Here is a 115343-nt window from a genome sequence, read left to right as displayed (position 1 = left end):
ATTGATATGGATAACGGGCATAAAAACAATTTAGATGCCGCCCTGCTAGACCGTTTAGAATTAACCGATGAGCGTTTTGAGGGTATGTTACAAGGTCTAAAAGATGTGGCTAATTTACCTGACCCAATTGGTGAAGTTACGGACATGACTTTTCGCCCATCTGGTATTCAACTGGGCAAGATGCGTGTGCCATTAGGTGTGGTAGGCATGATTTATGAATCACGTCCTAACGTGACCTTGGAAGCGGCGTCATTGGCCTTAAAATCAGGCAATGCCATTATCTTACGTGGCGGCTCTGAAGCCTTTGAATCAAACCAAGCCATTGCTAAATGCATATTGGAGGGTTTACAAGAAGCCGGCTTGCCTGAGTATGGTGTACAAGTTCTGCAAACCACTGACCGTGCTGCGGTTGGCGAATTAATCACCATGACAGAATATGTCGATGTGATTGTACCTCGCGGCGGTAAGGGTCTGATTGCTCGTATTAGTCAAGATGCGCGTGTACCCGTGATTAAGCATTTAGATGGTAACTGTCATACCTTTATTGATAGCGATGCCGATCCTGAAATTGCGGTTAATGTCAGCGTTAACGCTAAAACTCACCGCTACGGTACCTGTAATACCATGGAAACATTATTAGTCGATAAAGCCATTGCTGATAAATTACTGCCTAAAATCGCAGAAGCCATTATCAAGGCTGATGATGCAATGCAGCTTCGTTTAGATGAATCAGCAAAAGCTATTTTACAAGGCGATAGTAAGCTTGAGGGTCACTTAAGTGATGCCACAGACAGCGACTGGGATACCGAATATCTTGCACCTATCTTAGCGGTTAAAGTCATTGACGGGCTTGACGAAGCGATTGCTCATATTAATACGCATGGTAGCCATCATACCGATGTGATTATTACCAATAATTATGATAAATCACAGCGTTTTATCCGTGAAGTAGATTCGGCAAGTGTGATGATTAATGCCTCTAGCCGCTTTGCTGATGGTTTTGAATATGGTCTTGGTGCAGAAATTGGTATTTCTACTGATAAAATCCATGCACGCGGACCTGTTGGCCTAAATGGTCTGACCTCACAAAAATGGATTGTGTATGGTCATGGTGAGGTCCGTGGTTAAAGCATTCCTAGATTAACGAGGACACTGTTCAAGTTCTAAAGGTTAATTTGAAACGCTTATTAATCTTCGTTTATAACGTCAGCCGTCGCTGGCGTTTTTTTATGTTCTAAAGGATATTGATTTCATTTTCTCGCCTCTTTATATAACCTAAATTTTTAAATCCCCTTACACAATCTAACTTAAAGTAATTCAGTATAAACAGATAAAATACTATCTAATGGAGGAAGGATTAAACCTTTACTTTAACCATAAGGACTTACCCACTAATGATGGTTTTCTTAGTAATATTGGTCGTGTCGGGTGCATTAATCGTCGGGGCACTATGGGGTGCTAAAGGAACATTCCCTGATTGGGTTCAAGGTAATCTATTGGCGTTAGCGGGCGGTGCTTTGATGCTATCAATTGCGTTAGAGATGCTACAGCCTGCCGTTGGAGAGTCAGGACTTTGGCTGGTTGCCGTTTTTACGATGTTTGGGGCTTTAGTGTTTACCAGTGTTGATTACTGGATTGATACCCGATTAAAAGACCAAGGTGGCATGGGATTACTAGCAGCTGTCACCTTGGACGGAGTTCCAGAAAACTTAGCACTTGGGGTGTCTTTAATTTCGGGTAATGTTATGCAAGTTGCAGCGTTAGCAGGTTCTATTTTGCTTTCCAATTTACCAGAGGCAGCTGGCGGCGCTAAACAAATGAAGGATCAAGGCAGTAGTGTTAAAGCTATTATGCTAACTTGGATTGGCGCCGCTGTTTTGTTATCTATAGCCGCCCTAGCAGGTAACTTTCTACTACGCGATGTGCCAAAATCGACATTAAGCTTGATAGACTGTTTTGCTGCAGGTGCCGTGATTGCGTCATTGGCGACAGAGCTATTCCCTGAGGCCTTTAAGAAAAGTAACCACTGGTCAGGTATCAGTGCTGCCATTGGATTAGTTTTAGCGCTTGGATTAAATCAGTTAGGCGGTTAAAAGTATTCAGATATGCTAAGCACCATTCATTTTAAACTTACTACCAAATCTAGAAATTAACTTATCAAGGAAAGTGAGTGCAAACGCTACAAATATTAGCTTCAGTGAGCTTGACGAAGATAGGTTGTTTTATAGAAAAAGGTTAACCATGCAACAAGGAGTGTGTCATGTTATACAGTTTTCCAAATACAGCGGACAGTCCTGTCAAATTTCGGGATAAATACGACAACTTTATCGGGAGTGAATGTACGCCCCCTATTAAGGGTGAGCAATTTGATAACCCTAGCCCAATAGATGGCAAGATTATCAGCAAAGTAGCTCGCTCTACGGCAGACAATATTGAACAGGCACTCGAGGCTGCCCATGCTGCCAAAGACGCTTGGGGTAAAACCAGTGCCGCGGAGCGCGCGCTACTTCTCAATAAAATGGCAGACGCTATTTGCAGCCTTGCTGGCTGTCCATTTTATATTGGTAAAGCTCAGCATTCTCTCTGGCAACACACGGATTTAACTATCGATGTGGTTGACGGACTGGGTTCCAGTTTTTCACTTGAGATACCAGAAGGTAAACACTTTATCGTTCGCTCTGAGCTGCGTCAAACTTAAATAAACGTTATTAACGCCTTCAAATAGAGAGCTTAAACATCTAAACGTCAGCCAATGCTGGCGTTTTTTGTTACTTGGATCTTTGATATTTGGGTTTTTATTGCTGAGGTCTTTAAAACTAGGGCCTTTATTAAAGAGGTCTTTGATAACGATCCCTATTTTCTTTGATAGAAGTGACTGTTTTCATGTAAAATAATACCTGTTAAATCATATAGATAACTAAATACTGAAGTACTTCATCACCCTCTATTAAAAACGTGCTATGAAGGTGAATTTTTAAATGTCTTGTTAAAGCGCTTTATTAAACGGACAGTTTGGCGCTTTTGTTCAGAATTTTTGGGCAATCCCTTTAACGGGATACCTGACTCAACATCTTACCTAAGATCGAAGTAAACGATAAGAAATAAACGATAAAGTGACGCTTTTAACCTTAATTTGGCAGGAGTTAGCCTCCTGTCAAATTAAGGTTATTTATTGTCTAAAAAGCGTCCGTTGTTATCAATGAGTCTTAATGACGCTTAAAATTAAAGGAGCAACTTATGGAAGTGACTTTAAATGGCTACTACACCTTAATCTTAGCCACCTTAGTGTTACTACTAGGCCGAGTGTTAGTAAAAAGGATTAAGTTCTTAGAAGATTTTAATATCCCAGAACCGGTTGCAGGGGGGTTAGTTGCTGCGATTATCGTTTTTCTTTTAAATATGATTTGGGGCTATAGCTTCAACTTTCAGCAAGAGCTTCAAACTGCTTGTATGCTAATGTTTTTTGCCTCGATTGGATTAAGTGCCGACTTTGGGCGCCTAAAAGCCGGAGGGACGCCGTTACTCATATTTACGGGTGTGGTGTCAGGCTTTATCGTCATTCAAGATATCGTCGGAGTATCAATGGCAAGCTTATTGGGACTTGACCCTTTACTGGGACTGGTCACAGGGTCTATCGCCTTGACGGGCGGTCATGGTACTGCTGGTGCTTGGGGAATAACGTTAGAGAAGCAATATGGAGTAGTTGGCGCCACCACATTAGGTATTGCGGTCGCCACCTATGGTCTTGTTGCAGGCGGGGTGATCGGTGGTCCTGTTGCCCGCCGATTAATCAATCGTCTAGGCGTCAAGCCTACGCCTGTCAATCCCAATCCTAGCGAAACTGAAAAACTGGCCGGAAAGCAATCTCTGTATAGTACTAAACACAGTGAAGAAGAGGCTTATAGAAATAAAGAGATTTTTGAGAAGCCGGACAACATACGCCTCATCACGGCATCCTCTACCATCGAATCATTAGCACTGTTTGCAGGCGCTTTGGCTTTTGCTGAGATTATGACTGCTGTCGGAGAAGGCACTTGGTTTGACTTGCCTACCTTTGTTTGGGCGTTGGCAGGGGGCGTTATTATCCGTAATGTACTTACGATCGTATTTGATTTTCATATGTTTGATCGGGCCATCGATGTGATTGGTAACGCATCGTTAAGTTTATTTTTAGCCATGGCTTTATTATCTTTAAAACTATGGCAGCTAACTGATCTTGCTGGCCCCGTATTAATCATACTACTGGTTCAGACGTTAGCGATGATCGCATTTGTGTATTTAATCACCTTTAAAATCATGGGTAAAGACTACGATGCGGCTGTTTTATCAGCGGGTCATTGCGGCTTTGGTATGGGAGCCACGCCAACAGCGATTGCTAATATGCAAGCCGTCACAGATCGCTATTTAGCCTCTCCAAAAGCGTTCTTAATTGTGCCTATGGTTGGTGCGTTCTTTGTCGATATTGTCAACGCCACCGTACTTCAGATATTTGTTAATTTGCCGTTTATGTAGATCAGTTTTAGGCTTAGATAAGCAAAAAAAGGGACGGGATTATCTAGATAATCCCGCCCCTTTTTTTGACATTAAATGAATTTGTTATAGTCGTAGTAAGATATTTGAGATACAAGGCAACCGAGCGCAAGTACTACAAATGTAGGCTTAGCGAGGTTAACACCGTACCTCATTTATATGACTATGACTATATTTTATCTATCTTAGCTGCTCGGTTAACTCAATAGCTTGGTCAATCAGCTCTTCAATAAAGCCAATACTGTCAATTAACGTGGCATTATCTGTGATATCCACCCCTATCATCTGTGCTAGCTCGGCTGGTGTTTTGGTGCCGCCTGCACGCAATACTGCTAACCAGTCCTCGATGACATCTTCACCTTTGCGTAGTTTTTTAAACAGCTGAGTAGCGATACTTAGGCCTGCGCTATAAGTGTAAGAATATAGACCGAAATAATAATGTGGCTGACGCATCCAAGTTAATGCCGCATCCTCATCAATCTCTACCGCATCCCCCCAGAACTGCTGCAATGTTGACTGCATCAGCTGATGTAAATCCTCAGTACTCAAGTTCTTACCAGCATCCACCGCACGGTACACTTCACGCTGAAAATGCGCTTCAAGATAATGCGTCACAAAATTATGGTAATAAGTGTTGGACAATAACGATGACACCACATAACGCTGGAATGCTTTGTCGTCAGTATTTTGCTGTAGTAAATGGTGACCTAATAACAGTTCATTACAGGTAGAAGGCGCTTCAATAAAATACAGTGATGGCGAGTAGCTTAGATAGTTTTGATGCTGACCGGCATTATAAAAATGTCCGGCATGGCCTATTTCATGAATCAAGGTAAACACATCGCCTAAGTTTTGTGTCCATGACATCAGTACATACGAGTGCTCGCCATATGGTGAGGCGCAAAATCCGCCAGTACTTTTGCCTTTATTCTGCGCAAAGTCGTACCAGCGCTCATCAAACGAACGCTTCACCATATCGGTGTAATCCGTACCTAATAGAGATAACGCACCCAAACAATATTGCTTGGCCTCTTCAATACTAACTTGAGTCACAAAGTTGGCATCTAGTGGTACTTTTAAATCTGCAAAGGTCATTTTGTCGATACCATTGGCTTGTTGCAACAGCTGTGCATAGCGCCGCATCGGCGGTGCCAGATGCTGCATAATGGTATCGATGTGTTCATCATACATGGCGCGCGATACTTTTTGGTCGTGTAGTAGATAGTCAAATACTGAGTCATAGCCGCGCATATCGGCCATGATTTTCTCTTTTTTAACTTGTGCCAAATAGTTACTAGCAATGGTGTGCTGTGACTCACGTAACCGCTTTGAGAACGCCTTAAATGCATTGCGGCGAAACTCGGTATCGACGGCTGTTTCGTACTCGTTTTCAAACGCTGAAAAACTCAACGGATACGTCTGACCATTGGCCTCAAAGTCTGGGAAGCTCATATCGGCCAATTTACACTGCTCATAGTTTTGGTAAGGCAAGTCTAGCACTGGGGATAATGACATCAGCGCGGTTTCTAACTCTAAGCTTAACGTATACGACTTTTGCGCCAACAAATCGGATAAAAATGCACGATACTTATTATTATCGGCCATCGCTTGCTTAATCAGCGCTTCATCGGCTTGCTTTAGAGTTTGCTCGACAATCGTGGTTTGGCTATTAAATTTTGCCACTCGTGACTCAAAATCTCGAGCTCTGATTTGTAGCTCGCTGTCACTCATATCCACCGCACTTTGTGCGCCAGCATAGGTGCCAGCTTTAGATAAAATAGTCAAATGAGCTTCATAAGTTTGTAGCAGTCTTATAATGCTTGTGCCATCGGTTAGGTTCAGCATCGACTCTGAGGTCAGCTCATCGGCAAGCTTGCCGGCTTTGTCTAAGTCTGCGTAAAAGTCTTCTGGTGTGGCATACAGCGCTGTCATATCCCAAGTCAAATGTACAGGTACGTCTTTGCGATGTGGAAGGGCTTGTGTAGTCATTCGGATGTCCTTTAATGCTTTATGTGTTTGTCTTTTATTATATTGATTTATGTCGAGTTATACATCTGTCATAAAAAAACCGCCTAGCCAAATGGCTAAGCGGTTCTTGATATTACAAATTCAGTAACCTGAAATACACTTACTGATTCTTCTCATATACAGGCAGTTTTTTGCAAACTTCTTCTACTTTTGCGCGCGTGTCAGCGATAACTTGCTCATCACCACGGCTGTCTAATACATCACAGATCCAGCCAGCCAATTCACTTGATTGCGCCTCATCAAAGCCGCGAGTAGTAATAGCAGCAGTACCGATACGAATACCGGAGGTGACAAACGGTGATTTAGGATCATTTGGTACCGCATTTTTATTAACTGTGATATAAGCATCGCCTAACCATTTGTCCGCTTCTTTACCCGTCATTTCTTGTTTTACCAAGCTGATAAGCATTAGATGGTTCTCTGTACCGCCAGAGATAATGTCATAGCCACGCTCTTGAATAACTTTTGCCATTGCTTTGGCATTTTTAACCACTTGCTGTTGGTAAGTTTTAAAGTCGTCTTGCAACGCTTCTTTAAAACAAACCGCTTTAGCGGCAATGGCGTGCATTAACGGGCCACCTTGGTTGCCTGGGAATACCGCAGAGTTTAGCTTTTTAGCCAGCTTATCATCACGCGACAAAATCAGACCTGAACGTGGGCCACGTAGGGTTTTGTGAGTGGTAGTCGTCACAACATCAGCAAAAGGTACTGGGCTTGGATAAACGCCTGCCGCAATTAGACCGGCAACGTGCGCCATATCAACGAATAGGTATGCGCCAACGCTGTCAGCGATATCGCGGAAACGCTGCCAATCAACCACTTGTGAATATGCTGAGAAACCAGCAATGATCATTTTTGGTTTGTGCTCTTTAGCTAAGCGTTCAACTTCGTCATAATCGATTAGGCCAGTTTCTTCTACTAAGCCATATTGTACGGCATTGTAATTAATACCAGAGAAGTTCACGTGAGCGCCATGCGTTAAGTGACCACCAGCGTCAAGGCTCATACCTAATACAGTATCGCCTGCTTCTAATAACGCTAAGAATACCGCTGAGTTCGCTTGGCTACCGGCATGAGGCTGTACATTGGCATATTCAGCACCGAATAGCTCTTTGGCACGATCAATCGCCAATTGCTCAACGATATCAACATATTCACAACCACCGTAGTAGCGTTTGCCAGGATAACCTTCGGCATATTTATTGGTTAAATCAGAACCTTGAGCTTCCATCACTGCTGGTGAGCAGTAGTTTTCTGATGCGATAAGCTCGATGTGGCTTTCTTGACGCTTGGTTTCTGACACCATGGCTTGATATAAGTCTGGGTCATAATCTTTAATGCTAATATTTTTAAACATAGTTTTATCCTACTCACAATTTAGGGTATTAATGAATGAAATAAACAGGCGCTCATTACTGAACTGCTATGACCACTTATATTATAAGAATTACGATAAGAGATAAAATCCATTTTAGTTGAATATACGATTAACCAAAACAAAGCACTCTCACGTAGTTCAGGCTGAGTACCAATGCCGTTACCTAAGCAAGAAGTGTAACATGAAATTTACCCCATTAAAGACAAAAAAACACCATTCGAGATGATGTTTTTTAAAAATTTCTTGGCAGCTTATATTTTGATATTAGGAGAACCTTCAATCAACGTATGTGTATACTTCTAATTACTGCGCTCTAACCAATGGCTTAGCAACCCAGCCTGCACCTTTATCGCTTTGGATTGAGTAGTAACCATTCTTTTCACTGCCCATATAAATCATAATATCACTTGGTCCTGCAGTGAATGCTTTGCTTGAGCTACTATCAGGGCGTGAATATACGTGCGTCTGATTCAGCTTGCCTACCAATACTGAACCCTCTGCAATGGCTGAACCATTGTAGACAACAGTTTCACTATTTGAGCCTTTGAAGCCAACTTCTTCAGTTAAATCGTCTACTTCCTTTTTAGTTAGCTTTAGGTTTCTAGCCGTATCACCAATTGATGAAATGGTATTACTGATGCCAGAGATGTTGTCTAAAAAGCCAGCGTTTGCGCTAAGCGGTGCTATTAATAAAGCGGCCAATATAGAAGAGGTTATTTTGAGCGAGACTTTCTTATTCTTAATAGCCATTTAATTCATTCCAATTGAAGTTACTAGACAATAGAGCAGAACACTCTAAGAAACATATGAAAACACAAAACATACAATTAATTTTCTCACATTATCTTAACGCTAACAAGCCTTGTTAAGATAAATTAAAGGAAAATGCTTCCAAGAATGTCTCGCTAATCAGAGTCGGCCGCCCATACCAATTATAAACCGTACTCCGGCGCCACCCCTGCTCGGTCGATTCAATCGTTCGCCGGCTGGGTAATGTTTTTTGACGCTTGAATAATACGTAGCCGATTGGGGTGCCTCGCAGATGCTGTAATCGCTTGGCTTCGCCCTTTAAGCTTGGCAAAGGAAAGATACTTTGTGCCGCCACCCAAGGTGCCACTTCATTACCGTATAGCAATACCTCACGTACCCACCCCATCATGGGACGATTAAGCTGCACACCGCAGTAACCCAACTGTCTTTTCTGTTCTATGCTTAAAGGTTGATAACCCTCAAAAGTCCGCTCGACTTGCAGCGGCTGACCAGCCTTTTCTTCAAGCAATGCCGTCAGTGAGCCGTTTGACATCAACCATTTGAATATATCCTCAGATGCCGACTCTTTAGTTGAAGCTGTCTGATGTGACGCTATTGCCTGTATAAAAGGAGTTTGCATAATAACCGCGCTTATAAATAAAGAGGGCTGTATTTGTTATAAAGCCATGACCAAACCATAAAATATCTAGAGTATCATTGTCTGTATGCTCTATAAATCGTATTAGCCTTTAAAGTCAGGCATATTATCGATATTAAACGGTAAGGCTTCGTGAGCCTGCTTACGATAATGCTGTATATATTCTCGGTCTTGCTCACAAAATTTGGCAATCGCTGGCTCAAAACGTGCATCATAGATACGGTGCAAAGAGTACGTCTGTTGTGGCACAAACCCTCGAATCAGCTTATGCTCACCTTGGGTGCCGGGGTCAAAGTACGCCAAGCCCTTATCGATAGCAAACTCAATGCCTTGGTAATAACACAGCTCAAAATGCAGGCTATCATAGTTATCTAGTGCACCCCAATAACGCCCATATAAAGTGGCATCCTGTTTGCTCGGGTCATCGAAAAAGAACAAACTACTGGCGACAATCTCCCCTGCCTCATCAAGTGCTTGTGCCAACATTAAATGCTGCGGCATAGTCTTAGCTAACTGAGTAAAGAAGTCAGGCGTAAGATACGGATGGCGTCCACGTATCGCATAAGTCATGGCATAACACTGGTAAAACACCGCCCAATCATCAGCACTGATTTCATCACCAGTTTTTAATCGGCAAGTGAGGTTTTGCTTGGCAATTTTTTTGCGCTCCGCACGAATATTCTTACGCTTTTTGGCGGTTAAGGTATTTAAGAAATCATCGAAGCTATTAAAGGGAGCTGGGTCTCCGGACTCACTTAGCTCAGCCAAGTTTTGATTTTGCCATAAAAACTGGTAGCCCTGACGCTCAAGTAATTGACGAGTACCCGTATCTGCCGAGCATGCCTTCGCTAGCGCTACCTGCTGCTCATTAATAAACAGACCGTGCCACGTCGATGCGCCTGCTTGCGCTGCTACCTCATCGATTGCAGTCAATGCCGTGTGCCAAATATTCGCATCTAAAGTCACACCTTCTGCTAACCAAAACCGCTCTCCCGTCACCGGCGTATAAGGCACACTGGTCACAAGTCTTGGATAATAGTCTGCACCATAACGTGCATAAGCTTCTGCCCATGCATGGTCAAACACGTATTCGCCTTGATGATGAGCTTTAATAAACAGCGGCATAACCGCAAGTAGGCTTGGTGCGTTGCCCTCCTCGGTCTTATAGACAAGGACATATAAAGGCACCCAACCTGAATCATCACCGATAGCGCCAGTATCATCAAGGGCGTGCCAATATTCAAACGACATAAACGGTGTATCTGGCTGCTGCCACTTTGCCTCGTTTTGCCAGTTAAAATCTTGTGTTAACGCGTAGGAGTAGCTCATAAATAGTATCTATTTTAGTGTTGTTATCTGGATGGATGGTATGCAGACCTTGAGGTTGTTTCTGATTGCCATACCTTAAAGTTTTAGAATCAATCACTTTAAATTCAATCGCACTAGATTAGCAAATTCTCAGGGCGATGCTGTCACAATTTGCAAAACAGACTTTCAGATTCTTATCGTCTCATTATCTTAGCTAATAAATCTGCTATTCAAAAGACAGTCTAAAACTCAATATGGCTCTCAAATAACTTGACCACAAAAAAGCCATCTATACTTAGTATAGACGGCTTTTTCTTACTATTTTATTGCTAAAGAACAACATTTGTTCTTAAAAGATGATATCAAGGCAGATGATTGGTAAAATAAGCCCCGACTCGCTAATTATAATTCTTATACATAGCAAAACACGCTAAAATAGTACACTAGTACACTTAATTGATACGACGACATTGACATCATAGCGAGTGTTCAATCATTAATCTAAATAAAGCACCTCTAGCCTCAGTTTTGCTACTGTGCTTTATTAATTTAGGTTAACAAAATTTCAAATCCCAATGTCAACGTAATCAGACCTTTTTGACTTCGCTAACAAAAATAAGATTAAGCACCGTGCCCAAGTGATTTAACCGATTTGTCAGCTTAATGCCTAAAGCGTTTGATTGTAGGTTTAAAATGCTTAAAAAGACTGCATATAGAAGATGGCAAACATTGGTTTTTTATCCAGTCAGATCATCCGTTATCACTTAGTGATGACATTATATTCAAGCCTTATCATTAACGACAGCCTAGAGGAATAAATACTATAATGTCAAAAATTATTTATACAAAAACCGACGAAGCGCCTGCTTTAGCGACCTTATCGTTTCTACCTATTGTTGAGGCGTTTACCAAACCTGCCGGCATTTCTATTGAAACCAGCGACATCTCTGTTGCCGCTCGTGTTTTAGCTGAGTTTCCTGATTATTTGACCGAAGAACAGCGCGTTCCTAACAACTTAGCTGAGCTTGGACGTTTGACGCAAGATCCAGACACCAACATCATCAAACTACCAAACATCAGTGCGTCAGTACAACAGCTAAAAGCAGCCATCAAAGAGCTGCAAAGCAAAGGTTATGCCTTGCCTGATTTCCCAGAAGACCCTCAAACTGAAGAAGAGCATGAGCTTCGTAAGCGCTACGGCAAAGCGCTAGGCAGTGCAGTTAACCCTGTCCTTCGTGAAGGTAACTCAGACCGCCGTGCACCAAAAGCGGTTAAAGCCTACGCTCGCAAACACCCACACTCTATGGGTGAGTGGAAACAGTGGTCAAGCACTCACGTGTCACACATGCACAGCGGCGACTTCTACCACGGCGAGCAGTCTATGACGCTGGACAAAGCGCGTACTGTGCGTATGGAGCTATTGTTAGACAGCGGCAAAACCAAAGTATTAAAGCCGGAACTTGAGCTACAAGATAAAGAAGTTATCGACTTGATGTTCATGAGCAAAAAAGCCTTGCTTGACTTCTATGAAGAACAAATGGAAGACTGCCGTGAAGCAGGTATCTTATTCTCTTTACACGTAAAAGCGACCATGATGAAGGTGTCACACCCTATCGTATTTGGTCACGCGGTCCGTATTTACTACAAAGAGGCGTTTGAAAAGCACGGTGAGCTGTTCGATGAGCTTGGTGTAAACGTCAACAACGGTATGGCTGATTTGTACGAAAAAATCAAAACCTTACCTGAATCAACGCGCGATGAGATCGAGCGCGATTTACATGCATGCCAAGAACACCGTCCACGCTTAGCGATGGTTGATTCTGCTAAAGGTATTACTAACTTCCATTCACCAAGCGATGTGATTGTTGACGCATCCATGCCTGCTATGATTCGTAACGGCGGTAAGATGTGGGGCGCTGACGGCAAACTGTATGATTGTAAAGCCGTTATGCCAGAGTCGACCTTTGCGCGTATTTATCAAGAGATGATCAACTTCTGTAAATGGCATGGCAACTTTGACCCAACCACTATGGGCACCGTGCCAAACGTTGGTCTAATGGCGCAAAAAGCCGAAGAATATGGGTCACACGACAAAACATTTGAGTCAAGCGATGCCGGTATGGCACGTATTGTAGACATCCATACTGGTGAAGTATTGATGGAGCAACGTGTTGAGAAAGGCGATATCTGGCGTATGTGTCAGGTAAAAGATGAGCCTATCCGAGACTGGGTGAAATTAGCGGTTCGCCGTGCTCGTGAATCAGACACCCCTGTTATCTTCTGGTTAGACCCATACCGTCCACACGAAAATGAGCTTATCAAGAAAGTTGAAACTTACTTGAAAGACCATGACACCGAAGGTCTACATATCGAAATTATGTCACAAGTTCGTGCAATGCGTTATACGCTAGAGCGTGTGGCTCGTGGTCTAGATACTATTTCTGCAACCGGTAACATCCTACGTGACTACTTAACTGACTTGTTCCCAATCTTGGAGCTGGGTACCAGTGCGAAGATGCTGTCAGTTGTACCATTAATGAAGGGCGGCGGTTTATTTGAAACTGGCGCCGGCGGTTCTGCACCTAAGCATGTGCAGCAGCTTCTTGAAGAAAACCACTTACGTTGGGACTCTCTAGGTGAGTTCTTAGCATTAACGGTTTCTTTAGAGCACTTAGCGTCTAGCCAAGACAATACTAAAGCCAAAGTATTGGCAGACACGCTAGATAAAGCGACTGAAAAACTGTTATTAAACGACAAGTCGCCATCTCGTAAAACCGGTGAGCTTGATAACCGTGGTAGCCACTTCTATCTCGCCATGTACTGGGCAGAAGAGCTTGCTTCGCAAGAGCAAGATGCTGAGCTTAAAGAGAAATTCGCACCAATCGCAAAGCAACTTGCAAGCGAAGAAGAAACCATCGTCAATGAGCTAAACTCAGTTCAAGGTCAGCCTGTTGATATCAAAGGCTACTACTACGCTGATGAAAGCTTAGCGGAGCAAGTAATGCGCCCAAGTAAAACATTCAATAACACCATCGCGTCTATTTAATAGTAGTGACAGTGTTTAGAATGCAAATGTTTTAAGTGATGACTAATTGCAGCTCACGATTAACTTAGTGAGCTAATTTTAGTCAACCAAACACCTCAAGAGTCTAAGACTCTTGGGGTGTTTTTATTTTTACTACTATTAAAACTCTCTGGCTTAAACAATAAAGTTTCCCAAAATATTAGATACGTTTTGTAAACTGACGTTAAGCCTCATAGTTTAGTACCATTACAAAGTTATCAATCAATACTGGTTAAGGAATAAGTGAATACTCAACAAACCAGTTGTGTGTTTGAAGGAAGATTTGCCAATCGCAGCACTTATTTCTCATATAAAAATAAAAAGGATTAAAATAATGTCAAAGATTATATATACAAAAACAGACGAAGCCCCTGCCCTAGCCACTCAGTCATTTTTACCGATCGTCGAAGCTTTTACCCGAACGGCTGATATTGACGTTGAAGTCAGTGATATCTCGCTAGCCGCACGAATTTTAGCAGTTTTTCCCGATTATTTGAAAGAAGAGCAGCGCGTGCCTAATGCTTTAAAAGAGCTTGGTAAACTGGTATTAAAACCTGAAGCAAACATTATTAAGTTGCCAAATATCAGTGCTTCTATTCATCAGTTGAAAGCAGCCATTAAAGAGCTGCAAGACAAAGGGTATGCCGTACCTGATTTTCCAGACAGCCCACAAACTGATGAAGAAAAAGAAGTTCGTTCCCGTTACGATAAAATCAAAGGCAGCGCAGTAAACCCAGTCCTGCGTGAAGGTAACTCTGATCGCCGTGCGCCAAAAGCGGTGAAAGCTTATGCCCGCGCTCATCCACATGCAATGAAGCCTTGGAATCCTGATTCGAAGACACATGTATCGACGATGGCAAATTGCGACTTTGTGGATGATGAGAAATCAGTCACGGTCGAAAAAGAAACCAAATATCGTGTGGTCTATACCGATGAGTCTGGTAAAGAGACTGAGCTTAAATCTCCTGCTCCGCTCTTAAAAGATGAGCTGATGGATACCTCTATTCTGTGCTTTGATGTGCTAAGCAACTTCTTAGAAGAGCAAGTTCAAGATGCTAAGAGAAATGGCCTTTTATTCTCTATTCATTTAAAAGCGACCATGATGAAGGTATCGGACCCTATTATCTTTGGTGAAGCGGTTCGCGTTTATTTCAAAGACTTGTTCGCTAAATACGGCGATACCTTCGATGAAATCGGTGTTGATGTGAATAATGGCTTTGCACAACTGTTATCTAAAATACAAGAGCTTCCAGAAGACAAACGTGCTGAGATTGAAGCGGACATTCAAAAAATCTACGACAAAAACCCGCCACTGGCAATGGTTAATTCCGACAAAGGCATCACCAACCTACATGTGCCAAGTGACGTGATTGTTGATGCGTCTATGCCAGCCATGATCCGTAATGGCGGTCAAATGTGGGGACCTGATGGTGAATTGCATGATGTGAATGCCGTTATCCCTGACAGTAGTTATGCTGCTCTTTATGATGAAACCATCCGCTTCTGTAAAGAGCATGGTGCTTTTGATCCAACAACGATGGGTACAGTACCCAACGTTGGGCTCATGGCACAAAAAGCCGAAGAATACGGCTCTCACAACACGACTTTTCAAGCCAAAGGCGCAGGCAAGGTTCAGGTTATTGATGCTGACGGCAATGTACTGACTGAACATGCCGTTAAGAAAAATGATATCTGGCGTATGAACCGTGTGAAAGATGCGCCAGTTAAGGACTGGGTAAAACTGGCGGTAACACGTGCCCGCGCTACTGGTATGCCTGCGGTATTTTGGTTAGATAAAAACCGTGCTCACCATGCGGCTCTTATCAAGAAAGTCGAGCATTACTTAAAAGACCATGATACAGACGGTCTAGATATCCGTATTATGTCTATTCGTGAGGCGACGCGCTTTACCCTAGAGCGTCTGATTCAAGGTAAAGACACTCTTTCTGTGACTGGCAACGTATTGCGTGATTACCTAACTGACTTGTTCCCAATTCTTGAGCTCGGTACCAGTGCTAAGATGCTCTCAATTGTACCGCTGATGAATGGCGGTGGTCTGTTTGAAACCGGTGCTGGCGGCTCTGCACCGAAGCATGTTCAGCAAGTATTGGAAGAAAACCATCTACGTTGGGATTCGCTTGGCGAGTTCTTAGCATTGTCTATGTCGCTTGAGCATGAAGCAGAGCACGGCACAGCGCAGAATCCGAAAGCACAAATCCTAGCCGATACGCTAAGCGATGCTACCGAGAAGCTACTATTAAACAATAAGTCACCATCACGTAAAGTCGGTGAGCTCGATAACCGTGGTAGTCACTTCTACTTAGCCATGTACTGGGCTGAAGAACTTGCTAAGCAAGACAAAGACAAAGCACTACAAGAGCGATTTGCTGCCTTTGCCAAAACGCTTGAAGATAACGAAGAGAAAATCTTGAACGAGCTCAATGAGGTGCAAGGAAAACCTGTTGATTTAAAAGGCTACTACCTAGCTGATGATGACGTGGTGAAACAGGTTATGCGTCCAAGCAAGACCTTTAACGAGGCGTTAGACTCACTATAAGCTAATTTCGTTTAGGCAAAGAAGTGTAATGCTTTAATGCTCCAACATCTCCGTAATTTAGCTATTTAATTTTATCTTAGAACCTGTATTCATAAGCTACAGTTAGGTTGTTTTTAGAATAAAATGAGACAATACGAGGCAAAATTGGGTTGAATAGTCATTCTATTCGAGCCGAATTTTAACAAAGTAGTGGCTTGTTTTAGGCAAAAAGAGCCAATTATAGCTTGTGAATACAGGTTCTTAATACCTCAGTAGTTTAGACTATTGAGGTGTTTTTATCTTAGGCGCTTATTATGCTAAATCTGAATACAGGTAGACGTACCCTTATTTTGTTCATTATTGTTGCGGGCCTTTGGTATATTCTGGCTCGTTTTCTGCCGGATAGTCATTGGCGTGACATACTGATTATTGGCTTTGGTTTCGTATTTTGTGGTGTGTTTTTATGGTCGCTATGTAGTACGTTAAAACGCATTTATGGCGACAGTGGTCATTTATGGAAAGAGCTTGGTCTCTCTTTATTTAACGTATTTTTATTTTTATTGACCTTATCAAGTATCTATACTCAAATCGGCATTATTGATACCACACGTGACGGCAGTCCTATTACTTATGACTTTTGGCTGTGCTGCTATTATTCGATTATTACCTTTACGTCAACCGGTTATGGGGATTTTCAGCCCCAAGGTATTGGACGTGTGCTAGCAAGCTTACATGCCCTAGTGGGTTATATAGTACTCGGTCTTATGGCGTCAACCAGTCTGTCGGTTATTCAATGGCGAGCTGAGGGTAGCGGTGTTAACCGAGGCATTGAAGAGGCGTAAGTTAAGCTATTTTCTCTACTTAAGACTTACTATTTATTGATGTATTTGGAACCTCTCGTTTATGGCAACCTCAAGCGTTATCTTATTTAACAAACCCTACGGCGTACAAAGTCAGTTTAGTGACGATGCTAATAATAAATTCGCACCACTTTCGCAATTTTTTACGGATAAATCGCTGCGTGTAGCAGGTCGATTAGACGCCACCAGTGAAGGACTGCTTATCTTGACCGCCGACGGTCAGGTTAATAAAGCCATTACCCATCCACCCAAAGCCAATCAAGGTCGCAAACAGGGCAAAACTTATTTGGTTCAAGTCGAAGGCATCCCGACACCAGAACAATTGATTCAATTACAAGACGGCGTGGTGTTAAAAGATGGCAAGACGCTTCCAGCTGAAGTCAAACACCTAAGCGAAGACGAGCTACCCATGCCATTATGGCAACGTGATCCACCCATACGTGAACGCAAAAGCGTACCCGACTCATGGCTGATGATGACCATTTATGAGGGTAAAAACCGTCAAGTTAGACGGATGACCGCGCATGTGGGACTGCCCTGCTTACGACTTATCCGTTGGTCGGTGGCTGGATTTGAATTGGGTAATCTAGGCGTTGGCGAGTTTGTGCGGGTGCATTTGAATGACAAACGCTTGGAGGAGTTGGGATTGAGATAACGTTTATTAAGGCGTTTATTTAGGCGTATGTGAATTTTAATTAAAAGCGTTATCAGTCAGACGTTCTTACCGGTTTATTTATACCAAGACACTGATTTTAAAAGTCAGTTCATAACTAAGAGGCTTTTTATAGTTGCGTCGAGAGAAATCAGTATATAAAATGTTATGTTATAACATTTTATATACTGGAAAATATTTATGGAAGTACTTGCTGTTAATAGCTCCATAAGTCTATATCACTTATTAATTGACGATATAAAAACGCTAAAACCTATTGCCAAACAAAGCTTAAAACGTTTATACGAGCAGTTCTCGCAAGGGTTATCTCCGATAACACAAGACTATCAACTCTTCATGCAAGATAGCACGCACGCATCATTGTGCATTGAGAGTCATGCTGGCAGGATAACGTCCTGTTTCGGATGCCAAAGTTCTCATTATATAGATGATAAAAAACATAACACCACTGAACACGTTATTAAATGGTCATCATCAAATGTTTTCGCTTGGTGTATTTGGGATGCTTTTTTTATTACCAAGCTCGTAGGAAAATCCGCCATCATTCATACCGTCGACCCCATCAACAACACTAAATTTGAGATTGAATTTGATGGCAGAGCATTTAACTGCAACGACTGTTGGTTTAGTTTTCCGCTGGGCGATACCCAAACAATTGAGTCAGTACGGGCTTGCTTTTGCTGCCGAACAAAAGCATTCACCAACCCTCAAAATGCACAAATATATGCCAGCCAATATAACTGTGAAGTCGTCGATATGACTGAAATGTTAGCTCGTACCCAAAAGATAGTGATGGCATTAGCATAGACGTAACATCCTCTCTACAGTCGCTTGAGTACCCTTTAGGCTTAGTATGTCGTCTATGTCAAAGAATAAGATTTATGGAATTTACTCGTTAGAAGATTACATACCCATACTGGCCGTCTTTATCATGCGTTAAAAATTTTCAGGTACGACGGATAACCTCGCATGTTGGACTGCCCTGCTTGCGATCAATCCGCTGGTCGGAAGCTGGGTTTAAATTGGGTAATTTAGGGGTTGGCGAGTTTGTGCGAGTGCATTTAAATGACAAACGCTTGAAAGATTTAGGGTCAAATAGCTTATTTTATTTGTGCAAACCTCATTAAGCGCTCAAGTCTTGCCTATAGTAATGGAGATATCAGCAGCTTATATATAAGTATTACTATATAATAAAATAAGAATACTTCCGAAAGCTATTCACCCTAATACTTTTCATAATAAGTCTATACCATGTCGAGCACAGAAAAACTCCCACCAGCACCCACTGATTTGAAATTTTACTCCCAACGAGCCATCGCTTTGTCCACATTTATCGGTGGACCTCTTGCGGCTGGTTACCTTATCCGCGCCAATTACCTTAAGCTAAATCAGTCCAAAAAAGGACTAAAGGCATTACTCATTAGCATTGCCATCACGATTGTTTTATTCGCTGGCGTATTTATGGTTCCTGAGTCCATCATAGATAAGTTGCCAAGCATGGTTATTCCTGCTGTCTCTACTGTTATTTCCTATTATCTCGTGGACAATATTCAAGGTGATGTCTTATCTAAATACAAGGACCAGAAAGAAGCTTTTTACTCTAATTGGAAAGCGGCAGGAATTGGGCTTTTAGCCGTACTGATTTTAGCCGTTATTACCTTCGGCTCAATACTTCTCCTATCGGATGATCATAGTTTGGCACAGTATCATAGTGACGTTGCTGTATTTTCAGAAAATGAGCAGCAAACGTTAGCAATCTATGACCGCTTGGCGACAGCAGATCATGATGCCTTAGTCACAGAGTTAGATACCGAGGTAATTCCGACGTGGCAAGAGAATATTGCCCTTATACAAAATGCGAGCACTAACCCAAAGTTACCGCCCGAGCTTGTTTCTAGAAATGAGGCGCTGATAGATTATGCAGAGCTACGACTTCAGTCTTTTCGGATATTAAGACGAATGCTCGCTGAGGAAGAAGTCTCCTATTTATCAGAGTTTCAACAGGTAAACAAGCAGATTGAAGCGAAACTGGCATTGTTAAACTAGGACGCAATTTAGGTAAATGGAATTTTATAGCGGCAAAAAAAGGGAGCATCGAATGTCCCCTTTTTTATTGCTGCTTTCTAAGAATGGTGGTCTATTAAATGCTATTTACTATCAACAAAACTCGGTGACAACCATTGCTCAAATCCTGACTCACCCAAACTTAAGCTGACCTTCTCTAAGCTTGGATTAGCACTTACCCCAGACTGCGTTTGATTGCTCACAGTAAAGGTTAACAACTCATCACGGCGGAACGCATGACAAGTAACTGCCTCAAGATTTGACTCTGCTATACTTTGCAGTTGTTTTTTACTGGCCTTAATGCCATCAATGGCGACAATCACGTCTTTGGCAGAGATACCAGCTTCTGCAGCCACGCTATCACGCAGCACTTTATTAACCTTGAGTCCTTCTGGCGTCTCAGCGGCAGCAATACCCCATGCTAAGCTATTGTCTTTATCATCAACATCAATATTAATCCCTTGCGCTTTTAGCATCTCATGAATCGGTAGCTCTTCTACGCCATCGACATAGCGTGCTTTGAAGTCCTTCCATACCGCTTTGTCCATAAACTGGCTGATAATGGTCTCTAGATTATCGTTATTCATGCCAATACGGATGCGATTACCGGTATTGCCCTGCTCTTTTGCCAATTGATAGAAGGCTTTGACCACATCAAATAACCGATACTTGCCACCGCTTTGCTGCATTAAAGTTAAATCAAGACAGAACGCCACCAATGCCCCTTTGTTGTAGTAACTGATACCAGCGTTACCGGTGTTTTCATCGGCGCGGTACAGCTTAATCCACGCATCAAAGCTCGACTCCGCCACGCTTTGTAAGGCACGTCCGTGGGTTTGGGTGTAGCGATTGATTTGGGCTTGTAGCAATTTTAAATAGCTGTCTTGACTGACCACGCCAGAGGCTTGTAGCATAAAGTCGTCGATATAAGAGGTGAAGCCCTCAAATACCCAAAGCAGCGATGTGTAAGCCTCTTGACGTAAATCAATGTTCATCATCACGTCAGGACGTACGGTTTTAACCCACCAAGAGTGGAAGTACTCATGGCTACACAGTCCTAAGAAGCGCTGATAGCTGTCACTGGGCTCATCCGCCTCTTTATCCGTTGGTAAATCACTACGCGGCGTCACCAAGCTGGTCGAATTAATATGCTCAAGCCCGCCATAATCATTGCCACTAGCATAAGTCATAAAGGTATAGCCATGATAATTATCACTGCCGAATGGCGCATCACCCAGCCAATTGACATAGGCCTGACAGATTTGCTGCACGTCTTGTTGTAGGCGTCCTAAATTAGCCGTGTGTCTACCTGAGAGATAAAAGCGATGGGCGATTGTATTGTGCTGATTGTCATGAACAATAAAATCAAACTCGTCTTGCGGGGCAATCTCAAACGGATAATCAATCAGTTCATGATAGTTGTCAGCTTCCAGATGATAATGATGTGTGCTGTCCGTATGTAAATAAGTATGCGCTAAGCCGCAAGCAATTTTCACAGAAGCTGCCTCTGATGTTTGTGCCTCATAAAAGGCAGCAGGCACACTTAAGGTGACTGCAACTGGCGCTTCCTCTAAGCCCTCAACAGCAAGTGCTAATGAGGTGAAGTTACCGTATAAACGGTTCTGATCGACATAGGCGGTGCGCACCGATAAGTCGTAGCAATAGACCTCATATTCCACTTGGACTTTATCGCCTGCACTCACCTTGGTAAGCTGCCATTCGCTTTTAGTCATCTTTTGCGCACGCATTACCTCTTCGCTCACTGACTTATCGTTATTGCTTAATACTTGATAATGCACCGCAGTAATATTACGTGCAAATTCACGCATCAGATAACTGCCTGGTATCCAAGAGGGCAACCATAACGTTGGCGCATCTTGTACTGCCTTAAAGCTTAGTGTGACATTGACCAAGTGCTGTTTAAATGGTTGAAAATCGAGTCGGTAATCGACTTCATGTGCTAAGTTTGCCGAAGTATTAGACTGCGTGGCTTGCTGTATTGTCATTTTTCATTCATCCGTCATTATTAACTGTTATTATTGGCAGTCAGATATCGTTAAATCAGTTGCTTAACGTCTATCCGCTGCTATTTATAAATTTTCGAAATAGGTAGCGGTATTAATCGTTATGGTGTCTTAGGTTAGCAAACTAAAGGGTGTGATGCTACTGTACAAAGTTTAAGCAAATAAAGCGGCTTTTCTACATAATTTTGAGGATAACTGGTCTGTTACTGCTTTTATCGTCCGAAATATCAAAAAATATCAAAAAAACTTAGCAATTAACGCATTAATTTGAGAATATGACTTGAAACCTTTGCGACTCATCACAATCTATTAGATAAGGCAATGTGCAGAGGTATGGCGCAATAACTTAATGTGCTTAAAAAAACAGCCCTGTCTAATTGTGTTACGTATTTATTTATTGAACCCTTATATATTTTAGGAATTTTTATGACAACGATTACAAAAGATACTGCTGTACGTTTTAACTATGTATTAAAAGACGAAAACGGCACAGTGATTGACCAATCACAAGGCGAGCCTCTCGCTTACCTACATGGTCATAACAACATTATTCCAGGTCTTGAAAAAGAGCTTGAAGGCAAATCTGCTGGCGATTCGTTAACTGCGGTTATCGAACCTGCTGACGCTTATGGCGAATACCAAGAGCAAGCGGTACAACAAGTGCCCCGCTCTAACTTCCAAGGCGTTGAAGACATTCAGCCAGGTATGCAGTTCCAGTCTGAAGCTGAAGGCCAAGTCATGCTAGTCACTGTAACTGATGTTAATGATGACACCGTAACTGTTGATGCAAACCATCCTCTAGCTGGCAAAAAATTAAGCTTTGACGTAGAAATCGTTGAAGTACGCGCAGCGACTGAAGACGAACTAAATCACGGCCATGTACACGGTGCTGGCGGCATTCAGCACTAAGATTTAAATACGTTTAGAAGGCTGGTTTAGCGGCTAAACGTAAAAGAGCCATTCATAATATGAATGGCTCTTTTTTTATGCTAAAAATAAAGAGGTGTAATGGACAAAATTCAGGCTAAAAACGAGCGGTTAGTCTCTAATGGACAAAATTCAGGCTAACCTGCAGAGTATGTCATTAAAAAGTTGTTAATAAACTTAAGCTTACGTTGTTTATTGAGCCCATTATGACTGCTTAATTGGCGTTTTAACTCGCTAAACAAACCTTCTAGAGAATTAGTTGTATTTGGAATGTTTAAGTCATCTAATTCTCTATAAGTGAATAACCAATCACTATTTACTCGCAAGCTTCTATAGGCACTTCTAAGACGCTTATGGGTGTACCAAGTCTTACCAGTATCTATATTGGTACTACGTTCATTTAAGTAGTCCTCATGAGTTAAATACCATCTATCCAAGTCCTGAATGAACGTTGTCTTATCATAATCCTTTATATTTAAAGCTAGCTGTCTAAGTGCAATACTTGCGATATTTTGAGGCCTACGAGTTAAGTATCGAGTGATGATCTGTAGCTGATGAAACTGGCACATTTGTATCGGTATATCTTTAAACAAAGCATTAAGACCTCGTCTTCCATCGCAAGTAATGCTAGTGATATCAATGCCTTGTGATTTTATATGCTCTATTCCCAGTTTATACAGAGCGTTGGTCTCATAGTGAATAATACGGTGGTGTAATACCGCTTTGCTTGTATAGTCGAGAAATACCATTAAGCCAAATGTTCTACCAAAGTAGGTCGTGTCCATCACTATGTTGGCACGAGTAGGTAGCTTATTAAGTGACTTTATCTCAATAGTATCTAGTCGCCTTTGTATGGTCTTTATGCTACAGCCATACTTATGAGCAAGTTGTTTATAAGTCTGTTTACCTTGAGTATATTCTTGCCACAAAGTTGTATTATTGAGCCGCCTGCCACCTAAAAACTGCCGATTACAAACAAGGCATTTGTACTGCTGTTTCCCTGATTTATAACCATTCTTTTTCGTGTGTTTTTCACCACAAAAAGGGCAGTTTTTTGATTCATGGCTTTCAATCCTTGCAAATACTTATAGTATATAGCTTTAAAGGGGGTCTCAGCCTGAATTTTGTCCATTACACCAATAAAGACTAAGCAGTACAAAGATCAGAATATATAAAGATTAAGACTTATTCTCTAATTTAGCATTACTACGATAAATGCGTCGTTTGGGGAAGAAAACATTAAAGGTCGAGCCTTTGCCTTCGGTTGATTCGATGGTCAGCTTCGCCTCATGCTGATACAGTACATGCTTGACGATGGCCAGTCCTAAACCGGTTCCCCCAGTCGCACGAGAGCGCCCACTGTCGACACGGTAGAAGCGTTCGGTTAACCGATCGATGTGCTCCTCAGCTATACCAATACCATTATCATATACTGAGAATAAACAGCCGCCTTTTACATCTTGCCATGAAATACTAACCTCACCACCTTTAGGTGTGTATTTAATAGCATTGGTAACCAGATTTAATAAGGCACTGTTTAGATATATCTCAGAGCCAAAGACATCTCGCTGCGAATCAATATGCAAATCAATAACATGACCATACTCTTTGTTATATGCCTGAGCATCATCAAAAATACTGGTCAATAATCTTGGCATATCAATACGTTCTTCTTTAATACGCTCTTCATTCTCAAGACGAGACAGCAGAAGCAGATCATTAATAATATGATTCATCCGTCCTGTTTGCTGCATCATTAAATTAAAACCACGGCGCCATTTAGGGTCTAAATCGGGCTGATCTGAGAAGGTCTCGATATAACCCATGAGTACTGTCAGAGGTGTGCGCAGCTCATGCGACACATTACCCACGAAGTCTTTGCGCATCTGTTCAAGATGCTGTAGACGGGTGACATCATAAATAATCAGCAGCTTTTCAGTACCAAAGTGAGTTACCTCACATTGCAAAAACCGCTCATAATTACGCCATGAGCGTAGACGCACTCCCTCATTAGGCGAGCTTGCAGTCACGTAATATTCTTGGAATTGCGGCACATCGATTAAATCTAAAATACTACGACCCTGATCTTCTGAGCGCAAATCTAATAAGGTCTCTGCTGCTTGGTTCCACCACTCAAGACCATCATTTTCATCCAGTAAAATAACCGCATCTTGTAGCGCCAATAATGAGCTGCGTATCTTCTTAATCAGCCCCATCATTTTCTGATGCGTCATTTGCTCTTGCTTTTTACTCTCATATAGCTGATTGGCCATAAAGGTCAAGCTACCTGAGAAATCAGGGGGCGGCAAGGTTAACGAGCGACTCATCCAATTATAAAACTGCTGTACCGCATACAGTCGCCAAACGTAATACAGCACTAGCCCGACAACGATACCCCACGGCAGCGAGCCCATATAAACGCCTAATGCTGCACCGCCAACTATTAAAGTAATAAGCCATTTAAAATCTGACCAAAATAAAGTTGTGCCATGTTTGACACTGTCTTCATGTCTTTTTTGGCTGGCTGCCCTATTTTCTTTGGGCATTAAACTGGGCGCGTTCGTAGTGCCCTCCTCAGATGACTGTTCTTCTATCACAGGCGGCTCAGCCAGATTAATACTGCTGTCATTTTCTATATCATTAATCTGCTTTTTGGGGTCTTTCGACGGTGTCATGACACTCTCAAATGTATAGTTTCTAATCAGACACTACTTTAATACGGTCATGATAGGTTATCAACAATTTGGGTAATAAATGATTAGCCATGTATTTGCGTCGAGAAGCGATAGCCGGTGCCGCGTACAGTTTGGATAAAACCTGCATAATTATACGGCTCTAACACTTTACGCAGCCGGCGGATATGCACGTCAATAGTACGGTCTTCCACATACACATTACCGCCCCACACTTGGTCCAATAACTGTGTGCGAGTATAAGCACGTTCTGGGTGACTCATAAAGAAAGCCAACAAACGGTATTCTGTCGGACCAATCTCCACAGGTATACCGTCCGCTGAAAGACGTTGGCTCACTGGATCAAGACTTAGGCCTTCAGCTTCAATCGGCTTCTCTCCTGACAGTGCGCTACTACGGCGTAGAACTGCTTTAATGCGCGAGACCAATTCACGGGTTGAAAACGGCTTAGTGATATAGTCATCTGCACCAGCATCAAGGCCTTGCACCTTATTGTCTTCTTCACCTCTGGCAGTGAGCATAATGATAGGAATTTCAGACAACAACTCATCTTTTTTTAGACGGCGGCATAAGTCGATACCAGACTGATTACCCGGTAACATCCAATCTAACAAAATCATAGCCGGTCTGTGGTCAACCACATGATTGTGCGCCTCGTTGACATCTTCGGCTTGCAAGCATTCATAACCAGCCATCTCAAGCGTGGTCACAATCATCTCGCGTATGGCAGGCTCATCTTCTACAACTAATATGGTTTCCGTATTCATCTGATTACTGTCCTATAATTTCACGTACTGCTTTTCAGCAATAATATATGCGTCATTACCTATAAATATGACCGTTATATTACAACGTACAATTATGACAGCTAGATGACAAATAGTGAATATTATAGTCTAAAGCGTAACCAGTCCCTATTAACAAGCAAGGGCTTGTACTTGTTAGCAGTCTCATAGCTTCATTTCATCTAAGCTACTTAGCCTATTTTGATAATCTAATTAATTTCTAAAATAAAGTTTAATGGCCCATCATTATCGGCTTTGACCAGCATATTGGCACCGAACTCCCCTGAGGCCACGTTATCGTATTGCGCCTTTGCATAGTCGATCAATTGCTCAAACAGCTCATTTGCTTGAGCCGGTGGCATCGCACCGCCAAAGTCTGGACGACGCCCTTTGTCCGTTTTTGCCATTAGTGTAAATTGGGATACCAACAGTAAGCCGCCTTGTACTTGCTGAATATTCTTATCAAGTTTGCCCACCTCATTATCAAAGATACGGTACGTGAGGATCTTATCGATTATTTTTTGCGCACTTTGCAAATTATCCTCAGGACCAATGCCAATATAAGCCAAAATACCGTGCTCAATCTCGCCGACTATCTGGCTGTCTACTGTCACGCTGGCTTGTGTTACTCGTTGAATCAAAGCTTTCATATTTATTTATTCCTAAACCGGCGGTCATTTTTCTAAACTTATGTTCTATCTAAACGTGCTTATTGGCCATTATGATAAACTAGCCTTATCACTAATTTCTTATAACAACTATATCTTACATTTAACGTTTAGCTTACATTTAAAATTAGGTTCGTATTTCGTTAAAGACTACTTTATTATTTAAATCAGTCAATAAAACACACTACTTTCCTCATCATTATCGGTATTTATTATGAAAAACATGATTAAAGATTCCATAAAAAAGCAAACTCAAAAAGTATTAACCCGTGACGGACTGTTTACCACGCTACAACATATCGTACCCCAGCAAAAATTAAGCGAAACAGCAGGTAAATTGGCGTCCAGTAAAAACCCTGTGGTTAAACGAGCCTTTGTGCATGGTTTCGCCAAAGCTTATGGCATTACACTAGATGAATACGCTCGCAAAAACTTAACTGATTTTAGCAGCTTTAATGACTTTTTTACCCGAGAGCTTGATGACAATGCGCGTCCGATTGATGATAGCGCACACGGCATCGTCTCGCCAGCCGACGGTATGATTTCGCAAATTGGTGCTATTGAGCACGGTCAACTACTGCAAGCCAAAGGACGTGATTATTCGGTCAGTCACCTACTTGCTGATACTGAAAATAAAGAAAGCAGCTATTACAATGAGGGCAGCTTTGCTACCGTCTATCTGGCACCAAGCAACTATCATAGAGTACACATGCCCTTTAATGGTACGCTGATTGAAACCCGCTATGTACCAGGTACTTTGTTCTCAGTGAATAATGTTACCGCGGCCAATGTACCTGATTTATTTGCGCGTAATGAGCGTTTGGTGTGTGTTTTTGATACCGAATACGGCAAAGCCTGTGTGGTACTGGTCGGTGCGATGATTGTTGCCGGTATCGAAACCGTCGCCACTGGCAAAATTGAGCGCAGCGATAGCATTCAGACCCAAACCCATAATATCAGCTTGAAAAAAGGTGATGAATTAGGACGCTTCTATCTGGGATCTACCGCCATTGTGGTCCTACCAAAATCTGCTGGTGTTCAGTGGTCACAAGACATGCAGCATGGTTCTGTGGTCAAAATGGGCGAGCTTTTAGGTGTATCAAACCCTTAATAGGATACCCTTCATCCAAAATCTACACTTTCTACGCCAGCCTTACATATCAGAGCGGTATCCTGTTTTATATTTTATAAGACAGGATATCTGATGATGTCGCAAAAAAAGACCAGCTTACTAAAAACCGTATTTTTAATCGTATTTGCGCTTGCTGTGATTGTCATCATAGCTGATCCTCATAATGACTCTGATGAGATGCAAGAGTATTACGACCAACTCTCTCGCCAAAGTGGCTCACACGACACCTACTTCCCGCCCTCTCCATTGACCCTAGAGCAAGCAAATATAGATAGAGTCTATGTCGATAAGTCATCACAAAAACTATATCTGTTGCAAGATAATAAAGCGATTAAAAGCTATCACATTGCGCTCGGTGATGCACCAAAAGGTCATAAGCAGCAAGAAGGCGATGAGCGTACACCAGAGGGTGAGTATATTTTAGATTATAAAAATGAGAACTCGATTGCCTATCGCTCTATCCATGTCAGCTATCCCAATGAAGCAGACATTGCCAGTGCAGAGGCACGTGGCCTCTCACCTGGCGGTGCAATCATGATTCATGGTCAGATGAATGGTTACGGGCACTTAGCTGATGTGGTGCAAAAGCGCAATTGGACAGACGGCTGTATGGCGGTGACCAATGAAGAAATGGACGAAATCATGAGTGCGGTTAAAGTAGGCACACCCATTGAAATTGTTTGGTAAGCTTTCGTTTTGAATAAAAATATGACCGTATTCAATATGACTGTTAATAACGATAGTGGCCTTTGATTGGCATCTCAAATAAGACATTTTGCTCTTGTGTGCCACGCCCAATATTATGAATAATCAAAGGCGTACCGTCCCATGCCTTTTTATCAGATACGATACCGATATGTGGTAAATTATTGCCTTTCAGTCGCCAACTCACAATATCACCGGTTTTAAAACTGGCTTTATCAGTGGTCGAAAGACTCTGACCATGACGCTCAAAAAACACTTCCAAATTAGGCACTCGCCTATGGTCAATATTCTTATCGGTCGACTTTAACCCCCAGATTTTTGGGTAAGCTGACCAATTCTGTTTCATATCATGATTAACCAGCTGCTGTAAGTCTATATTCTGCAGGCGATAGGCGCGTATAACCACATCCGTGCAGACACCCGTTGATTGTGAGATATCACCCCTCGGGAAATCAAGACTGCGATAGGTAGGATCGTAGCCGACGGTAACCCCTATTTGCTTTTTGGCATCTAGCGCCAGTTTTTGACCGTTGCTAACGGGTGCTGCATATACAGACTGGGCAGCTATCAATAACACAGCTACTCCTAAACCCTTTAAACTGAAACTCTTAGCAGAAATATGCGTCACAATGTTGCCCTTATTTAAGTGTTATTGCTGTTGGATGATTAGGGCGTGTGGAACATTCGCAAATTAGCACTGCTGATAGCTAAAATTGTTTCAGACTAGGCGTAAACCGTAGTTAATGTCTAGACCTTGACTAGGTTTGCAACAACGTCTAGGGCGATTTTAGCATCAGCCTCACTCGAGCACAGCTCTCGCCTTGCGAACGGACAAAGCAGTGCTTTGCTTAATCCGTTCTCAGGGGCGGGACTCTTTTTTGCCAATAGTTTGCGAAATTGTCTAACTTAGAATGACTAAGCGTCAAAAATTTCACTGCATATTGACTAAAAAATAGTCGCCGCCAGTGCCATGGTCGAATGTTCCACACGCCCTATGCATCAATTAACCAACCTTGCTTGGTTGCATACTCAATTTGTTTACTGAGCCAATCATGAATAGCAGGGAAACTATCTTCAATAAAGGCATGCGCGCCAGCCACTTGCGAGCGTTTGACCTTCATATCTCGCCACGTTTTACCCTCAGTATTGAGATTTAACAAAAACGGTAATAGCCTATCGACCACTTTAAGTAGCTGCGTCTCACGACTGTTTCCTGTCTCCTGCTCCTCCCAAATCTCGCTTAGATTATAAATACCATTGCCTCGCTCAGCTTGCAATCGTGCAATACCTTCACGCTCCTCAAGATGGGCGTCACTGCGACTATTTGCATACAAAAAGGTGTCACCAGCATCAATCTCACCCAAATCATGGATTAAGGCTAATTTCAAAAGCTTCTCATGATTCACGTTAATCTCAAACAGCTCTGCAATAGACCAACACGCCATTGCTAAATGCCAAGAATGCTCAGCAGAGTTTTCAAGACGTGTGGCTTGGGTCACATAACTGCGTCTGTTGACGCGCTTTAGAGCATCAAGCTCTAATAAAAAATGAGTCACATCCTCAATACTGATATTTTTATTGTTGGTTAATGGCATAAGGCCTTGTTCCTTTTGACTTAATATAATACTAGATTATTTTAATTATCCTAGCTTATTTTTAACAGTTGTTTTAGTGTTTATTGACAGTCATAATAAGGATATGGATATCTATCAGACAAGGAGTCGTCGATGCCACAGAATCACCATGCCGCCCAGAATGTGGGGGAACTCTCTCAAGATGCCCCCCTCTCTCAACTAGAGCCGCTCTTGCTAACTCGTAAACCCCACCATAATCGGTGGGTAATCATCGCTGCATTTGCCTTATTGTTAGGCATCAATCAGTTTTTGTGGCTGAGCTTTGCCACCATCATTATCAGCACTCAGACCCATTTCGGTGTTAGTGAGTTTTTTGCCAATCTATTAACCTTAATGTTCCCTATTGTCTTTGTCCTTCTCGCCATCCATTCTGGTAAGAGGCTGGATAATATGGGATACAAAAAGGTGGTCAGTTACGCTGCCATATTAATGCTGATAGGCTCATTTATACGCTGGCTTGGGGTTGATAACTATTGGGCTGTGTTTGGTGGGCAGCTGCTTATCGCCATCGCCCAACCTTATATTACCAATGCTATTAATCAGGTAACCACAGACTGGTTTGATAAATCACAAATTGCTACCGTGACCGGTGTGATTATGGGGGTAATGTTTTTGGCAACTGCCTTAGGTGCCTTTGCTTCAGCACCGCTAATAGACACTTTTGGTTTTTCTGGTATGTTATTAATCAATATGGCACTGACAGCCATTGTGGTGACTATTTTCTTATTCGTAGTCGCTGAAAAGCCGCAAAAGCACTATGACGCTATCACACTGCGTGAGATGGAGTCTTTGTTAAAGAACAAACGTTTATGGCTCATCTCACTGACTATATTTATCGCCATGGGTTATTTTAATGGGCTAAGCAATTGGATTGCGCCTATTCTTGAGCCGCGTGGCATTGATGAGGCAACTGCAGGTGTTATTACAGCTATGCTTATTATCGGTGGTATTTTGGGTGCGCTCATTATTCCGATATTGTCAGATTATCTGCATAAAAGGCGTATTTTTCTAATCATAGCAACGCTCGTTGGCGCATTTGCAACCTACCCGCTGCTTTATACCAGTTCAGGAAGCATGGCTCTGGTTATCAGCTTTATCCTTGGCTTTTTCTTATTAGCCGGTTATCCACTGCTTATTGCCGCCGCAGAGGACACAGTACATCCCTCACAAGCAGCCAAAGCCGTCGCCATGCTAATGCTAATGGGGAATTTAGGCGGCGTCGTTATGGTGCTATCAATGCAAGGCGTCAAAGTAATGACTAGTAGCTGGTTATTATCAGGCTGGGTTTTGATTATCGCAGTCGCATTCGCCAGTGTCCTGGTTTTAAAAATACGAGATAAACCCACTGCTAACCCTGTTTTATTAGTTGAATAACACTAACTCCATAGACATAAGAAATCCGTGATAAATAACAACGTTTATTCATCATGGATTTTTAATTGGGCTCTATCAAAGTCGTTATTTTTTGCACAATCTCTTCATGACGGTAGATATGCGGGGTTAGCTTTTCTTGCACATCAATAACAATCGCTTGTGCATTGTCGCGCATGATGCGATAGGTTTTATCGGTGATAATGGTCTTAGACATAACACAATCCTTGTGCTGTTAGATAAAAAATACCTGTCCTTATTAAGTCACATTAAGTGGGTGTGGTCAAATATTCTGATCACCTCTTACACTTAGCTATCTAGAACACCGGTTACGGTTAGCTGATGCTGATAGTAACCCATATGTCCATAGTTACCAGTTGGACTTACTCGTCCTTTTATACGCACATCCTTTAACTCATAAAGCGAGTGAGTTCTGCCACTATCTTTGGCCAACTTATCTAACAGGTGATTTGGGTCGGCGACATGATAGACCTCACCATTGTCTGTAGTGAAGCTAAACTCCTCTAACGTCTTATTTACGTTACCGGTTAATACCTGTGGCGGCATAAGCGACGACTTTTCAACGACCTCACTGTTATTATCTTTTGTCTGTGTCGTCGACGTTTTGCTATGTGCAAATAGTGCCACGCTCAGGCTAATAGCAAATATTAGCGCAACTTTTAGGGTGGTTTTATGTTTAGGAATCATAGATATACCTCGGTATTTTCCTAGCACAATATAATGATTAATAATCTAAAGGATTAAAGCTCTGCGCTGTTATGACAACTATACACCTACTTCATTCTAATGAGAAATATCATAATTACTATCAATTTTTGCTGCAAAAATAATTAAAGCAGTCACAGCTAAACCAATAAAATAGAGATAGAAAAAACTGCGCAGCGTCTTAGCCATTAGATCCTGTTGTGAAATATAATATGGCTTCAAGATTATAGGTTTGGTCGTTATTGGCACTGAGCTACTTTTGATTGCTTTTATATAGACAGATTCAGAACTGGTACTGTGGTTCTTCTGCTTAAAAGGTATTGCCAATGTATAATGACAAAAAAACACCTCTAACATGATGTTAGAGGTGCTTTTGGTGCAATAGGCTAGATTTATCCTATTGGTATTTTATTGATCTAATCAGTGATTAAACACGCTCAATCACAGTTGATATACCTTGACCCAGACCGATACACATAGTCGCTAGACCAATTTCAGTATCCATCTGCTCCATCGCGTTCAATAGCGTCACAGTGATACGTGCACCAGAACAACCTAGTGGGTGACCTAGAGCAATGGCACCACCATTAACGTTAATGATGTCACGCTTATCAAGTAGGTTAAGTGCTTTAAGTACAGACAGACCTTGAGCCGCAAACGCTTCGTTTAATTCGATGGTTTGCATGTCATCGATGCTCATGCCAGCGCGTTTTAGTGCTTTTTGAGTCGCTGGTACTGGGCCATAGCCCATGATAGCAGCGTCACAACCGGCTACTGCCATGCTGCGAATACGAGCACGTGGCTTAAGACCTAGGTCTTTCGCTTTTTGTGCGCTCATCACAAGCATTGCAGACGCACCGTCAGATAATGCAGAGGACGTTGCTGCAGTTACCGTACCATTTGCTGGGTCGAATACTGGACGTAACTTAGCTAATGACTCCATTGAAGTATCTGGACGAATCACTTCGTCTACCGTACAAAGCTGTAAGCGACCTTCAGCATCGTGACCTTCGATACCGATGATTTCATTGTCAAAACGACCCTCAGTAGTTGCTTCCCAAGCACGGCGATGTGATTCATAACCGAACTCATCTTGCTGCTCACGAGTGATGCCATTCATACGACCTAGCATTTCAGCCGTTAAGCCCATCATGTTAGACGCTTTCGCATAATGCTTAGACGCTTCTGGGTTGATGTCGATACCATGCATCATGCCCACGTGACCCATGTGCTCAACACCACCGATGATGAATACATCACCTTGGTTGGTCATGATTTGAGCAGCGGCAGTGTGTAGCGCTTGCATTGATGAACCACATAGACGGTTAACCGTTTGGCCGCCAGCTGTTTTTGGAATATCAGCCAATAGACCAATGTTACGGCCGATGTTCATACCCTGTTCTAGAGTCTGGTTTACACAGCCCCAGATGACATCTTCAACTTCATTGGTGTCGAAGTCGTTACGCTTAACTAAAGCACGGACTAGCTCAGCTGACATGCTATCAGCACGAACGTTACGGAACATACCGTTTTTAGATTTACCCATTGCGGTACGCACGCCATCTACGATGACCACGTCTTTTGGACTTAATGTTGTCATGTAATACTCCTTGAATCTTTATTATTGTTAGGACTTACGCAAATAAATTTGTTTAGTAAATAGCGGTTTAATCGCTTCTGGGCAACTGTGTGCTATTTATTAACCTTCTGGCTTTATCTTTCAGATAGTGTAAATAAATGACACTCTGTTGCTAAAGCTATTATTGCGTAAGCCCTAATTAAATTGTTTTAAACGTTTATCGTATTAGGCTTTTGGGTAAAACGTTTCACCAGCCGCTGCCATATCACGGATTTTTTGTGGCGCTTCATACGCTTTGCCTAGGTGAGCATATTTCTCACATAGCGCTAAGTAGTTATCAAGGCCAACTTGGTCGATGTAACGGCATGGACCACCACGGAATGGAGGGAAGCCAACACCCATAATCATCGCCATATCTGCTTCTGCTGGAGTCGCTACGATGTTGTCTTCTAAGCAGCGAACGGTTTCGTTACAGAACGCAAGCATCATACGATCGATAATGGTTTGATCTTCAAACTGTTGAGTATCCGCATCAGTCGTGTCTTTTAGTAGCGCATAAGTTGCGTCGTCTGCTGTTTTCTTAGGCTTGCCGCGCTTGTCTTTTTCGTACTTGTAGAAACCAACGCCGTTTTTCTGACCTAGACGGTTGTTTTCAAACAGATGCTTGATAGCGCCTTTATAATCTGGCTTCATGCGATCTGGGAAGCCTTCCGCCATAACTTCTGCGCCGTGTACGCCGGTGTCTAGACCTACCACGTCGATTAAGTATGCAGGACCCATAGGCCAGCCGAATTTCTCCATTACTTTGTCAACATGAACAAAGTCAGCACCTTCTTTTAATAGAAGGTCAAATGCGCCGAAGTATGGGAACAATACGCGGTTTACTAAGAAACCTGGGCAGTCGTTCACAACAACAGGCACTTTACCCATACGCTGAGCTAGCGCAACAGTAGTTGCAATCGCTTCTTCTGATGATTTCTCACCACGGATAACTTCGACTAATGGCATGCGGTGTACTGGGTTAAAGAAGTGCATACCCACGAAGTTTTCCGGACGCTCAAGCACAGTCGCTAGATGAGTGATAGAGATAGTTGAAGTATTAGACGCTAAGATAGCGTTTTCTTTTACTAGGCCTTCGACTTCTTTTAATACAGCATGTTTTACTTTTGGATTTTCAACAACGGCTTCGATAACGATGTCAGTTTCACCAAAGTCGCCGTAGTTAAGTGTCGGACGGATACGGCTTAGCGTTTCACCCATTTGTGCTGGGGTCATTTTCTTACGCTCAACCTGCTTACCTAGAAGCTTGCTCGCCTCACCCATACCCAAGTCTAATTGCTCAGACTTGATGTCTTTCATGATAATTGGCAGGCCTTTTGAAGCTGCTTGATACGCAATACCACCACCCATGATACCAGCGCCAAGTACTGCTGCTTCATTGATCTCATGTGCTTGCTTGCTGTGTTTTTTGGCTAATTTCTTAACCGCTTGATCATTTAAGAACAGACCAACCAAGCTTTCTGCTTGTGGTGTTTTCGCCGCTTTAGCAAAGTGTGCTGCTTCTACTTTGATCGCATCATCACGGCCTAAGTTCACATGCTTTTCAATCGCATCGATAGCAATCGCAACCGCTGGATACTGCTTAGGATTTGCTTTAGCGAAGATAGCGGCTTTAGCGCTACTAAACGCCATCGTTTGCTCAAGCTGATTTAATTTAACAGGCTGAAGCTTCTCTTCACGCTTTGCTTGCCAATCAAAGTCACCAGCAATCGCTTTTTTCACTAAATCAATAGCGGCTGCTTGTAAGTCGTCTTGTGCAACAACCGCATCAACCAAGCCTAACTTTAGCGCTTCTTGTGGCTTTTTAGGTTTACCTGTTGCGATAAGCTCTAATGCGTTGTCGATACCGATAACACGTGGCGTACGTACGCTACCGCCAAAGCCTGGGAAGATACCTAGCTGGGTTTCTGGAAGACCGATTTGCGCTTTTTCGCCCATAACACGGTATTCACATACCAATGTCATTTCACAACCGCCTCCTAACGCAGCGCCATTGACAGCAGCTACTTTAGGGAATGGCAAGTCTTCAAAACGGTTGAATACGCCATTGATTTCAACAATCCACTTTTCGATTTCAGAAGCTTCTTTATTGAAATGACCAACGAATTCAGTGATATCAGCACCAGCGATGAAAACACCTTTAGTTGAAGTAACAACCAAACCTTTGATGTTATCTGCTTGCTCAAGCGCGGTAACGGCTTCAGCGAATTGCTTATTTGTTTCAGCATCAAATTTGTTAACACTCTCGTCTTGAGCGTCAAACTGCATGTTGGCGATGCCATCATCTAACATCGATACCGTGATGCGGTTACCTTGATATATCATTTAAATCTCCTTGTTATTTTATAATTCTGAATACGGCGAACCTTATCAGAAGCTAAACCACGTTGATCATATTCTAATTGGATTTAGTAAAGCACCCACCCTCAGTCGATGCTACTAGACAGTTGCGACTCACTGTTATCAGATAAAGAGTTAAAATAGCCGTAATCAAGTATCTTGTTAACTGGGTGACTAAGCTGACTCCATCTGATATCTGAATGGACACAAAAGAAGCATGAGCATCATCGTACTATGGCTATATAGCACCTACAGTACAGGTACAGTATTAAATTTATATTATATAATTTGTATAATTTTATCTGTACTCTATGATATCTGCGTTGGCTAGTGTAGGGGATTTAACCCCTTGCTGTCACAGCGCAATGGCTGACTCATAGGTCATATATTTTCTTTATAGTGTCTGTGTGTCTACCGAATGTCAAAACTTATTGCGTGTCTAATTAGTAAAGTTACGAGATAACAAATTGCTGACAGATTAACCGATGAAAGTAGCCATAAGCGGTAAGTACAATAAACCTTGGGTGGTCATGCTAAACTAAACACATTAAGGCCGGTTATTTATTGGCTATGTTATGTATTGTTATAGCGCACCACCCTTGTTACACCTTATTAGACCTTCTATTGATAAAGCCCTTTATAAAGAGGCACGACTGCCTACTTCAATTTTGTATGTGATGTTTATTTTATGATTCAAACTCAATCAAGCTTTGCCGCTATGCCATCTCAATCATTTGATACGTTAAGTAAAGATGTACTGACGCAATTAAGCGCAGATATTCAGACCTTATTAAATCACGCCAAAATGCCAAGCCCATTAAGCGATGCCTGCCACTATGCAATGATGGGTGAAGGCAAGCGTGTGCGTCCATTATTGGTCGCTAGTGCCTATCACACCGTCATTGATAATCAGTCAAATGCTAACCAAGATGCGAATCATGCTGACTATGACGCATGTCGACGCGCCATGCTTGCTGTTGAGTTTTTACATACCTACTCGCTTATCCATGACGATTTGCCTTGCATGGATGATGATGATTTACGCCGTGGTCGTCCTACGTGTCATATCAAATTTGGTGAAGCCACTGCTATGCTTGCCGGTGATGTATTACAAACACTAGCTTTTGAAGCACTTACCGCAGATTTAGAGGGTTTTGCACCGATTACAGATAAGCAGAGTGCGGCACTAAGCGCGGTTTTTAGTCCGCGTGCCCGCCGTATGGTATCCGGACAAATGCTTGATTTAAATGCTGAAAATAAATCAGTGAGTCAAAGTGAGCTTGAAGCCATCCACCGTGACAAAACCGGTGCCTTAATTGAAGCAGCAGTATTAATGGGCGGTATTTGTGCCAAAGCCTCGGACAAAGGGTTAGCAGCTTTGGCGCATTTTGCTAGTAATATTGGTCTTGCGTTTCAAGTGCAAGATGACATTTTGGATGTCACCTCTAATACTGACACTCTAGGCAAACCCACTGGTAGCGACGAAGGGCTTAACAAATCAACTTACGTCAAATTTATGGGGGTTGAGGATGCGACTGCCTATGCTAAGTCATTGTTTGATGACGCTACCACGGCTATCCATGAACAGTTTGCAAAAGATAGCTCACTAAAAGCTCTAGCAAACTGGCTATGGGCGCGCAATAAGTAATTAGGTAATAAGCAGTTCTATAACAGGTTCAGCATCAACGCTATTAACAAGGTTGATACCGTTAATAATGCTGTATTTTACTTATAATAGGCAATTGATACATTAAGTGGTATTAGACTATTGACAGTATGTACTTCATAAAACACACACCTTTAAATAGCCGCTTATAAAATCGCCACTTAATAATAACGATAAACGACAATGGGTGACGCTGACTTCTTTAAGCTAAACGCTTTAAGTGTTACCCTTATCGATTAGTATTAGATTAGATACACCCAATGAAGACAATCCTAATTGCCTTTTACTGTTAATAATTCGCTTTTATTGTGGCGAACTTACCTTAGGCTCTATTGATTACTCTTAACCCTAATTATTGTGATTAGTGGCTAAAACAGGACGTTATGCTTTCTTTGTCTCACTCACACTCGCCTAAAGCATTATTCAAAAGAGTCGAAACTCGCTTTCGTGTAACTCAAGGACACCTATTTGCCCGATTTAAGTCCAAAAAGAACGTAGCGGATACTCCTTTAGCTGAGAAAGCGCTGCTACCTGACCCAGTCATAACTAAGAAAAAGCCAACGTTAAGCCGTGTGCGCCAACGCTTATTGCAGCTGTTTTTTATGTTAAGTCTTGCAGGTATGGCAAGCCAGTCTCTACCTGCTCATGCGAGTGTGTTTGACCCAATTCGCCGCGTATTGACACCGCTATTGGGAAAAATAACCAATTCAGAAGCCGTACCTGACGAAGTCATTACCGAACAAACAGCGCTTGACCCTGATATATCGAGTCATCCTGCTGAAGACAATCATAGCCGTTTAATGCTGACTCAAGATCGTCCTAGCCTATTAAATGTGATGCATGCAGAATTCTTGGTAGACCGCGGCGATATTAATAACGCGTTAGCGCTATACAAGCAAGAGTCATTTAAACAAGATGCTACTAGCGTGTTTGAGCGGGCGTTAGAGCTATCGCTGATGTATGAATCACCTGAAGAGTCCTTAGCATTCGCATTTAAATGGCAGCAGCAGAACCCTGAACATATTCCTGCCCTATTTTATGTGGCTCATTTAGCACTTAAAGCCAATGATTATGACTTAGCTGGCGAAGTACTAAGTCAAATATTAGACTACGATCCACAGGCTGATTTAAGCGAAATCCTAATCGGTATCTATCCTACCACACGTAATGATAAGCGCTTGTTACTTGAAACACTATTAAGACTTCCAAAGCATAACAACCCTTCGATTTTGGTCTTGCAGGCAGGCTTAATGTCCCAACTAGAGCAGCCAGAAATTGCGCTGGTTAGTGTCAATCGCGCCTTAAAAGCCAAACCCGATAATGTGCCTTTTATTATATTAAAAGCAGATATTCTAAAGCAGCTAAAGTCTGATCGTGAAGTGCTCAAATATGTGAGTAAGCAGCGCAAACGCATAAAAGACAGTAAGAATTTATATTTATACGAGATTCGTTATCTCTTAGATTTAGGTCAAACGCAAGAGGCGTGGGAGCTTTTGATTAAAGCCCACGATCTATTCCAAGACGATGAAGTGACCTTATTGGCAGCCTTAGTCAGTATTGATATTCAGGCCTATGATGAGGCCGACGAGCTGCTCTCTAGTCTTGCCTCCTCGCCTTATTATATTGATCAGGCCTATTATTACTTGGGTATTAGTGCCGAGCGACAACATAAGTTTGATCGTGCCGAGCGCTTCTTATCTAAAGTGATGCAAGAGAACCTAGTGTTAAAAGCACGTCAAAAACTGGTGTCTATTCAAATGCTACAAGGTCAACCGGATCGTGCCCTTGAAACATTGAAGCGATTTAGCAGACAGTTTGAAGTATACGCACCTGATAGTGCGATTATGCAAGCGGATATTCTGCGTCAACAAGGTAGAATCAATGAGGCTCAGCAAATATTAGCAGAGACCAATCGCCGCTTCCCAGACGATACCAAATTGCTGTTCGCACGCGCGCAACTGCTTGATAATGAGCGAGACACTGAACTTAAAAATAAGCTGCTTGATCGACTGATTCTGCTTAATCCAGAGAACCCCGATTACAGACTGGCCTTAGCGGTATTGTTGTTTGAAGTTGGTGATGAGTCAGAGGTGCAAGAAGCACTGGGTATTGCGCAGAATATAGTTGATATTCCGTTTGACTCGCCCTTATTTAGCCAAAACAACTATTTGTCAGCGCTCAATATTATCGCAGCAGATGCCTTATCAGAAGAGCGCTATCAAGATGTTGTTGATTATCTTGAGGCGGCATATGAGGTATCGCCGACACTGGATTCAGGGATTATTCTATTGCGTGCTTATCAAGGTTTAGGTCAAGACGACAAGGTTGTGTCGTTGTTTAATGACATTCAAGACCGTTTTGCGCTAGGTCGTCAAGATATCAGCGACCGCCTACAATCTTATTAATACTTATAAAAATAGCCTTAATTAGCCAAATCAGAGACTTAACACCCAATTGAACACTAAATACAGATACTAGAAATAGCCATAAGGATTGCCATGTTACTTACACAATCAGCTCAAGACCTACCAGCTTCGAAGAAAAGCGTTCAAAAAAGCCTGTTATGGGGTACAGCACTAACCGCCTGTGTTATTGGATTGACCGGTTGTCAAACCACACAATCAATGAATCAGTCTGCGAGCAGTCCTGTAGTCTCATCGGGTGAATCGGCTTATCCTGAACTGTTAAAACAGTTTAATATTCGCGGTAAAATTGGTGTCACCACACCGCAAACCGCTACAGTATCTGCCCAGTCTGGCAGTGCGTTTTATGTTTGGGCGCAAGAAGATGAACGTTTTGCTATTGATATTACCGGCGCTTTGGGTATTGGGCATACGGTCATCGAATATAATGGCACCAGTGCCACGCTACAAAGCGAGCGTACAGGGCAAATCACTGCAGACACGCCAGAGGAGCTGCTACAACGTGCAACGGGTTGGCAAGCGCCTATCTCGCAGCTGCGCTACTGGATATCTGGACGTCCTGCACCGTCAGACGTTGATAGTCAAATCGATGCTCAAGGGCGCATTCAGTCAACTATTAATGGCGACTGGAATGCCGACTTCACTTATAAAAATACCAGCAGCCAATTACCGAACAGAATCAAAGTACTGCGCAGTGATGGGCACCGCGTGATTATGACCATTGATCATGCCCAATAAATAGAAATGAAATAAAGATAAGGCATGTCAGCAGCGACTGTGCCTGACATGCCCCTATTATATTAATATCTTACTCTTATAGTAATGACTTCCTCTTTAACTGCTAGGTTCGCCCTATTATGACCGCCAAAAAGCTTCGCCTGTTCTCTCCTGCTAAGATTAATTTGTTTTTGCATATTACTGGCAAACGTGATGACGGCTATCATAATTTACAGACTGTTTTTCGGTTATTAGACTGGGGCGATTATTTAGAGTTTAAGCTCAGTGGGCAGCTATTCAATCCGCATGCGTCTTTTGATCATTCAAACCTACCTATTTCTCTAAATGCAAATATAGCTGTCACTGCTAGTTTAGTAGACAATCTGATTACCAAAGCCGCTATCGCCCTTATCGACGCTATAAAAACGACCTCGGCAACCTCTTTGCCCGATCAATTGCCGGTGATAGACATCACTTTGGATAAAGTACTGCCGACAGGTGCCGGTTTGGGCGGTGGTTCATCCAATGCCGCAACTACTTTACTCGCATTAAATCAGCTTTGGAGATTGTCATTAACCCAAGAGGAATTAATCGCTATCGGTAAACAAGTTGGTGCTGATGTGCCAATTTTTATATTCGGAAAAGACGCGATTGCCGAAGGGATTGGCGAGCAGTTAACGGCAATTGATTTACCGCCACAGAATTATTTACTGCTTAATCCAAATGCACATGCTTCAACCCAAGCCTTATTCGCGCACCCAGATTTGCACCGTGATGCGCAAACTTTGTCTATCTCTCAAATTAACTCAGAACAATCAAACTACTTAGAGCAATTAAAAACACCATATACCAATGTCTTTGAGCCTGTGGTGACTCATATAGTGCCTGAAGTGGCCGAAGCGCTTGATTATCTAAAGCAGTTAGAGGTTCTCACAGCCACTACAGCGCGTATGACAGGCACAGGCAGCAGCGTGTTCCTTCCGGTACCTAAAGAGCTATTTCAGGCGGTTGAGACGTATATAGCGGATAATAAACCAGCTTGCCATGCTCAACTGACTCAATCTTTATCATCCAATCAATTTAACGCTTAAGTAAGTTTGGCACTGAAAAAGCTAAAATAGACCCGTTTGATGAGTCGCTCTACCTAAGTCTGTAATATTTAATGATTAAAGATTAATATAAAAAACGGTTTTTTAAGGCGTATTATGAGCGCTGAAAATGTTTGATTTTAGGGTGCTAGCAATTACTTTTGCAAAAAAAATGAAAAACAGTTGCAATCACTAATTTCTACTGTATAATAAATCGCCCATAAAGGGGTATAGCCAAGTTGGTAAGGCATCAGGTTTTGATCCTGACATCCGTTGGTTCGAGTCCAGCTACCCCTGCCATATTCGTCATAGGCTCAGCTACTAATTAGTTTTAAATTAAACGGCTTTGTTCATTGACATATCTAGTTAATTTTCGGTATAGTTCGCCTCGAATGTTACCGAGAAGACAACAAGCAAGAAACAATATTAAAACCATTTATTTTTAGGTTTTAATAGTAAGTTATCAAGAAGCATGTTAAATTAATCGTGTGAACGTCTTGATAAAGTTTGTCTGTTACAGGGGTATAGCCAAGTTGGTAAGGCATCAGGTTTTGATCCTGACATCCGTTGGTTCGAGTCCAGCTACCCCTGCCATTTTCTTCTAAACGTTCAACTTTCTTCTTTATTTGTGCAGTCTCTACTGCTCCTCTCTTAAGTCAAATAAATAGGACTTGAACCATGCCATATCTGGCGATTTTTACGGGTAATGCCCACCCTGAGCTGGCAAAAACCGTTGCAGATCATTTACATATTCCTTTAGGCCGTGCCGATGTGACACGCTTCTCTGATGGCGAAATTGCTGTAGAGATCAAAGAGCATGTTCGTGGTAAAGACGTCTTCATTCTACAACCTACCTGCGCACCTACCAACGATAACTTGATGGAAATCATGGTTATGGCTGATGCACTTCGTCGTTCAAGTGCTGGCCGTATCACTGCTGTGATGCCATACTTTGGTTATGCCCGTCAGGATCGTCGCCCTCGTTCGGCACGTGTGCCTATCTCGGCGAAGGTTGTAGCAGATATGCTAAATATCGTTAGCATCGACCGCGTTATGACCGTTGATTTGCACTCAGATCAAATTCAAGGTTTCTTTGACATCCCTGTCGACAATATCTACGGTACGCCTGTACTGCTAAAAGACCTACAAAAACAAGGCTATGACAACTTAATGGTTGTGTCACCTGACGTAGGCGGTGTTGTTCGCGCGCGCGCGATGGCTAAAGAGCTTGGAGATACAGAGCTTGCAATTATCGACAAACGCCGTGCCCGTGCCAATGAATCGCAAGTAATGCACATTATCGGTGATGTAAAAGACCGTGATTGTGTCATTGTTGATGACATGGTAGATACTGCTGGTACACTGTGTAAAGCAGCTCAAGCACTGAAGGACAATGGTGCTCGCCGCGTACTTGGCTATATCACTCACCCTGTATTATCAGGTAAAGCCATTCAAAACATCAGCAACTCAGTATTAGATGAATTAGTGGTTACCGATACCATTCCTTTGTCTGCTGAAGCACAAGCTTGTAAAAAGATTCGTCAGGTAACGATTGCTTCATTGTTGGCAGAAAGCTTACGCCGTATCAATAATGAAGAATCTATTAGCGCTATGTTTGACTACATCGCTAATTAAGATTTTTATAGAGTTACTTAGTGTGTTTTATTAGTATTATTTATAGCGTTTAAAATACCTAAGCAATCATAAAAACCGCTGTCTTGATAGGCAGCGGTTTTTTTATACTGGATTTTACGGTCTCATACCCGTATAATACGCCCTCTGTATCTACGCAATGCTGCGACTCAGCAGTTCAGTGTCATATTGACCGTACTTAAGTAGATGCAGATTATAGATGTTTGTCTGGCCACGTTGGTCGCAAACGTAGCTTGAGAACATCACAAACCAAATTATTTAATCAAGGATACTCCTATGAGTAATGTACTATATACGGTAAAAGGCATTGCCCGTACCGAAGATCAGCAGGGCAAAGGTGCGAGCCGCCGCCTGCGTAAGCAAAAACTAGTACCAGCCATTATCTATGGTGGTAACGAAGAGCCTACAGCGATCGCTATTAAAGACAATGAGCTTTGGAAACTTCTAGAAAACGAAGCATTCTTCTCAAACATCTTAACCATCACTCTTGATGGCGAAGAGCACATGGCTGTTATTAAAGATCTTCAGCGTCACCCATCTAAAGGTTTCCCAATGCATGCTGACTTCCAGCGCATTGTGAAAGGTGAGAAGATTCACATGAACATCCCAGTTCACTATGTTGGTCGTGAAGAAGCGCCAGGTACTAAAGCAGGCGGTATCTTATCAACACTAGTAACTGATTTAGAAATCGTATGTCTACCTTCAGTACTTCCAGAGTACTTAGAAGTTGACGTTTCAGGTCTAGAAATCGGTGAGTCACTACACTTAACTGATATCCCACTTCCTGAAGGCGTTATCTTGTTCGAACTTGACGTAGAAGAGCCAGTTAACCGTACTATCGCTAACATGAACGCACCAACTGTTGAAGAAGTTGACGAAGATACTGCAGATGATGTTGATGCTTCAGATGTTCCAGCAACTGAACAAGGTAGCGAGAACGAAAACGAAGGCGGTGACGACGAGTAATCGTCAATCGACCCATTACTCCTGCTGACATCTCTTTTATCTAAAAGACGTGCTCGAATACGCTCAGCAGTGAGTAATTAGAATTAACTTACAGTGAGAACGCTATGTCCCAACTTAAGCTTATTGTTGGGCTTGGCAACCCAGGTCAGCAGTATGTCGAAACAAGACATAATGCTGGCTTTTGGTTTGTGGCCCTGATTGCAGATACATTCAATATTGAACTGAGCGCCGATAAGAAATTCAACGGTCTCACCGGTCGTGGTCGTATTTACGATACCGACGTGCGTCTATTATTGCCTCTGACCTTTATGAATAAATCTGGTCAATCTGTTGTGCCTATGGCAAATTATTATGATATTAAGCCAGAAGAGTTATTGGTTGCTCATGACGAGCTCGATATCCCTGCCGGTAGTATCAAACTAAAGACAGGTGGTGGACACGGTGGTCATAATGGCTTACGTGATATCACACCGCATTTAGGCAATGATTTTCATCGACTGCGTATTGGTATTGGCCATCCTGGTCATAAATCCAAAGTTAGCAGCCATGTCTTATCTAAGCCCTCCCCCAACGACCAAATTGCCATTGAAGCAGCATTAGATGCTGCTATGGATTCACTACAATTAATAGTCAATGGTAATATAGAAAAAGCACGTAGCCAGATTAATGGCTTTAAATTACCTGATGCCTAGTTTTAATAATCAAACATTTAACAACTGCTAAGCTACAAAACTTGCGGCTTTAGCATCATGTTTTAACGTTTTTACATTCAATTACCCTACTCTATATGCTTGTTTTGTCATGCTATTTCTAATAATATCAGACATTTGCTCCTCGGTACTATCCGTATTATCAGCAGTTGCCACTTAGACCTATTAAGCTCTGTTAACGCCGCTGCTGACTATTTAGCACATTATTTAAGGAATCCCTTTATGCTATTAACCTTATTAAAAGGTAAACTACACCGCGCCCGCGTTACTCATGCAGACTTGCACTATGAGGGCTCTTGCGGCATAGATGGCGACTTATTAGACTTATCAGGTATTCGTGAAAACGAATCTATCGATATCTACAATGTCACTAATGGCAAGCGTTTCCGCACCTATGCAATTCGCGCTGAAGCCGGCTCTGGTATCATCTCTTTAAATGGTGCAGCTGCTTATCAAGCTGATTTGGGTGATATCGTGATTATCTGCGCTTATGCTCAGATGGATGAAGCCGAAGCAGATACGCATAAGCCAAAGCTTGTGTACTGTAACGAAGACAACACTGTAAAAGATACCGCAAACATTATTCCTGTTCAGGTATCTTAAGTACTAATGTATTGAGAATGCTAATCCGTACCATGGCGTAGCAAAAATAAAGACGCTAAGCGATATTCATTGCTTAGCGTCTTTTTAATGATTGAATCCTCAATACTGATTGAACTTTATACACGTATTTTATAGTCGGATAAATCAAATTCGGCTATGTCGTTTATTTTTATTGGAGAAAAATTATGGGGCTTGCAATTTTTGCTGTCATTATCGGCCTCGCAATCTTAGTCTGGAGTGCGGACACCTTTATTGACGGTGCAACCGACCTTGCTGTTCGATTTAACATGCCCAGCTTCTTAATTGGGGTAGTGATATTAGGTGTGGGTACCTCAGCACCTGAAATGGTAGTTTCGGCACTGTCTGCGCTAGATGGCAGACCAGGTATTGCTTTGGGCAATGCTTATGGCTCAAACATCATTAATATTACCTTAGTGCTCGGTGCAACGGCACTTATTAGTCCCATTTTGATTCGCGGTGATGTGATTTGTCATGATTTAATGTTACTGATGGCTGTGACCGCATTAGCCGCTTGGCAATTAACCGATGGCACGTTGTCATTTTTTGATGGTGTGGTACTCATTGCGGCATTGGTTGTTGTATTAGCCATACAGATATTTTTAGCGTTACGCAATAATACCGACACTGAGCTTAAGCCGGATCATGAGATTAATACCTTAAAAGCGTTTATTACCTTGGCTATTGGCTTGGTGTTATTGATTGCCAGCTCTCGAGCCATTGTTTGGGGTGCGGTTGAATTAGCAACCCTTTGGGGCATGAGTGAGCTGTTAATTGGTCTGACCATTATTGCTATTGGTACCTCGTTGCCAGAGCTAGTAGCCAGTGTCGCTGCAGCACGCCGAGGTGAGCATGATATGGCGCTAGGCAACGTGATTGGCTCTAACCTTTTTAACACCTTAGGTGTGGTCGGTCTGGCCACTGTTATTCAACCATTGACCGTTGAACCTGATATCTTGGTTCGCGATATGCTAATGGTCGGCATCGTAACCGTATTATTGTTTGTACTCTCTTTTGTGGCTTATAAACGCCAAGGAACACTCAAACGCAGCAGTGGTGTGATATTAATCTTAACCTTCGTGGGTTATTCATTCTGGTTGGCTGCCTCAGCTTTGTAAGCCCAGTAAGTAATTTTGACAATAAAAAGCCCTACTGCTTACAAGTAGGGCTGTTTTTATAGCAATCGCGTTTAATGTTTGGGCTTATTTAGAAGTGATAACCGAGCTTAACACCAACCGCATAGCCATCACCATCATTAAACTTGGCCAGAGTTCGCTCTGTTAGGCTGTTCTCAATAGGTAGTTTTGAATAGGCCGTACCGCCCTCAAACCACATATATTGCGCGCCGGCAGAAATATTCAAGTTATCATTCACATCATAGCTACCACCAAGCGCTACCGTTTTAATAGCGTCATATGGGCCCAATAAGCTTAATGGTTCAGACGTTCCTGAATCATAACCCACACGCACCTCACCAGAGAACTTTGGTGTGAACTGCTTACCTAAGGCAAGCTCCACGCTATAGGCATCTTTATCATACTCAGCCAATGGCTCACCCACAAGGCCGGTAATAGAAGATGGGGCAATCTCAAACGCAGTCCATTCAACCCAGCGTGCATTTAGCATACCCAGTAACTGATACTTTTCACTTAAGCCAGTTTGGAAGTCTAAGTTAAATGACTGCGGCGTATTAAAGACTAAGCTGGTATCACCGAAGTTAACATCCGGCAGGCCCAACGCATTTTTAATTGCACTTGGGATGTCATTATAATTTGTTGGACCCGTTGCATTTAACAGGCTGTTATTAACTAGGAGTGTTTCACGGGCATCAAACTTATGCTCACCTTCACCGCGCCATGTGAGAGAGGCACGTAGCATAATCTCCGGAATCTCATAGGCAACACCTAACACTGGCAATAGGGTATTACTTTTACCATCAACATCTAAGTCATAGTAAATTGGATCACCATCGAAGTCCTGTGCTAATTGTACCGAACCCTTAGCTTCCTGATACTCAACACCGCCGTACATCCAGAAGTTTTTATTGACCTTACCACCGCCCAAAAGTGTTAACCCACGTGTATCAACACGGGCTTCTGTAGTACCCATGCTGTTATTGAACTGGTTTCCAGAAGGGTAGATAGTATCGACACCAAACGGCTCATCATAAATGAGTGCCAGTGCCGTATTTTCACTGGGTTCAATTTTGACAGCGGCTCCGAAGATATCGAAGTCATCCATCATATTATCGATTTTATTATTATTGGCTTCAATATGCTGACCATTGGCATCAATCCCACCAGCCACATCTGTTCCATCGATATCGATGTCGACATAGGCGTAACTTAATTCAGCATAGTTGCCTTCTTCAAAGAAAGGTAAAATGGATTGTTTAGTATATTCTAGGCCTGCCGCATTAGCGACAGAGGTGCTTAGTAAACTCAAGACGATTACGGATTTAACCGCATGATTAAGTGCGTTGTTGTACATGACAATTCCTTTTGTCAGTTTAAGGTGACTACTCTTGGTAGTTTAAATTAAATACCTATCTTGCTGCTTTGTCAATACTATGTAAACTTAGTATTCAAGATATTTATAGAATATAACACGCTAACTTTATCTTGAACAAAAAAAAGGAGCCGGGTAGACCGGCTCCTTTTTTATGATTTTAGGATTTAATCATATAAGCATAGCAATAAATAACTTATAGACGCGCTGCAAGCTCAGCGCCATCACGAATTGCACGTTTGGCATCAAGTTCTGCAGCCAGTTTCGCACCACCAATAATATGATACTGAGTTTTGCCTTTTTTGACGCTTGGACGTTTGCTGTCAATTACTGGCATTAACTCGTTGACCGATTCTTGACCGGCGCATACCACAATATTATCCACACGCAGTAACTGACTGTGACCTTGCGGCGTGGTAATCCATAAGCCTTCATTAGTGACCTTGTCATAAGTCACGCCTGGCATTTGCAGCACGCCGTGTGACTTAATGTGTGCACGGTGTACCCAGCCTGTGGTTTTATTCAAGCCTTTACCTAGACGGCTCTTACTACGCTGCATTAAATACACTTGACGGGTTGGGGTAATACCTTCTGGACGCTCAAGACCACCATCTGTCTGATAGTTTGGATCGTCATTAACGCCCCACTCCCGCTTCCAGTCTTCGACCGATTGCGGCTCGGGACGATAGCTTGGGTCTTTTAATGTTTCTGGACCCAGCTCATGTAGTGGCTGACCATGACGTGCGGTTAGATATTCACTTACATCAAACCCAATACCACCTGCACCAATTACTGCCACCACATCACCGACTGCTTTTTCACCAGAGAGCAGCTCTGCGTAGCTAATGACTTTTGGATTATCAGCACCTTCTAGTTTACCTTCTAGACTGCGAGGTACGACGCCTGTTGCAATGATAACGTGATCAAATTTACCTTTATCTAGCATCTCGCTAGTGACCTTGGTGTTCAGATGAATCTTAACCTTTTGGTTGTTAAGCTCGTTTAGATAATAACGGGTAGTCTCAAAGAACTCTTCTTTACCCGGAATCACTTTGGCATAGTTAAACTGACCACCTAAAATATCACGCGCTTCATACAAAGTCACATCATGACCACGTTTTGCAGCGATGGTCGCAGCAGACATACCGGCCACACCGCCGCCAACCACAGCAATCTTTTTAGGCTTTTTGGTCGGTGTGTAATTAAGCTCTGTCTCATAACAGGCACGGGGATTAACCAAACAGGTTGAGCGTTTATTCTCAAAAGTATGATCTAGGCAGGCTTGGTTACAGGCAATACAAGTATTAATCAAATCACTTTGACCATTGCGCGCTTTATTAACCCAGTCAGGATCTGCCAAGAAAGGACGCGCCATTTGTACCAAATCTGCTTGACCTAATGCCAAAATACTTTCAGCAGTCTCTGGCATATTGATGCGGTTTGCCGCCATAACAGGCACATTGACATGCTTTTTAACTTCGGCAGTATAATCAACGAAAGTAGCTCTTGGCACGCTGGTCACAATCGTCGGAACGCGCGCTTCATGCCAGCCAATACCGGTATTAAAGATGCTCACACCGGCCTCTTCTAACGCCTTTGCCACAGTGATGACCTCATCCATGACGTTGCCATCCTTGACCAAATCAATCATAGATAAGCGGAACAAAATCAAGAAGTCCTCGCCGACAGCTTCACGCACAGAGCGTACGATATCTACCGCGAACTTCATACGGCCAGTGATATCGCCGCCATACTCATCGGTGCGCTGATTGACATGACGCGACATAAACTGGTTAATTAAATAACCCTCAGAGCCCATGATTTCCACACCATCATAGCCGGCTTGCTTGGCTAGCGTGGCTGCACGCGCATAATCCTCTACGGTACGTTTGATATTTTTGATGCTCATCTGACGCGGCTTGAACGGTGAAATCGGCGATTTAACTGGACTGGCTGACACCACAAATGGGTGATAGCCATAACGGCCACTGTGCAGAATTTGCATGATGATTTTACTGTCATGACGGTGTACGGCACGGGTTAAGCGTTGATGATTAATCACATCTGCTTTGTTGTTCATGGTACCGCCAACAGGTAATAACCAGCCCTCACGGTTTGGTGAAATACCACCGGTAATCATCATTGCCACGCCGCCTTTGGCACGCTCTGCAAAGTAGGCAGCCAACTTGCCATAGTTATAAAAACGGTCTTCAAGGCCAGTATGCATTGAGCCCATAACCATACGGTTTTTTAGAGTCGTATGACCGACTTTAAGAGGCTCGAAGATATGAGGGTAAGGTACGTTAGCCGCTGGAATAGTTTGATTATTTGTCTTTTGGGCTTGAGTATCGGTACTTTTGGTAGCGTCAGCTGCCATAGAAAATATCCTTATTTAAAGTATATGAGGGTCACGAAAGGGTGTCAGGTCTTATGATGAATAAGCGTAGGCATCTATAAACAAGGCAAATTCATAAACTTATTGGTAATAAATTCAATCGTATAGTTGACCTATTAATTTGAGTTAACATATACTCACTGAGTACATCATTATGCATGTATCCTATCATAAGCTGATTTACATAAGTCATGCAAAGTTATGCAATGACCGTTTGGACACTTAATATTGATTAACCATAAATTATTACTCCCCCATAGATAAAGGACTATCTGGTATGACTGACTACAGCACCGGTCTGGACAAAAACCCTGCCAACCATCAACCGCTAACTCCCATTCAATTAATTGCCCGTACCGCTCAGGTCTATCCCAATAAAACCTCTATCATCTATGATAATTTAAAAAATGCTCCAATTACCTATACCTGGTCACAGACGTATTTACGTTGCTGTCAGCTTGCCAATGCCCTACGCAAGCTAGGTATTGGTAAAGATGACACGGTAGCGATTATGTCACCCAACACCCCTGCCATGGTCGAAGCAGCCTTTGGTGTGCCGATGTCAAAAGGTGTATTGTGCACCCTAAATACACGCCTAGATATCAACGCGCTAACCTTCTGTTTACAGCATTCAGAAGCCAAAGTGCTTATTTTGGACAGTGAGTTTTCCCATCATGCAGAGCTGATTGAAGAAACTTTTCCGCAGTTGACCATCATTCATTCAACCGATGCAGCTCTACCGGATGTCGCGCCTTTTGGTAGCATGAGTTATGAAGCACTGATTCAGTCGGGTGCCTTCGATGATAACGAGCAGCTAGCTGAGATTAAGCGCACCATGTATCCTGCTGATGAATGGGAAGCAATTGCTCTTAACTATACATCAGGCACAACGGGGACACCAAAAGGTGTGGTCTATCACCACCGCGGTGCCACGCTAAATGCTGTATCTAATATTTTGGACTGGGATATGCCAAAGCATGCTACCTATCTTTGGACTCTCCCTTTATTTCACTGTAATGGCTGGAGCTTCCCATGGACGATTGCAGAACGTGCCGGCGTGAACGTTTGCTTACGTCAAATTGATGCCGACTTGATTTTAAAGCTGATTGCCAAATATAAAATCACTCATTACTGTGCGGCACCGGTGGTACATAACATGATTGCAGCTGGTGATGAATCGCTTAAACAAGCCATTGAGCATAGCGTTAAAGGGTTTGTGGCCGGTGCGCCCCCTTCTGAGACCATGCTTGAGAAAATGGAAGCAATGAGATTTAATATCACTCACGTCTACGGCTTAACCGAGGTTTATGGCCCGGTGACATTATGTGCTGAGCAAGAAGATTGGGCACAAATGTCCGTCTCTGAACGTGCCAGCAAAAAATCACGTCAAGGCGTTGCGTCTCATTTAATGACCGGCTTTGAAGTATTTAAACAAGGCACTACCGAGCCTGTCGCAGCAGACGGTAGTGAGATGGGCGAGCTGGCCCTCAAAGGCAATATGGTGATGAAAGGTTATTTAAAGAGTCCAAAAGCGACCGAAGAGGCGTTTATGGGCGGATGGTTCCGTACTGGTGATTTAGGAGTGAAATATCCCGACGGCTACATCAAAATTATGGATCGACTCAAAGACATTATTATCTCAGGCGGCGAGAACATTTCTAGTATCGAGATTGAAAACGTCTTATACCGGATGCCAGAGATTACCAGCTGCGGTGTGGTGGCAGCTTCTAACGAGAAATGGGGCGAGGTTCCGGTTGCCTTTATCGAAATTAGCGACAATGCAACATTGACCCGTGAGCGTGTGATTGAGCATTGCCGTCAGCATTTGGCCGGCTTTAAAGTACCCAAGCATATTATCTTTACTGAAATACCAAAGACCAGTACCGGTAAGGTGCAAAAGTTTGAGCTGCGCCATGCTGCTCAGTCTATGGCACATGAAGAACCAAAAGTTCGCACATAATTTACCCTATAGACAAAGACTCATTCTTATTAAACAAAAAAAAGGAGCGCTACAGTTGTAGCGCTCCTTTTTATCAAGCTCAATTCCAATCTTTGACGCTTAAGAATTTAAGATTTGTTTTACGCCAATTATTTAGGCTGTATTTTATCTAGCGTATCGCTAAAGCGCTGTACCGCACCATCAACATCAATAAGCTTGTCTAGACCAAACAGACCTAGGCGGAATGTTTGAAAATCTTTTGGCTCGTCCACTTGTAGTGGAACACCAGCAGCAATCTGCATACCTTGAGCAGCAAACGCGCGGCCCTTGTGCATCTCTTCATCTTTGGTATAGCAAACCACAACGCCTGGGGCTTGGAAACCCTCAGCAGCCACACTTTGGATACCGCGGTCTTCTAGCAGGTCGCGGATACGATTACCCAGCTCCCACTGTGCATCTCTTAGCTTCTCAAAGCCAATTTCTTTGGCTTCTAACATTACATCGCGGAAGATACGTAAGCCATCGGTTGGCATGGTCGCATGATATGCGTGACCGCCATTTTCAAAGGCACGCATAATGGTTAGCCACTGTTTTAGATCAAGGCTAAAGCTGTCTGACTCAGTCTCTTCAACACGTTTTACTGCATTTTCACTTAGCATAACCAAACCGGCACAAGGCGTACTACTCCAACCTTTTTGCGGAGCAGAGACTAGCACATCAATGCCAAGCTCTTTCATATCAAGCCAGATACAGCCAGATGCGATACAGTCGATAACCAATAGACCGCCAACGCTATGCACCGCCTCGCTCAATGCTTTAATATAGTCATCAGATAAAATCATACCTGACGCTGTCTCAACGTGCGGCGCAAATACTAAGGCAGGCTTTTGCTCTTTAATAGCGGCTACAGCATCTTCGATGGCCACAGGCGCAAATGGTTTTGGTTCGCCTTCTTCGGCTTCACCATCTACTTGTTTTGCTTTAAGCGCTGTCACAGACTTGGCAATTTTGCCTTTTTCTAAAATCTGCGTCCAGCGATAGCTAAACCAGCCATTCCGGATAACTAAGCAGTCTTCATTCGTGGCCAATTGACGTGAAATCGCTTCCATCGCAAAGGTACCAGAACCAGGTACAATCGCCACGCTATCAGCACCATAAACCTGCTTTAGGTTGGCTGATAAATCATTCATTACTTGCTGGAACGCTTTTGACATATGGTTTAACGCACGGTCTGTGTAAACAACGGAATACTCTAACAAACCTTCTGGATCGACATCTGAACGTAATGCTGGCATACCTACTCCTTTATAAATAAAAAACGCTGACAGTCTCATTTGTCATACGCTAATGACTAAGCTTCCTTTTAAGTATATCGTTAACTTCGCTCAGAGTACAATTTACAGCTGTATGATTTTGTTTTAACAAAAAAAGCCAACTTACGCATAAGTTGGCTTTTTATAACACTAGAATGATAAGTATCTAAATATTAGTCATCTATTTTTTCTTGAATATAATTTTCGATACCAATATCACGAATTAAATCTTGTTGTGTATCTAACCAATCAAGATACTCTTCATTGCCATCCTTAAGACCTGTTAAAATCTCACGTGAAACATAATCTCGTTTTTGCTCGCACAAAGTAATTGCATCTTGAATTATCTTAAACTTCTGATCTTCAAGACGCAAATCACACTCAATCATTTCAGCAACATCTTCACCAATAAGCAACTTGCCATAATCTTGTAAGTTTGGCAGTCCCTCTAATAGCAAAATACGCTCAATCAACTGATCTGCCCACTTCATCTCTTTGATAGACTGCTTATAAAAGACTTCATTCAATTCTTGAATATCCCAGTTTTTAGCAATACGTGCATGCAAAAAATACTGGTTAATAGCAACTAATGTCTGCCCTAATACCTTATTTAACGACAGAATAACTTCTTTATCGCCTTGCATAACCTTCTCCTACATTATTATTTTATTTGACGATGTCAATTCACTAGACTCACACTGCACTATTGATAATAGCGCACTGCGTTATTGCCCTGGAATGTCACCAATTTGACTTTGTAGGTAGTTTTGCAGACCGACCATATCTATCAAACGCAACTGTTTTTCTAACCAATGCGCATGATCTTCTTCAGTATCTTTTAACTGTTCGACAAGCATATCACGAGTCACATAGTCGTGCTCTTGTTCACAAAGGGCAATACCATCTTTTAGGTGTCGCTGAACTTTATACTCAAGTTCCAAATCAAGCTGTAGCATTTCAGGAACAGTGCTGCCTACTTTGATAGGATCAACCGTCATATCTGGTTTACCGCCAATCATTAGCAAGCGGCGAATAATAGCCTGCGCATGCAATGTCTCATCTTCCATTTCATGATGAATACGCTCATACAGTTTGCCGTAGTTCCACTCGCCATACATCTCTGAATGAATAAAATATTGGTCACGAGCGCCTAGCTCGCCACCCAATAAAAAATTCAAATAATCGATAACTTTTTGGCTGCCTTGCATAGTCTTCCCCTGATGTTTCATAACACTTTTAATTTATCTCAACACCACAAAATACCTTTAAGTAAATATTTCACACTGCCATTGAGATTGAACCTGTCAAAAGTGACAGAATAAATAATATCTTGTCGTCAACACGCGATAAATAGAAACCAAAAAACACCCAATACTGGCGCATTTTAAAATAACTGCCATTGAGTTAAATTTTTATTTCTCTCTGATTATTCGCTAAATGATTATAAATAATTAGTGCGGCTGACTTTGTTAGCAATATAATAGCAAACTAAGCACACTTAAAAGTATTTATTTAGAACTGGGAATGGAAGGACAATAACGAATAAGAAACACTTACATCTGCAGGGATATAAATAAATATAAGCAATAAATCAGGCGTTAAGTAATGAAAGGAGCAAACGCCAAATTACGTATGGCCAGATTGGCAACAACTGAGCCGTTCATAAAATACATAACATTTATGATAGTAGCAGTGTATAAAGAATGGGTCTTTTTAGGAATCTTTAGGAAACAATCATCTAATAAGTAGAATAAAACACCTACTCTTATACAGCATAAGCCAACTGGCTGACCAGATCACTGCCTACAGCCGTGGCATGATATTCTTCGATATAATCATTAACCATTGGCTCACAGCAACCACAGCAAGTCGCTACATCAAGTGTGTCTTTAAGGGCGTCCATAGTGTCAACTCCTGACGCTAAGGCTGCTTTGATTTGACGGTCTTTCACATTATTACAGATGCAGACTATCATTAGGGTATCCTTATGTTAGAAGTGCATAACTCGCCACTTAATGATTTAAATAAATAACAAGGGTTAAAAGAACTTAATAAACATGATAACGATAACGGTTATTATTTACAATAGGTTTTATTATCTAACTTACAAAATAATAATGTTAGGACACATGAGATACGAATAATGCGCTACAGTCTAAATAATAGGCAAAAAAAGGACCAAGCCATAAGACTCAGTCCTCATCAGTAAAACCACCTAGTCAATCATTCCAATATTAGGACAATTTATTCAACTTGTTTTAACTGATCTTTCTACTATTTACCTGCTTTTAAATCAGCCCGTACTTTCTTCACTAGGTAATCGACCACTTGTGGCACTTTGGCATCTTCACCTTGAACCACATATTTACCATGAACCACAACCGCTGGTACACCCGTCAATTGATAGCGTTTTGCACCTGCTTTAGAGCGTGCAACTTTGGTGCTGACCGCAAATGAATTGTATAGGTTGTTAAACTCTTTTTGATCTAGGCCTTGGCTTGCGTACCATTTAGATAGAGAATTCTGATCAAATAAACGCTTGTTGTCTTTGTGAATCGCATCAAACAGCTTAGTATGCGTCTGATCTTCATAACCCATTAATTGAGCGGCATAGAAACCACGAGCGTTCACTTCCCACATTGGGTTTAGCGCAGCAGGTGATTGTAAGAAAATCACATCGCTTGCTTTGGTTTTTGCCCATTTATGCATGTGTGGATCTAAGTTGTAGCAATGTGGGCAACCATACCAAAAGAATTCACGAACGATAATATTGTCGCCGCTGATTTTTTCAGGATTATCTAATACCTTATAGTCTTTACCAGCAACATAATTCGCTGCTGATGCAGGAAAAGAGGCTAAGCCGATGGCGGCTACTAGTGAGGCTAATGCAAAGCCCCGTTGAGAATTAAACTTCATCGCAATTCCTTAAGAATATTTACAGTATAAGTAGGGTCTTTTTCTGATATTAATCTAGCCAAACCTAAATTAAGCTTAACCAAGCATCCAAGGATGAGGAAAATACAGCTAAGCAGAACCGGTCACAAAATGCGTATACAATAAACACATCAAATGACTTCCTGCTGTGCCTATTTGTTTGCTAGGCGTATAGAGGAAACCACTGGGACTTATTACAGACTACCGTATGATAGCGCATTTTATGCTGTCATGTGAACCGCCAGCCCCTATCAAACCTTAACAAAAGGTTAAATAACGGTTGTAACATTGTCAGTACGTTTAAACAGAGCTTTGGTTGTCATTAGTATTTCGATTTCCATAGGGTTTGCACCGCTTAAGCCTCATATATTTAATATTACCGTGTAAACCGGTCATTCTCAAATACTAAGCGTCTATCTATATTGCAATGACATAACTAATTGACTCATTAAAAAGGTAAAACGTACTAGATTAAAGCGATTTGGAAGATTTTAAGAGCCTTTATGGAGAGTGTCATTGTTGCATAAGTACTAACTATCAAAGATGCCCTATTTTATGAAGCGTGGTAATATAAGGTATCAAACAACACCTCTAATAACGACAATACATTAAGATTTAGGATAACTCATGACTCAGACTACCTCAGAAGTCGATACCACTATATCTGCATCAAATGACACAGCTACTCAAGCCAATACCAATACTTTAAATCAAAACAATGAGTCATCATTTAATAGTGAGGGCGACTTAGGCAATAATGTCGATATGAGTGAAGTAGGTAAGTTCACTCAGCTTGCCAGCCAGTGGTGGGACAAACAAGGTCCTTTTGCGACATTGCATGAGATTAATCCGCTACGCCTAAACTGGATCGAGGAAAACGTTGTTCGCTATACCGGAAGCGGCCTGACGGGCAAAACTGTATTGGATGTCGGATGTGGCGGCGGTATCTTAACTGAATCTATGGCACGCCGCGGCGCAGATGCCACTGGCGTTGACTTAGGTATTGAGAACCTAAAAGCAGCCAGTGTTCATGCCCAGCAAAGCGGCCTAACGGATACTTTAAGATATAAGCACATTGCCATTGAGGCGCTTGCTGCCGAGCAGCCAGAAAGCTTCGATGTCGTGACTTGTATGGAAATGCTAGAGCACGTTCCTGACCCCAGTCAGATTGTTCAAGCCTGTTATGATCTGTTAAAACCAGGCGGCGTTTGCGTACTATCGACTATTAACCGCAACCCGAAGTCTTATTTATTTGCCATTATCGGTGCAGAATACGTATTACGACTGCTAGACCGTGGCACACATGATTACGCTAAATTTATTACCCCAGCAGAACTCGATAAGATGGCCATTAATTCAGGCTTTAACCGCCAAGACTTGATTGGCCTACATTACAACCCAATAACCAAACGTTATTGGTTGGCTCAAAACGTCGATGTGAACTATATGATGGCAGTGGTTAAACCTGCCTAATGCAGCCTTTATTATTATCAGCTGTTATTAAGTTAGCTAATCAAAACACAATTAATCGTCACCTTTATTCAAGCTTATGAAATTCAAGCTTATAAACTAATTTTTGCTCTATAACAAACTCGACTCGATAGCCTGCCTTGTATTTGGCGATAAGCCGAACGCTTATTATCAATACAGTGCCGCTATCGTTATTAACCATTTAAATTAATCATTTATAAAGTATAAAACTATGTCAAAAAATTATGTCAAAGCCGTACTGTTCGATTTGGACGGTACCTTAATCGATACTGCCACAGATTTTATTCGTATTATTCAGCGTATGTCAGAGCAAAATGGTTGGCAAGTACCGCCAAGCGATGCCATTCGTGAACAAGTCTCTGCCGGCGCTGCAGCTATGGTAAAGCTGATGCTGACGTATAACGACCAGCCTATTACTGAAGAGCAGGTTCAGCAGTACCGTCAGCAGTTTTTAGACGAATATGAATCAGATATCTGTGTCGACAGTCGTGTCTTTCCAGAGCTAGATGCGCTGCTTGATTTTTATGATAAAAACGGTACCCCATGGGGCATCGTTACCAACAAGCCACGCTATTTATCGACGAAGCTTTTAGACTGCTTAAATCTGACCGATCGCTGTGCGGTTTTAGTCTGCCCAGATGATGTGTGTAATACAAAGCCAGATCCTGAGCCAATGAATCTTGCTTTAGAGAGATTGGAGCTGCCTCGTGGTGTTGCCAACAGTGTTATCTATATCGGTGATCATATCCGTGATATTCAAGCCGGTAATGCAGCAGGCATGACCACAGTATTGGCAGGTTATGGTTACATTCCACCAGAAGATAAAGACAGCATGAATACTTGGGGCGCAGATTACACTGCTGATACACCCAAAGCTTTGGTTAAATTGATGCGCTCTAAGTCTTTTGACTATTTATAAAAGCCATTTATAACATTTTATCCTAATATCCTATTTAATAACTTAGACATAGTGACCTTATGACTCAAACTCCGTTAACTCATGAACAGATTCGCAGCTTCACCCCCACCCCAAACTGCTTAGAGGGTAAAACTATTTTAGTCACTGGCGCAGGTGCTGGTATCGGCCGTGTTGCTGCCCTGACCTATGCGAAATATGGCGCAACGGTTTTACTATTGGGCAGAACCTTAAGTAAGTTAGAAGCGGTTTATGATGAGATCGAGGCGGCAGGTGGCAAACAGCCTGCCATTATGCCGATGAATCTTGAGACAGCCAGTTACAGCGATATGCAGCAATTTGCCAATTTGATACAAACGGAGATTGGTGAGCTACACGGCGTACTACACAATGCTAGCTTATTAGGCGCGTTAACACCACTTGAGATGTATGACATCGTGACTTTCGAACAAGTCATGCGTGTCAATACTACCGCTACCTTTATGTTGACTCAAGTGCTAATGCCACTGGTGAAAGATGTCGATAATGGCTCTTTTGTGTTCACTAGCAGCACTGTGGGCACCCACCCAAGAGCATTCTGGGGTGCTTATGCATTATCGAAGCAAGCCGTTGAAGGTATGAGCGATATCTTTACTCAAGAGACTCAGAATACAACGACGCTGCGCTTTAACTGTATCAACCCTGGTGCGACTCGTACTAATATGCGCGCCCACGCCTATCCTGGTGAAGATCCCAATACCCTTAAAACACCAGAAGATTTGATGCCTGCTTATGTCTGCTTAATGAGTGATGCCAGTATCGGAGTTCGTGGTCAGGTTATAGCGCTACAGCCAAAGTAATTGCTATGTTCGGATTAGGGCTAAAGGTTAAATTGACTATTTTACATTCTGATACGGCTTGATACCGCGCCCATACAAGACTGCCCCAAGCCACTCCTTGAGCATTAAAGGGCTAAGCCTCATAATTTATTCCTATCAAACGAAATAACTTAGATTAAACACCTTTTATTAAATGAGAGGTTTAATCAACAATAGGAGTAAATTATGGCCGGAGGATGGGCACGAGACGGTGCAGAACATGAACAGATGGATGCCACTGTTAATGATGCGTTAGAGCGAGCAAGACGATCTCTACCAAGTGGCGAGAGTTTAGCGTTTTGTGATGAATGTGGTAATCCAATTCCAGAAGCACGTAGGCAGGCTCTACCTGGTGTACAGCACTGTGTACACTGTCAAGGCGAATTAGAAGCCGAAGCCAAATCGCAAGAATTATTTAACAGACGTGGTAGTAAAGACAGCCAGCTAAGATAGTGGCTATCTTTTTTATGGAATGAATATTTAGAGAGACAAGTTGCAAAGCGGCTTCTAAAAGCTTTTAGCCACCCATTATTTTCGTAATTAGGAAATATAGTGTCGCAAGATTCAATAGTAATGCAGCGACTGTAAAGTAACCGTCTTTAGTAATCAGTCCAATCGCAAACAAGATAATAGAAGTTGCTGGAATCATTACTGCAAATGGAACTGCTTCTAGCGGTATCATCGATAAAGCGGCTAAAATACACACCCCTGCAATGACCTTTTTAGCACCTTCGGACGACAGCTGCTGCAAACGAGGTTTAGAAATCTTATCGATTTTTGTGGTCACCTTACTTGCGATATTAACGCCTTTCTCAAGCTTCTGCTTATCAAAATCAATCTTATTAATCAAGTTGGGTAGCCAAGGTTGGCTTTTACCCATAATCATTTGCACGCTTAATAAAGCAATCACCACTCCGCAAACAGTAGGTACGCCAGGAATGCCGCCAGTTGGCATCACAGCGATTAACGCAGGGCCAAACAGTAAAGGGCCAAAGCCACGAGATTCAAGCGTTTCCATAATATCGCCGATACTGGCTTTACCCGTCTCTTTATCCGGCTCAATCTGTTCTAAGACATCTGTTAAGCTATCGTCAGAGCCACCTTGTTGTGAACCTTGACCACCCGCCTTTACAGACGAGTGGTCATTATGAGTACTACCTTTACTGTTTCCTATATGCCTCTCTCCTTGAGAATCATCTTTCATCGTCCACTCCGTTTCTTATTTTTATTGATTATTTACCGTCTTCTTCATCAGGTACGAATACATAGCCCACACCCCATACGGTCTGGATATAGCGTGCCTGTGATGGGTTATCTTCAATCAAACGGCGTAAACGAGATACTTGAACGTCAATCGAGCGCTCCATGGCACCCCACTCTCGGCCACGTGCTAAGTTCATCAACTTATCACGCGTCAATGGCTCACGTGGATGCTGAACCAAGGCTTTGAGCACTGAAAATTCACCTGTGGTTAAGGTTACTAGGTTGCCATCACGTTTGAGCGTACGGGTCGATAGATCAAGAGTCCAAGGACCGAATTCCACGACTTCTACTTGTTGAGAAGGCGCACCAGGTAACTCGCGGCTATGACGACGCAAGACGGCTTTAATACGAGCAAGCAGCTCTTTTGGGTTAAAAGGTTTTGGCAAATAGTCATCTGCTCCAGCCTCTAGTCCCGCAATTCTATCGCTGTCAGAGCCTTTTGCCGTCAACATGATGATTGGGATATCACTGTTATCTTCTCTTAAGCGCTTACAAATACTGATACCGTCTTCACCAGGCAGCATTAAATCAAGCACCACAAGCGAAAACAGCTCTCGCTGCATCAGCTTATCCATTTGGCTACCATCATGCGCGGTACGCACCACAAAACCATCATCTTCTAAAAAGCGCTGCAATAACGAGCGAAGCCGTGCATCATCATCAACGACCAAAATACGATGAGTTAGGGTGTCAGTATTATTGATTTTATTGTCTAGCATAATATTTTCCTATTGTTCTACATATCTTTATTATTTAATAAATTCAGTTATGATTTAGTGTATAAGATTACAGTTGAAATTACACCCACATTACAGTGTAATGCTGTATGTGTTTGTTAACTTAAGCAGCTCATATGGCACTAACACAGACGCTTGAGCTTACCAAATAGATATTCTTGCAATTTCAGTTATAAAGTCACATAGTTTATAAAGGTTAGCTTACATTAGCCAATTTAGTTTCTCTATCAATCACCAGACTCTTTAATGCGTTTTTTAGTGAATAAGTATTGAGTCTTGATAAGTAATAACGGTAATATTTAAGCGTATCAACGCATTATAGAGACAATATTAGGCCAAAAATCTAACCACACTGTAAAACATATCAACATAAATCGGCAAAAGCGTTTTTATTGGGCTAGCTTTTGCTATAATGCCTGCCACATTTATAAACTTCGATACGGATATGAACCAAACCGATATTAACACTCAAAACACCACTTCCAGCCAAAACACCTCTGTTTTGTCCGCTGATGTCATTGCTAACATTCATAACAAGCTTGCAAAAGAGTTGGGTATTAAGCCTGCGCAGGTCAATGCGTTTGTGAAGCTTTACGACGATGGTGCGACTGTGCCGTTCATCGCCCGCTATCGTAAAGAAAAAACACAAGGCTTGGATGACAGCCAATTACGTGCGCTTGAAAAGGGTCTAAATTACGAACGTGACATGGCCACACGTCGCGCGAAGATTTTAGAGCTGCTGCAAAGCCAAGGGAATCTAACTGAAGCACTGCAAGCGCGTATCGAAAAAGCCACTTCAAAGCTTGAGCTTGAAGACATCTATCTGCCTTATCGCCCTCGCCGCCGTTCACTAGCTGCCAAAGCACGTGCTGCAGGCCTAGACGTTGTTGCTGATAACCTCTTAAACAATGAAGTAACGCCGCTTGATGCATTAAGCAGCTATACCCTGCCAGAAACCATTACTGATGATACGGGTAATGAGATTGATGTTGATTTCTCAGATACTGAGAAGCAATTGGCCGGTGTTGAAGCCATTATCATTGATAACTGGACTCAAGAGCTTGAACTACTTGATAACTTGCGTAGTGGCTTTGTTAAAACTGCAACCATTAACTCAAGCCTTGCCAATGAAGAGAAGCGTGAAGTTGGCGAAAAATTCTCTGATTACTTTGAGCACAGTGAAAGCTTGGCTCGTCTGCCAAATCATCGCCTACTTGCCATGTTACGTGGCCGCCAAGAAAATGTCTTGGTATTAAAAGTAGAGGGTGAAGATGCTCCGTTTATCGAAAAAATCATTAATAAATTTGAGATTGATGCCAAGCAGCCTACAGAACGTCGTGAATTTTTACTAGAAGCAGCCAACAGCTTGTGGAAAGATAAATGGCGCCCTCATATCGAGCACCGTTTATTAACTGAAAAGCGTCTAGCCGCAGAAGCTGATGCGATTGATGTATTTGCCAATAATTTACAACACTTATTGATGGCAGCCCCTGCCGGTCGTAAAGTTATCTTAGGTGTTGATCCAGGCATTCGTCATGGCGTTAAAATGGCCGTTATCGATGCTCAAGGTAATGTGATTCGTGATGACTCAGATAAACCTGCCATAGCTACCGTTTATCCTTTTGCACCAGATAACAAAATGGATGAAGCAAAAGATACTATCTCTGCGTTATTAAAAGCACATAATGTTGAGCTTGTGGCCATAGGCAATGGTACCGCAAGCCGTGAAACTGACGCGATGATTAAAGCGGTTATTGATGCTGATGCTGCTATCAAAGCAACAGCTGTTGTGGTTAATGAATCAGGTGCTTCTGTTTATTCAGCCAGTGAGCTTGCCAGTGATGAGCTTGCTGATTTAGATGTGTCTATTCGCGGTGCCGTCTCTATCGCACGCCGTCTACAAGACCCATTATCTGAGCTTGTGAAAGTTGAGCCTAAAGCCATTGGCGTTGGTCAATATCAGCATGATGTTAACCAAGCCCAGCTATCGGATAGTCTAGATAAAGTTACTCAAGACAGCGTGAATGCGGTTGGTGTTGATGTCAACACAGCAAGTCCTGCTATCCTAGCCCACATTGCGGGCTTAAACCGCAACGTGGCACAGCAAATTGTTAATTACCGCAAAGAGCACGGCGCCTTTACCAATCGTGAACAGCTAAAAGATGTGCCACGTTTGGGCGTTAAAACCTTTGAACAAGCCGCTGGTTTCTTACGTATCCGTGATGGCGAAGAGCCATTAGATGCCACCGGTGTGCATCCAGAGAGCTATGCACTGGTTAAAGAAATACTAGAAAAATCAGGCAAGCAGATTACTGACGTTTTAGGTAACGAGAACGTGATTAATGAGCTTGCTGTGAATGACATAGAAGCGGCAAACGATGACAACATCAGTATCGCTGCTATTAAGCAAGAGCTTGCTAAGCCTGCACATGACCCGCGTCCTGAGTTCAAGACCGCTCAATTTAGAGACGACGTAAATAGTGTGAGCGATTTAGAAGAAGGTATGCAGCTTGAAGGCGTGGTCACTAACGTTACTGGCTTTGGCTGCTTCGTTGATGTCGGTGTTCACCAAGATGGTCTCGTGCATATCTCTGAAATGGCTAATGACTTTGTTGAAGACCCAATAAACTTAGTTAAGCCGGGCGACATCGTTACGGTACGTGTTATCTCTGTTGACGAAAAGCGTGGCCGTATTGGCTTTAGCATGAAATCAGAAGATGCGGCACCTGCCAAACGTCCTGCAGCAGAGAAAGGTAGCGCAGACAGTAAACCTGCCTCAAGCAAGGCTAACAAACCGGCATCGACTCAGCGCCGTAACAGTAGAGCAAAGCCAAGCAGCACTAAGGGCAGTCGTTCTAATGCTGCGGATAAGACCAAGCCAAATAAAGCCAACAAACCAAAAGCGGAAGAAAATAAAATCGGCTCATTGGGTGCGCTGCTTAAAGAAGCCGGCCTTAAAAAGACGCGATAGTCTCGTCTTTTAAACAAGCAACTGGCTTTATAGAGTTAAACATTAGAGTAATAAAAAAGGGGTAACCAATTGGTTGCCCCTTTTTATGCTATTAATTTTTTATACTAACAACTAAGCTCTCTTGTCATTATCGACGTGGTGCAGTAACACGCGGTGTAACGTTACGTGGTGCATCAGCGTCTGGTACAGTATATACCGGTACTTCTTGAGGCTGCTCAACACGATTTAAAATACGTTGGTTGGCTTCTTCGCCAACAACGACAGCATTGTTTCTTCTGTTCTCAATGGCGACTTTAGTACCTGTGTTGGTTTCTATACGTCTTACTTGATCACTTGGCACCATAATTACTTCTTTTACATGATACGTCGTAGGACGGACTGTACGACGTTCAGAGACGGTCACAGCTTCAACGCTACGTTCTTCTGCGATATTAAGCTGTGCTTCTGGCGCTTTCATTTCGCTAACCACAGGTGTTGGGAACTTGCTGCTGAAGTGATTATCACACTGCTGCATGGTAATACGAACAGGATTGCCATTACGGTCACGATAGACGTTCACTGACATATCTGGTGAGATAGGCACATATTTACCTACTAATTCGCCTGATACACCATAACGACCATTTGATTGACCCACACCGCGGTCACAAGCACCAGCACTATATTCTTTGGTTTGAAGTGATGAATTATTGGCAAAGCTATCCGGAATGGTCACTTCTGATAATTTCATTGTTTTAACTGAGACTTCACCTTTTAAACGCTTAGGCTGCTGATAAGTATAAGGCTTATAGAATTTAGCATCGCCTGCTTTTACGGCAGCAACACATTCATCATAGCTGTCATAGCCTACATTACCATGGCTATCTTTGGTTATAGCTGCATTTGCAGAGGTTGCACATAAGGCAACACCTGAAGCAATCATTGTGGCAGTAAGCATATTAAGTTTCATAAAGTATTCTCCAAAATATAGTGATAAAAATAATAAGAGGATAAAATGTATTTATTTTTTATTGTCGCTATTTTTACTTAATTAAAATGAGCGCTGAGCCATACCACTCCTTAATAAAAGCGCATTAGATAAATAAATAATTCGACTTATCTGACTGTAGATTTTTGGTGGTGGCAAAGTCGTCGTACAGCAAATATCAGTTTCTCATTTAAGAATAAACAATTCAGAATATTTAAGACGTTTAAGTACACTAACAAAATGTATCTCTATGTATCCTCGTAACACTATGAAACCTTACTTAAACACTCTTATCTAGTATATTGCTAGTATTCTCTGCTAAATACATAGTTAAATTTATTTAATAGTTTAGGGCTAAGCGCCCTCTGCCTAAATCAGTATCAAAAACAAAAAGCCTCGCTATATTAATAGAGAGGCTTTTGCCTAGTAGGAATAGTAGTGTGTCATTCAATCAAAAAAGAAATAAATCTTAGCGAGCGATTCTGTCAAACTTAATACCAGCATGTTTTTCTAATCGCTCAATCAGCGGCTCACCCATTGCAGAAGCGGCTGTCCAGAATCCACCTTCTACCTCATCTTTACTGATATCTTGCAGCAAGCACAGCGCACTTTGCGATAGCATCTGACAAGTACTATCATAGCCTGGGTCTTTATCGCCAGTGACTTTAGTACGTATCTGATGCGACTTATTGGTATAGCCAAAGAAGCGAATATCAAAATAACCATTGTCACGCTCAGACTTAGAAGGACCCTCACCAGATTTCGGTAGAATACGCTCATTAACCAAATCACGACTTGGCTTGAATATCATGCTGGTAGCAAATCCTGCTAGACCTGCGGTCATCGCATAGCTAAATACGCGACCTTTCATACCTGCCGGCATCCAGATTGCTTCATCATATTTGAATAAGCGGCCATACTCATAATCACGTAACTGGTTGCTGCGGTGCACGATACGAGTATTAATCGAGGCCATGATAAATGGCGCTAGCCAGCGTTCATTCTCTGCGTCCCACTTAGGTGTGTTGACATTTTGCTGACGGATGCTTGGGGCGTCATCATCGTCATTTAAAATATAAGGATTGGCCAACTGCTTACGGCGAGATTTATTTTTACCAACCTCTTCAAAGATTGTCGCCATTGACGCAAAGGTACCGCCAGACAGACCGCCCTTCGCCGCTTTTACGCGCATATTAATAGTATCGCAGTATTCGCCAAATTCTTTTTGAGCACATTTTTGAGTAAATAATACGCCCAAATCAGAAGGGATTGAATCAAAGCCGCAAGAGTTGACGATACGTGCGCCTGACTCTTTGGCTGCCTTCTGGTATTTATCCATCATATCTTTGATAAAGATAACCTCACCGGTTAAGTCCACATAATCGGTGCCATTATCAGTACAAGCCTTAATTAACGGCTCGCCATATTTTAAATAAGGACCAACGGTTGAGATAATAACCTTAGTTTGCGCTGTCATTTTATCTAAGCTGTCTGCATCTTCACTATCAGCGATAATGGTTGGTAGATTTTGATTACCAATATCTTTTTTGACTTGATTGAGCTTCTCCTGATTCCGTCCAGCAATTGCCCAGCTAACGCTCTCTTTGCTGTCATTATCTTCACTGGACAAAAAGCGCTGCAAATAATCGGCGACCAATTGCCCTACAAAGCTGGTTGCCCCATATAACACAATATCAAATTTACGATTGTCAGTATCCATCATTATTAATCCTTTAAATTTTGGTTTTACTTACTGGTTTTATTTATATAATCTAGTGACTTATTATTTTGTTAAATAAAAAATCTGTTTACTGCGATAGAGTCTCTTAATTTCTATCTTGGTTTCTTAGTTAATTAAACCATAGCACTGCCCTACACTAAATTGTATTTTGTAATATAGGACTAAGCGCCTCTGTATCGTGCTTCATTTAAGGCTAATCATTGGCATTATCGCTTAATCTGTTATTAAACAGCAAAACTAAGTATCGCTATGCTACATTTAAACGTAAAATAGCTTGGTGATTGCGTCAGGGTGAATGTGCTACACTAATTGCAATTTTTATGAAGGGAATGGGTCAGAAATCTTTGGTCAAGCAATAAGATGACTCACTTAGCTTTTCATTCGTTTATAGGCACAATGCGCTTATATACGGCTTTTCATTCCTTTAAATCATTGATTGTTTAGCAAAACGCCTTCAAATACTCTCTCATAGATGGAGAGTCTTCTTTTATAGACCAATAAATACGCTAATTAGTTAAGATAATAAGGCAATATTATGAGTAACCTCTATTCTGATTTTCAAACCCAATTGCAAGGCTCGATGGTTGCCTTAGTTACACCGATGCATCCAGATGGCGAGATTGATTATGATCGTCTTGCTCAGCTGATTGATTGGCATATCGAGCAAGGTACGCATTGTTTGGTTGCTGTTGGCACCACAGGCGAGTCAGCTACTTTGTCTATGCAAGAGCACAGCGATGTGATTCGCTACTTTGTCAAACATGTTAATGGCCGTGTTCCTGTTATTGCAGGTACCGGTGCTAACAATACCAAAGAGGCGATTCACTTAACCTCTGAAGCCAAAGATGCCGGTGCTGACTGCGCATTGCTAGTTGCGCCCTACTACAACAAGCCGACTCAAGAAGGGTTATATCAGCACTATAAAGCCATTGCCGAGGCTGTAGATATGCCGCAAATGCTTTATAATGTGCCTGGTCGTACGGTTGTAGATATCGCTCAAGAAACGGTTGAACGCTTAGCGGACTTCGATAACATCGTTGCTATCAAAGATGCTACCGGTTCAGTAGAACGTGGTAAGCAGCTTATCGAAGCGGTTGGCGAGCGTATGGTGGTACTCTCTGGCGATGATGGTACTTCACTTGAGCTAATGCAGCACGGCGCTAAAGGTAATATCTCGGTGACCGCCAATATTATTCCTAAAGCTATGAGCACTATCTTTGAGGCCGCATTAAAAGGCGACTTCGACGCAGCCAAACAAGCGCACGACGCAATTGAGCCATTACACAAATTGATGTTTGTTGAATCAAGCCCAATTCCCGTAAAATATGCGCTAAATAAAATGGGCAAAATCGAAAAAGGCATCCGTTTGCCAATGGTATGGCTCAATGAGCAATACCATGCTGAGGTAGATGCCGGCTTACGTGCTGCAGGATTAATTGATTAACCTAACAACTCTGTAGTATTGACTAATATTATACTATCGATTGAATAATTGTACTTTTGAATAAGGTTGTTGAATCTAGACGCTAAAACATATAGATATCAACAACTGACATAGGAAAACCCATGCGCCAATTACTATCATCTAGAAAATCACCGCGACTCATGCCAGATACATTACGTACCGCTTTTCAGGTCGCTATTATCGGTATTAGTAGCGTTGCTGTATTATCAGGGTGCCAAGCCACTAGAGATCTATTTGGTCGAGTCGATGATGGCACCCTCGATTACCAAAAAGCAGAAAAGCTTGAGCCCTTACAGCTGCCTGCTGATAAAGAAACTGCTCCTTTCGTGCCGCTCTATCCAACACCGCACGTGGGCGTAAATACGATTGATACGGAAAACAAATCAGGCCAACGCTATGATTTACCGCCGCCTTATCGTCAAGTACCCGTTACTGAGCAGGCTAATTAATCTCGTTTAAATCGATTAACGTTACTTATTATTGTCTCTTATTTCTTTCATAACCCTTTTTAGTTAACTGGGCCATCCCCCTTTTAACTACTTGCATAGGACTGACATCATGCAATTTCAAAAACAAGATTTACTTTACAAAGGCAAGGCTAAGTCTGTCTATGAAACAGATAACGCTGATTATCTGATTCTACATTTCCGTGACGATACCTCTGCCTTTAATGGTGAGCGCGTTGAGCAGCTAGGCCGTAAGGGACAAGTAAATAACCGTTTTAACGCGTTTATCATGCAAAAACTTGATGAAGCGGGTATCGAAACTCATTTTGAAAAACAGCTTTCTGATGACGAAGTGCTGGTTAAGCGTCTAAACATGATTCCTGTAGAGTGTGTAGTTCGTAACTTTGCAGCCGGCAGTTTAGTACGTCGTCTTGGGCTAAAAGAAGGTCAACCATTGACGCCGCCTACTTATGAGTTATTCTTTAAAGATGATGCTCTAGGCGATCCTATGGTTAATGAATCATTGTCTGTATCTCTTGGCTGGGCGACTCAAGAACAGCTTGATAAGATGAAAGAGATTACCTTTAAAGTAAACGATGTGCTGAAAGAGTTATTCGCTGCTGGCGGTTTAATGCTGGTAGACTTTAAACTTGAGTTTGGTGTGTTCCAAGACCGCATCGTGTTAGGTGATGAATTTTCTCCAGATGGCTGCCGTATCTGGGACAAAGAAACTAAGAAAAAGTTAGATAAAGACCGTTTCCGTCAAAGCTTAGGCGACGTGATTGAGTCATATGAAGAAGTCGCTCAACGTATTGGCGTAACATTAAGCTAATCACTGAGTGCTGTTTGCTTAAACCCAAAAAGCTGACTATGATTGATTATAGTCAGCTTTTTTCATTATCTAAACGCTTATTAAATCTTTGCCCATCAGATACATCAAGGATTCATATTTATGTATAAATTGACCGTATTTATCCCAGGTACTGACTTAGAGAAAGTAAAGTCTGCTTTATTTACAGCTGGTGCAGGACAGATTGGTCATTATTCTAATTGCTGTTGGCAAGTCCAAGGAACAGGGCAATTTATGCCGCTAGCAGGCAGCGATCCACATATTGGTGCGCATAATAAGGTTGAACAAGTTACCGAATGGCGAGTGGAAATGGTCGTGGCTCAAGATAAAATAACTGCGGTTATAGAGGCATTAAAGCAGGCGCACCCTTACGAGACGCCTGCTTATGATGTGATTCAAGTTATAGATATTTAGATTGCTAGCTAAAAACATCAAGTCGACCAACAATCTACTTACGCTAACTGAGTTAAAATTGCCACTTCTTTGATATAGCTCACTAGGTCAGCCTCTGATTCAGCAAGAAGCTCTTCATCGTTCATATGCTTTGCATACTCAATCCATAATAACAGCTGATAAACGCTGTTACGCTCTGCCGCTTTAAATTGTTTGCAAAACTGCTTTAGTGTGCCTTCATCGTTTATATTTAAACGGGTATACCAACCTTCAATCTTAGCCGCTTGCTCATTACTAAAACGGGTTTGGAATAAAGCATCCACAAGTGCATGACGGTCTTCTTCACTAATTAGTTTACCCACACGCTTGATTTGACGATTACGGGCATTGGCGCTTGTGATATCAGTTAACGACATCAATTCATCTAAAAAATATTCCGTAGCAGGTAGTTTTTTCATCTGCTTTTTGGACAAGCCAGCCAATGGCTCTGCAAGCTGCTGCAAACGCTCATGTGCTTTTTTTAGTTCAGTGCGAGAAACTCGCATGTCATGTTCGGACCAATCAATCATATAACTCTCAAATTATTAATAAATATAAATGTGTACTGGTATGTCTATCAAAGCAGCATGCTGCTTTTAATTTTTAAATAAAGGGCAATTTACTATGCCTGCCAACGTGATTTCTCTCTGTGCTTAACAATTACTTTAAGCTCTTTTGGCAAGTTTTCACTGAGTGTCTTATTAAGCTGCTCAGTGATATAAACTGAGCGGTGCTTACCGCCAGTACAGCCAATCGCTACCGTCACTGTATGACGATTATTGTGCAAAAACTCAGGCAGCCAACGTTCTAAAAAGCTTTGAATATCACGCTGCATACCATCGACTTCCGGATACTCAGCAAAAAACTGAATCACCTCATCGTCTCTTCCAGTTTTGCTACGTAGTTCAGTATGCCAATGCGGGTTGGGCAGTATACGGACATCAAATACAAAGTCTGAATCAATCGGTAACCCATATTTAAAGCCAAACGATAGCAGGTTAATGGTTATCTCATTGTCTACACCGACATACTCACGTACCCGTTCTTTAAGCTGATGAATATTTAACTGACTGGTATCAATAATGATATCTGCATTACTTGAAATAGGCTGTAATGTGTCCGCTTCTTTCTTAATCGCATTTGGTAGATTACTGGTGATGTTGGTACTGGTTGTCATCAGCGGATGCACACGACGAGTCGCTGCAAATCGAGCCACCAACACCGACTCTTGAGCTGTGACATATAATACTCTTAGACTGCCTGAACCATAAGAGTCAACCAATCTGTCGCGAATATGCGCAAAGTTAGAAGAGTCTGCCTGTAGCGTCCGAATATCCACACCAAGAGCAAGCTTAGTAATACCGCCATCTTGTGTTAGCTTAATCACTGCCTCAGGAACCAAAGACAATGGCATATTATCAATCGCATAATAACCAAGATCTTCTAATATATTGAGTACTGACGTTTTACCAGAGCCAGAGCGTCCTGAAACGATAATAACATCAATACCAGCGCCTGATAATGCACTATAATCGATACTTGTGCCACTTACCTGAGATTCATTTTCCAGCATATACGACGCTCTCCATACCGACAATACGATTTATTATTATTGCTTATAGGTGTAATCTGATTGATATTCGCTGAGACTAAGTATAGGTAATATACCTAGCCTTATATATACTGTGTTACATCTAATATACTTTTTAAGTGACTATTGTTAATATTTGATTATCAAGCAGGCGTGCTTTACCTAACCAAGCTGCAGTGACGATAACCAAGTCTTTATTAGCTACTAAGTCTGTTACTTCTGATAAATCTTGATTTTTAACTTCTAAATAATCAACTTTGAACCCTTGGCTATTGATACGCTTGATGCTGTCATCAATAAGCTCATGGAGCTGTTGTACATTTTGAGCAGCACCCTGTTTTAATTTTTCTGCAAGGCGACTGACCTCTTGATTAAGCGTGGGCGCTATTTGACGTTCAGACTCAGTTAAATACTGATTGCGTGAAGACAATGCCAAACCATCGTCAGCACGCACGATGGCACCAGATAAAATATCAATATCATAGCTTAAGTCACGTACTAGCTGCTTGATAATAGCCAATTGCTGATAATCCTTTTGGCCAAAGACAGCGATGTTTGGCTGTACGATATTAAATAGCTTCGTCACCACAATACCTACGCCATCAAAATGCGTAGGACGTGTCTTGCCGCACAGCTGTTGACTGATACTACCTGCCAGTACTTGCGTCGGTGGCGGCATCACTGGATACATATCCTCTACTATCGGCGCAAAGATATAATCCACCGCCGCCGCAGTTAGCTTCTCGGTATCCGCTTTAAGCGTTCGTGGATAACTGTCTAAATCCTCGCCCACACCAAACTGAGTTGGGTTAACAAATATACTAACCACCACGATATCTGCATGTTGTTGTGCCAATTTTACTAAAGATAGATGTCCTTCATGCAAATTACCCATGGTCGGTACCAGTGCGATGGTCTTATTCGCACGTAATGGGTTTAACGTCTCACGTACGCTACTAATCGAAGTTAATGTTTCAGTCATGCTCGGCATCCAAATTCAAGCCCAATATATTTATTTTGTACGCTGCCATTATTCTATTTCGATTTAACAGAATGATTTAAATCAACAAAGAAGATAAAACTATTTGTGCTTAGCTTAATTAAACTGATGCTCTGGCTGCGGGTAACTGCCTTCAATAACGGACTGGTGGAATAAAGCAAATGCGCCCTCAACACTTCCTGCATATTCGCTATTTTTATTGCGCTCATCGGTCAAAAAGTCATGTACAAAGCGTGCAGTACGTCCATGCGTGACTCCAAGCATGTCATGCATCACCAATACTTGGCCATCCGTTTCAGGACCAGCACCAATACCAATAACAGGAACATCGACAGATTCAGTGACCTGTTTTGCCAGTGAGGCAGGAACACACTCGAGTAAGATAAGCGCTGCACCGGCCGCCACAACAGCCTCTACGTCAGACATAAGCTTAGCCGCGCTGTCCTCTGTTTTACCTTGTACTTTGTAGCCACCAAAGACATTAACTGATTGTGGTGTTAAACCCAAATGCACACAAATTGGAACGCCCGCTGCAGTTAATGCAGCAACTGACTCGCTAAGCTCTGCTCCGCCTTCCAGTTTAATAACATGCGCACCGGCTTGCATTATTTTACGCGTATTGGCGATGGTGTCTTCTAATGTGACATAGCTCATAAATGGCAGGTCTGCCATAATTAGCGCATGTTGGTTGCTACGTGCCACATTTGCTGCGTGATAGGCAATATCGTCGGCCGTTACTGGCAGAGTAGAGTCATGACCTTGCACCACCATGCCCAAGCTGTCCCCAATCAAAATGGTATCTACTTCTGCATTTTGCATCATTTTGGCAAACATCGCATCGTAGCACGTCAGACAACTGAATTTGCGCCCTTCTTTTTTGTACTTCTTTAAAGTAGATAAGGTAATCATAACGGGTCACTCAAGAATCATGTAATATTAAGAGAATAAGGCTGATATACCACACCTGTTGCCTTCAATCTTCAGCGAATACTTATAGCCTAGCACAAAAAGATAAAGTGGCCTTAAACTGAGTCGCAAGGTAACTGGGTTAGCCCTGTCCAATCTTGGCTATAGTCAAAATCAGTAATGACTGTATTACCAATGATTAGATTAGGATTTAACTCTTTTAAAGGGATAAGCACAAAGTTTCGCTGAGTAATACCAGGGTGCGGAACGGTTAATGTAGGAGAGTTAATAGACTGATCGGCATATAGCAACACATCCACATCCAAGCTGCGCTCACCCCAATGACGTAAACGCACTCGCTGCGCTTCTTGCTCAAGCTGTTGGCACAAAGCCAATAGCTCGTACGGGCCTAAGGTCGTATCAATCTCAGTAACCGCATTAATGAAATCCGGCTGATCTTGTGGACCCATCGGTTTCGAGGCATATAAAGATGAGGCGCGCATTTGAGTAATGGCCGGATGAGACTTTAGCCGAGCAAACGCACGGTAAATATGCTCACTGGGCGTGCCAAGCTCATTGGTCAGGTTACCACCCAGCCCTAAATAACAACGATGTGATTTATCTGGTTGTGACGCTTGCGCCATCTTGCTATCCGCCTGTACTTATCTATTAACTTTCAAACCAAGCTATTACTGTCAACCAACTTAAAACTGCTACTGGCTAACCTAACGCAAATACCTAAAATTAAGCCTTAGCGAGGTTAACTCTGTAGCAGTTTTAAAGAAGCCATAACGACAAGCTATGCCCTTTCACTCACACTCAAGGTTGAGCTTGGCTCACGGCGACGACGGGTGGCGGGCACACGATCGCTTTTCGGTATGACTTTGTCAACAATCTCACTGATCGCTTTAGCATTTTTCTGGCTAACGCTTTGAGCAGTTGCCTTTTGAGGCTGCTCATTTGAGACTTGCGCCTTCGATTTGGCTTTAGATTGTGCGGTGCGCTTCGGTTTGGATTGCGTTTGAATTGCAGTCGTATCAGCATCAACTGGTGCCTCCGCAACTAACTTCTTACGCTCCTCTTGAGCCTTATCTTTCTGGGCTTTACCTGCTTGAGCCAATTCAGATTGAGAAAGCTCCTGAGTTGGCTGACGGCGACGACGTTTACTTGGTACAGGCTCTGCTTTTGGCAATAAGACTGCCTCTACTGTAGGCGCGGCCGATTTATGAGTGTCTTTAGGCTGAGCGCTGCTTTGCTCCGATTTAGTCATCACATCGCGCTGCTCAGCTGCTTGCTTAGACTTATGGCTATCATTTCGAGCTGACTTATCAGCCTGAGCCTGTTTCTCCGCATTTTTAACGCGAGATTCAATGTCAGACTGGCTTGGCACTTGTTTAGCCATCTTATCAGCATTAATGGTAAACAATGGACTTGGCTGATTGTCCTTCGGTGCCTGCTCTCCTGCTAATTTACCAAGAGATAGCTTTTTGAGCTGCGCGCGCTCTTCGGCATAATGCGGCTGTTTGTTGTTGGCTGCCGTATTTTGTGCTTGAGTATCTACCTTTTGCTTTGGCGGCTTGGCCTCATAATGATTATTTGGCTTCGCCGTATTGCGATTATCAGGCGTATTAATAACAGGCTCTTTCTGAAGATTGCGATTACGCGTGCGATTACGACTTGATTTACTGCTGCCACGGCGGCTATCACCGGCAAAGTCATCAATGGCTTGCTGTTTTTGTTTTTCAGACAGTGTCTGATAGGTCTGCCACCACTCACCCATACCATTGGTAGATTCTGACAATGGGTTTGATGCATCATCACACTGTTCACGCAGCAACAAGAAATCAAAAGCTGCTCGGAAACGCGCATGCTCTGCTAATTGCGGAATCTGCTTCACACGAGGATTGGCCAGTTTTGGCTGCATCATCCAAATATCTCGGATAAACTGCTCAGCAAACCGTGGAATCGCTGTTTTAATGCGTTGACGATCAATAACCTTGCTTGCCGCTTGTAACTGCGCATCATGAAATGGCATGTTCTTTTTCTTGAACTTCGCCAACTGATGTAAATAGTTATCCCATAACAAAGCCGCATAGAAGAAAGCTGGGTTAATACTCTTACCTTGTGCAATGCGCTTGTCAGTATTAATAGCAACTTGAGAGACCAAAGCGGTTGGCTTTTCAGGCGGATAAATAATCAGATGCTTAATAGCACCGTATTCAAATAATAGCGGTAACAGCGGTACTAGGTAGCCACCGGTGAACATCTTTTGTGATTCATCATACAAACGATGCGGAGAGACTTGTTCTAACAGCGCCCAATTATCATCATGGAACTGTTCTGCTAGCGCCTCATCAAAATTAAAGCCTAACTTAGCTTTGAAACGCAGAGCACGCAGCAAACGTACAGGATCTTCTTCAATACGCACTGGCGCATCGCCTAATAAGCGTAAGGTTTTGTTCTTAATATCATCTAAGGCGTTGCAGAAGTCATGTACTATACCTTTGATAGGCTGATAATACATCGCATTAATGGAGAAGTCTCGACGAGCAAAATCCTGCTCAATATCACCCCAAACATTATCACGAACGATCATACCATCGCTGGTCGTATGAGCATCACCACTTGGCGGCGCACGGAACGTTGCCACCTCAATCATGTCTCGACCAGAATACACATGTGCTAATTGGAAACGGCGACCAATAATACGGCAGCGCTTACCAAAGATATCTTTTACCTCATGTGGTCTCGCATCAGTTACAGCATCAAAATCCTTTGGATTTAAGCCCAAAAGCGTATCACGAACCCCGCCCCCGACGATATAAGCATCGAAGCCACCTTTATTTAAGGTCGCAATCACTTCAATAATTGAATTGGGTAAATCCGCCTTACTTAACCCTAACTGCTTGGCTGAACGTTCTGCCATGCATCTACTCCCTACAAACCAACAAAAGCCTATATTTACTAGGACAATTTATCCATAATAACCTAAGGCATATATGAGCGTTAGTGTAACAAATTTTCAAGGCTGTTGCCTGACATACTCACGCTTAGCTACATTATTTAAAAGTACTATTAACTGGCCGGATAATAATGCTTAGAATTAGCCCCAATCAATAAACCAATACACAGTCCACCAAAATGTGCTGCAAATGAAATCCCCGTTTGTGGCATCAGACCTTCTTTCAGAATTAGCCAATACGTGGTGCCCATCACAATACAGGCAATCAGATAGCCCCAACGTTTAGCAAACACAGCACCGCCAATCATATAACCCAGCATAGAGAATATAAGACCTGATGCCCCTATATGAATAGAGAATGGAGATCCTAGTCCCCAAGTCATCAACCCCGAACCAATAATTAGCTTAACCACAGTACGGTAAGCATTGCGTTCAAACAATCCAAATAAGAACAATATCTGCGCTAAAACAATCGTATTACCCGTTAAATGAGCAAAGTTACCATGCATAGTCCATGAAGAAGTAATACCTATCATGCTGCCTAAACTTAGCGAGCGCGGAACAATTCCAAATGAATTCCAAAGATTAAATAGTATCGTACTATTCAAAAAATACATTACCCAGATAGGAATAAATACAAAGCCATATAAGCCAAACACTTGGCCAATACGGTGTCTGATAATACTAAATAATCTTCGCCAATTCATAATTTTTGCCACATAATAAGCATAGAATAGTTCACCTTTTTAAAAATAAGAAGTATAAAAACAGAATATTATTCTAGTAATGAACTAATCAGAATTCGTCAAATGCCACGTATGCGAATTAAGTTCTGAAGTCGAATGATAAGGCACCAATGCGGTAGGCACAAAATCACGAGCCGCTTCAATATGCTTAATTGAATCATCAAAAAAGATATGCGGTGCAAACGTTTTTAATACGGCTGTTTTTTCAAGTCCTCCTAAGAAAAAGGCCATATCAACGCTGACGCCCCACTCACGTAATGTTTTAATAGCACGTAAATCAGCTGGTGCATTTCGAGCAGTCACTAGCGCAATTTGAATTGGCTGTCGATCCTCCAAGGTTACTAGACGTTTTTGCAACAAAGACAGCTTAATGAGCAAATCGGCATACGGTCCTTTCTCGATAGGCAAATCTGTCATTTCAGCTTCTCTGTCATGAAAGGCCTTTAGACCCTTCTGTTTGTAAAGCAGCTCACCGGAATCATCAAATAATACAGCATCCCCATCAAAAGCAATACGTAATTGATTAGTATCTAAGGTCAAAGTATTTACCGGAGTGGCATCCAAAATGGCACAAGCACAGACTCTAGCATCGGTAACGCTTTGAGCATCCTCACGATTGGTCGTCAAAAACAAATCAACATTAAAATCAGCAATATAATCAGCAACATTACCACCAGAGATGAAGGCAGAGCGTGTAATACTTAAACCTCGCTTGCGTATCTCATTTAATACTTGTATCCCTGTTTCAGGAGAGCTCTTAGAAACGATAACCACTTCTACTAGTGGTGAATCATTACCGTATTCAACTGAGGTATTCGGTGGGTTCTGAGCGCACTGATTTAAGTTTAATATTGCTTGTATTAGAGGGAAGCCAGTGCCTATTGATAAAGGCTCATTTTCACGCTGCTGCATAAAGTCACGAAAAATTCGCGCAGCTATCGCTGGATCCTGATTGATAAGTTTTTCGCGATAGGTTTCTGATTCAGTCAAATCAAAAAGCGCAGTTGCAGAGATTGCAACGATGAGGGTATTGGATAAATCAACAGCCATAATGCTACTCATTATAATTTAACATTATTCTAACATTAATTTTAAAACAGGCTATAGGCTGCTCTGTTACGCAGTGATTAAATAGCGTTATTTAGCTTAAAGTAAGACTTATAATAGCTAAAAATCCCTCATAAAGGAAAAAGCCCCCATTCAAATTAATGAATAGGGGCTTTTAGGGTATAGGGAGCTGACGATGACCTACTCTCACATGGGCGAACCACACTACCATTGGCGCTACGATGTTTCACTTCTGAGTTCGAGAAGGGATCAGGTGGTTCCATCGTGCTATTGTCGTCAGCAAAGGGGGTATAGATATGAGTTGGTTAAGTGTTAGCTTAACTTTGTGTTGACTAGTATATCAAGAACCTGAATCAATGTATTATCAGGATGATATCGAAATAATTGGCTGTCTCTGTTTTATCAGAGCTACAAAACCACTTGGGTGTTGTATGGTCAAGCCAAACGAGCAATTAGTACAGGTTAGCTACACGCATCACTGCGCTTCCACACCCTGCCTATCAACGTTGTAGTCTTCAACGGCTCTTAAGGGAAATCTAATCTTGAGGTTGGCTTCCCGCTTAGATGCTTTCAGCGGTTATCCAATCCGAACGTAGCTACCGGGCAATGCCATTGGCATGACAACCCGAACACCAGCGGTTCGTCCACTCTGGTCCTCTCGTACTAGGAGCAGATCCTCTCAAATTTCCAACGCCCACGGTAGATAGGGACCGAACTGTCTCACGACGTTCTAAACCCAGCTCGCGTACCTCTTTAAATGGCGAACAGCCATACCCTTAGGACCTGCTTCAGCCCTAGGATGAGATGAGCCGACATCGAGGTGCCAAACACCGCCGTCGATATGAACTCTTGGGCGGTATCAGCCTGTTATCCCCAGAGTACCTTTTATCCGTTGAGCGATGGCCCTTCCATACAGAACCACCGGATCACTAAGACCTACTTTCGTACCTGCTCGACTTGTGGGTCTCGCAGTTAAGCGCGCTTTTGCCTTTATACTCTATGAACGATTTCCGACCGTTCTGAGCGCACCTTCGTACTCCTCCGTTACTCTTTAGGAGGAGACCGCCCCAGTCAAACTACCCACCATACATTGTCCTCGGTATTGTTATACCTGAGTTAGAACCCCAACATGACCAGGGTGGTATTTCAAGGTTGGCTCCACAAATACTGGCGTATCTGCTTCAAAGCCTCCCACCTATCCTGCACAAGTCAGGTCAAAGTTCAATGTAAAGCTGTAGTAAAGGTTCACGGGGTCTTTCCGTCTAGCCGCGGGTACACAGCATCTTCACTGCGATTTCGATTTCACTGAGTCTCTGCTGGAGACAGCGCTGCCATCATTATGCCATTCGTGCAGGTCGGAACTTACCCGACAAGGAATTTCGCTACCTTAGGACCGTTATAGTTACGGCCGCCGTTTACTGGGGCTTCGATCAAGACCTTCGCATACGCTAAGCCCATCAATTAACCTTCCAGCACCGGGCAGGCATCACACCCTATACGTCCACTTTCGTGTTTGCAGAGTGCTGTGTTTTTAATAAACAGTTGCAGCAGCCTGGTATCTGCGACTGTCAATAGCTTACGGAGCAAGTCCTTCACCATCGACAGCGTACCTTCTCCCGAAGTTACGGTACCATTTTGCCTAGTTCCTTCAGCAGAGTTCTCTCAAGCGCCTTGGTATTCTCTACCTGATCACCTGTGTCGGTTTAGGGTACGATTCGTTTATGACTATCGTTTAGAAGCTTTTCCTGGAAGCATGGTATTTGCCACTTCGCTGTACAAGTACAGCTTGCTATCAGATCTCAGTATTAACAGCCCGGATTTACCTAAGCCGTCTACCTACATCCTTTCACTCAGACAACCATCGCTGAGCTGGCATAACCTTCTCCGTCCCTCCATCACATCATAAACAAGTATCAGAATATTAACTGATTTCCCATCGACTACGCCTTTCGGCCTCGCCTTAGGGGTCGACTCACCCAGCCCCGATTAACGTTGGACTGGAACCCTTGATCTTCCGGCGTGGATGCTTTTCACACCCATTATCGTTACTCACGTCAGCATTCGCTCTTGTGATACCTCCAGCATGCCTTACGACACACCTTCACAGGCTTACACAACGCTCCCCTACCACTTGAAACATGTTCAAATCCGCAGCTTCGGCTCCTAGTTTGAGCCCCGTTACATCTTCCGCGCGGGCCGACTCGACTAGTGAGCTATTACGCTTTCTTTAAAGGATGGCTGCTTCTAAGCCAACCTCCTAGCTGTCTATGCCTTCCCACTTCGTTTCCCACTTAACTAGGAATTTGGGGCCTTAGCTGGCGGTCTGGGTTGTTTCCCTCTCCACGATGGACGTTAGCACCCACCGTGTGTCTCCCGGATATCACTCATCGGTATTCGGAGTTTGCATCGGTTTGGTAAGTCGGTATGACCCCCTAGCCGAAACAGTGCTCTACCCCCAATGGTGTTCGTCCGAGGCGCTACCTAAATAGCTTTCGGGGAGAACCAGCTATCACCGAGTTTGATTAGCCTTTCACCCCTATCCACAAGTCATCCCCTAGCTTTTCAACGATAGTGGGTTCGGTCCTCCGGTGCCTGTTACGGCACTTTCAACCTGCTCATGGATAGATCACTCGGTTTCGGGTCTATACCCTGCAACTAATTCGCCCTATTAAGACTCGGTTTCCCTACGGCTCCCCTAATGGTTAACCTTGCTACAGAATATAAGTCGCTGACCCATTATACAAAAGGTACGCGGTCACGGATCAAGTCCGCTCCCACTGCTTGTACGCACACGGTTTCAGGTTCTATTTCACTCCCCTCACAGGGGTTCTTTTCGCCTTTCCCTCACGGTACTGGTTCACTATCGGTCAGTCAGGAGTATTTAGCCTTGGAGGATGGTCCCCCCATCTTCATACAGGATTTCTCGTGTCCCGCACTACTTAATATGCTTGCATTTATGTTTCGAATACGGGGCTATCACCCACTATGGCCAGTTTTCCCACACTGTTCTTCTACATAAAATTAAGTCGGCTCCTCCCCGTTCGCTCGCCGCTACTAGGGGAATCTCTATTGATGTCTTTTCCTAAGGGTACTGAGATGTTTCACTTCCCCTCGTTCGCTTCCTAATAAATTAGGATACCTAACTTACGTTAGGTGGGTTTCCCCATTCAGAAATCTCCGGATCGCAGGTTATTGCCACCTCCCCGAAGCTTATCGCAGGCTGTCACGTCTTTCATCGCCTCTGACTGCCAAGGCATCCACCATGTGCGCTTAATTACTTGACCATACAACCCCAAGTAGTCTTGGTTAGCTAAGCTTTTATTTACTATCGGTTAAAGACAACCTCGAAGTAATCCGAGGTGTTTTAACCAATGCATAAATCTAGTTCTTAACCGGTTGTTTGCCGTAATTATAACGATATCACCTTGATAATTTACGCTTGATTCAGTTCTCTTTACTTTGTAACCAACCTCTTGGGATAACAACTGGTGTCGTTAAAGAGGTTGGTTACTGGTTGATACCTAAACGTGAAAGATTAGGTATCAACCGTATTACAACTCATATCTATGTTTTTAAATAATAATAACGCTGTCATCCAGTCGTCATATGCTTTCTGTATAAAACAGAAGTAAGTAATCAGTAATCACTTAATTCTGGTTTATCTATTACTCTTAATCTGTATCACTAAATGGTGGAGCCAAGGAGAGTCGAACTCCTGACCTCCTGCGTGCAAGGCAGGCGCTCTACCAGCTGAGCTATGGCCCCTGAGCGAGGATACAAGCGAAGCACTGCTTCGCTCCGAGCGCAAGAGAAATTTCCTTAAAGGGAAATTTCTAAAAGCGCGAATTCCTAGTAGAGCTTCTAACAATCATTAGGTCTGTTTTAACTCAGTTGTATGGTGGGTCTGATAAGACTTGAACTTATGACCCCCGCGTTATCAACACGGTGCTCTAACCAGCTGAGCTACAGACCCTGAGCTTAAAGCTTACTAAAACCAAAGAACAACTTGTTGTGAATTCTTGCTGACCGGATGCGTCAATAAGGAGGTGATCCAGCCGCAGGTTCCCCTACGGCTACCTTGTTACGACTTCACCCCAGTCATCAACCACACCGTGGTGAGCGCCATCCTAAAAGGTTAGGCTACCCACTTCTGGTGCAATCAACTCCCATGGTGTGACGGGCGGTGTGTACAAGGCCCGGGAACGTATTCACCGCGGCATTCTGATCCGCGATTACTAGCGATTCCGACTTCATGGAGTCGAGTTGCAGACTCCAATCTGGACTACGATAGGCTTTTTGAGATTCGCATCACATCGCTGTGTAGCAGCCCTCTGTACCTACCATTGTAGCACGTGTGTAGCCCTGGTCGTAAGGGCCATGATGACTTGACGTCGTCCCCGCCTTCCTCCAGTTTGTCACTGGCAGTATCCTTAGAGTCCCCGGCCGAACCGCTGGTAACTAAGGAAAAGGGTTGCGCTCGTTGCGGGACTTAACCCAACATCTCACGACACGAGCTGACGACAGCCATGCAGCACCTGTATTCTAATTCCCGAAGGCACTCCCGCATCTCTGCAGGATTCTAGATATGTCAAGACCAGGTAAGGTTCTTCGCGTTGCATCGAATTAAACCACATGCTCCACCGCTTGTGCGGGCCCCCGTCAATTCATTTGAGTTTTAACCTTGCGGCCGTACTCCCCAGGCGGTCTACTTATTGCGTTAGCTGCGTCACTAAGGGATCAAGTCCCCCAACGACTAGTAGACATCGTTTACGGCGTGGACTACCAGGGTATCTAATCCTGTTTGCTACCCACGCTTTCGAACCTCAGTGTCAGTATGATGCCAGGAGGCTGCCTTCGCCATCGGTATTCCTTCAGATCTCTACGCATTTCACCGCTACACCTGAAATTCTACCTCCCTCTCACCTACTCTAGCTCACCAGTATCAGATGCAGTTCCCAGGTTAAGCCCGGGGATTTCACATCTGACTTAATAAGCCACCTACGCTCGCTTTACGCCCAGTAATTCCGATTAACGCTTGCACCCTCTGTATTACCGCGGCTGCTGGCACAGAGTTAGCCGGTGCTTATTCTGCAGCTAATGTCATCGCTTATGGGTATTAACCATAAGGTCTTCTTCACTGCTTAAAGTGCTTTACAACCAAAAGGCCTTCTTCACACACGCGGCATGGCTGGATCAGGGTTGCCCCCATTGTCCAATATTCCCCACTGCTGCCTCCCGTAGGAGTCCGGACCGTGTCTCAGTTCCGGTGTGGCTGATCATCCTCTCAGACCAGCTACAGATCGTCGCCTTGGTAGGCCTTTACCCCACCAACTAGCTAATCCGACTTAGGCTCATCCAATAGCGAGAGCGCAAGCGCCCCCTTTTCCCCGTAGGGTGTATGCGGTATTAATACGAGTTTCCCCGTGCTATCCCCCACTACTGGGCAGATTCCTAAGTATTACTCACCCGTCCGCCGCTCGACGCCTGATAGCAAGCTACCATCGTTTCCGCTCGACTTGCATGTGTTAAGCCTGCCGCCAGCGTTCAATCTGAGCCATGATCAAACTCTTCAGTTTAATCTTGCTATGAAGTCCTTTAAAGAGACTTCTAAACTTGGCTCATCCTATTACTAGCAAATTTGCTTTCCGTATGTTTCATATAATGAATTAACTTCGAGTTTCTTTACTAATTAAAGAATGATAATTTTTATAGTTAGTCACTACCCCGATAAGAGATAGCCCCAACTTTAATTTTTAGCATCCTAAATCAGCAAAAATCCACACAAGTTGTTCTTTGATTTTAGCTTTTAAATAGTTGACTTATCGCGTCATCCGCGGTAAGTTTAACACTAAGATAAGTTTAAGCAATTTACGTTCTTACTTAGCGAGCCATTCAGTATATCACTTTTTCGATTCCTGTCAAGCTTTTGTTCTAATTCGTTTCATTCAGGTAACTTGAATCCAACCTTTCAATTGGCAATCTCGTTGTCCCGATGAGGTGCGTATTATAGACGCTTTAATTATTTAGTCAAGAGCTTTTTTAAAGTTTTTAATTTTTTATCCGCTTCGCTTACGCTAGGCTTTCTCTTGAACAGGTAGCGTATTATATAGACTATTAGACCAAGGTCAATCGGGTGGGAGAATTATTTAAACAACAATAGAGTATTGTTTTGATTTGAGATATTCAAAAGGTACAAATCTTATTAACTACCCGCTCAGCTAATTCTAGTTCACCTATTGTAGGTCATAGTTATCGTCAACGTTTCATTAAGATATACGCTTTAATTTGAAATCTAAACCGTGGGTTTCGTTGCTACAGCACACGCTTCGTATTTAGAGACTAATGTTAAAAACTATTAATAACCCCGTTCTCAACTCATCATAATTCAATGTACGCCGGTGCTATTAAACTATCAAATCAAGACCTTTAACCAAAAATGCTGGGCCAAAGCCACAGCCTACATCAAGAGTTGAGAGAATAAGGTATTAATAAGTATTTGACGCTAAGTACTATGCAACCTAGCTAATGGCTATTTTTTATTGCTCTTCTCGTTACGGCTTTTCTTGTTCGACTTCATTTCTTATTCGCTATCATTATTTTGCCAAGTACTAGCCTTTCAATAACCAGTACATGTATTAATGTATAGATGACAAAGAGCGCTAACGCTTCGTATCTTGAAAGGTAATCATATATTCTGCAATACATGACGCCTGCCATCACTAAAAACCATACCACCTTTAACAAAAGCTCTTTTCTTTGAGTACTTAACAAAACATGCCACCCCCTTCTAAACAACTAAAACATTGGTTTTAGTTGTAATGTGCTATTTAAATTGCTAATTATTCTAAATGAGCTCTTAACTCTAATAAGTCTTTTTCAATAAGATAACCTTCCTAGCACAGACGATAGTAGCAAGAACACGATGTTGCCGCTAGCCCTGATTGCAGCGGATATACTGCATGAGCGAATGAGGTACGATGGCTTAGTTTGGCTAGGCTCGCGAAGCAAGAGACTTGCCAAACGTTAGCCACCGTGTCATTCGCTCATGTAGATAGTAGCGAAAAGCAGGAATAGCTATAAAAACGAATAAAAAATCCTTTATAATAGGATGAATGACGACTTATAAACTGGCTTTGAGGTCGGTTTTTCTGTTTTAATGGTTGTGTTTGTTATTTTTGTCACAATTATAATAGTGATGAATTTTTAATTTGTATTATAAATTATTTGGATTTGAAATATGGTTGCAATTACTTTGCCTGATGGCAGTGTTAAAGAGTTTGAAGGTGAAACTTCAGTCATGCAAGTGGCTGAGAGCATTGGCCCTGGCCTTGCAAAAGCAACGATTGCAGGACGTGTAGACGGCAAACTTGTTGATGCAAGTGATCCCATTACGCATGATGCCAAGGTTGAAATTGTGACCGCAAGAGATAAAGATGGCGTGGATATTATTCGCCATTCTACTGCTCATTTATTAGGGCATGCAGTAAAACAGCTTTATCCTGATGTCAAAATGGTTATTGGTCCTGTCATTGAAGATGGCTTTTATTACGACATCTATAGTGAAAAGCCATTTACACCGGATGACATGGCTGCTATTGAAAAGCGCATGGCAGAGCTGATTAAGCAAAACTATGACGTTATCAAAAAGATGACGCCTCGTGATGAAGCGATTAAAATCTTTGAAGGGCGCGGTGAAGATTATAAGCTCAAACTGATTGAAGAGATGCCAGAAGAAAAAGAGCTCGGCTTATATCATCATCAAGAATACGTCGATATGTGCCGTGGCCCACACGTGCCAAACACGCGTTTCTTAAAAGTATTTAAGCTTATGAAAATGAGCGGTGCTTACTGGCGCGGTGATGCCAAGAACGAACAGCTTCAGCGCATTTATGGTACTGCATGGGCGGATAAAAAAGATCTAAAAGCCTATATTGAACGTATTGAAGAAGCTGAAAAACGGGACCACCGTAAGATTGGTAAGGCACTAGATCTGTTTCATTTGCAAGAGCAAGCGCCGGGTATGGTGTTTTGGCATCCGAATGGTTGGACTATTTATCAAGTGCTTGAGCAGTATATGCGTAAAGTACAGCAAGATAATGGCTATCTTGAGATTAAGACACCACAAATTGTCGATAGAGGTTTGTGGGAAAAGTCGGGTCACTGGGATAACTATGCTGAAAATATGTTTACCACACACAGTGAAAACCGTGACTACGCCATCAAGCCAATGAACTGCCCTTGTCATGTGCAAGTCTTTAACCAAGGCTTAAAATCGTATCGTGACCTACCACTGCGTTTGGCAGAATTTGGTTCGTGCCATCGTAATGAGCCGTCTGGTGCGCTACATGGCATCATGCGTGTACGCGGATTTACGCAAGATGATGCACATATCTTTTGTACCAATGCACAAATTGGTAAAGAAGCGTCTGACTTTATTAAGCTGACCTTAGACGTTTATAAAGACTTTGGTTTCGATAATATTGAAATGAAGCTATCAACTCGCCCTGAAAAGCGTGTGGGTGCCGATGAGCTTTGGGATGCGGCCGAAAAGTCGCTGGCAGAAGCGCTTGATGATGCGGGTCTTGAATGGGAACTACAAGAAGGTGAAGGTGCTTTCTATGGTCCTAAAATTGAGTTTAGCTTACGTGACTCAATTGGCCGTGTATGGCAATGCGGTACATTGCAGTTAGACTTTAATTTGCCAAAACGCTTAGACGCAGAATTTATTAACGAGAATGGCGAACGTGACACACCAGTTATGTTGCACCGCGCTATCTTAGGTTCATTTGAGCGCTTTTTGGGTATGCTAATCGAACATTATGCTGGTTGGATGCCTGTATGGTTATCGCCGCAGCAAGTTGTGGTGATGAATATCACAGACAAACAAGCCCCTGCTTGTGAAAATGTGCTGAGCGAGCTTAAAAATGCAGGTCTGCGTGCTATTAGTGACTTGCGTAATGAAAAGATTGGATTTAAGATACGAGAAAGAACATTAGAACGTATCCCCTATATGCTAGTATTAGGGGATAAAGAAGTTGAGTCAGGACAAGTAAACGTACGCACACGTGAAGGCGAAAACCTTGGCGTGATGGCTGTGGCTGACTTTATTGAATTAGTACAGAAAGCTGTCGCCCAAAAGGGTCGACTAACAACAAAAACTGATGAGGAGTAATACCTATTAAACAGTCAAACCGTTTGAACATCAACGAAGAGATTCAGCAAAAAGAAGTTCGCCTAGTAAAAGAAGACGGCGAACAGATGGGCGTTGTCGACATTGAAACAGCCCGTCAAGCGGCTCGTGATGACAATCTAGATTTGGTTGAATTGGTACCGGATGCTAAACCGCCTGTTTGTAAGATTATGGACTACAAGCGTTACTTGTATGACCAAAAGCAAAAGGCGAAAGAGGCGAAAAAGAACCAAAAGCAAACTCAGCTTAAAGAGATGAAATTGCGCCCAAGTACTGATGAAGCAGATTACCAAGTTAAATTGCGTAAAATCATCAGCTTCTTGGAAGACCAAGACAAAGTGAAGGTAACGATTCGTTTCCGTGGCCGTGAAATGGCTCACCAAGACCTTGGCCGCCAGCAGCTTGAGCGTATCATCGAAGATACCGCTGAACTCTCAAATGTTGAGCAACATCCTAAGATGGAAGGCCGTCAAATGGGTATGTTGCTTGGCCCAACTCGTAAAAAATAATAGTTCAACGCTATTTTTAATGCGTTATAAGTTTGGTTGACCGTCATTGATAGTTGATTAATGACACAATCGAACGCTACCACCAATTTGTCATTGCAAATTGGTGGTTTTTTATGCCTGCGTATTGGTTTGGTTTTATTTACTTTTATCTAATATCATCAAGCCCTGCTTTCTTGTACTATTTAGACAATACAGAGTTATTAGAAACACAGAGTTATTAGAAACTATATAGCTGATTATAAGCGAGTCTATAAAAGCGGTAACGCTAATTACAATAAAGACTCTATATTTGAAATTGAACATTAAAACTAAAGGATGATTTTCAATGCAAGAATTGACACCACCAGAAAACGCCAGTACCCCATCTATTAGCTTAACGCCGCCTGAGCCGGTAAAAGAAGTCCCAACCAGTGAAGCGGATCAGATTGTTAAACTTGATTCTAATCAAATTCCTGAGCTCGACGCCAAAGTTGATGCTTTTGTGAATCATGTATTGACTAATCCTGTGCAAAGCGATGAGTTTAAAGAAAATGTGCAATCGATTCATAATCTAGGTAACAAAGAAATCCGCGAGTCGGCTCAAGTATCAAACCGTATGCTTGAGCTGCCCGCCAAAAGCTTAGATAAAGGCTTGTTCGATAATTCTCCCATCGCCAAGTCATTAACTGAGCTGCGCGGTATTGTTGAGGATTTAGATCCTAGTAAAAAACAGCTAACCAGCTCACGTAAACTGTTTGGCTTAATTCCGCTAGGTAATAAGGTTCAAGATTATTTTCGTCAATATGAATCGGCGCAATCGCATATTAATGCGGTCGTAACCAGTCTATATAACGGTAAAGACGAACTGCTAAAAGACAACGCCATGATTGAGCAAGAAAAATTCAATATGTGGAATCTTATGCAGCAAATCCGTCAATATATTTATGTCGGTAAAAAAATTGACGAGCAGTTGGAACAAAAGGTATATCAGATTGAAGCGACGGATCCTGAAAAGGCACGCATTATTAAAGAAGAGATGCTATTTTATGTGCGTCAGAAAAATACTGACTTTTTAACCCAGCTAGCAGTAAACGTTCAGGGTTATTTAGCCTTAGATACCATTCGCAAAAACAACTTAGAGCTTATTAAAGGTGTGGACCGTGCGACCACAACTACGGTATCTGCATTACGTACTGCTGTTGTTGTTGCTCAAGCTATGACCAATCAGAAGCTGGTACTTGATCAGATTACGGCGCTTAACAAAACAACCAGTAGCTTGATTGAATCAACTTCTGCAATGATGAAACGTCAATCCACAGAAATTCATGAACAAGCGACTAATAGTACTATTGAGCTTGATAAACTGCAAAATGCGTTTAATAACGTCTATGAAACCATGGACATGATTAGCAACTATAAGATTCAAGCGCTTGATAATATGAAGCAAACGGTAGACACCTTAACTACTGAGGTCGATAAAGCGCAAAAATACTTAGATAAATCTAATCAGACTACTATTCTTGAAGTATCCAAAGAGATTGATACTAAGAAGATCAGCAATCAGAGCAATGCCTCTAACACCATTGATATTGACCTATAATATAGGCCACTATTTAACGAGTTAAACCAGAAAAACGCCATACCCTATATGATAATATTAGTAGGTATGGCCTTTCTTTTTTATACTCGACATTCTTATAAGATATAAAAAAAGCCCCACTAAATAAATAGCGGAGCTTTTTAAGATTTAAGCTAATCTTTCTTTTATATTAAAGAAGAAAAATTAGATTTTACCTACTAGATCTAGGCTTGGTTTAAGCGTTTCTTGACCTTGTTCCCAAGCTGCTGGGCAAACTTCACCGTCGTTTTCACGAACGTACTGAGCTGCTTTCACTTTACGAACTAAGTCTTTTGCACTACGGCCGATGCCGCCGGCATGGATTTCAGCAACCTGAATCTTACCGTCTGGGTCTACTACGAACGTACCACGTTCTGCAAGACCATCTTCTTCAATCATTACGTTGAAGCCACGAGTGATACGACCAGTTGGATCGCCAATCATTGGGAAATTAACTTTACCAATAGCTTCTGAAGAATCATGCCATGCTTTATGCGTGAAGTGAGTGTCCGTTGAAACTGAGTATACTTCAACACCTAGGCCTTTAAGCTCTTCGTACTGAGCTGCCATGTCTTCAAGTTCAGTTGGGCAAACAAATGTAAAGTCTGCTGGATAGAACATGAAGATAGCCCATTTACCTTTAACATCGTCTGAAGTGATGGTTTTGAACTCACCGTTAACGAACGCTTCAGCTGAAAACTCAGGAATTTCTTGATTGATAATTGACGCCATTTTTTGGCTCCTTTTTTATTGGTGGGTTTAACTAAAAATGATTATTATATGACTGACTAAAACTTTCTAAATCCAGTATAACCTATCATATTGCCATGACAGAAATATGATGTTATTGATTGTAATAGTTATTGGCTAACTACAAGATGTATTCTAACAAAGATAGTGGTTTAATCTAGTTTAAACATTTTAACTTGATGTTTTGTTTTATAAAACATAAAATCTATTTTATTATACTTATGACAATATCATTAAAGACTCGCTACTCTTATTAACTTGATTACTAAATATATGCGAGTCGAACCGTAAATTTCAACACATTATGTTTAACTGCCAATAATAAGAACCGATTAAAAACCCTATCAAACTGCTTTTACTATTAAAACATCTATTAGAGATTAAAAAATGATTACTTTAAGACAATTAGAATTTGCCATTGCCGTCGCCAAACACCGCCATTTTAAACGCGCTGCAGAAGAATGCAATATCTCTCAGTCCGCTTTAAGCTTAGGTATCGCTGAGCTTGAGAAGCAGCTAGATACTCAGATTTTTGAGCGTAACAATAAGCAAGTGCTTATCACCCCTATTGGTGAAGAGATTTTGACTCGTGCGCAGCGTATTTTTTCTGAAATACACGATTTAACCACACGTGCTCATAGTCATCAAACACCGCTTGCCTATCCTATGACGGTCGGCATGATTCCAACGATTGCACCCTATTTATTACCTAAAGTATTGCCCGAGCTAAAGACGCAATATCCTAACTTTCGTATGACAGTGGTAGAACGTCAAACTGAGCGTCTGCTTGAGCAAGTGCGTTACGGTCATATTGATACAGCGATTATTGCCCTGCCTTATGCCGTTGATGGTCTGCATACCTTTGAGTTTTGGCAAGAAGATTTCTTTGCTATTTTCCCAAATGATAATCCTTTGGCCAAGCTTGAGACCATTAGCGCTGAGGAACTAAGCCAAGCCAAACTGATGCTATTGGGTGAAGGACACTGCTTAACCGATCAGGCGCTGTCTGTCTGCTCATTTGACCGTGATGAGTTTAAGTCTAATTTCTCTGATGCCAGTTTAAATACGCTGATTCAAATGGCACTCGCTGGCATGGGGACTACCCTCATTCCGGAGATGGCATTAAAACAAGTGCGTCATCAAAATAATGAAGTGGCTACTGTACCACTTTCTGAAAAAGGACCACACCGCCGCATTGCCTTTGTAACTCGCCTAAATTATGCCCGTGTTGATGATATAAATCTATTGGGTCAAATCTTTAAAGATGCGCTAGAGAAAGCTTTTACATAATAGCTTAAAGGGTTGAATAGCGCTTGGTATATTGAATCCAACATAAGGTGGTAGAGCAGATGACTAAACTAAGTGAAGCCACTCTTGAAGCACTTAAGCACCGCTTTGCGGCCTTAATATTGCAGGCTATCTCTCATGACAGCTTTGATGATACTGGTTCAAATAAACAAGTGTTAGATATTGATGAAAAGACTGCTTGGATAACCAAACGTTGGGATGAGCTACTAAATCATTACAACGAGACACATCGATATTATCATCGGTTAACTCATATTTATCATATGCTGCAGAATTTAGATCGTTATACTCAGTATATTGAAAATAAGACTGCGGTGGAGTTGGCTATTTGGTATCACGATATTATTTATGACCCAACTCAGGCTGATAACGAAAGACAGAGCGCAGACTATTTCCGGCAGTCGCTACAGTTAAAGTTACCAAGCAAACTCGTAGAGCAAGTCGATACGCTGATCATGATGACAGCCAAACACCAGATAGAAAGTTGTGATACGCATTCAAAAAATAGAGTCGACTTGATAGCACAAGACGCTAAATACTTTTTGGATATGGATTTGGCTATTCTAGGCGCTGATTGGTTAGATTATCAGACTTACTCAGAGCTCGTTCGGCTTGAGTATGCTCATGTTAGCAATCATGACTTTATAGAGGGTAGAAGAGCGGTACTCGAACAGTTTTTGAATCGTGATCGATTATACTTTACTGAAGATTTTTATCATCAGTGCGAGCACATCGCCCAGCAGAATATAAGACGAGAAATTGAGCTTTTAGCCAGTCGACTTTGAAGGCCCTTAATAAAGACTGCAAAGCTTTAGAGGAACCTAGTCAACATCACCTGACTTGCCCGCCAACTTATTATGCCAGCGTTTATAATCTGGCATAGAACGCACCACTTCCGCCCAAAATTTTGGACTGTGATTGGCGTGATGCAGATGACACAATTCATGCACAATAACGTATTCAGTACATTCTATAGGATAGGCAGGCAAATAGACCGATAGCCAAACCCTTTTGGCACGAGTATTACAGCTGCCCCATCGTGTTTTCATCTTTTTGATACGTGTCTCATTGGCAGAAGCGCCGACAATAGGCTGCCACTTGGCAAATAAGCGAGGCATAACCTGTTGTAGCTCGCTACGATACCAATGCAATCTCTCCGCTTCGCCCATAATCAGACTTTGCGGCTCTCCCCACAAATAAATAGGCGAGAAGCCATAATCAGATTGAGTGTTATTATCTCTACTTATGTCTGGCGTTTGAGATTCGAGCATACGCTGACGTTTTAATAGGCTAGCATGTTGAGTAATCGCCCACTCGATACGCCGAGATAAGGCAGCAACAATGTCTTTATCGCTCACATAATGTGGGGCGGATACAGATAGTTGGTTCAGCTTTAGTCGAAAGTTGATATTTTTGACCTGCTTACGGGTGATATTAAGCTGAATGTCTGCCTCTGCCAATATCTGCTCAAGATGATGATAAATCTCTGCCGTTTGAGTCTGTGATGAGCCGCTATTAAACCTCATTACAGCTAACTATTGGCTATGGCTAAAGTAGTAAGATGATTATCAAACGCATACGGCTGATGTACTTTATCCGTACTCATTAACACAGGCACTTTGTTACCTTGCTCATCTGTCTGACACTCGATACGGATACTGGTTAGGTGACCCTGACCATCACTAACTAAAAACTGTGGTGACTTTTGATTTGACTCGCGTTCTTCTTTTGAGGCCCCTGTTGTCACGCCAGCACAATCAGCAAGCATGGTATCGTCAATAAGCAGCCCTGTATCTAAATCAAACACAGACGCACAGCCGCTTAGTGGACTGGTTGCGCACAATAAATTGTGAGTTGAATCAATCGCAACACTTGCGATGTAATGGTGGAATCGGTGCCAACCCTTGGTATCGTGTTTAGGGATTTGCAGCGGTGTGAAATTAGCCTCTCCTCGGCTATGCGTTAACACCATCGGGACGCTTAAATGACGTGGACCTTGGAATTGTATGCCGATAGCCACTCGGCCACTGTCATGCATTGCCAGATGACGCACACTCATCTGATTATGCTCAGGAAATATTTGTTCCAGCAATTCACCGGTATGACGATTCAAATAAGCAAGGGACGGCTGCATGCTATCGAGATTTAACTCTTCACGCGAGGCTCGTTCAGTTTTGATACCACCATTGGCAATCACCAAGGTCTCGCCATCCGGATGCATCACAATTTCATGTGGGCCGATACCGTGTGACGCAAATTCAGTGATTTTTTTATAATCTTGAGCAACGTCATAGACACCAATAATACCGCTAAAGTCTTCGGTGTTATTTTCGGTGACGTATAACAAGTCACCCGCTAAACTATAACAGGCATGACCATAAAAATGACGGCCTTCTTCGGCATGAATACTGTGCAGAAGCGTGCCGGTTTGAGCATCCAATATCCAAAACCACTCACCAGGACGACGCCCCATTACGGCCACATGTTGTGCCTTATCTAACTTTAGAGGCTCATTACTGTGTGTAGGCTGAATAAGAATGTCATGCACCCGTTCTGGCATTGTCGTTTGCCAAACAAGTTGCCGAGTTTCATCGATACCTACTACGGCAAACGCATTGGTATTTAAATCCGCCACACCGCTAACCCAACACGGTGCAGTGTTATTCAACAGGACATTATCAACAGTCTCTTTTACCTGAACTGTTTGGGCAACTTGTTGAGTACTAACACTAACATCAGACTCACTATTAGATAATCCCTTTGCCTGTAGCGTACGCATCTTATGCATCATTCCATACGCATAATCGAGCAAACGCGCATTGGGATTGTACTGCTTACGTCCCAAATGATGAGCACCAACCAAAGCGGCTGTACCTAGACCCGATAAGGCTAAGGTTTTGGCACCGGCTTTTAGTGTCTGTATACTCGACATAATATTAATCGCCGTCCGTATCATTAAAGCCCACTTGTACGCCAAGAGTTGGCATTAATTGACGTTTAATGACTTGAGTCAGTTCAGTAAGCTTATCGTATAAGGCTTTTTGTTGCTCGGTATTGGCATCTGCGATATCTTCAGGCAATTCTGCTAATAAACTTGATATCTCCGCCAATAAAGTAGACATCTGATTGCTTATAGTTTCTTGACTATTTTCAGATAAGATAGCGACTAGAGCAGGATCGGTTAAAGCTTTATTGAGCACCGCCACTTTTGCCGTGATAATCTCGCGACTTTGACCAGCCGCATCGGCAGGTAAGTGACCTTTTTTGTTACCCGTTAACCCCAAAGGCTGATCTAATGAGCTGCTCTTAGTCGTCTCAACCAAGGCCAAGATGGAGTTAATCCAGCGGTTCATACCTAGCATACTACCTGAGTCATCGATACCTAATAGCTGAGCCGGCTGCTCCAACCATGCTTGATGCACATTATCTAAGCGATTTATTAATGCGCCGCTCGCACTAATCACATACTGACACTGGCCTGCACTTAGCGTCTCATTAGCATACAGTACTTCCTCTAACCCAGGGATGCCTTGCACGATGGCGCTCTCTGATGCAAGCTCCTCTGGGGTTAGATTAGGATTGGCATCGATTAGGTCAATCACCCCTTGATGCACAAGCCCACGCTCATCTGGATAATAATTAATATAAAGATTACTCATACTATCCATTGCCGGACCAAAATTAACAACCTCGGCACTGGCCCACGCTTTGGCAAGCTCTAGCCACTGTGCGCGTAATGCAGCTAGTTGCTCACTATCAACCGTACCAGTCGCTTGACAGCTTTTGGTTGCTAACTCATTTAATCGTTGGCTTTGCTGCAAAACATTTTGATACGCTGGTAATATCTGATGGTCATTCACTTGAGTCAGATAGCTTTTTGCGGTATCTGCAGATAATTCTATTTTCTGAATACTTGCAGAATTATTGATATCAGTACTCGCTTGTGTCGCCGTATTCGTACTCTTATCACTGTCTTGAGCACGTGTATTTTCTTGTGGCGTTTCTTCAGGCTTAGTGCAGCTCATTAATATACCGGCACTTAAAGCAGATAAAACCATGGCTGCCAGTTGGTGTTTTTTCATAGTGTTCTCAATGATTGTCTTAATCTAATGTTGTCAATTTACAAGGTTGGAGTGGTTCATATTAATCCACTCCCCGCCCATTTACTGTTTCTTTTATTTATTAGCCAGTGGTCGTTATAATGACTCTAAGAAGGCGGTCAATTCCTCACGGCCTTGCTTATCTAACTGCAACACCTTTTTTTTGTGCGGTGCCGCCTCACCGCCATGCCATAAGACCGCTTCCATCAATGTACGTGCCCGACCATCATGTAAGAAGGTCGCCTGCGAATCTACGGTTTGCGCTAGACCCACGCCCCATAATGCAGGTGTACGCCATTCATAAGAAGTCGCTAAAAACTCAACTTGAGCGTCTTTTGGTGGTAGCTTGCCCGCTACAGTACGGTCTGCTAAATCCTCACCCATATCATGTAGCAGTAAATCTGTATAAGGATAAATCACCTGACCTTGCTGCTCAATATGACTATCATCACCTTTTGGTAGCTGATAACGCGGTGTATGGCAGTCTTGACAACCCATGTCATAAAAGCGTTTTTTACCGGCCAGAACATTCTTTTTATCTGCATTACGGCGATGAGGAACTGCTAAATTCTGAGTATAAAACTCAACAAATTTAGCCACGTCATCACTGACTTCAACCGGCGGCTTGCCATCACCTTGATCATCAGCGCCGGTCGTGGCGTTTAAACATTGTGGCTGATTTTTAGTACAAGACTCGATCGGCCGAATGCGTGAGGTCAGCCCCATATCTTCATTAAAAGCGCTCATATTTTGGGTAATAAGGCGGGTCTGACCTGCTTTCCAGCCAAATTTACCCAATGCTTGCTTGCCAGTTTGAGGATCAATTACCCAGTTATATTTACCGCTAATGCCATCTTTATTTTTATCATCAACATCTGCCTGACGCTGAATAGCCTGTGCAGGAATATATTCTAATAAGCCAAGACCTATCATAGGTAGTGCGACCCTTGGTGATACCATTAAATCATCATCAAAGGGACCATAACCAGGATTGATCAGCTGAAAATTAGGACGTCGCAGCGTCTCGACATGACCATCTGCGAATGTCACTGACACATCTTGCCATTTCACGGCTATTTTTGCCTCTGCTGGCACTCCTTGCACACCGCGGTCTTGTAACTGTCCACCGTATACGGCATGGGCAATCTTCTCAACCTGAGACTGCTCTAAGGCTGACTTTTGCTCAGCCGTCGTCGCAGGCATTGCTAACCGAATCAACAAACTATCCGCATCATCGTCAGCCGACATAGGCGCGTGCCCTCGCCCGTCTTTAATATGACAAGACTGACAGGCTGCCACATTGAATAATGCGCCCAGACCATCTCGACTGTCGGTGCTGGCCGGCGCAACGACCCAAGGCTGCTTAAAAAAAGCATTGCCAATAAAGAAATCGCCTTTACGTGACGGCGTGATATTAGAGGACGGCTTAGAGTAACTTTCTGCAGAGGTGATACTAATACCGGTATCCCCGCCCTGCTTAACCTCTTGCGGATCAAAAGTCACAAGTTGGCTATACGGTACGCCGGCGAGTGATTCAATCACTTCAGTTCTTGAACTATCGGCTATCTGTTTGGTTGACTCAGCACTTTTATTATCATCGCCAGTCTCATCGCTTTGCGGCTGACAACCGGTTACCGCTAAGACGGATAAAGCCGTCAAAGAAACGTAAATGGCCTGGGCTAATTTTTTCGTAGAATTTACTGACATAATAGTCGGCTTAAAAGTTGGGATTAATTTAAATAGAAAAATCAGAATCAATAGAAGTATCTATAAAACAAAAACACGCTGCCAACTTTACACTAGCAACGTGTCTCTTAGTACGAATTAGAAGGGTTAATCAGACTTAGATTAACCACTTCTCTAAGACGAATAGGGATCGTTGAATAAACCAAGTTTATTCCTATTTCCAAATGTTTAACATCTGTGTTTTGCCTACTAATCAGTCAATGGCTAGAACTGCGAACCACTGTCTGCATCTAGATTATCGATACCAATCGACTTAGCAGCGTTTTCTAGTTCGCCAGTCATCGATTTTAAATCATTGATAGCCGATTCAATCCAGCCTCGGCGTTTGTTTTGCTCTTCAGCAGAAACGTTTTGCTTGCTCGCTTGACCGACCGTTGCAATCATCTGGTCTACTTTAATACCGTTCTTCTCGCCTTGCTCTACGATGGTATTAAAACTTGATTCAACCTTTTTAAATTCTGCATCCAGTTTTTCAGCAGCTTCCTTTTGGCCGGCATCGATTAAGAACTGTTTGATACCATAATCACCAACGGTATCGCCTGATACGGTTTTGTAATGACCATTAAACACGTTATCAATACCGCGGGCATTATTGGCATAGCTTAAATGCGTCAGGTCGCTAAAGCACTCGTGCTCGTCTTCAGTTGAACCGGTCACAAAAGCGACCTGCATACGCTCTGATGCAAGCTCGCCTAAGGCAAGGCTACCCATTTGATAAAAAATCTGACGTACTGCATTGTCATCACTGCGATCCATCAAGTCACTACGTAGCGTATTACCTGGACCTGGTTCCCACTCAGCAACCATCTCGCTTAAATCTCTTACAAGCAGCTCAGCAGCAGCTTGTAAATATTCACCACGTTTGGCGCACACCGCTGAATCAGCAGGATTACCTTCACCGCTAGTGCATTGCTCGTTGGCCATATAATCTGTCACTGGACGGTTACCCGCACCTTCTGCAACGCCATTAGTGTCTTGACCCCAAAGTAAAAACTCAATCGCATGATAGCCTGTGGTTACGTTGGCTTCACTACCACCTATTTCATTCATTTCGGCTAGCAGCTCAGGTGTAATTTTCGAGGTATCTTGCTCGATACTACCAACCGTGATGCGGTCTGAGTTAATAATGTTGTCTTTGCTATTATATTCGCCGGCATAATCGTCTGAGACATAATCAATTAGGGCTTCATCAAGTGGCCATGCGTTTACTTGACCTTCCCAACCATCCACGCTACCGATGCCTCTATCGTCATTGGCAGTGACAAAACCTTCATCAAAACGGAAAATTTCAGTCTGTGAGTACGGTTGACGTGCGGCTTTATAGGCTGCTTTTGCAGCGTCTAAATTAGCTTGTGTTGGCTCTGCCACTAACTTATCAATAGCCGCTTGTAGCTTTAGGGCTTCATTTAGCGAGTCTTCATAGGCTGCATGCGCCATATCAGCATAGCTATTTAATAGCTTATCTACAGACGCTTGATCATAACTACCCGATGTTTGGTTGGTAGTTTCAGCATCATTTTCCGCAACTTCTACGCTGCTTTCAGTAGTTGTTTCTGCGGCATCTTTCTCTTTAGAGCAGCCTGACAGCGCTAAAGCACTCAAAGTAGTCGCCATCAAAGCAGCGGCTAACTTTGATTTGATAAAAGTATTTTTAGTGGTTAAAGCCATAAGGTATTCTCAAATTTTATTTAATAAAGGGTTTTAAAGTTTTTTGAATGCGCATAGGAATTATAGAGTTATCGATAACTATTATCAATAAGATAATATAAAATCTTAAAAGCCTCTTAAGTGTCTAATAAATCCTCTTTTAAACAAAAAAAATAGGCCAGCAGTTGCTAACCTATTTTTATTATAAACTAAAAGTCTATAAGATATTAAAATAATCTACTTAAATAGTGATTAGTTCATATTTTGTGGTGTGTTGATTTGGATTTCAACACGGCGGTTTTGTTGACGACCTGATTCAGTATTGTTAGAGGCAATAGGTTGAGTCTCGCCATAACCCATAGTACGGATACGGTTTGCAGAAACACCTTGTTGTACTAAGTAGTTAGCAACTGCTTGAGCACGGCGCTGTGATAAACCTTGATTGTAAGAAGAGTTACCAGTGCTATCCGTATGACCTGCAACGTTTACTGTCGTTTGGTTGTACTCAACCATAGTAGCAGCAAGCTTATTAAGCGTGTTGTAGAAAGATGAGTTGATGTTCGTGCTATCATGAGCAAAGGTGATATTGCCTGGCATAACTAGGTCAATATTGCCCGTATTTGGGTTACGATTAACTTCTACGCCAGTACCTGCCATTTGCTGCTGTAACTGTCTTTCTTGTCTTTCCATGTATAGACCAGCTGCGCCGCCAAGTGCTGCACCGATAGCTGCATCACGACCGATATGATCACCGCCGGTTACTTTAGAGATACCGGCGCCCGCTGCTGCGCCGCCTAATGCACCTAATACACCTTTGTTAATAGACTGTTGTCCAGTATTTGGATCAGTAGCACAACCTGCAAGGGCCATTGTTGATGCTAGTGCTGTAATCATTAATTTATTTTTCATAATCAATCCTCAATATAAATCCATAAATTTAACTTCCTATTTACGGTCATCACCGGCTTTGTCGTTGTATAGTTGACTTATAAACACGGTATGTTCGTTAACTGTATAAGTCCCATTATAATAGAAAGCTTTGCTTAATAAAGTTAGCAAATGTTTCAATAGTTATTATGCCGGTTAAAACCTACCTATATGTAATAAATTGTGGTTTTGCTGTATGGCATATATGTAACAAAACATGACTTCTGTCACATACGGTAGTTGTTATCATATTATTTATAAGGATTTGCAGTAGATTGACAGAAGAATTCATCACCATTAACCAAACTCTTTTATGAACAAAAGCAGTATCTCAATTGTTTTTGTGCTTAAATTAGAGGGAGTCGTTGTCATCGTAATGATACTTGGTTTACAATTGTAAACTATCCACCTCCCTTTTTTTGTTTCTAGCATATTACCTTGGTCTGATTTATGAAAACGAAAATAAAAAAAATATATCAACGTCTGCATGATAAATCACCTTTATTAGGCAAAGCTGCCTCTTTGACCACTGCCGCTGGCGTTATCGGTGCCAACACCTTTACCTATGGTCCACCTTTATGGTTATTAGGGGCAACCAAAGTTGCTACCGGCTCAAGTGTCGCTGACACTGCGGTTATCAAGATTGCCAAACATTGGATTGAAACCAATAACAAGCTGATTGATAATGTATTACCCGAAAGAGATTGGCGTATTGAATTGCCTGATGATTTAGAGCAGGACAAACAATATCTGTTAATTAGTAATCATCTGTCTTGGGTAGATACTAGTATTGTGCAGTACATTAGCCAAGGCCGTTTGCCCTTAACGCGTTTTTTCACCAAATTTAATCTGATTTATATTCCATTTGTCGGTCAAGCTTTCTATTTCTTAGACTTTCCGATGATGAAACGCCATACCAAAGAGCAAATCGCCAAAAACCCTGATCTTAAGAGTCGTGACATTCTCGAAGCCAAACGTGCCTGCGAGCTATTAAAAGACAAGCCTTTTGCGTTATTGAACTATCTAGAAGGTACACGCTTCACTCCTGAGAAGCGCGATAAACAACAGTCTCCTTATAAAAATCTATTAAAGCCAAAAGCTGGTGGTATTTCTCTAGCCATTCAGGCGCTTGGTCCTCAGATTGATGGTATCTTAGATATGACCATCGTTTATCCAGATGGTAGCCCTTCTTATACTGACTTATGGAAAGGTAATATCAAGCGCTTGGGCGTTAATGTGAAGCGTATTGATATTCCGCAAGAGCTCTTTACAGCCATTGAGGAAGGTGATTACAATAACGACGAGGCCATGAAGCAGACCATGTATGCGTGGCTCGATAAAATCTGGCAAGAAAAAGATGAGCTCATTACACGTATGAAAGCGGATTTTGAGGACTCAGATAAAACCTCATAATTTAGAGCCGTAACCGTGTTCATTGAGTCATTGATTATCGCTCTGACGCCGTCTCGTTTATTGTGTGCTTATGCCTATCTATATATGATGGGATAAGCACGCTACAAAATAAGCCCTGATAGAATAAAGGGAGTCGGCGTTTCGAACGTCTAAAACAGGTCGAAATACCTTATATACATCCAGCGATTTTATTTAAATATATCAATCTCACCATACCGCAACGGCTAAATACCGCATCCGACCAAAGGCATTTCATACGCATGGCTGATTTAGACACCGAAACAGCGCCGACCCATCCAAATTCAAAGCAGCTACATTCATCAGAGCTTCCACCGCCGCTCAAAAGCAAAACAGCCACTCGTTTGGCGCTACTTTATGACATTGTTATGTTGATTGTTATTGTGATTGATCTAATGATTATTAGCGTAGATTTGCTCTTAATGAGTAAGTTTGTGGCTCAAGTAGCACAATGGATGAATGTGGCATCGTTGCATACGGTTTATACAGAAGATATTCATCATCCGCTTCGAGTGCTTGGCGGCTTTTTTACCATATTCTTAATCGCTGAATTAGCGCTGCGTTGGATATTGTCAATTATTAACAAAGAATATACGCGCTGGTTTTTCTTTCCCTTTGCACACTGGTATGAGGTACTCGGCTGCTTCCCTCAGCTGCGCGCGCTGCGTTTATTACGTGCTTTCTTTATAGGCCGTAAGCTGTATCAATTGGGCTATCAAGTCTTGCCCAAAAAATGGATTGCCACAGGTAAATTCTATTACGATGTGCTTTTTGAAGAGTTATCTGACCGCGTCATCTTAACTGCGACTGGCAATATACGTCAGCAGTTTGCAGATGAGCAGGCCAATCAGCGCTTTCTTGATGAGACATTAAATAAAAATCGTCCTCAAATCCAAGCCATGCTCGCCTCCGTCTTAAAAGAGGAGCTAACCCCTCAGCTCAAAAAGCTTGCGCATAGTGAGGCTACGAAAGCGTTGTCTGTTGAAGTCGGTTTATCAGTGCAGGATGCACTCAATAATACACCTGAGCTGCGCCGCTATCTGCGTATGATCCCAATTGCTGGCGGACTGATAGAAAGTCAGCTACATATGGTGAGTCAAAATATCGGCGAGAACATCACTAATACCCTATTCTCACACTTAACTCAGCCTGAGATTACCGATGCACTAATTGATGAGATCGCTGAAACTATTGCCAATATTAATCTGAATAATCCAGAGCTTGATGCTCTTGTCTCTGGTGTTGTGAACGATAGTCTGACTGCTTTTGAGGAGCAAGTTAAGGTTCAACAGTGGAAGCATCAAGAGCATCTACATCTGTAATCTGGGCTAATATTAAACCTGTCAGCCTTTTACCATGTTCTGCCAGTCGTTTTTGCGACAGTGCCTATTATATTTAACGATGCATATGGATTATCAGATTAACTTTAAAAATATTTGTCTAAAATAACCGACTGACCCTAGACCTCGGCGGGGCGTATTGGTAATCTTAGACAAACAGTTAGACCTTCCTTTTTATTCCAATAATTCATTTGATTACAGACAATCAGTCCAATAAAACCTAATAATAATACGGCTACTTTTATCTTTAAGGATTTGCTATGACCGCTGCAACTGAGACGCCTGCCTTGAAAATGTACGGGAAAATGCTGACCTTTACACGCATTAAACTAGAAACTGCTGACTTAACCGAAATTGAGACATTTCTAGAGTCAACTTTGAGCAATAAGAGCAGTCAAATTCCTGTCATTATTGAAAGTGAAATCGAGCAAGACTTACCTGCTTTAATCGATCTATTCTGGTCTTGGGGCTTACAGCCCATTGGTGTGGTAACCGGTATTTTAGATGATGCCGCAAAAGAGCTACGCTTGGCTATCTTCCCAGGCGATGGCAAACGTATTGAGCGTATTCGCCCTATCAAAAAGGCCGCACCTCAGGCCGCTTCTCAAGCGACCGAAGCAACAAAGGTAGAGGATGGCAGTAGTACAGTTGCGCCTACTCAAGCACAGGCAATTATTAGCGAAGAAGAACCAGAGATTACCGCTAATGAAAGCTTTACTAGCATGATTTATGATCAAATGCTGCGTTCTGGTCAAAGTATTAACCACGTTGGTGGTGATTTGATTTTGACCAATAGCGTCAATAACGGTGCAGAGGTAATTACTGATAATAGCCTGCATATCTACGGCCGTGCGCAAGGACGTTTAGTCGCTGGCGCAACCGGTGATAAAGAGGCGCGTATATTCTGTCAACGCTTTAATCCTTCACTGGTATCTGTAGCAGGGACTTACTGCTTGCATGACAGCATCCCTGAGGAGATGATTGATCAACCTGTGCAGGTACGATTTGTAGAGGGCCAAGGCTTAGTCTTTGAAATCATGAACAATACCTAAGCAAATTAGCCTTAATTTAATTCTACCCGTTTTAATAACACTGCTCGATTAACGTAAGATAGACGATAACTGTTGTTACAGACGTTAAGATTTAACACACAGTATGAAGTTATAGACTCATAAATTAAGCGTATGCTTTGGTAGATACTGTAACTTTACGAGTATCTGTGATAATCTAGCGGGATAAAATTTGACTTTATTAGTGTGTTTGTGCTTCCTTATTGCAACGTTTAATTTGTTGCAAAATAGCTGACAAAAGCACTAAGTGTTTAAAATGGTGATGAGCACCTTTGTGCTCATTTTTATAGATTTATAGGAGTATGCCATAGTGGCAAAGATCGTTGTAATTACCTCTGGTAAAGGTGGTGTTGGTAAAACTACGACAAGTGCATCATTTGCCGCAGGCTTAGCACTACGTGGTTATAAAACTGTCGTCATTGATTTTGATGTGGGCTTGCGTAATCTAGACCTACTAATGGGCTGTGAAAATCGCATTGTTTATGATTTTGTTGATGTGATTTCAGGCAATGCACGTTTATCGCAAGCGCTAGTAAAAGACAAACGCTTAGAAAACTTATACATCTTACCGGCAAGTCAAACGCGAGATAAAGATGCGTTAACTGACGAAGGTGTGGCTGAAGTGATCGAAGAGTTGTCAAAACAATTTGACTATATTATATGTGACTCGCCTGCGGGTATTGAGCGCGGTGCACAGCTTGCAATGTACCATGCTGATGAAGCAATCATTGTTACCAATCCTGAAATCTCTTCTGTACGCGATTCAGATCGCATCATTGGTGTGCTACAAAGCCGCACCAAAAAAGTAGAAGAAGGCACAGGTACCGTACGTGAGCATTTGATTATCAATCGCTATAACCCAGAACGTGCTGCTGCTAAAGAAATGATGGATATAGATACCATCTCAAATGATATTTTGAAGGTGCCCCTACTGGGTGTGGTACCTGAAAGTAATAGTGTTCTTGAAGCCTCAAACCATGGTGAACCTGTTATTCACTATGGTGATTCGACTGCCGGCCAGTGTTATGAAGATATCGTTGCCCGCTTCTTAGGTGAAGATAGACCATTACGTCACATTGATGTTAAGAAGAAAGGCTTCTTACAACGCTGGTTTGGAGGTTAGGCATGTCTAGAAAAAAAGGATTTTGGAGTAACTGGTTTAGCGCAGAAACCAAAAGCTCTGGTAGTGCCAATATGGCGACAGAAAGACTTAAGGTTATCGTCGCTAGTGAAAACCGCTTAAATTCACGTCTCACCTCAGAACGTATTGAGAATATGAAGCGTGAGATCTTAGAAGTGGTTAATAAGTATGTGAATGGTGTACAGATTAACGATGTTAATATTAATCATCGCCATGAAGACAATCTTGATGTATTAGAGATGAATATTAGCTTACCTGAGAGTAAATAACGTCTCTTAGGCCGTTTCTCTTTATTGTTATAATAAAGGGTTCACTACGAACAATACTTTAAAACTCGAGTCGCATTATAAAAGCGCTGTCATTAACTGACAGCGCTTTTTCACTTTCTAAAGTAAAGTCCCATCGTCTACAGTATATTCACATTACTATCAAACCATAAACAGTGACCCAAAGCTGTCTATTTAATCCGAGCTATAATATGGTCTTTCTTAATAAATTGATGCTGAATAAAGCCGATTAAGTGCAGCGCTGTAAAGAACAAGATAGCCGGCCAAATAATATCGGCATGCACATCATTAAAAAAACGGGCCTGCGGTCTATCTGTTACCAACATGGTAGGCAGCTCGAACAGACCAAACATATCGATACTGCGTCCACCATACCAAGTCATTAATATACCCGAAATTGGCATAGCAAATAACAACACATATAATGCCAAATGAGTCAGATGAGACAGTGCAACTTGCCACTTGGGCATAGGCATTGGTGCAGGCGACTGGCTAATAACCCTTGCAATGACTCGAACAATCATCCACAGCAGCAAACAAACACCAAAGGCTCTGTGCAACATCAAATAAGTGGAGCCATCCGAGCTTTCATGCAGGGTTATCATTATCCACAGTAAAACCAGTAATATCGCCCCGCCCCAATGAAAAAAACGCACAGCGCCTGACCACTTTTTAGGCTTAGTCGGCTGTGATTTGTTTAAAGCGGACTCATTTAAGTTTGTGCTCATAACTCACCTATTCGATTATGCTAGAGTGTCATCCATTATCTGACTTAAAGTCTGGCTGCTATTATACGTTTAAATCAGATATTTTATCGGTTGATATCATATGCTCTGATAATGCTACAATATCAGGAACAGCATAAATTTGATGATTAAAAACAACGTTTTGGAGAATATAATCCTCTACCCTATCCCCATTATCCTTTTTGACCTGACTGTTTAAATCATCCTCTGCATCTTTAATATCAGCAATCTTAATATGGTACTCTTCAAGCTCCCCATTGACCAACAAGCCGATGGACTGTTCGGGTGCATGGCCTTGTAGGACAACCAACATCTCAGGGTCACGCCCCCTTTCAGCCAAAGACAATGCTGAGAATAGTAAGACTCGATACGCTTCTTGCTCACATGCGGATGTATAAGATACTGCCTCTACAACCAGACTACTTGGAACTAGCCAATCTGGCGAGCCAGCAACAGAAATGGCTGTGACTGTTAGTCCGCCTGCATTGACGGTCAACAAATCGCTATGCTCAAGCCTTGCCGTATCTGCTAATTTAGATTGGACCATCGCCCTGTCTCCCTGACTGTCTTGATATCAATATAAAAAACATTAAACACTGCTTTGCTGATGGTTAATGTAAGCCGTCAGATAATGTGCCAATTGCAATGATGAACCACGATACTGCGGCAATTTGGTCTCTGTTTGCATCCGCTGTGCTCTACTCGATAACATTTCAGTCGTTTGCTGCCAAATCTGACTGTTATTCTCCTCAAGCTTACCAATATCTAGAGGTCTATCCATTTTTATTTTTACATTCGAAAATAAAACACCAATCAGCTGCTCACCAAAAGCATCACTGCAATTCTCTATCACACTTGACAGACAAGGCGTATTAGCGGTAGACCATTGTTGATCAGTGATAATAGCACGGCCTGTAGAATCATAAACGACCTGAGGCTGCGGTGGTGTAATATAGCAATGACCGGCCTGCATATTCAAAGATACCGAAATCACTTGGCTCTGCCAATGATTATGCTCACTCATCTGCTGTGGTAGGGCATGTACTTTATCGCTATCTGTCGGCTGCGCTACTATCATCGCAACCGGTAAATCACTAGGTAAACAGTCTAAAAATTCAGCGACGGCTTTATTATCCTGCTCAGAAGCCACTAACAGCAATATATATTGCCACGGTTTATAGCTATTATCCTTATATAAGCATTCATTAGAATCCTTCAACTCTGGTTGCGGCAGTGACAGCATACTTGCGAGCTTACGCCTTAGTTTGCGCTGCCATTTCGCATATAGATTCATTTCATTAGGTTGCGGTGCTTGCTCAAAGCCAACCAGCATCAACCGCTGCCGGCTTAACGTATCTCGGCTAGCTAGTGCCTTATCAGATAAGTCCGTATCACCAAATGCGTCCTCTAACCGATGATACAACGCATCATCATATTGACTGTCAACCAACCAAATATCTGCCTCAATCTTTGATGTATCTATCTGATTATGGATAATCTCCGATGGTGCCAAGCATCCTACTAATGTCAGACCAAATTTCGTCAACGTATCCGTAAAGGCTTGTCGCTGCTGCAAAGTCTCAGCGATGACCATAACTCGGATATTAGTCGTCTTATTATTATCAAGTTTGGCAGCTGTACCTTCCAAAATGCTATGATTAACCACCCTGTACTCCTGATGCTTGTTTAATCAGGCTTTGGATAGTGGAAATCAGGAGGGCCTCTTGGAATGGCTTACCTAGATACGCATTGACACCAATCTGACGCGCTCGCTGATGATGTTTATCACCGGTTCGCGAGGTAATCATGATAATCGGTAAGGTATTTAACTGCGGATCATGACGTACGTGCGAGGCAACTTCGAACCCATCCATACGCGGCATCTCGATATCTAGTAGCATTACATCGGGTCGCAAGCTTTGTAGCATTTCTAATGCTTCGACCCCATCCCGCGCGGCAAAGGTTTTATAGCCTTGTCGCTCTAAAATACGTGAGGTTACTTTACGTACCGTCACTGAGTCATCCACAATCAATACTTGTGGTGTGCTGCGCTTAATGGCTTGTTTTTTAGCGCTTACTGAATGGACTATCTGCTGCTGAGCAGGGGCATTGCGCATCAAATCGAGCGCATCTAATATGAGCATTACTGCGCCATCACCGGTAATGGTCGCTGCTGAGAAACCCGTGACATTTGCCAGTGGTCGTCCTAAAGGCTTCACCACCGCATCTATGCGTGAGCCCACGATTTCATCGACTTGTAGTGCCAGTCTTTGTCCTGCCTGATTTTTGAGAATAATGACAGGTAGGCTTATATTGTTGTTTATTGACAGCTCGCTTAGCGATGTACTAGATAATATCTCGTTTAGATAACGCACACGATAATCATTGTCGGCAATCTCAAGCGATCTATCTTCTGATTGATAATAATCGAGTAAACTTTGTGTATTTAGGCGCTCGATACGGTCAATCTGAATCAGCGGCACCGCGAACTTCTGAGAGCCGGAACGGACAACCAAGGCTTCGGTAATGGCAATGGTCAACGGCAATCGTAAAACAAACTCCGTACCCTGCCCAACCTGTGATTGTACCGATACCGTTCCACCCAGTTGACGCACTTCACTTAATACTACGTCCATACCCACGCCGCGACCGGATATTTGAGTCAGGCTACTGGCAGTACTGAGGCCGGCATGGAAGATGTATTGCATCACTTCCATGTCGGTTAATGTGGTGTCGTCTTTATTGATTAGGTTACGGCTGATAGCCTTTTGACGTACCGAATTAACATCGATACCTTGACCATCATCGCTGACACTAATAACAATCTCACCGCCTTCGCGATTAATATCAATCACGATACGCCCTGTATCAGGCTTAGCAGCCTCTCGTCGCTCAGCGGGCATCTCTATACCATGATCGACTGAGTTTCTTAGCATGTGCTCAAGCGGTGCGGTAATACGCTCAAGAACCGTTCTATCAATCTCATCTTGCTCATTGATAATAACCAGTTCTACCGATTTGCCAAGCTCACTGGCGGTCTGACGCACGATGCGCTGCAAACGTGGCGACACTTGCGCGAACGGCATCATACGCGAGGTCATCAGTCCTTCTTGTAGCTCCGTTTGCGTCTGTGATAACTGTAACAATAGCCCTTCGGTATCACGCGCCTTTTCTTGTAAAGTGGCTCTAATATCTAATAAATCTGACGCCGATTCGGACAAGGATTTGGACAGTTGGTTAAAGACCGAGTACTGATCCATTTCGAGTGGATCAAAGTCTGCATCGGCTTTAAGATCATCATCGAGTTGAGAGCGAACCTGAGTTTCAAGCTCAATATCCATACGCCGCAGCTGCTCGGCAAGTCGCTGCACCGTCGACTCCATTTCTTGAATGGTCTGTCCTACACTACTGACACTCAATTCAATACGCGAGCGGTGGATAGCAGATTCACCCGATAGATTGATCATCTTCTCCATCAAGGTTGAGGGTACGCGTATCATCTCACTGCTAGATACTGGCTGCTTTTCTGTCTGCGGAGTGACAGCTAGATGTGCTGGCATTTGACTGATATCACGCAAGCCTAAACGCGCATCTCGCCATTTCTCATAACGATTAATCGCTTCCATATAACCCTGCAACGATACATCTGGAAGCGCTTGCAGTGCATCAGGATGTTTTTTAAAGTCTGCAAGCTTGGTGATTAGTGCATCGGCAGCAGGCGGATTAATGCCATGCTTAATCAGATAAATAGCCTGCTCGAGCCATTCATGAGTGAGTGATAATAGTGGATAGACAGAGGGGGTTATTTGTTGCGGTTTAAGAAACTCTGCATACGCTATTTCAAGATGCTGTGTGACATCAGCGACGCTATCAGCATAGACCATGCGCGCGCCACCATTTAGTTTTTGCAACTCACCTGACAAATGATACAGTGCAGGAGAAATGATATTATCAGTCGATAATCCGCCCTCATCTTGCTGGGTCATATCGCGCTGAAAATCTTGAAAATGTGACTCAAGATGTTCTAAGACCTCATCCGCTTCTTCCAAGAATATCTCAAGAATATCCGGATCTGGAACTCTGCCAGCCCAAGATTCTGATTTTAATCGATCAAATTCTAGCTCAATGGAGTCAACTTCAGACTCTGGACTAGAAGACTGTTCTATTAAATCTGATATTGGCATCACTGTATTTTCTGATGCTAATACACCGTCTAGATAATTGAATGTGATATTAACAGAATCAGTCTCTCCAGATACCTGACTCTCAACATCAACCGTACTATCTTGATATAACTCTGGCGCACTTTGCGGATTAGTGCTTATGGTGCTCTGATTATCTGACTGATTATCGTTAGGGGTTTTCGGTAAGGTCAGCCGGAATCCATCAGGCAGTTCTTTAGCTTTCGATATTGCACGCAGTTGCTTAATAAAGTCGGTCACATAAAAGGACTTACCTTGAGTCGCTAGATATTCAACTTGACTGGCTAAGGTATCTTGTACCGACTGCATGACTTGAATCCAAGCCATATCTGGCGTAATCACGCCTTTTACAAATTGCTCATACAAGGTCTCAGCTTCATGCATCAGCTCGGCAATACTATTAATACCCGCCATACGTGCACCACCTTTAATGGTGTGCAAATGACGCTGTAAAATAGCTATCGCCTCTGTGGACTTAGGATTTTGTTTCCAAAGCGTCAACTGTTGACCGACATCATTATCAATATCTTGAGCTTCTTCTAAGAATATCTCTAACAGCTCAGCATCGGTCTCAATCTCTTCAATTTGCAACGCAGCAACTACAGGCTCGATGCTTATATCTTGATGATTATCAGCTTGGTTATCATTCTCTGGATTAGCTTCAGCGGATTGTCTGCCATCCACAGCTTCTGCTAAATGGCTAGCTTGCTCACTCCAGTATTCTAACTGCTTAACCACTTTATCATCTAGCTTTAACGCCATGCTACCTGCTAAAGAATCTAGCAAACCTGTTAACTCATCATGGCCTGCAATTAACGATTCAATAACCTCAGCATTTTGAGCAAACGCAGGGGTTGCTGTAATCTGTTGATATAGATGCTGTAGTGCGCTAATAATAGTGACAAACTTTGCTGAACCCTGTGTTCGCTCTAATAAAAGTTGACACTGTTGATCTAGTTTGTCCGCGTACACCGCTATCGCCTGAGTATCTGACTGCTCAAAGACCGCCGCAAGCTCCCACTGAGCATCCAAAACATCGTCAACGTGCTTGTCTATTAAATCGGCCACATTAAACGGTATATCCTGCTCGCTCTCCTCTGCTCGCGAGCTATCAAATGCCTCATGCAGCTGCTGAATATCTTGCTGCATCTGCTGCGTCGATGACTGAGACGCAGTGGCTTGCTGCTTATTGATATAGCCTTTAATCAGTTCGACCGATTGAGTGATTGTCTGTAGATGACGCGAAGTCATCGGCTCATCTTGTTGCTGTAACTGCTCTAAACTGTGCTCAACGGTAGCACTGATATCGCTAATCGCAGTTAATGACTGACTACTGGCTGCACCGCGCAGGGTATGAAACGCACGTACAAGATCATCTTCGACAGCAGCGCTTTGTTTGCCTGCTACTTTGGCCAAACTTCGATCGATATCAGCAAGCAGCTCACTGGTTTCTGTGGCAAATACCTGTTGAAGTTCAGTATCTGTATCTTGAGTATCGGTTAGATCCTCGTTTGCCGCTTGCTCTAAGCGTGCATTGGCCGTTGTCATCTCCTCTAATACCAGCTCTGCTGCTGGCATATTGGTCGAGGCCTCTATACTTGTTTCGGCTAAATCTGCCTGTTCGGTTGCATGATTTATAGATAACTCAGTCTTGGTATGCGGTGCTAACTGTGAATAATCAAAATCGGCATCGCTATTTTTTGCATAAATCGTGGCACTCGTCATCCATATTTTCAAACGTTCTGGATAACTGCTTTGTTGTTCAAAGATATCAATCAGAGCAGGATAACCTTCAATCACATCATCGACTAGCTGCACCATACCCGAGGTAAAACCAATACTGCCATCGAGCACGCGGTTGAGCATATTTTCAATCGACCATGCCAGCTCAGCTGTGGTGAAAGCACCGACCATACGTCCTGAACCTTTCAAGGTATGAAAGCCGCGACGTACCTCTGTGATTAAGACTGTTGTATCATCTGTACTATAACTAAGCAGCTGCTTGGCATGGCCAGATATCTCCTGCAATACCTCATAAGCCTCTTCTACGAAAATCTCTTTAATCTCAGGCTCACTGTCCTGCGCATCACTGGGAATATCGATCTTATGAAGAGTAGATTGCAAAACTACTGCGCTATTATTGGTTACTAACTCAGGCTCTGATGCAGGCTGATTGGCTTGGGGGTCTACTTTATTTCCATCAATATCGCTATTATCCGCATCAATCTGAGTTTGCTTAGACTCAATCACATCAAACTCGACATCCGTAAAAGACTCAGGCTCTACAGGGTCAGTTTTTGCTTCAGTTTTAGCGATATAATCTGGATTTAGCTGACGCTCTAATTCGTCGAGCTCGGCATCGGTCATCTCATCATGAATCAAGAAGTCTTCTATATTATCTTCTGTATCTCTTTGATTTTCTAACGTATGTGAAGTAGTGCTGTTCTCTGATGGTGAGTCTGATGATAAAGCATTTTGTGCCAACTGCGCGGGTTGTTGGGCGGCTTCAACCTCATTATTGGATAAAGGTCTTTGCTGCAAATCTAAACGAATGTTTTTAGCGGCCAATAGGTCATGTAGCTGTTGACAATGACCGATGATTTCGGCCTCTTCGTAAGTGCCAATTTTGACATAGTGATGCAGCGCCTGTAGCAAAGACTCACTGGCAGCCAGAGTTATATCGACATAGTCAACAGACAATATCTGCTCTGCCATAGCCGTACTCACCATCTCTAATAGATACGCCAGATTAATAAAATCGACGACCTCAGCCACTTGTAGCTGCTCTAGAAGTTGCTGATAATCAGTAGATATCTCTGCTAAAAGCTCAATAGATGGCGTTTGCTGTAGCCGCTCATGTAGAGCCAGCAGTTGCTCTTTGAGCATAGGAAACAGCCATTCAGAGGTTAGCAATAAATTGGGCGCAGTGCTCATTACTTATCCCTTGGCTTTGGCAGAATTCAGGGTGTCAGCCTCGGTTAACTTAAAGCCAGATACAGATTTTTGTAATGACGCTGCCATCTCATTAAGCTCCCCGACGGAACGAGCCGTTGCCGTGGTGCCCGAGGTGGTTTTGGAGGTAATGCTTTGAATCACGCTCATGGTATCCGAAATACTACCTGCGGATGAGGCCTGCATTTTAGCTTCATGAGAGATGCTTTGAATCAAGCTTGCCAAGTTATTAGATACCGATTGCACTTCTTGTAACGCCTCGCCGGCATCTTTGGCCAGTTTTGCACCTTGTACCACTTCGACAGTGGTGCTCTCCATCGACATTACTGCTTCGTTGGTATCGGCCTGAATGGTTTTTACCAAGGCTTCAATCTGTTTGGTTGCATTCGCTGAACGCTCTGCCAGACGCTGAACTTCGTCAGCAACAACGGCGAAACCACGACCGGCCTCTCCCGCCATCGATGCTTGAATGGCAGCATTTAAAGCCAGTACGTTGGTTTGATCCGCAATGTCGTTAATCAGACCAACAATATCACCAATCTCTTGTGATGATTCGCCCAGACGT

Annotated in this window: 89 protein-coding genes, 4 tRNA genes, 3 rRNA genes and 1 pseudogene (2 of these 97 running past the window's edge); 45 read left to right on the top strand and 52 right to left on the bottom strand. The window is 42.6% G+C overall.

What is annotated here, in order from left to right:
- The 4 genes from AC2SLO_RS03430 to gltS form a co-directional block, all read left to right on the top strand.
- A protein-coding gene (locus tag AC2SLO_RS03430) for a glutamate-5-semialdehyde dehydrogenase (RefSeq protein WP_486543516.1) crosses the window boundary here: on the top strand, nucleotides 1-1128 show its 3' portion. The gene continues 171 nt to the left of window position 1, outside the view; the window shows 1128 of its 1299 coding nt (coding positions 172-1299); its start codon lies off the left edge, out of view; the stop codon is at nucleotides 1126-1128.
- A gap of 266 nt (nucleotides 1129-1394) precedes the next feature.
- Nucleotides 1395-2093: a ZIP family metal transporter gene (locus AC2SLO_RS03425; RefSeq protein ID WP_486543515.1), complete on the top strand. Its 699-nt coding sequence runs from the start codon at nucleotides 1395-1397 to the stop codon at nucleotides 2091-2093.
- A gap of 167 nt (nucleotides 2094-2260) precedes the next feature.
- Nucleotides 2261-2698 (top strand): aldehyde dehydrogenase family protein, encoded by a 438-nt coding sequence (locus AC2SLO_RS03420; protein WP_486543514.1) that lies wholly within the window; start codon nucleotides 2261-2263, stop codon nucleotides 2696-2698.
- A 539-nt stretch (nucleotides 2699-3237) separates the two neighbouring features.
- The gene (gltS, locus tag AC2SLO_RS03415; RefSeq protein WP_486543513.1) at nucleotides 3238-4512 is read left to right on the top strand and encodes a sodium/glutamate symporter; all 1275 of its coding nucleotides are present in this window, start codon (nucleotides 3238-3240) and stop codon (nucleotides 4510-4512) included.
- A 198-nt stretch (nucleotides 4513-4710) separates the two neighbouring features.
- Here gltS and pepF read toward each other — a convergent pair whose 3' ends face one another.
- The 5 genes from pepF to AC2SLO_RS03390 all read right to left on the bottom strand — a co-directional run bounded on the left by pepF (nucleotide 4711) and on the right by AC2SLO_RS03390 (nucleotide 10673).
- On the bottom strand, nucleotides 4711-6519 hold the full coding sequence (pepF, locus tag AC2SLO_RS03410; RefSeq protein ID WP_486543512.1) for an oligoendopeptidase F: 1809 nt from the start codon (nucleotides 6517-6519) through the stop codon (nucleotides 4711-4713).
- Nucleotides 6520-6658: 139 nt separating this feature from the next.
- Complete coding sequence (gene glyA / locus AC2SLO_RS03405) at nucleotides 6659-7915, bottom strand: serine hydroxymethyltransferase (protein ID WP_486543511.1); 1257 nt, start codon at nucleotides 7913-7915, stop codon at nucleotides 6659-6661.
- Between the two features lie 324 nt (nucleotides 7916-8239).
- The gene (locus AC2SLO_RS03400; protein ID WP_486543510.1) at nucleotides 8240-8686 is read right to left on the bottom strand and encodes a hypothetical protein; all 447 of its coding nucleotides are present in this window, start codon (nucleotides 8684-8686) and stop codon (nucleotides 8240-8242) included.
- 115 nt (nucleotides 8687-8801) lie between these two features.
- Nucleotides 8802-9326 (bottom strand): chorismate--pyruvate lyase family protein, encoded by a 525-nt coding sequence (locus tag AC2SLO_RS03395; RefSeq protein ID WP_486543509.1) that lies wholly within the window; start codon nucleotides 9324-9326, stop codon nucleotides 8802-8804.
- Nucleotides 9327-9428: 102 nt separating this feature from the next.
- Nucleotides 9429-10673, bottom strand: coding sequence for a GNAT family N-acetyltransferase (locus tag AC2SLO_RS03390; RefSeq protein WP_486543508.1), 1245 nt, complete (start codon nucleotides 10671-10673; stop codon nucleotides 9429-9431).
- 805 nt (nucleotides 10674-11478) lie between these two features.
- Between AC2SLO_RS03390 and AC2SLO_RS03385 the strand changes: the two genes are divergently transcribed.
- From AC2SLO_RS03385 to AC2SLO_RS03360, 6 genes are all read left to right on the top strand, one after another.
- Nucleotides 11479-13698 (top strand): NADP-dependent isocitrate dehydrogenase, encoded by a 2220-nt coding sequence (locus AC2SLO_RS03385; protein WP_486543507.1) that lies wholly within the window; start codon nucleotides 11479-11481, stop codon nucleotides 13696-13698.
- A 352-nt stretch (nucleotides 13699-14050) separates the two neighbouring features.
- Nucleotides 14051-16273, top strand: coding sequence for an NADP-dependent isocitrate dehydrogenase (locus AC2SLO_RS03380; RefSeq protein WP_486543506.1), 2223 nt, complete (start codon nucleotides 14051-14053; stop codon nucleotides 16271-16273).
- A gap of 293 nt (nucleotides 16274-16566) precedes the next feature.
- Entirely contained in the window at nucleotides 16567-17094 is a 528-nt protein-coding gene (locus AC2SLO_RS03375) for an ion channel (RefSeq protein ID WP_486543505.1), read from the top strand.
- A gap of 61 nt (nucleotides 17095-17155) precedes the next feature.
- Nucleotides 17156-17767, top strand: a complete 612-nt coding sequence (locus AC2SLO_RS03370) for a pseudouridine synthase (protein ID WP_486543504.1) — start codon at nucleotides 17156-17158, stop codon at nucleotides 17765-17767.
- A 198-nt stretch (nucleotides 17768-17965) separates the two neighbouring features.
- A complete protein-coding gene (gene merB / locus AC2SLO_RS03365) occupies nucleotides 17966-18592 on the top strand; it encodes an organomercurial lyase (protein WP_486543503.1) in 627 nt (208 codons plus the stop codon).
- Nucleotides 18593-19105: 513 nt separating this feature from the next.
- A complete protein-coding gene (locus tag AC2SLO_RS03360) occupies nucleotides 19106-19831 on the top strand; it encodes a hypothetical protein (protein WP_486543502.1) in 726 nt (241 codons plus the stop codon).
- 101 nt (nucleotides 19832-19932) lie between these two features.
- Here the strand turns inward: AC2SLO_RS03360 and AC2SLO_RS03355 are convergent, their stop codons facing one another.
- Entirely contained in the window at nucleotides 19933-21855 is a 1923-nt protein-coding gene (locus AC2SLO_RS03355; protein ID WP_486543501.1) for a M61 family metallopeptidase, read from the bottom strand.
- 444 nt (nucleotides 21856-22299) lie between these two features.
- On the opposite strand from AC2SLO_RS03355, the gene AC2SLO_RS03350 reads away from it, so the two are divergent.
- The gene (locus AC2SLO_RS03350) at nucleotides 22300-22782 is read left to right on the top strand and encodes an FKBP-type peptidyl-prolyl cis-trans isomerase (protein ID WP_486543500.1); all 483 of its coding nucleotides are present in this window, start codon (nucleotides 22300-22302) and stop codon (nucleotides 22780-22782) included.
- A 155-nt stretch (nucleotides 22783-22937) separates the two neighbouring features.
- Here AC2SLO_RS03350 and AC2SLO_RS03345 read toward each other — a convergent pair whose 3' ends face one another.
- The 4 genes from AC2SLO_RS03345 to dtd form a co-directional block, all read right to left on the bottom strand.
- Nucleotides 22938-23873, bottom strand: coding sequence for an IS256 family transposase, variant Zn-binding type (locus tag AC2SLO_RS03345; RefSeq protein ID WP_495637094.1), 936 nt, complete (start codon nucleotides 23871-23873; stop codon nucleotides 22938-22940).
- Between the two features lie 105 nt (nucleotides 23874-23978).
- Nucleotides 23979-25475 (bottom strand): phosphate regulon sensor histidine kinase PhoR, encoded by a 1497-nt coding sequence (gene phoR, locus AC2SLO_RS03340; protein WP_486543592.1) that lies wholly within the window; start codon nucleotides 25473-25475, stop codon nucleotides 23979-23981.
- Nucleotides 25476-25558: 83 nt separating this feature from the next.
- Nucleotides 25559-26260: a phosphate regulon transcriptional regulator PhoB gene (gene phoB / locus AC2SLO_RS03335; protein ID WP_486543591.1), complete on the bottom strand. Its 702-nt coding sequence runs from the start codon at nucleotides 26258-26260 to the stop codon at nucleotides 25559-25561.
- A 227-nt stretch (nucleotides 26261-26487) separates the two neighbouring features.
- Nucleotides 26488-26928 (bottom strand): D-aminoacyl-tRNA deacylase, encoded by a 441-nt coding sequence (gene dtd, locus AC2SLO_RS03330; protein ID WP_486543590.1) that lies wholly within the window; start codon nucleotides 26926-26928, stop codon nucleotides 26488-26490.
- 241 nt (nucleotides 26929-27169) lie between these two features.
- Here dtd and asd point away from each other — a divergent pair, with 241 nt between their 5' ends.
- Together asd and AC2SLO_RS03320 are read left to right on the top strand one after the other, a co-directional pair.
- On the top strand, nucleotides 27170-28057 hold the full coding sequence (gene asd / locus AC2SLO_RS03325) for an archaetidylserine decarboxylase (RefSeq protein WP_486543594.1): 888 nt from the start codon (nucleotides 27170-27172) through the stop codon (nucleotides 28055-28057).
- A 93-nt stretch (nucleotides 28058-28150) separates the two neighbouring features.
- Nucleotides 28151-28765 carry a L,D-transpeptidase family protein gene (locus AC2SLO_RS03320; protein WP_486543589.1) on the top strand — a complete coding sequence of 205 codons (615 nt, stop codon included), beginning with the start codon at nucleotides 28151-28153 and terminating at the stop codon, nucleotides 28763-28765.
- Between the two features lie 43 nt (nucleotides 28766-28808).
- On the opposite strand, the gene AC2SLO_RS03315 is transcribed toward AC2SLO_RS03320, so the two are convergent.
- Both AC2SLO_RS03315 and AC2SLO_RS03310 read right to left on the bottom strand, forming a co-directional pair.
- Entirely contained in the window at nucleotides 28809-29360 is a 552-nt protein-coding gene (locus AC2SLO_RS03315; RefSeq protein ID WP_486543588.1) for a DUF1287 domain-containing protein, read from the bottom strand.
- Between the two features lie 415 nt (nucleotides 29361-29775).
- Nucleotides 29776-30378 (bottom strand): HD domain-containing protein, encoded by a 603-nt coding sequence (locus AC2SLO_RS03310; RefSeq protein WP_486543587.1) that lies wholly within the window; start codon nucleotides 30376-30378, stop codon nucleotides 29776-29778.
- A 132-nt stretch (nucleotides 30379-30510) separates the two neighbouring features.
- Here AC2SLO_RS03310 and AC2SLO_RS03305 point away from each other — a divergent pair, with 132 nt between their 5' ends.
- Complete coding sequence (locus tag AC2SLO_RS03305; RefSeq protein ID WP_486543586.1) at nucleotides 30511-31791, top strand: MFS transporter; 1281 nt, start codon at nucleotides 30511-30513, stop codon at nucleotides 31789-31791.
- A 61-nt stretch (nucleotides 31792-31852) separates the two neighbouring features.
- On the opposite strand, the gene AC2SLO_RS03300 is transcribed toward AC2SLO_RS03305, so the two are convergent.
- The 4 genes from AC2SLO_RS03300 to fadB form a co-directional block, all read right to left on the bottom strand.
- The gene (locus AC2SLO_RS03300; RefSeq protein ID WP_486543585.1) at nucleotides 31853-32005 is read right to left on the bottom strand and encodes a hypothetical protein; all 153 of its coding nucleotides are present in this window, start codon (nucleotides 32003-32005) and stop codon (nucleotides 31853-31855) included.
- Nucleotides 32006-32097: 92 nt separating this feature from the next.
- A complete protein-coding gene (locus AC2SLO_RS03295; protein WP_486543584.1) occupies nucleotides 32098-32496 on the bottom strand; it encodes a hypothetical protein in 399 nt (132 codons plus the stop codon).
- Between the two features lie 445 nt (nucleotides 32497-32941).
- Nucleotides 32942-34114, bottom strand: a complete 1173-nt coding sequence (gene fadA, locus AC2SLO_RS03290) for an acetyl-CoA C-acyltransferase FadA (RefSeq protein ID WP_486543583.1) — start codon at nucleotides 34112-34114, stop codon at nucleotides 32942-32944.
- 204 nt (nucleotides 34115-34318) lie between these two features.
- Complete coding sequence (gene fadB, locus AC2SLO_RS03285; protein WP_486543582.1) at nucleotides 34319-36478, bottom strand: fatty acid oxidation complex subunit alpha FadB; 2160 nt, start codon at nucleotides 36476-36478, stop codon at nucleotides 34319-34321.
- Nucleotides 36479-37181: 703 nt separating this feature from the next.
- On the opposite strand from fadB, the gene AC2SLO_RS03280 reads away from it, so the two are divergent.
- From AC2SLO_RS03280 to AC2SLO_RS03230, 11 genes are all read left to right on the top strand, one after another.
- A complete protein-coding gene (locus AC2SLO_RS03280) occupies nucleotides 37182-38141 on the top strand; it encodes a polyprenyl synthetase family protein (RefSeq protein ID WP_486543581.1) in 960 nt (319 codons plus the stop codon).
- Between the two features lie 410 nt (nucleotides 38142-38551).
- Nucleotides 38552-40564 (top strand): tetratricopeptide repeat protein, encoded by a 2013-nt coding sequence (locus tag AC2SLO_RS03275; RefSeq protein WP_486543580.1) that lies wholly within the window; start codon nucleotides 38552-38554, stop codon nucleotides 40562-40564.
- 93 nt (nucleotides 40565-40657) lie between these two features.
- Nucleotides 40658-41320, top strand: a complete 663-nt coding sequence (lolB, locus tag AC2SLO_RS03270) for a lipoprotein insertase outer membrane protein LolB (RefSeq protein ID WP_486543579.1) — start codon at nucleotides 40658-40660, stop codon at nucleotides 41318-41320.
- A gap of 119 nt (nucleotides 41321-41439) precedes the next feature.
- Nucleotides 41440-42390 carry a 4-(cytidine 5'-diphospho)-2-C-methyl-D-erythritol kinase gene (gene ispE, locus AC2SLO_RS03265; RefSeq protein ID WP_486543578.1) on the top strand — a complete coding sequence of 317 codons (951 nt, stop codon included), beginning with the start codon at nucleotides 41440-41442 and terminating at the stop codon, nucleotides 42388-42390.
- Nucleotides 42391-42611: 221 nt separating this feature from the next.
- Nucleotides 42612-42687 (top strand) — tRNA-Gln (locus tag AC2SLO_RS03260).
- Between the two features lie 218 nt (nucleotides 42688-42905).
- Nucleotides 42906-42981 (top strand) — tRNA-Gln (locus AC2SLO_RS03255).
- An 84-nt stretch (nucleotides 42982-43065) separates the two neighbouring features.
- Nucleotides 43066-44022: a ribose-phosphate pyrophosphokinase gene (locus AC2SLO_RS03250; RefSeq protein ID WP_486543577.1), complete on the top strand. Its 957-nt coding sequence runs from the start codon at nucleotides 43066-43068 to the stop codon at nucleotides 44020-44022.
- Between the two features lie 294 nt (nucleotides 44023-44316).
- Complete coding sequence (locus AC2SLO_RS03245) at nucleotides 44317-45006, top strand: 50S ribosomal protein L25/general stress protein Ctc (protein WP_486543576.1); 690 nt, start codon at nucleotides 44317-44319, stop codon at nucleotides 45004-45006.
- Between the two features lie 104 nt (nucleotides 45007-45110).
- The gene (gene pth / locus AC2SLO_RS03240) at nucleotides 45111-45698 is read left to right on the top strand and encodes an aminoacyl-tRNA hydrolase (RefSeq protein ID WP_486543575.1); all 588 of its coding nucleotides are present in this window, start codon (nucleotides 45111-45113) and stop codon (nucleotides 45696-45698) included.
- A gap of 240 nt (nucleotides 45699-45938) precedes the next feature.
- Entirely contained in the window at nucleotides 45939-46319 is a 381-nt protein-coding gene (panD, locus tag AC2SLO_RS03235) for an aspartate 1-decarboxylase (RefSeq protein ID WP_486543574.1), read from the top strand.
- Nucleotides 46320-46504: 185 nt separating this feature from the next.
- Nucleotides 46505-47455 carry a calcium/sodium antiporter gene (locus AC2SLO_RS03230; protein ID WP_486543573.1) on the top strand — a complete coding sequence of 317 codons (951 nt, stop codon included), beginning with the start codon at nucleotides 46505-46507 and terminating at the stop codon, nucleotides 47453-47455.
- Nucleotides 47456-47543: 88 nt separating this feature from the next.
- Here AC2SLO_RS03230 and AC2SLO_RS03225 read toward each other — a convergent pair whose 3' ends face one another.
- Together AC2SLO_RS03225 and AC2SLO_RS03220 are read right to left on the bottom strand one after the other, a co-directional pair.
- The gene (locus AC2SLO_RS03225) at nucleotides 47544-48827 is read right to left on the bottom strand and encodes an outer membrane protein transport protein (protein WP_486543572.1); all 1284 of its coding nucleotides are present in this window, start codon (nucleotides 48825-48827) and stop codon (nucleotides 47544-47546) included.
- Between the two features lie 214 nt (nucleotides 48828-49041).
- A complete protein-coding gene (locus AC2SLO_RS03220; protein WP_486543571.1) occupies nucleotides 49042-51222 on the bottom strand; it encodes a 2,4-dienoyl-CoA reductase FMN-binding domain-containing protein in 2181 nt (726 codons plus the stop codon).
- Between the two features lie 295 nt (nucleotides 51223-51517).
- On the opposite strand from AC2SLO_RS03220, the gene AC2SLO_RS03215 reads away from it, so the two are divergent.
- A complete protein-coding gene (locus AC2SLO_RS03215) occupies nucleotides 51518-53200 on the top strand; it encodes an AMP-binding protein (protein ID WP_486543570.1) in 1683 nt (560 codons plus the stop codon).
- A gap of 128 nt (nucleotides 53201-53328) precedes the next feature.
- Here AC2SLO_RS03215 and AC2SLO_RS03210 read toward each other — a convergent pair whose 3' ends face one another.
- The 5 genes from AC2SLO_RS03210 to AC2SLO_RS03190 form a co-directional block, all read right to left on the bottom strand.
- The gene (locus AC2SLO_RS03210; RefSeq protein WP_486543569.1) at nucleotides 53329-54474 is read right to left on the bottom strand and encodes an aminotransferase class V-fold PLP-dependent enzyme; all 1146 of its coding nucleotides are present in this window, start codon (nucleotides 54472-54474) and stop codon (nucleotides 53329-53331) included.
- Nucleotides 54475-54665: 191 nt separating this feature from the next.
- Entirely contained in the window at nucleotides 54666-55136 is a 471-nt protein-coding gene (bfr, locus tag AC2SLO_RS03205; protein ID WP_486543568.1) for a bacterioferritin, read from the bottom strand.
- 81 nt (nucleotides 55137-55217) lie between these two features.
- Nucleotides 55218-55700, bottom strand: coding sequence for a bacterioferritin (gene bfr / locus AC2SLO_RS03200; RefSeq protein ID WP_486543567.1), 483 nt, complete (start codon nucleotides 55698-55700; stop codon nucleotides 55218-55220).
- A 557-nt stretch (nucleotides 55701-56257) separates the two neighbouring features.
- Nucleotides 56258-56467, bottom strand: coding sequence for a (2Fe-2S)-binding protein (locus AC2SLO_RS03195; protein ID WP_486543566.1), 210 nt, complete (start codon nucleotides 56465-56467; stop codon nucleotides 56258-56260).
- Nucleotides 56468-56766: 299 nt separating this feature from the next.
- A complete protein-coding gene (locus AC2SLO_RS03190) occupies nucleotides 56767-57408 on the bottom strand; it encodes a thiol:disulfide interchange protein DsbA/DsbL (RefSeq protein WP_486543565.1) in 642 nt (213 codons plus the stop codon).
- Nucleotides 57409-58053: 645 nt separating this feature from the next.
- On the opposite strand from AC2SLO_RS03190, the gene ubiG reads away from it, so the two are divergent.
- The 4 genes from ubiG to AC2SLO_RS03170 all read left to right on the top strand — a co-directional run bounded on the left by ubiG (nucleotide 58054) and on the right by AC2SLO_RS03170 (nucleotide 61143).
- Nucleotides 58054-58899 (top strand): bifunctional 2-polyprenyl-6-hydroxyphenol methylase/3-demethylubiquinol 3-O-methyltransferase UbiG, encoded by an 846-nt coding sequence (gene ubiG, locus AC2SLO_RS03185; protein ID WP_486543564.1) that lies wholly within the window; start codon nucleotides 58054-58056, stop codon nucleotides 58897-58899.
- 229 nt (nucleotides 58900-59128) lie between these two features.
- Nucleotides 59129-59836, top strand: a complete 708-nt coding sequence (locus tag AC2SLO_RS03180; protein ID WP_486543563.1) for an HAD family hydrolase — start codon at nucleotides 59129-59131, stop codon at nucleotides 59834-59836.
- Between the two features lie 59 nt (nucleotides 59837-59895).
- Entirely contained in the window at nucleotides 59896-60672 is a 777-nt protein-coding gene (locus AC2SLO_RS03175) for a YciK family oxidoreductase (protein ID WP_486543562.1), read from the top strand.
- 204 nt (nucleotides 60673-60876) lie between these two features.
- Entirely contained in the window at nucleotides 60877-61143 is a 267-nt protein-coding gene (locus tag AC2SLO_RS03170) for a DksA/TraR family C4-type zinc finger protein (RefSeq protein ID WP_486543561.1), read from the top strand.
- 64 nt (nucleotides 61144-61207) lie between these two features.
- Here AC2SLO_RS03170 and AC2SLO_RS03165 read toward each other — a convergent pair whose 3' ends face one another.
- Both AC2SLO_RS03165 and ompR read right to left on the bottom strand, forming a co-directional pair.
- Nucleotides 61208-61894, bottom strand: coding sequence for an exopolysaccharide biosynthesis protein (locus AC2SLO_RS03165; RefSeq protein ID WP_486543560.1), 687 nt, complete (start codon nucleotides 61892-61894; stop codon nucleotides 61208-61210).
- A gap of 28 nt (nucleotides 61895-61922) precedes the next feature.
- Nucleotides 61923-62672, bottom strand: coding sequence for an osmolarity response regulator transcription factor OmpR (gene ompR / locus AC2SLO_RS03160; RefSeq protein ID WP_486543559.1), 750 nt, complete (start codon nucleotides 62670-62672; stop codon nucleotides 61923-61925).
- A 535-nt stretch (nucleotides 62673-63207) separates the two neighbouring features.
- Here ompR and AC2SLO_RS03155 point away from each other — a divergent pair.
- Entirely contained in the window at nucleotides 63208-65661 is a 2454-nt protein-coding gene (locus AC2SLO_RS03155; RefSeq protein WP_486543593.1) for a Tex family protein, read from the top strand.
- 127 nt (nucleotides 65662-65788) lie between these two features.
- On the opposite strand, the gene AC2SLO_RS03150 is transcribed toward AC2SLO_RS03155, so the two are convergent.
- Nucleotides 65789-66610, bottom strand: coding sequence for a hypothetical protein (locus AC2SLO_RS03150; protein WP_486543558.1), 822 nt, complete (start codon nucleotides 66608-66610; stop codon nucleotides 65789-65791).
- Between the two features lie 487 nt (nucleotides 66611-67097).
- On the bottom strand, nucleotides 67098-68351 hold the full coding sequence (locus AC2SLO_RS03145; protein WP_486543557.1) for a saccharopine dehydrogenase family protein: 1254 nt from the start codon (nucleotides 68349-68351) through the stop codon (nucleotides 67098-67100).
- Nucleotides 68352-68904: 553 nt separating this feature from the next.
- Here AC2SLO_RS03145 and dapA point away from each other — a divergent pair.
- From dapA to cutA, 4 genes are all read left to right on the top strand, one after another.
- Entirely contained in the window at nucleotides 68905-69813 is a 909-nt protein-coding gene (gene dapA, locus AC2SLO_RS03140; protein ID WP_486543556.1) for a 4-hydroxy-tetrahydrodipicolinate synthase, read from the top strand.
- A 122-nt stretch (nucleotides 69814-69935) separates the two neighbouring features.
- A complete protein-coding gene (locus AC2SLO_RS03135) occupies nucleotides 69936-70283 on the top strand; it encodes a hypothetical protein (RefSeq protein WP_486543555.1) in 348 nt (115 codons plus the stop codon).
- Nucleotides 70284-70392: 109 nt separating this feature from the next.
- Entirely contained in the window at nucleotides 70393-71112 is a 720-nt protein-coding gene (gene purC, locus AC2SLO_RS03130; protein WP_486543554.1) for a phosphoribosylaminoimidazolesuccinocarboxamide synthase, read from the top strand.
- A 120-nt stretch (nucleotides 71113-71232) separates the two neighbouring features.
- The gene (cutA, locus tag AC2SLO_RS03125) at nucleotides 71233-71544 is read left to right on the top strand and encodes a divalent cation tolerance protein CutA (RefSeq protein ID WP_486543553.1); all 312 of its coding nucleotides are present in this window, start codon (nucleotides 71233-71235) and stop codon (nucleotides 71542-71544) included.
- Nucleotides 71545-71582: 38 nt separating this feature from the next.
- On the opposite strand, the gene yjgA is transcribed toward cutA, so the two are convergent.
- The 13 genes from yjgA to AC2SLO_RS03060 all read right to left on the bottom strand — a co-directional run bounded on the left by yjgA (nucleotide 71583) and on the right by AC2SLO_RS03060 (nucleotide 85411).
- Complete coding sequence (yjgA, locus tag AC2SLO_RS03120) at nucleotides 71583-72092, bottom strand: ribosome biogenesis factor YjgA (protein WP_486543552.1); 510 nt, start codon at nucleotides 72090-72092, stop codon at nucleotides 71583-71585.
- A gap of 92 nt (nucleotides 72093-72184) precedes the next feature.
- Nucleotides 72185-73135 (bottom strand): RNase adapter RapZ, encoded by a 951-nt coding sequence (gene rapZ / locus AC2SLO_RS03115; protein WP_486543551.1) that lies wholly within the window; start codon nucleotides 73133-73135, stop codon nucleotides 72185-72187.
- A 133-nt stretch (nucleotides 73136-73268) separates the two neighbouring features.
- The gene (gene panC, locus AC2SLO_RS03110; RefSeq protein ID WP_486543550.1) at nucleotides 73269-74135 is read right to left on the bottom strand and encodes a pantoate--beta-alanine ligase; all 867 of its coding nucleotides are present in this window, start codon (nucleotides 74133-74135) and stop codon (nucleotides 73269-73271) included.
- Between the two features lie 114 nt (nucleotides 74136-74249).
- Nucleotides 74250-75062, bottom strand: coding sequence for a 3-methyl-2-oxobutanoate hydroxymethyltransferase (panB, locus tag AC2SLO_RS03105; RefSeq protein WP_486543549.1), 813 nt, complete (start codon nucleotides 75060-75062; stop codon nucleotides 74250-74252).
- Between the two features lie 113 nt (nucleotides 75063-75175).
- Nucleotides 75176-75703: a 2-amino-4-hydroxy-6-hydroxymethyldihydropteridine diphosphokinase gene (gene folK / locus AC2SLO_RS03100; RefSeq protein WP_486543548.1), complete on the bottom strand. Its 528-nt coding sequence runs from the start codon at nucleotides 75701-75703 to the stop codon at nucleotides 75176-75178.
- A gap of 155 nt (nucleotides 75704-75858) precedes the next feature.
- Nucleotides 75859-77985: a polynucleotide adenylyltransferase PcnB gene (gene pcnB / locus AC2SLO_RS03095; protein ID WP_486543547.1), complete on the bottom strand. Its 2127-nt coding sequence runs from the start codon at nucleotides 77983-77985 to the stop codon at nucleotides 75859-75861.
- Nucleotides 77986-78134: 149 nt separating this feature from the next.
- Nucleotides 78135-78728 (bottom strand): rhomboid family intramembrane serine protease, encoded by a 594-nt coding sequence (locus AC2SLO_RS03090; RefSeq protein WP_486543546.1) that lies wholly within the window; start codon nucleotides 78726-78728, stop codon nucleotides 78135-78137.
- Between the two features lie 84 nt (nucleotides 78729-78812).
- Nucleotides 78813-79817, bottom strand: a complete 1005-nt coding sequence (locus AC2SLO_RS03085; RefSeq protein ID WP_486543545.1) for a 5'-nucleotidase — start codon at nucleotides 79815-79817, stop codon at nucleotides 78813-78815.
- Between the two features lie 185 nt (nucleotides 79818-80002).
- Nucleotides 80003-80116: ribosomal RNA gene (gene rrf, locus AC2SLO_RS03080) — 5S ribosomal RNA — on the bottom strand.
- Nucleotides 80117-80266: 150 nt separating this feature from the next.
- Nucleotides 80267-83119: ribosomal RNA gene (locus AC2SLO_RS03075) — 23S ribosomal RNA — on the bottom strand.
- A gap of 405 nt (nucleotides 83120-83524) precedes the next feature.
- A tRNA-Ala gene (locus AC2SLO_RS03070) sits at nucleotides 83525-83600 on the bottom strand.
- 131 nt (nucleotides 83601-83731) lie between these two features.
- A tRNA-Ile gene (locus AC2SLO_RS03065) sits at nucleotides 83732-83808 on the bottom strand.
- 66 nt (nucleotides 83809-83874) lie between these two features.
- A 16S ribosomal RNA gene (locus AC2SLO_RS03060) occupies nucleotides 83875-85411 on the bottom strand.
- Together the 16S, 23S and 5S rRNA genes with 2 tRNA genes alongside form the textbook arrangement of a ribosomal RNA operon.
- A gap of 1661 nt (nucleotides 85412-87072) precedes the next feature.
- On the opposite strand from AC2SLO_RS03060, the gene thrS reads away from it, so the two are divergent.
- The 3 genes from thrS to AC2SLO_RS03045 all read left to right on the top strand — a co-directional run bounded on the left by thrS (nucleotide 87073) and on the right by AC2SLO_RS03045 (nucleotide 91113).
- Nucleotides 87073-89007, top strand: a complete 1935-nt coding sequence (gene thrS / locus AC2SLO_RS03055) for a threonine--tRNA ligase (RefSeq protein WP_486543779.1) — start codon at nucleotides 87073-87075, stop codon at nucleotides 89005-89007.
- A 23-nt stretch (nucleotides 89008-89030) separates the two neighbouring features.
- Nucleotides 89031-89534 carry a translation initiation factor IF-3 gene (gene infC, locus AC2SLO_RS03050; RefSeq protein WP_486543778.1) on the top strand — a complete coding sequence of 168 codons (504 nt, stop codon included), beginning with the start codon at nucleotides 89031-89033 and terminating at the stop codon, nucleotides 89532-89534.
- Between the two features lie 325 nt (nucleotides 89535-89859).
- A complete protein-coding gene (locus AC2SLO_RS03045) occupies nucleotides 89860-91113 on the top strand; it encodes a toxic anion resistance protein (protein WP_486543777.1) in 1254 nt (417 codons plus the stop codon).
- 183 nt (nucleotides 91114-91296) lie between these two features.
- On the opposite strand, the gene ahpC is transcribed toward AC2SLO_RS03045, so the two are convergent.
- A complete protein-coding gene (gene ahpC, locus AC2SLO_RS03040; protein ID WP_486543776.1) occupies nucleotides 91297-91863 on the bottom strand; it encodes an alkyl hydroperoxide reductase subunit C in 567 nt (188 codons plus the stop codon).
- Nucleotides 91864-92268: 405 nt separating this feature from the next.
- Between ahpC and AC2SLO_RS03035 the strand changes: the two genes are divergently transcribed.
- Together AC2SLO_RS03035 and AC2SLO_RS03030 are read left to right on the top strand one after the other, a co-directional pair.
- Nucleotides 92269-93171 carry a hydrogen peroxide-inducible genes activator gene (locus AC2SLO_RS03035; protein ID WP_486543775.1) on the top strand — a complete coding sequence of 301 codons (903 nt, stop codon included), beginning with the start codon at nucleotides 92269-92271 and terminating at the stop codon, nucleotides 93169-93171.
- A 59-nt stretch (nucleotides 93172-93230) separates the two neighbouring features.
- On the top strand, nucleotides 93231-93974 hold the full coding sequence (locus AC2SLO_RS03030; protein WP_486543774.1) for an HD domain-containing protein: 744 nt from the start codon (nucleotides 93231-93233) through the stop codon (nucleotides 93972-93974).
- 36 nt (nucleotides 93975-94010) lie between these two features.
- On the opposite strand, the gene AC2SLO_RS03025 is transcribed toward AC2SLO_RS03030, so the two are convergent.
- From AC2SLO_RS03025 to AC2SLO_RS03000, 6 genes are all read right to left on the bottom strand, one after another.
- Nucleotides 94011-94715, bottom strand: coding sequence for a M48 family metallopeptidase (locus tag AC2SLO_RS03025; protein WP_486543773.1), 705 nt, complete (start codon nucleotides 94713-94715; stop codon nucleotides 94011-94013).
- A gap of 5 nt (nucleotides 94716-94720) precedes the next feature.
- Nucleotides 94721-96121, bottom strand: coding sequence for a DUF1513 domain-containing protein (locus AC2SLO_RS03020; RefSeq protein WP_486543772.1), 1401 nt, complete (start codon nucleotides 96119-96121; stop codon nucleotides 94721-94723).
- Nucleotides 96122-96125: 4 nt separating this feature from the next.
- Entirely contained in the window at nucleotides 96126-97271 is a 1146-nt protein-coding gene (locus AC2SLO_RS03015) for an imelysin family protein (protein ID WP_486543771.1), read from the bottom strand.
- 114 nt (nucleotides 97272-97385) lie between these two features.
- Nucleotides 97386-98996, bottom strand: coding sequence for a di-heme oxidoreductase family protein (locus AC2SLO_RS03010; RefSeq protein ID WP_486543770.1), 1611 nt, complete (start codon nucleotides 98994-98996; stop codon nucleotides 97386-97388).
- 243 nt (nucleotides 98997-99239) lie between these two features.
- Entirely contained in the window at nucleotides 99240-100703 is a 1464-nt protein-coding gene (locus AC2SLO_RS03005; RefSeq protein WP_486543769.1) for an imelysin family protein, read from the bottom strand.
- A 231-nt stretch (nucleotides 100704-100934) separates the two neighbouring features.
- A complete protein-coding gene (locus AC2SLO_RS03000; protein WP_486543768.1) occupies nucleotides 100935-101591 on the bottom strand; it encodes a YiaD family glycine zipper/OmpA-like lipoprotein in 657 nt (218 codons plus the stop codon).
- A gap of 468 nt (nucleotides 101592-102059) precedes the next feature.
- Between AC2SLO_RS03000 and yihG the strand changes: the two genes are divergently transcribed.
- The 5 genes from yihG to minE all read left to right on the top strand — a co-directional run bounded on the left by yihG (nucleotide 102060) and on the right by minE (nucleotide 106860).
- Nucleotides 102060-103022: a 1-acylglycerol-3-phosphate O-acyltransferase, YihG family gene (gene yihG, locus AC2SLO_RS02995; RefSeq protein WP_486543767.1), complete on the top strand. Its 963-nt coding sequence runs from the start codon at nucleotides 102060-102062 to the stop codon at nucleotides 103020-103022.
- 260 nt (nucleotides 103023-103282) lie between these two features.
- Nucleotides 103283-104362 (top strand): hypothetical protein, encoded by a 1080-nt coding sequence (locus tag AC2SLO_RS02990; protein ID WP_486543766.1) that lies wholly within the window; start codon nucleotides 103283-103285, stop codon nucleotides 104360-104362.
- Nucleotides 104363-104640: 278 nt separating this feature from the next.
- Nucleotides 104641-105432 (top strand): septum site-determining protein MinC, encoded by a 792-nt coding sequence (minC, locus tag AC2SLO_RS02985; protein WP_486543765.1) that lies wholly within the window; start codon nucleotides 104641-104643, stop codon nucleotides 105430-105432.
- Nucleotides 105433-105760: 328 nt separating this feature from the next.
- Nucleotides 105761-106573, top strand: coding sequence for a septum site-determining protein MinD (minD, locus tag AC2SLO_RS02980; RefSeq protein WP_486543764.1), 813 nt, complete (start codon nucleotides 105761-105763; stop codon nucleotides 106571-106573).
- A gap of 2 nt (nucleotides 106574-106575) precedes the next feature.
- On the top strand, nucleotides 106576-106860 hold the full coding sequence (minE, locus tag AC2SLO_RS02975) for a cell division topological specificity factor MinE (protein WP_486543763.1): 285 nt from the start codon (nucleotides 106576-106578) through the stop codon (nucleotides 106858-106860).
- 188 nt (nucleotides 106861-107048) lie between these two features.
- On the opposite strand, the gene AC2SLO_RS02970 is transcribed toward minE, so the two are convergent.
- The 5 genes and pseudogenes from AC2SLO_RS02970 to AC2SLO_RS02950 form a co-directional block, all read right to left on the bottom strand.
- Complete coding sequence (locus AC2SLO_RS02970) at nucleotides 107049-107606, bottom strand: cytochrome b (RefSeq protein ID WP_486543762.1); 558 nt, start codon at nucleotides 107604-107606, stop codon at nucleotides 107049-107051.
- A gap of 61 nt (nucleotides 107607-107667) precedes the next feature.
- Nucleotides 107668-108171 carry a hypothetical protein gene (locus AC2SLO_RS02965; RefSeq protein WP_486543761.1) on the bottom strand — a complete coding sequence of 168 codons (504 nt, stop codon included), beginning with the start codon at nucleotides 108169-108171 and terminating at the stop codon, nucleotides 107668-107670.
- Nucleotides 108172-108213: 42 nt separating this feature from the next.
- Complete coding sequence (locus AC2SLO_RS02960) at nucleotides 108214-109290, bottom strand: chemotaxis protein CheB (protein ID WP_486543760.1); 1077 nt, start codon at nucleotides 109288-109290, stop codon at nucleotides 108214-108216.
- A complete protein-coding gene (locus tag AC2SLO_RS02955) occupies nucleotides 109283-114760 on the bottom strand; it encodes a hybrid sensor histidine kinase/response regulator (protein ID WP_486543759.1) in 5478 nt (1825 codons plus the stop codon). Before AC2SLO_RS02955 ends, AC2SLO_RS02960 begins: the two co-directional genes overlap by 8 nt.
- Before the next feature lie 3 nt (nucleotides 114761-114763).
- Nucleotides 114764-115343: pseudogene (locus AC2SLO_RS02950) on the bottom strand (methyl-accepting chemotaxis protein); its annotated part runs 479 nt beyond the window's last position; the annotation flags it as partial.

This window comes from Psychrobacter sp. CX14 (genome assembly GCF_057396205.2).
The sequence above is the reverse complement of the archived record's forward strand: the minus strand, read 5'-3'. Positions and strand labels throughout refer to the sequence as shown.

What these genes read in the sequence shown, in the direction of transcription:
- AC2SLO_RS03425 (WP_486543515.1), top strand. Translation starts at nt 1,395, where the DNA reads ATGATGGTTTTCTTAGTAATATTGGTCGTGTCGGGTGCATTAATCGTC.
- AC2SLO_RS03005 (WP_486543769.1), bottom strand. Translation starts at nt 100,703, where the DNA reads ATGGCTTTAACCACTAAAAATACTTTTATCAAATCAAAGTTAGCCGCT.
- ompR (WP_486543559.1), bottom strand. Translation starts at nt 62,672, where the DNA reads ATGCTAGACAATAAAATCAATAATACTGACACCCTAACTCATCGTATT.
- AC2SLO_RS03390 (WP_486543508.1), bottom strand. Translation starts at nt 10,673, where the DNA reads ATGAGCTACTCCTACGCGTTAACACAAGATTTTAACTGGCAAAACGAG.
- AC2SLO_RS03400 (WP_486543510.1), bottom strand. Translation starts at nt 8,686, where the DNA reads ATGGCTATTAAGAATAAGAAAGTCTCGCTCAAAATAACCTCTTCTATA.
- merB (WP_486543503.1), top strand. Translation starts at nt 17,966, where the DNA reads ATGGAAGTACTTGCTGTTAATAGCTCCATAAGTCTATATCACTTATTA.
- gltS (WP_486543513.1), top strand. Translation starts at nt 3,238, where the DNA reads ATGGAAGTGACTTTAAATGGCTACTACACCTTAATCTTAGCCACCTTA.
- AC2SLO_RS03195 (WP_486543566.1), bottom strand. Translation starts at nt 56,467, where the DNA reads ATGATAGTCTGCATCTGTAATAATGTGAAAGACCGTCAAATCAAAGCA.
- AC2SLO_RS03355 (WP_486543501.1), bottom strand. Translation starts at nt 21,855, where the DNA reads ATGACAATACAGCAAGCCACGCAGTCTAATACTTCGGCAAACTTAGCA.
- AC2SLO_RS03015 (WP_486543771.1), bottom strand. Translation starts at nt 97,271, where the DNA reads ATGAAAAAACACCAACTGGCAGCCATGGTTTTATCTGCTTTAAGTGCC.
- AC2SLO_RS03090 (WP_486543546.1), bottom strand. Translation starts at nt 78,728, where the DNA reads ATGAATTGGCGAAGATTATTTAGTATTATCAGACACCGTATTGGCCAA.
- folK (WP_486543548.1), bottom strand. Translation starts at nt 75,703, where the DNA reads ATGGCGCAAGCGTCACAACCAGATAAATCACATCGTTGTTATTTAGGG.
- AC2SLO_RS03085 (WP_486543545.1), bottom strand. Translation starts at nt 79,817, where the DNA reads ATGGCTGTTGATTTATCCAATACCCTCATCGTTGCAATCTCTGCAACT.
- ahpC (WP_486543776.1), bottom strand. Translation starts at nt 91,863, where the DNA reads ATGGCGTCAATTATCAATCAAGAAATTCCTGAGTTTTCAGCTGAAGCG.
- AC2SLO_RS03380 (WP_486543506.1), top strand. Translation starts at nt 14,051, where the DNA reads ATGTCAAAGATTATATATACAAAAACAGACGAAGCCCCTGCCCTAGCC.
- ispE (WP_486543578.1), top strand. Translation starts at nt 41,440, where the DNA reads ATGACCGCCAAAAAGCTTCGCCTGTTCTCTCCTGCTAAGATTAATTTG.
- asd (WP_486543594.1), top strand. Translation starts at nt 27,170, where the DNA reads ATGATTAAAGATTCCATAAAAAAGCAAACTCAAAAAGTATTAACCCGT.
- AC2SLO_RS03420 (WP_486543514.1), top strand. Translation starts at nt 2,261, where the DNA reads ATGTTATACAGTTTTCCAAATACAGCGGACAGTCCTGTCAAATTTCGG.
- AC2SLO_RS03300 (WP_486543585.1), bottom strand. Translation starts at nt 32,005, where the DNA reads ATGTCTAAGACCATTATCACCGATAAAACCTATCGCATCATGCGCGAC.
- AC2SLO_RS03215 (WP_486543570.1), top strand. Translation starts at nt 51,518, where the DNA reads ATGACTGACTACAGCACCGGTCTGGACAAAAACCCTGCCAACCATCAA.
- AC2SLO_RS03135 (WP_486543555.1), top strand. Translation starts at nt 69,936, where the DNA reads ATGCGCCAATTACTATCATCTAGAAAATCACCGCGACTCATGCCAGAT.
- dapA (WP_486543556.1), top strand. Translation starts at nt 68,905, where the DNA reads ATGAGTAACCTCTATTCTGATTTTCAAACCCAATTGCAAGGCTCGATG.
- purC (WP_486543554.1), top strand. Translation starts at nt 70,393, where the DNA reads ATGCAATTTCAAAAACAAGATTTACTTTACAAAGGCAAGGCTAAGTCT.
- AC2SLO_RS03385 (WP_486543507.1), top strand. Translation starts at nt 11,479, where the DNA reads ATGTCAAAAATTATTTATACAAAAACCGACGAAGCGCCTGCTTTAGCG.
- pth (WP_486543575.1), top strand. Translation starts at nt 45,111, where the DNA reads ATGTCCCAACTTAAGCTTATTGTTGGGCTTGGCAACCCAGGTCAGCAG.
- thrS (WP_486543779.1), top strand. Translation starts at nt 87,073, where the DNA reads ATGGTTGCAATTACTTTGCCTGATGGCAGTGTTAAAGAGTTTGAAGGT.
- AC2SLO_RS03010 (WP_486543770.1), bottom strand. Translation starts at nt 98,996, where the DNA reads ATGTCAGTAAATTCTACGAAAAAATTAGCCCAGGCCATTTACGTTTCT.
- AC2SLO_RS03190 (WP_486543565.1), bottom strand. Translation starts at nt 57,408, where the DNA reads ATGAAGTTTAATTCTCAACGGGGCTTTGCATTAGCCTCACTAGTAGCC.
- rapZ (WP_486543551.1), bottom strand. Translation starts at nt 73,135, where the DNA reads ATGCTGGAAAATGAATCTCAGGTAAGTGGCACAAGTATCGATTATAGT.
- minE (WP_486543763.1), top strand. Translation starts at nt 106,576, where the DNA reads ATGTCTAGAAAAAAAGGATTTTGGAGTAACTGGTTTAGCGCAGAAACC.
- dtd (WP_486543590.1), bottom strand. Translation starts at nt 26,928, where the DNA reads ATGAAAGCTTTGATTCAACGAGTAACACAAGCCAGCGTGACAGTAGAC.
- ubiG (WP_486543564.1), top strand. Translation starts at nt 58,054, where the DNA reads ATGACTCAGACTACCTCAGAAGTCGATACCACTATATCTGCATCAAAT.
- lolB (WP_486543579.1), top strand. Translation starts at nt 40,658, where the DNA reads ATGTTACTTACACAATCAGCTCAAGACCTACCAGCTTCGAAGAAAAGC.
- AC2SLO_RS03035 (WP_486543775.1), top strand. Translation starts at nt 92,269, where the DNA reads ATGATTACTTTAAGACAATTAGAATTTGCCATTGCCGTCGCCAAACAC.
- AC2SLO_RS02990 (WP_486543766.1), top strand. Translation starts at nt 103,283, where the DNA reads ATGGCTGATTTAGACACCGAAACAGCGCCGACCCATCCAAATTCAAAG.
- AC2SLO_RS03370 (WP_486543504.1), top strand. Translation starts at nt 17,156, where the DNA reads ATGGCAACCTCAAGCGTTATCTTATTTAACAAACCCTACGGCGTACAA.
- bfr (WP_486543568.1), bottom strand. Translation starts at nt 55,136, where the DNA reads ATGCAAGGCGATAAAGAAGTTATTCTGTCGTTAAATAAGGTATTAGGG.
- AC2SLO_RS03170 (WP_486543561.1), top strand. Translation starts at nt 60,877, where the DNA reads ATGGCCGGAGGATGGGCACGAGACGGTGCAGAACATGAACAGATGGAT.
- AC2SLO_RS03030 (WP_486543774.1), top strand. Translation starts at nt 93,231, where the DNA reads ATGACTAAACTAAGTGAAGCCACTCTTGAAGCACTTAAGCACCGCTTT.
- panC (WP_486543550.1), bottom strand. Translation starts at nt 74,135, where the DNA reads ATGACTGAAACATTAACTTCGATTAGTAGCGTACGTGAGACGTTAAAC.
- fadB (WP_486543582.1), bottom strand. Translation starts at nt 36,478, where the DNA reads ATGATATATCAAGGTAACCGCATCACGGTATCGATGTTAGATGATGGC.
- phoB (WP_486543591.1), bottom strand. Translation starts at nt 26,260, where the DNA reads ATGAATACGGAAACCATATTAGTTGTAGAAGATGAGCCTGCCATACGC.
- minC (WP_486543765.1), top strand. Translation starts at nt 104,641, where the DNA reads ATGACCGCTGCAACTGAGACGCCTGCCTTGAAAATGTACGGGAAAATG.
- AC2SLO_RS03295 (WP_486543584.1), bottom strand. Translation starts at nt 32,496, where the DNA reads ATGATTCCTAAACATAAAACCACCCTAAAAGTTGCGCTAATATTTGCT.
- AC2SLO_RS03375 (WP_486543505.1), top strand. Translation starts at nt 16,567, where the DNA reads ATGCTAAATCTGAATACAGGTAGACGTACCCTTATTTTGTTCATTATT.
- yihG (WP_486543767.1), top strand. Translation starts at nt 102,060, where the DNA reads ATGAAAACGAAAATAAAAAAAATATATCAACGTCTGCATGATAAATCA.
- AC2SLO_RS03350 (WP_486543500.1), top strand. Translation starts at nt 22,300, where the DNA reads ATGACAACGATTACAAAAGATACTGCTGTACGTTTTAACTATGTATTA.
- AC2SLO_RS03250 (WP_486543577.1), top strand. Translation starts at nt 43,066, where the DNA reads ATGCCATATCTGGCGATTTTTACGGGTAATGCCCACCCTGAGCTGGCA.
- AC2SLO_RS03225 (WP_486543572.1), bottom strand. Translation starts at nt 48,827, where the DNA reads ATGTACAACAACGCACTTAATCATGCGGTTAAATCCGTAATCGTCTTG.
- fadA (WP_486543583.1), bottom strand. Translation starts at nt 34,114, where the DNA reads ATGACAACATTAAGTCCAAAAGACGTGGTCATCGTAGATGGCGTGCGT.
- AC2SLO_RS03230 (WP_486543573.1), top strand. Translation starts at nt 46,505, where the DNA reads ATGGGGCTTGCAATTTTTGCTGTCATTATCGGCCTCGCAATCTTAGTC.
- AC2SLO_RS03175 (WP_486543562.1), top strand. Translation starts at nt 59,896, where the DNA reads ATGACTCAAACTCCGTTAACTCATGAACAGATTCGCAGCTTCACCCCC.
- AC2SLO_RS03310 (WP_486543587.1), bottom strand. Translation starts at nt 30,378, where the DNA reads ATGCCATTAACCAACAATAAAAATATCAGTATTGAGGATGTGACTCAT.
- AC2SLO_RS03150 (WP_486543558.1), bottom strand. Translation starts at nt 66,610, where the DNA reads ATGAAACTTAATATGCTTACTGCCACAATGATTGCTTCAGGTGTTGCC.
- yjgA (WP_486543552.1), bottom strand. Translation starts at nt 72,092, where the DNA reads ATGATTGATTGGTCCGAACATGACATGCGAGTTTCTCGCACTGAACTA.
- bfr (WP_486543567.1), bottom strand. Translation starts at nt 55,700, where the DNA reads ATGCAAGGCAGCCAAAAAGTTATCGATTATTTGAATTTTTTATTGGGT.
- phoR (WP_486543592.1), bottom strand. Translation starts at nt 25,475, where the DNA reads ATGACACCGTCGAAAGACCCCAAAAAGCAGATTAATGATATAGAAAAT.
- glyA (WP_486543511.1), bottom strand. Translation starts at nt 7,915, where the DNA reads ATGTTTAAAAATATTAGCATTAAAGATTATGACCCAGACTTATATCAA.
- pepF (WP_486543512.1), bottom strand. Translation starts at nt 6,519, where the DNA reads ATGACTACACAAGCCCTTCCACATCGCAAAGACGTACCTGTACATTTG.
- AC2SLO_RS03320 (WP_486543589.1), top strand. Translation starts at nt 28,151, where the DNA reads ATGATGTCGCAAAAAAAGACCAGCTTACTAAAAACCGTATTTTTAATC.
- AC2SLO_RS03165 (WP_486543560.1), bottom strand. Translation starts at nt 61,894, where the DNA reads ATGAAAGATGATTCTCAAGGAGAGAGGCATATAGGAAACAGTAAAGGT.
- pcnB (WP_486543547.1), bottom strand. Translation starts at nt 77,985, where the DNA reads ATGGCAGAACGTTCAGCCAAGCAGTTAGGGTTAAGTAAGGCGGATTTA.
- cutA (WP_486543553.1), top strand. Translation starts at nt 71,233, where the DNA reads ATGTATAAATTGACCGTATTTATCCCAGGTACTGACTTAGAGAAAGTA.
- AC2SLO_RS02965 (WP_486543761.1), bottom strand. Translation starts at nt 108,171, where the DNA reads ATGGTCCAATCTAAATTAGCAGATACGGCAAGGCTTGAGCATAGCGAT.
- AC2SLO_RS02970 (WP_486543762.1), bottom strand. Translation starts at nt 107,606, where the DNA reads ATGAGCACAAACTTAAATGAGTCCGCTTTAAACAAATCACAGCCGACT.
- panD (WP_486543574.1), top strand. Translation starts at nt 45,939, where the DNA reads ATGCTATTAACCTTATTAAAAGGTAAACTACACCGCGCCCGCGTTACT.
- AC2SLO_RS03045 (WP_486543777.1), top strand. Translation starts at nt 89,860, where the DNA reads ATGCAAGAATTGACACCACCAGAAAACGCCAGTACCCCATCTATTAGC.
- AC2SLO_RS03180 (WP_486543563.1), top strand. Translation starts at nt 59,129, where the DNA reads ATGTCAAAAAATTATGTCAAAGCCGTACTGTTCGATTTGGACGGTACC.
- AC2SLO_RS03305 (WP_486543586.1), top strand. Translation starts at nt 30,511, where the DNA reads ATGCCACAGAATCACCATGCCGCCCAGAATGTGGGGGAACTCTCTCAA.
- AC2SLO_RS03145 (WP_486543557.1), bottom strand. Translation starts at nt 68,351, where the DNA reads ATGATGGATACTGACAATCGTAAATTTGATATTGTGTTATATGGGGCA.
- AC2SLO_RS03210 (WP_486543569.1), bottom strand. Translation starts at nt 54,474, where the DNA reads ATGCCAGCATTACGTTCAGATGTCGATCCAGAAGGTTTGTTAGAGTAT.
- AC2SLO_RS03220 (WP_486543571.1), bottom strand. Translation starts at nt 51,222, where the DNA reads ATGGCAGCTGACGCTACCAAAAGTACCGATACTCAAGCCCAAAAGACA.
- AC2SLO_RS03025 (WP_486543773.1), bottom strand. Translation starts at nt 94,715, where the DNA reads ATGAGGTTTAATAGCGGCTCATCACAGACTCAAACGGCAGAGATTTAT.
- panB (WP_486543549.1), bottom strand. Translation starts at nt 75,062, where the DNA reads ATGATTACCTTATCTACTTTAAAGAAGTACAAAAAAGAAGGGCGCAAA.
- AC2SLO_RS03280 (WP_486543581.1), top strand. Translation starts at nt 37,182, where the DNA reads ATGATTCAAACTCAATCAAGCTTTGCCGCTATGCCATCTCAATCATTT.
- AC2SLO_RS02955 (WP_486543759.1), bottom strand. Translation starts at nt 114,760, where the DNA reads ATGAGCACTGCGCCCAATTTATTGCTAACCTCTGAATGGCTGTTTCCT.
- AC2SLO_RS03395 (WP_486543509.1), bottom strand. Translation starts at nt 9,326, where the DNA reads ATGCAAACTCCTTTTATACAGGCAATAGCGTCACATCAGACAGCTTCA.
- AC2SLO_RS03245 (WP_486543576.1), top strand. Translation starts at nt 44,317, where the DNA reads ATGAGTAATGTACTATATACGGTAAAAGGCATTGCCCGTACCGAAGAT.
- AC2SLO_RS03020 (WP_486543772.1), bottom strand. Translation starts at nt 96,121, where the DNA reads ATGTCGAGTATACAGACACTAAAAGCCGGTGCCAAAACCTTAGCCTTA.
- AC2SLO_RS03000 (WP_486543768.1), bottom strand. Translation starts at nt 101,591, where the DNA reads ATGAAAAATAAATTAATGATTACAGCACTAGCATCAACAATGGCCCTT.